105 protein-coding genes and 1 pseudogene (1 of these 106 cut by a window edge) are annotated in these 112,993 nt (G+C 65.6%); 46 read left to right on the forward strand and 60 right to left on the reverse strand.

Features of this window, described 5'->3' with window-relative positions; all coding sequences use genetic code 11:
* Window positions 1-301 (forward strand): annotated as a pseudogene (locus tag DK847_RS20630) (hypothetical protein); the annotation flags it as partial.
* Window positions 302-788: 487 nt separating this feature from the next.
* Here DK847_RS20630 and DK847_RS13115 read toward each other — a convergent pair.
* From DK847_RS13115 to DK847_RS13145, 7 genes are all read right to left on the reverse strand, one after another.
* Complete coding sequence (locus tag DK847_RS13115; protein ID WP_111198982.1) at window positions 789-1,793, reverse strand: IS481 family transposase; 1,005 nt, start codon at window positions 1,791-1,793, stop codon at window positions 789-791.
* Window positions 1,794-1,940: 147 nt separating this feature from the next.
* The gene (locus DK847_RS13120) at window positions 1,941-3,155 is read right to left on the reverse strand and encodes a hypothetical protein (protein ID WP_111198983.1); all 1,215 of its coding nucleotides are present in this window, start codon (window positions 3,153-3,155) and stop codon (window positions 1,941-1,943) included.
* A gap of 83 nt (window positions 3,156-3,238) precedes the next feature.
* Window positions 3,239-4,321 (reverse strand): nucleotidyltransferase family protein, encoded by a 1,083-nt coding sequence (locus tag DK847_RS13125; protein WP_111198984.1) that lies wholly within the window; start codon window positions 4,319-4,321, stop codon window positions 3,239-3,241.
* Window positions 4,318-5,043: a glycosyltransferase family 2 protein gene (locus DK847_RS13130; protein WP_161957265.1), complete on the reverse strand. Its 726-nt coding sequence runs from the start codon at window positions 5,041-5,043 to the stop codon at window positions 4,318-4,320. The genes DK847_RS13125 and DK847_RS13130 overlap by 4 nt, the downstream gene beginning before the upstream one ends.
* Before the next feature lies 1 nt (window position 5,044).
* Window positions 5,045-5,779: a glycosyltransferase family 2 protein gene (locus tag DK847_RS13135; protein WP_161957266.1), complete on the reverse strand. Its 735-nt coding sequence runs from the start codon at window positions 5,777-5,779 to the stop codon at window positions 5,045-5,047.
* Between the two features lie 7 nt (window positions 5,780-5,786).
* Window positions 5,787-6,821, reverse strand: a complete 1,035-nt coding sequence (locus DK847_RS13140; RefSeq protein ID WP_111198987.1) for a phosphoenolpyruvate carboxykinase (ATP) — start codon at window positions 6,819-6,821, stop codon at window positions 5,787-5,789.
* Window positions 6,818-7,240: a PqqD family protein gene (locus tag DK847_RS13145; protein ID WP_111198988.1), complete on the reverse strand. Its 423-nt coding sequence runs from the start codon at window positions 7,238-7,240 to the stop codon at window positions 6,818-6,820. Before DK847_RS13145 ends, DK847_RS13140 begins: the two co-directional genes overlap by 4 nt.
* A gap of 485 nt (window positions 7,241-7,725) precedes the next feature.
* Here DK847_RS13145 and DK847_RS13150 point away from each other — a divergent pair, with 485 nt between their 5' ends.
* Window positions 7,726-8,019: a hypothetical protein gene (locus DK847_RS13150; RefSeq protein WP_146256118.1), complete on the forward strand. Its 294-nt coding sequence runs from the start codon at window positions 7,726-7,728 to the stop codon at window positions 8,017-8,019.
* 76 nt (window positions 8,020-8,095) lie between these two features.
* Here the strand turns inward: DK847_RS13150 and DK847_RS13155 are convergent, their stop codons facing one another.
* Complete coding sequence (locus DK847_RS13155) at window positions 8,096-8,848, reverse strand: DUF2092 domain-containing protein (protein ID WP_111198990.1); 753 nt, start codon at window positions 8,846-8,848, stop codon at window positions 8,096-8,098.
* Between the two features lie 390 nt (window positions 8,849-9,238).
* On the opposite strand from DK847_RS13155, the gene DK847_RS13160 reads away from it, so the two are divergent.
* Together DK847_RS13160 and DK847_RS13165 are read left to right on the forward strand one after the other, a co-directional pair.
* Window positions 9,239-9,721, forward strand: a complete 483-nt coding sequence (locus DK847_RS13160; protein ID WP_111198991.1) for a hypothetical protein — start codon at window positions 9,239-9,241, stop codon at window positions 9,719-9,721.
* A 128-nt stretch (window positions 9,722-9,849) separates the two neighbouring features.
* Entirely contained in the window at window positions 9,850-10,731 is an 882-nt protein-coding gene (locus DK847_RS13165) for a glycosyltransferase family 2 protein (protein ID WP_161957267.1), read from the forward strand.
* A gap of 36 nt (window positions 10,732-10,767) precedes the next feature.
* Here DK847_RS13165 and lysM read toward each other — a convergent pair whose 3' ends face one another.
* The gene (lysM, locus tag DK847_RS13170; protein WP_111199256.1) at window positions 10,768-11,205 is read right to left on the reverse strand and encodes a peptidoglycan-binding protein LysM; all 438 of its coding nucleotides are present in this window, start codon (window positions 11,203-11,205) and stop codon (window positions 10,768-10,770) included.
* A 444-nt stretch (window positions 11,206-11,649) separates the two neighbouring features.
* On the opposite strand from lysM, the gene DK847_RS13175 reads away from it, so the two are divergent.
* Both DK847_RS13175 and DK847_RS13180 read left to right on the forward strand, forming a co-directional pair.
* A complete protein-coding gene (locus tag DK847_RS13175) occupies window positions 11,650-12,132 on the forward strand; it encodes a TadE/TadG family type IV pilus assembly protein (RefSeq protein WP_111198993.1) in 483 nt (160 codons plus the stop codon).
* Complete coding sequence (locus tag DK847_RS13180) at window positions 12,129-13,901, forward strand: TadE/TadG family type IV pilus assembly protein (RefSeq protein ID WP_111198994.1); 1,773 nt, start codon at window positions 12,129-12,131, stop codon at window positions 13,899-13,901. The genes DK847_RS13175 and DK847_RS13180 overlap by 4 nt, the downstream gene beginning before the upstream one ends.
* Before the next feature lie 344 nt (window positions 13,902-14,245).
* On the opposite strand, the gene DK847_RS13190 is transcribed toward DK847_RS13180, so the two are convergent.
* The 4 genes from DK847_RS13190 to DK847_RS13205 form a co-directional block, all read right to left on the reverse strand.
* Window positions 14,246-15,043: a bestrophin-like domain gene (locus DK847_RS13190; protein ID WP_111198996.1), complete on the reverse strand. Its 798-nt coding sequence runs from the start codon at window positions 15,041-15,043 to the stop codon at window positions 14,246-14,248.
* Window positions 15,044-15,055: 12 nt separating this feature from the next.
* On the reverse strand, window positions 15,056-15,850 hold the full coding sequence (gene scpB / locus DK847_RS13195) for a methylmalonyl-CoA decarboxylase (protein ID WP_111198997.1): 795 nt from the start codon (window positions 15,848-15,850) through the stop codon (window positions 15,056-15,058).
* 118 nt (window positions 15,851-15,968) lie between these two features.
* Window positions 15,969-17,189, reverse strand: coding sequence for a flavin-containing monooxygenase (locus DK847_RS13200; protein WP_111198998.1), 1,221 nt, complete (start codon window positions 17,187-17,189; stop codon window positions 15,969-15,971).
* 68 nt (window positions 17,190-17,257) lie between these two features.
* Window positions 17,258-19,363, reverse strand: coding sequence for an oxidoreductase (locus DK847_RS13205; protein ID WP_111198999.1), 2,106 nt, complete (start codon window positions 19,361-19,363; stop codon window positions 17,258-17,260).
* A 199-nt stretch (window positions 19,364-19,562) separates the two neighbouring features.
* Here DK847_RS13205 and DK847_RS13215 point away from each other — a divergent pair, with 199 nt between their 5' ends.
* From DK847_RS13215 to DK847_RS13235, 5 genes are all read left to right on the forward strand, one after another.
* Window positions 19,563-20,540 carry an ABC transporter substrate-binding protein gene (locus DK847_RS13215; protein WP_111199001.1) on the forward strand — a complete coding sequence of 326 codons (978 nt, stop codon included), beginning with the start codon at window positions 19,563-19,565 and terminating at the stop codon, window positions 20,538-20,540.
* Between the two features lie 77 nt (window positions 20,541-20,617).
* Window positions 20,618-21,421: an ABC transporter permease gene (locus DK847_RS13220; protein ID WP_111199002.1), complete on the forward strand. Its 804-nt coding sequence runs from the start codon at window positions 20,618-20,620 to the stop codon at window positions 21,419-21,421.
* 2 nt (window positions 21,422-21,423) lie between these two features.
* On the forward strand, window positions 21,424-22,197 hold the full coding sequence (locus DK847_RS13225; protein ID WP_111199003.1) for an ABC transporter ATP-binding protein: 774 nt from the start codon (window positions 21,424-21,426) through the stop codon (window positions 22,195-22,197).
* A gap of 1 nt (window position 22,198) precedes the next feature.
* The gene (locus DK847_RS13230) at window positions 22,199-22,963 is read left to right on the forward strand and encodes an SDR family NAD(P)-dependent oxidoreductase (RefSeq protein WP_111199004.1); all 765 of its coding nucleotides are present in this window, start codon (window positions 22,199-22,201) and stop codon (window positions 22,961-22,963) included.
* Window positions 22,964-22,977: 14 nt separating this feature from the next.
* On the forward strand, window positions 22,978-23,970 hold the full coding sequence (locus tag DK847_RS13235; protein WP_111199005.1) for a zinc-dependent alcohol dehydrogenase: 993 nt from the start codon (window positions 22,978-22,980) through the stop codon (window positions 23,968-23,970).
* A 3-nt stretch (window positions 23,971-23,973) separates the two neighbouring features.
* On the opposite strand, the gene DK847_RS13240 is transcribed toward DK847_RS13235, so the two are convergent.
* Window positions 23,974-25,023, reverse strand: a complete 1,050-nt coding sequence (locus DK847_RS13240) for an ABC transporter ATP-binding protein (protein WP_111199006.1) — start codon at window positions 25,021-25,023, stop codon at window positions 23,974-23,976.
* 250 nt (window positions 25,024-25,273) lie between these two features.
* Here DK847_RS13240 and DK847_RS13245 point away from each other — a divergent pair, with 250 nt between their 5' ends.
* Genes DK847_RS13245 through DK847_RS13265 form a run of 5 tightly spaced genes read left to right on the forward strand, consistent with a single transcriptional unit; the run spans window position 25,274 to window position 30,838 of the window.
* The gene (locus DK847_RS13245; RefSeq protein WP_111199007.1) at window positions 25,274-26,629 is read left to right on the forward strand and encodes an NAD(P)H-dependent oxidoreductase; all 1,356 of its coding nucleotides are present in this window, start codon (window positions 25,274-25,276) and stop codon (window positions 26,627-26,629) included.
* A complete protein-coding gene (locus tag DK847_RS13250; protein ID WP_111199008.1) occupies window positions 26,626-27,642 on the forward strand; it encodes a thiamine pyrophosphate-dependent dehydrogenase E1 component subunit alpha in 1,017 nt (338 codons plus the stop codon). Before DK847_RS13245 ends, DK847_RS13250 begins: the two co-directional genes overlap by 4 nt.
* The gene (locus DK847_RS13255) at window positions 27,642-28,628 is read left to right on the forward strand and encodes an alpha-ketoacid dehydrogenase subunit beta (RefSeq protein WP_111199009.1); all 987 of its coding nucleotides are present in this window, start codon (window positions 27,642-27,644) and stop codon (window positions 28,626-28,628) included. Before DK847_RS13250 ends, DK847_RS13255 begins: the two co-directional genes overlap by 1 nt.
* Window position 28,629: 1 nt before the next feature.
* Window positions 28,630-29,877: a dihydrolipoamide acetyltransferase family protein gene (locus DK847_RS13260; protein WP_111199010.1), complete on the forward strand. Its 1,248-nt coding sequence runs from the start codon at window positions 28,630-28,632 to the stop codon at window positions 29,875-29,877.
* 13 nt (window positions 29,878-29,890) lie between these two features.
* Window positions 29,891-30,838, forward strand: a complete 948-nt coding sequence (locus tag DK847_RS13265) for a carbohydrate kinase family protein (protein ID WP_245414603.1) — start codon at window positions 29,891-29,893, stop codon at window positions 30,836-30,838.
* Between the two features lie 143 nt (window positions 30,839-30,981).
* Here the strand turns inward: DK847_RS13265 and DK847_RS13270 are convergent, their stop codons facing one another.
* From DK847_RS13270 to DK847_RS13280, 3 genes are all read right to left on the reverse strand, one after another.
* Complete coding sequence (locus DK847_RS13270) at window positions 30,982-31,809, reverse strand: carbohydrate ABC transporter permease (RefSeq protein WP_111199011.1); 828 nt, start codon at window positions 31,807-31,809, stop codon at window positions 30,982-30,984.
* Entirely contained in the window at window positions 31,809-32,720 is a 912-nt protein-coding gene (locus DK847_RS13275) for a carbohydrate ABC transporter permease (RefSeq protein WP_111199012.1), read from the reverse strand. The genes DK847_RS13270 and DK847_RS13275 overlap by 1 nt, the downstream gene beginning before the upstream one ends.
* A 75-nt stretch (window positions 32,721-32,795) precedes the next feature.
* Window positions 32,796-34,370, reverse strand: a complete 1,575-nt coding sequence (locus DK847_RS13280) for an ABC transporter substrate-binding protein (RefSeq protein ID WP_111199013.1) — start codon at window positions 34,368-34,370, stop codon at window positions 32,796-32,798.
* Window positions 34,371-34,813: 443 nt separating this feature from the next.
* On the opposite strand from DK847_RS13280, the gene DK847_RS13285 reads away from it, so the two are divergent.
* Window positions 34,814-35,806, forward strand: coding sequence for a sugar-binding transcriptional regulator (locus tag DK847_RS13285; protein ID WP_161957268.1), 993 nt, complete (start codon window positions 34,814-34,816; stop codon window positions 35,804-35,806).
* On the opposite strand, the gene DK847_RS13290 is transcribed toward DK847_RS13285, so the two are convergent.
* Complete coding sequence (locus DK847_RS13290; RefSeq protein WP_111199015.1) at window positions 35,803-36,366, reverse strand: HdeD family acid-resistance protein; 564 nt, start codon at window positions 36,364-36,366, stop codon at window positions 35,803-35,805. The genes DK847_RS13285 and DK847_RS13290 overlap by 4 nt on opposite strands.
* 69 nt (window positions 36,367-36,435) lie before the next feature.
* Here DK847_RS13290 and DK847_RS13295 point away from each other — a divergent pair, with 69 nt between their 5' ends.
* Window positions 36,436-37,371 carry a phosphate acetyltransferase gene (locus DK847_RS13295; protein ID WP_245414604.1) on the forward strand — a complete coding sequence of 312 codons (936 nt, stop codon included), beginning with the start codon at window positions 36,436-36,438 and terminating at the stop codon, window positions 37,369-37,371.
* 3 nt (window positions 37,372-37,374) lie between these two features.
* Here DK847_RS13295 and DK847_RS13300 read toward each other — a convergent pair whose 3' ends face one another.
* Entirely contained in the window at window positions 37,375-37,689 is a 315-nt protein-coding gene (locus DK847_RS13300) for a hypothetical protein (RefSeq protein ID WP_111199016.1), read from the reverse strand.
* Between the two features lie 273 nt (window positions 37,690-37,962).
* Here DK847_RS13300 and DK847_RS13305 point away from each other — a divergent pair, with 273 nt between their 5' ends.
* Window positions 37,963-38,160, forward strand: coding sequence for a hypothetical protein (locus DK847_RS13305; protein WP_146256119.1), 198 nt, complete (start codon window positions 37,963-37,965; stop codon window positions 38,158-38,160).
* A gap of 33 nt (window positions 38,161-38,193) precedes the next feature.
* On the opposite strand, the gene DK847_RS13310 is transcribed toward DK847_RS13305, so the two are convergent.
* From DK847_RS13310 to DK847_RS13355, 10 genes are all read right to left on the reverse strand, one after another.
* On the reverse strand, window positions 38,194-38,616 hold the full coding sequence (locus DK847_RS13310) for a c-type cytochrome (RefSeq protein WP_111199018.1): 423 nt from the start codon (window positions 38,614-38,616) through the stop codon (window positions 38,194-38,196).
* Between the two features lie 185 nt (window positions 38,617-38,801).
* The gene (gene sufA / locus DK847_RS13315; RefSeq protein WP_111199019.1) at window positions 38,802-39,173 is read right to left on the reverse strand and encodes a Fe-S cluster assembly scaffold SufA; all 372 of its coding nucleotides are present in this window, start codon (window positions 39,171-39,173) and stop codon (window positions 38,802-38,804) included.
* A 10-nt stretch (window positions 39,174-39,183) separates the two neighbouring features.
* Window positions 39,184-39,564, reverse strand: a complete 381-nt coding sequence (locus DK847_RS13320; protein WP_111199020.1) for an SUF system Fe-S cluster assembly protein — start codon at window positions 39,562-39,564, stop codon at window positions 39,184-39,186.
* Window positions 39,561-40,781, reverse strand: a complete 1,221-nt coding sequence (locus DK847_RS13325) for a cysteine desulfurase (protein ID WP_111199021.1) — start codon at window positions 40,779-40,781, stop codon at window positions 39,561-39,563. Before DK847_RS13325 ends, DK847_RS13320 begins: the two co-directional genes overlap by 4 nt.
* A complete protein-coding gene (gene sufD / locus DK847_RS13330) occupies window positions 40,781-41,953 on the reverse strand; it encodes a Fe-S cluster assembly protein SufD (RefSeq protein ID WP_111199022.1) in 1,173 nt (390 codons plus the stop codon). The genes DK847_RS13325 and sufD overlap by 1 nt, the downstream gene beginning before the upstream one ends.
* Window positions 41,950-42,705, reverse strand: coding sequence for a Fe-S cluster assembly ATPase SufC (sufC, locus tag DK847_RS13335; RefSeq protein ID WP_111199259.1), 756 nt, complete (start codon window positions 42,703-42,705; stop codon window positions 41,950-41,952). Before sufC ends, sufD begins: the two co-directional genes overlap by 4 nt.
* 16 nt (window positions 42,706-42,721) lie before the next feature.
* Window positions 42,722-42,907: a hypothetical protein gene (locus DK847_RS13340; protein WP_111199023.1), complete on the reverse strand. Its 186-nt coding sequence runs from the start codon at window positions 42,905-42,907 to the stop codon at window positions 42,722-42,724.
* Window positions 42,904-44,418 (reverse strand): Fe-S cluster assembly protein SufB, encoded by a 1,515-nt coding sequence (sufB, locus tag DK847_RS13345; protein WP_111199024.1) that lies wholly within the window; start codon window positions 44,416-44,418, stop codon window positions 42,904-42,906. Before sufB ends, DK847_RS13340 begins: the two co-directional genes overlap by 4 nt.
* A gap of 8 nt (window positions 44,419-44,426) precedes the next feature.
* On the reverse strand, window positions 44,427-45,509 hold the full coding sequence (locus tag DK847_RS13350) for a cysteine desulfurase family protein (RefSeq protein WP_111199025.1): 1,083 nt from the start codon (window positions 45,507-45,509) through the stop codon (window positions 44,427-44,429).
* Window positions 45,506-45,976 (reverse strand): Rrf2 family transcriptional regulator, encoded by a 471-nt coding sequence (locus DK847_RS13355; protein WP_111199026.1) that lies wholly within the window; start codon window positions 45,974-45,976, stop codon window positions 45,506-45,508. The genes DK847_RS13350 and DK847_RS13355 overlap by 4 nt, the downstream gene beginning before the upstream one ends.
* Window positions 45,977-46,167: 191 nt before the next feature.
* Here DK847_RS13355 and DK847_RS13360 point away from each other — a divergent pair, with 191 nt between their 5' ends.
* The 3 genes from DK847_RS13360 (at window position 46,168) to DK847_RS13370 (ending at window position 48,849) form a co-directional block, all read left to right on the forward strand.
* A complete protein-coding gene (locus DK847_RS13360; protein ID WP_111199027.1) occupies window positions 46,168-46,821 on the forward strand; it encodes an alpha/beta hydrolase in 654 nt (217 codons plus the stop codon).
* A gap of 90 nt (window positions 46,822-46,911) precedes the next feature.
* Complete coding sequence (locus tag DK847_RS13365; RefSeq protein ID WP_245414605.1) at window positions 46,912-47,790, forward strand: DMT family transporter; 879 nt, start codon at window positions 46,912-46,914, stop codon at window positions 47,788-47,790.
* A gap of 60 nt (window positions 47,791-47,850) precedes the next feature.
* Window positions 47,851-48,849, forward strand: a complete 999-nt coding sequence (locus DK847_RS13370; RefSeq protein WP_111199028.1) for a DMT family transporter — start codon at window positions 47,851-47,853, stop codon at window positions 48,847-48,849.
* On the opposite strand, the gene DK847_RS13375 is transcribed toward DK847_RS13370, so the two are convergent.
* The gene (locus DK847_RS13375) at window positions 48,812-49,885 is read right to left on the reverse strand and encodes an anhydro-N-acetylmuramic acid kinase (protein WP_245414606.1); all 1,074 of its coding nucleotides are present in this window, start codon (window positions 49,883-49,885) and stop codon (window positions 48,812-48,814) included. The two genes, DK847_RS13370 and DK847_RS13375, sit on opposite strands and share 38 nt — an antisense overlap.
* Before the next feature lie 81 nt (window positions 49,886-49,966).
* Here DK847_RS13375 and tyrS point away from each other — a divergent pair, with 81 nt between their 5' ends.
* Window positions 49,967-51,208 carry a tyrosine--tRNA ligase gene (gene tyrS / locus DK847_RS13380; RefSeq protein ID WP_111199030.1) on the forward strand — a complete coding sequence of 414 codons (1,242 nt, stop codon included), beginning with the start codon at window positions 49,967-49,969 and terminating at the stop codon, window positions 51,206-51,208.
* A gap of 135 nt (window positions 51,209-51,343) precedes the next feature.
* Here tyrS and DK847_RS13385 read toward each other — a convergent pair whose 3' ends face one another.
* From DK847_RS13385 to DK847_RS13410, 6 genes are all read right to left on the reverse strand, one after another.
* Window positions 51,344-51,694: a nuclear transport factor 2 family protein gene (locus DK847_RS13385; protein WP_111199031.1), complete on the reverse strand. Its 351-nt coding sequence runs from the start codon at window positions 51,692-51,694 to the stop codon at window positions 51,344-51,346.
* Window positions 51,695-51,736: 42 nt separating this feature from the next.
* Window positions 51,737-52,033 (reverse strand): hypothetical protein, encoded by a 297-nt coding sequence (locus DK847_RS13390; RefSeq protein WP_111199032.1) that lies wholly within the window; start codon window positions 52,031-52,033, stop codon window positions 51,737-51,739.
* A 331-nt stretch (window positions 52,034-52,364) separates the two neighbouring features.
* Window positions 52,365-55,817 (reverse strand): YhdP family protein, encoded by a 3,453-nt coding sequence (locus DK847_RS13395; protein ID WP_161957269.1) that lies wholly within the window; start codon window positions 55,815-55,817, stop codon window positions 52,365-52,367.
* A 250-nt stretch (window positions 55,818-56,067) separates the two neighbouring features.
* Window positions 56,068-56,850: a potassium channel family protein gene (locus DK847_RS13400; RefSeq protein WP_193548199.1), complete on the reverse strand. Its 783-nt coding sequence runs from the start codon at window positions 56,848-56,850 to the stop codon at window positions 56,068-56,070.
* Between the two features lie 73 nt (window positions 56,851-56,923).
* Entirely contained in the window at window positions 56,924-58,876 is a 1,953-nt protein-coding gene (locus DK847_RS13405) for a vWA domain-containing protein (protein WP_111199034.1), read from the reverse strand.
* A complete protein-coding gene (locus tag DK847_RS13410; protein WP_111199035.1) occupies window positions 58,860-59,399 on the reverse strand; it encodes an RNA polymerase sigma factor in 540 nt (179 codons plus the stop codon). The genes DK847_RS13405 and DK847_RS13410 overlap by 17 nt, the downstream gene beginning before the upstream one ends.
* 113 nt (window positions 59,400-59,512) lie before the next feature.
* Between DK847_RS13410 and DK847_RS13415 the strand changes: the two genes are divergently transcribed.
* Window positions 59,513-59,800: a DUF1330 domain-containing protein gene (locus DK847_RS13415; RefSeq protein WP_111199036.1), complete on the forward strand. Its 288-nt coding sequence runs from the start codon at window positions 59,513-59,515 to the stop codon at window positions 59,798-59,800.
* Between the two features lie 18 nt (window positions 59,801-59,818).
* Here DK847_RS13415 and DK847_RS13420 read toward each other — a convergent pair whose 3' ends face one another.
* The gene (locus DK847_RS13420) at window positions 59,819-60,526 is read right to left on the reverse strand and encodes a DUF3750 domain-containing protein (RefSeq protein ID WP_161957270.1); all 708 of its coding nucleotides are present in this window, start codon (window positions 60,524-60,526) and stop codon (window positions 59,819-59,821) included.
* 144 nt (window positions 60,527-60,670) lie between these two features.
* On the opposite strand from DK847_RS13420, the gene dapB reads away from it, so the two are divergent.
* On the forward strand, window positions 60,671-61,471 hold the full coding sequence (gene dapB / locus DK847_RS13425; protein WP_111199038.1) for a 4-hydroxy-tetrahydrodipicolinate reductase: 801 nt from the start codon (window positions 60,671-60,673) through the stop codon (window positions 61,469-61,471).
* A gap of 3 nt (window positions 61,472-61,474) precedes the next feature.
* Window positions 61,475-62,092 (forward strand): 2,3-bisphosphoglycerate-dependent phosphoglycerate mutase, encoded by a 618-nt coding sequence (locus DK847_RS13430; protein WP_161957271.1) that lies wholly within the window; start codon window positions 61,475-61,477, stop codon window positions 62,090-62,092.
* A gap of 120 nt (window positions 62,093-62,212) precedes the next feature.
* Here DK847_RS13430 and DK847_RS13435 read toward each other — a convergent pair whose 3' ends face one another.
* The 5 genes from DK847_RS13435 to DK847_RS13455 form a co-directional block, all read right to left on the reverse strand.
* The gene (locus DK847_RS13435; protein WP_111199040.1) at window positions 62,213-63,217 is read right to left on the reverse strand and encodes an aromatic ring-hydroxylating oxygenase subunit alpha; all 1,005 of its coding nucleotides are present in this window, start codon (window positions 63,215-63,217) and stop codon (window positions 62,213-62,215) included.
* Window positions 63,218-63,329: 112 nt separating this feature from the next.
* A protein-coding gene (gene prfB, locus DK847_RS13440; protein WP_111199041.1) for a peptide chain release factor 2 occupies window positions 63,330-64,461 on the reverse strand; the annotation gives its coding sequence in 2 pieces (ribosomal slippage) (window positions 63,330-64,391 and window positions 64,393-64,461; 1,131 coding nt in all).
* Between the two features lie 35 nt (window positions 64,462-64,496).
* Window positions 64,497-66,989 carry a penicillin-binding protein 1A gene (locus tag DK847_RS13445; RefSeq protein ID WP_245414607.1) on the reverse strand — a complete coding sequence of 831 codons (2,493 nt, stop codon included), beginning with the start codon at window positions 66,987-66,989 and terminating at the stop codon, window positions 64,497-64,499.
* 151 nt (window positions 66,990-67,140) lie between these two features.
* Window positions 67,141-67,905 carry a DUF1194 domain-containing protein gene (locus DK847_RS13450; protein ID WP_161957272.1) on the reverse strand — a complete coding sequence of 255 codons (765 nt, stop codon included), beginning with the start codon at window positions 67,903-67,905 and terminating at the stop codon, window positions 67,141-67,143.
* Between the two features lie 206 nt (window positions 67,906-68,111).
* Window positions 68,112-69,368 (reverse strand): N-acetylmuramoyl-L-alanine amidase, encoded by a 1,257-nt coding sequence (locus DK847_RS13455; protein ID WP_245414608.1) that lies wholly within the window; start codon window positions 69,366-69,368, stop codon window positions 68,112-68,114.
* Window positions 69,369-69,873: 505 nt separating this feature from the next.
* On the opposite strand from DK847_RS13455, the gene DK847_RS13460 reads away from it, so the two are divergent.
* From DK847_RS13460 to aat, 7 genes are all read left to right on the forward strand, one after another.
* Window positions 69,874-72,762, forward strand: coding sequence for an Rne/Rng family ribonuclease (locus DK847_RS13460; RefSeq protein ID WP_111199044.1), 2,889 nt, complete (start codon window positions 69,874-69,876; stop codon window positions 72,760-72,762).
* 104 nt (window positions 72,763-72,866) lie between these two features.
* Window positions 72,867-74,255 (forward strand): M48 family metalloprotease, encoded by a 1,389-nt coding sequence (locus DK847_RS13465; protein ID WP_161957273.1) that lies wholly within the window; start codon window positions 72,867-72,869, stop codon window positions 74,253-74,255.
* 62 nt (window positions 74,256-74,317) lie between these two features.
* Entirely contained in the window at window positions 74,318-75,076 is a 759-nt protein-coding gene (locus DK847_RS13470) for a DsbA family protein (RefSeq protein ID WP_111199046.1), read from the forward strand.
* Window positions 75,077-75,155: 79 nt separating this feature from the next.
* The gene (gene aroQ / locus DK847_RS13475) at window positions 75,156-75,605 is read left to right on the forward strand and encodes a type II 3-dehydroquinate dehydratase (RefSeq protein ID WP_111199047.1); all 450 of its coding nucleotides are present in this window, start codon (window positions 75,156-75,158) and stop codon (window positions 75,603-75,605) included.
* A 3-nt stretch (window positions 75,606-75,608) separates the two neighbouring features.
* Window positions 75,609-76,103 (forward strand): acetyl-CoA carboxylase biotin carboxyl carrier protein, encoded by a 495-nt coding sequence (gene accB, locus DK847_RS13480; RefSeq protein ID WP_111199048.1) that lies wholly within the window; start codon window positions 75,609-75,611, stop codon window positions 76,101-76,103.
* A 4-nt stretch (window positions 76,104-76,107) separates the two neighbouring features.
* Window positions 76,108-77,451: an acetyl-CoA carboxylase biotin carboxylase subunit gene (gene accC, locus DK847_RS13485; RefSeq protein ID WP_111199049.1), complete on the forward strand. Its 1,344-nt coding sequence runs from the start codon at window positions 76,108-76,110 to the stop codon at window positions 77,449-77,451.
* Window positions 77,451-78,110, forward strand: a complete 660-nt coding sequence (gene aat / locus DK847_RS13490; protein WP_111199050.1) for a leucyl/phenylalanyl-tRNA--protein transferase — start codon at window positions 77,451-77,453, stop codon at window positions 78,108-78,110. The genes accC and aat overlap by 1 nt, the downstream gene beginning before the upstream one ends.
* Here the strand turns inward: aat and DK847_RS13495 are convergent.
* From DK847_RS13495 to DK847_RS13530, 8 genes are all read right to left on the reverse strand, one after another.
* Window positions 78,095-78,553: a DUF2155 domain-containing protein gene (locus DK847_RS13495; protein WP_111199051.1), complete on the reverse strand. Its 459-nt coding sequence runs from the start codon at window positions 78,551-78,553 to the stop codon at window positions 78,095-78,097. The two genes, aat and DK847_RS13495, sit on opposite strands and share 16 nt — an antisense overlap.
* The gene (locus DK847_RS13500; RefSeq protein WP_111199052.1) at window positions 78,550-79,317 is read right to left on the reverse strand and encodes a class I SAM-dependent methyltransferase; all 768 of its coding nucleotides are present in this window, start codon (window positions 79,315-79,317) and stop codon (window positions 78,550-78,552) included. Before DK847_RS13500 ends, DK847_RS13495 begins: the two co-directional genes overlap by 4 nt.
* Window positions 79,317-79,850 (reverse strand): outer membrane lipid asymmetry maintenance protein MlaD, encoded by a 534-nt coding sequence (gene mlaD, locus DK847_RS13505; RefSeq protein WP_111199053.1) that lies wholly within the window; start codon window positions 79,848-79,850, stop codon window positions 79,317-79,319. Before mlaD ends, DK847_RS13500 begins: the two co-directional genes overlap by 1 nt.
* A gap of 63 nt (window positions 79,851-79,913) precedes the next feature.
* Window positions 79,914-80,312 carry an NADH:ubiquinone oxidoreductase subunit NDUFA12 gene (locus DK847_RS13510; protein ID WP_111199054.1) on the reverse strand — a complete coding sequence of 133 codons (399 nt, stop codon included), beginning with the start codon at window positions 80,310-80,312 and terminating at the stop codon, window positions 79,914-79,916.
* A gap of 104 nt (window positions 80,313-80,416) precedes the next feature.
* Window positions 80,417-81,766 (reverse strand): sensor histidine kinase, encoded by a 1,350-nt coding sequence (locus tag DK847_RS13515; protein WP_111199055.1) that lies wholly within the window; start codon window positions 81,764-81,766, stop codon window positions 80,417-80,419.
* Entirely contained in the window at window positions 81,763-82,431 is a 669-nt protein-coding gene (locus tag DK847_RS13520) for a response regulator transcription factor (protein WP_111199056.1), read from the reverse strand. The genes DK847_RS13515 and DK847_RS13520 overlap by 4 nt, the downstream gene beginning before the upstream one ends.
* Complete coding sequence (locus DK847_RS20635; RefSeq protein ID WP_161957274.1) at window positions 82,431-83,063, reverse strand: PepSY domain-containing protein; 633 nt, start codon at window positions 83,061-83,063, stop codon at window positions 82,431-82,433. The genes DK847_RS13520 and DK847_RS20635 overlap by 1 nt, the downstream gene beginning before the upstream one ends.
* Before the next feature lie 91 nt (window positions 83,064-83,154).
* A complete protein-coding gene (locus DK847_RS13530) occupies window positions 83,155-85,170 on the reverse strand; it encodes a bifunctional DedA family/phosphatase PAP2 family protein (RefSeq protein ID WP_111199058.1) in 2,016 nt (671 codons plus the stop codon).
* A gap of 163 nt (window positions 85,171-85,333) precedes the next feature.
* On the opposite strand from DK847_RS13530, the gene DK847_RS13535 reads away from it, so the two are divergent.
* The 3 genes from DK847_RS13535 (at window position 85,334) to DK847_RS21025 (ending at window position 91,741) form a co-directional block, all read left to right on the forward strand.
* Window positions 85,334-86,875: a DHA2 family efflux MFS transporter permease subunit gene (locus DK847_RS13535; RefSeq protein WP_245414609.1), complete on the forward strand. Its 1,542-nt coding sequence runs from the start codon at window positions 85,334-85,336 to the stop codon at window positions 86,873-86,875.
* 489 nt (window positions 86,876-87,364) lie between these two features.
* Window positions 87,365-91,057 carry a vitamin B12-dependent ribonucleotide reductase gene (locus tag DK847_RS13540; protein WP_111199060.1) on the forward strand — a complete coding sequence of 1,231 codons (3,693 nt, stop codon included), beginning with the start codon at window positions 87,365-87,367 and terminating at the stop codon, window positions 91,055-91,057.
* A gap of 555 nt (window positions 91,058-91,612) precedes the next feature.
* Window positions 91,613-91,741, forward strand: coding sequence for a hypothetical protein (locus DK847_RS21025; RefSeq protein WP_280956405.1), 129 nt, complete (start codon window positions 91,613-91,615; stop codon window positions 91,739-91,741).
* Window positions 91,742-91,867: 126 nt separating this feature from the next.
* Here DK847_RS21025 and DK847_RS20925 read toward each other — a convergent pair whose 3' ends face one another.
* Window positions 91,868-92,761 (reverse strand): L,D-transpeptidase, encoded by an 894-nt coding sequence (locus DK847_RS20925; protein ID WP_245414610.1) that lies wholly within the window; start codon window positions 92,759-92,761, stop codon window positions 91,868-91,870.
* Window positions 92,762-92,898: 137 nt separating this feature from the next.
* Here DK847_RS20925 and DK847_RS13555 point away from each other — a divergent pair, with 137 nt between their 5' ends.
* Entirely contained in the window at window positions 92,899-94,104 is a 1,206-nt protein-coding gene (locus tag DK847_RS13555; protein ID WP_111199062.1) for a hypothetical protein, read from the forward strand.
* Window positions 94,105-94,353: 249 nt separating this feature from the next.
* Here the strand turns inward: DK847_RS13555 and aspS are convergent, their stop codons facing one another.
* Complete coding sequence (gene aspS / locus DK847_RS13560) at window positions 94,354-96,132, reverse strand: aspartate--tRNA ligase (RefSeq protein ID WP_111199063.1); 1,779 nt, start codon at window positions 96,130-96,132, stop codon at window positions 94,354-94,356.
* Window positions 96,133-96,269: 137 nt separating this feature from the next.
* On the opposite strand from aspS, the gene DK847_RS13565 reads away from it, so the two are divergent.
* A complete protein-coding gene (locus DK847_RS13565; protein WP_111199064.1) occupies window positions 96,270-97,406 on the forward strand; it encodes a DUF1615 family protein in 1,137 nt (378 codons plus the stop codon).
* Between the two features lie 7 nt (window positions 97,407-97,413).
* Here the strand turns inward: DK847_RS13565 and DK847_RS13570 are convergent, their stop codons facing one another.
* Window positions 97,414-98,049 (reverse strand): L,D-transpeptidase, encoded by a 636-nt coding sequence (locus DK847_RS13570; RefSeq protein ID WP_245414611.1) that lies wholly within the window; start codon window positions 98,047-98,049, stop codon window positions 97,414-97,416.
* A 140-nt stretch (window positions 98,050-98,189) separates the two neighbouring features.
* Here DK847_RS13570 and rimO point away from each other — a divergent pair, with 140 nt between their 5' ends.
* The gene (gene rimO / locus DK847_RS13575) at window positions 98,190-99,515 is read left to right on the forward strand and encodes a 30S ribosomal protein S12 methylthiotransferase RimO (protein ID WP_204508333.1); all 1,326 of its coding nucleotides are present in this window, start codon (window positions 98,190-98,192) and stop codon (window positions 99,513-99,515) included.
* On the opposite strand, the gene DK847_RS13580 is transcribed toward rimO, so the two are convergent.
* Together DK847_RS13580 and DK847_RS13585 are read right to left on the reverse strand one after the other, a co-directional pair.
* Window positions 99,512-100,372 (reverse strand): hypothetical protein, encoded by an 861-nt coding sequence (locus DK847_RS13580; protein ID WP_146256122.1) that lies wholly within the window; start codon window positions 100,370-100,372, stop codon window positions 99,512-99,514. The genes rimO and DK847_RS13580 overlap by 4 nt on opposite strands.
* Window positions 100,373-100,374: 2 nt before the next feature.
* Window positions 100,375-101,256 (reverse strand): hypothetical protein, encoded by an 882-nt coding sequence (locus DK847_RS13585; protein ID WP_111199067.1) that lies wholly within the window; start codon window positions 101,254-101,256, stop codon window positions 100,375-100,377.
* Between the two features lie 281 nt (window positions 101,257-101,537).
* Between DK847_RS13585 and DK847_RS13590 the strand changes: the two genes are divergently transcribed.
* Complete coding sequence (locus DK847_RS13590) at window positions 101,538-102,569, forward strand: hypothetical protein (protein ID WP_111199068.1); 1,032 nt, start codon at window positions 101,538-101,540, stop codon at window positions 102,567-102,569.
* On the opposite strand, the gene DK847_RS13595 is transcribed toward DK847_RS13590, so the two are convergent.
* The 4 genes from DK847_RS13595 to DK847_RS13610 all read right to left on the reverse strand — a co-directional run bounded on the left by DK847_RS13595 (window position 102,570) and on the right by DK847_RS13610 (window position 107,420).
* Window positions 102,570-103,364: a hypothetical protein gene (locus tag DK847_RS13595; protein WP_146256123.1), complete on the reverse strand. Its 795-nt coding sequence runs from the start codon at window positions 103,362-103,364 to the stop codon at window positions 102,570-102,572.
* Between the two features lie 13 nt (window positions 103,365-103,377).
* A complete protein-coding gene (locus DK847_RS13600) occupies window positions 103,378-104,643 on the reverse strand; it encodes an MgtC/SapB family protein (RefSeq protein ID WP_111199070.1) in 1,266 nt (421 codons plus the stop codon).
* A 159-nt stretch (window positions 104,644-104,802) separates the two neighbouring features.
* Window positions 104,803-106,335 (reverse strand): acyl-CoA carboxylase subunit beta, encoded by a 1,533-nt coding sequence (locus DK847_RS13605; RefSeq protein WP_111199071.1) that lies wholly within the window; start codon window positions 106,333-106,335, stop codon window positions 104,803-104,805.
* A gap of 68 nt (window positions 106,336-106,403) precedes the next feature.
* On the reverse strand, window positions 106,404-107,420 hold the full coding sequence (locus DK847_RS13610) for a helix-turn-helix domain-containing protein (RefSeq protein WP_111199072.1): 1,017 nt from the start codon (window positions 107,418-107,420) through the stop codon (window positions 106,404-106,406).
* Between the two features lie 165 nt (window positions 107,421-107,585).
* Here DK847_RS13610 and DK847_RS13615 point away from each other — a divergent pair, with 165 nt between their 5' ends.
* The 6 genes from DK847_RS13615 (at window position 107,586) to DK847_RS13640 (ending at window position 112,365) form a co-directional block, all read left to right on the forward strand.
* A complete protein-coding gene (locus tag DK847_RS13615) occupies window positions 107,586-108,755 on the forward strand; it encodes a beta-keto acid cleavage family enzyme (RefSeq protein WP_245414612.1) in 1,170 nt (389 codons plus the stop codon).
* Window positions 108,756-108,835: 80 nt separating this feature from the next.
* Entirely contained in the window at window positions 108,836-109,225 is a 390-nt protein-coding gene (locus DK847_RS13620; RefSeq protein WP_111199266.1) for a VOC family protein, read from the forward strand.
* 5 nt (window positions 109,226-109,230) lie between these two features.
* Window positions 109,231-110,223 (forward strand): alpha/beta hydrolase, encoded by a 993-nt coding sequence (locus tag DK847_RS13625; RefSeq protein ID WP_111199073.1) that lies wholly within the window; start codon window positions 109,231-109,233, stop codon window positions 110,221-110,223.
* Window positions 110,224-110,254: 31 nt separating this feature from the next.
* A complete protein-coding gene (locus tag DK847_RS13630; RefSeq protein ID WP_111199074.1) occupies window positions 110,255-111,016 on the forward strand; it encodes a hypothetical protein in 762 nt (253 codons plus the stop codon).
* Between the two features lie 27 nt (window positions 111,017-111,043).
* The gene (locus tag DK847_RS20845; protein WP_204508335.1) at window positions 111,044-111,775 is read left to right on the forward strand and encodes a carboxymuconolactone decarboxylase family protein; all 732 of its coding nucleotides are present in this window, start codon (window positions 111,044-111,046) and stop codon (window positions 111,773-111,775) included.
* 5 nt (window positions 111,776-111,780) lie between these two features.
* Entirely contained in the window at window positions 111,781-112,365 is a 585-nt protein-coding gene (locus DK847_RS13640; RefSeq protein ID WP_146256124.1) for a hypothetical protein, read from the forward strand.
* Here the strand turns inward: DK847_RS13640 and DK847_RS13645 are convergent.
* A protein-coding gene (locus DK847_RS13645) for an ATP12 family chaperone protein (protein WP_111199076.1) crosses the window boundary here: on the reverse strand, window positions 112,292-112,993 show its 3' portion. Its footprint extends 27 nt past the window's final position; the window shows 702 of its 729 coding nt (coding positions 28-729); the start codon falls outside the window, past its right edge; it ends in the stop codon at window positions 112,292-112,294. The two genes, DK847_RS13640 and DK847_RS13645, sit on opposite strands and share 74 nt — an antisense overlap.

The raw sequence follows: 112,993 nt of genomic DNA on the forward strand, positions 1-112,993 counted from the left end.
CGTGTTCCGCGGCCTCGACCTCAAGCGCATGGCGCGCGACATGCGCCAGCCGGTGCTGGTCGACTTCCGCAACCTCTTTTCCATCGCCGATGCCCGCAATTCCGGCATGGATTATCATTCGATCGGGCGGCCCGCCTCCCGAGGGCTTCCGTGGCATGCCGGAGCGGAGCGGGTCGCCCCCGGCAGCGGCCGAGTACACGGGAGTGGCGCAGCGCTGCCCACATGTATCGATGGATCTTCACCAGTTTGCAGCGAGCATTCGGCTCCGAACGTGTACTCCGATTTGATGGTTAAGGCATGATTGGTTTCGGCGCCACGGTGGGCGGTGAAGCCAATCAGCGTTGCGCAGCTGCCCGCGCGGACTGCGGAATGAAGACCTCGGGGCTGGTGGCCGGTAGCCTAGCGAGCCATGTGGTCAGGCGCGTTTTGTAGAAGCGACGCCAGCTTTCGACAGCGACGCCGACTTCAGCGAGAGTATGGATATACGGTACTCCCGTCTGTCACGCGCGCGTGCGCGCGGAAAACTACGGACATTGGCTTGTTTTTGAGGCTGGGACGCGGTGCGGGGCTTCGCCGGACCTTGGCAGCATCCCCCCCGACTCCTGGGCGCCGCCCCCGGTTGCCCCCGGCAGGCCCGCCACAGCCCAGCGGAGGGGCTGCGGCGTCGATCGATGGCGAGGTGGGCACCCCCACGCCAGCCCCTGCCTACCCCTGCCCTGGTGGGTGGCGGAGGGTGGTGTTCAGACCGGGGACATGGTTGACGCCTGTTCGGAGATATGGCTGACACTTTATTGATCCGTCAAGTCGATTGAAGCGATTTGGTGGGAGGCGAAGAACACGCCGAACTGTCCGTCTTGGGCGAGTGGCCGGATGGCGAGGCGTTCGCCGCAGAAGGCTTCGGGGACTTTCCAGTGTCGTCCCTGGAAGGAGATGTCGCTTTTGGTGGCCGGGACCTTGCGGGTGAGGGTGCCGTCCTCGTAGTGCGGTTGCGCGGGTTTGGACGGCATGGGCCTTATGCTTGGCCGGTAACGGCTGGCGGGCACGGCGAGGCCCAGCGCCTCGTGCGGGCGCTGGTGATTGTAGACCAGGCGCCAGTGGTCGAAGGCCTTCTGGGCGTCGGCCCTGGTGGCGAGCGGACGGAGGCTCAGCACCTCCTCGTCCATGCTGCGGTGAAAACGCTCGTTCTTGCCCCGGCTCTGCGGGTGGTAGGGCCGGGAGTGGATGAGATCGACGCCAAGCTTCAGGAGCCACACCCGGAACCTGGTCCAGCAGTTGCCCTGCGAACCGCCCCACGGCGTGCCATTGTCCGTGAAGATGCGCGGCGGCAGGCCATGCACCGCGAACACCTGGGTGAGCGCCGCCTTCACCTCCTCGCCTGTCTCGCCGCCCAGCGCCTTGAGGCAGGGCGCATAGCGCGAATGGTCATCGACCACCGTGAGGGGGTGAAGCCTTGAGCCGTCGCCCAGCCGTGAATGGCCCTTGAAGTCCATCTGCCAGAGGTCATTGGGCGCTGCCGCCTCGAAGCGCAGGCGGGCCGGCTCGCCGCCCGGTTCCGGCAGGATCAGCCCATGGCGCTTCAGGACCTGGTGTACTGTCGAGCAGGCAGGCCTCGCCTGACCCGCCCTCTCGAGCACAGCCCTGATCTTGCGCGCCCCCCAGGCCGGATGCTCCGCCCGGGCCGCCAGGATCCGCTGCTCGATGCCATCCGCTGTCCGGCGAGGGCTCGCCGGAGGGCGCCGCGAGCGGTCGGCAAAACCGCCAACATCTCCGGCGCTGGGACCATCCGCCACCATCCTGCATCATCTGGATACAGTTTGGTGTGCCACCGGATAGTGCTGGGCGGTGATCTGCAATCAGGGGGTCAGGGGTTCGAGTCCCTTAGCCGGCACCAGTGGTACCGGTGCGCATCTTTGTCTCTCCTTCCGTGTCAGGATGAAGGACTAGCGGCCATTTCGCTGCAATCTCGACTTGATGGCTCTTGCAATGAGGCCGATGTCGCCCCGGGCCAGTGCGGCGCCGAGCTTGCGGCTGCGCTGCGTGGCGCGGTTCCAGCGCGTCGGGGGGCGGTAGCCGGCCACGCGGTCCTCCAGCATCCGCAGCCAGTCTCCCGTGACGTTGTGGCGGCGTGCATAGGCGATGATCGACTGGAGTTCGAGGAACTGAACCTCGTTGCGGATCGGCATGGTGGTGATCGCCGCCGGATCGAAGGGTGTGCTGAAACAGCCTGGCGTGGCATCACCCAGCGCCATGAAGTTCAGCCTCGTGCGGATGCACTTCTCGCAGGTCCCGCAGTTCTGGCCGGGGTCAGGCCCTTCCCAGCACACCTTGAGGCTGGTCACGGCCGTGGGGTGCCTGGCGATCAGGGCGACCTTCTCGGTTCGCGAATATCCAGCACCATCATGGATGATGCGCATCTGGCTGCCTGACAGGAGATGGTCGGTGATGGGGCTGGAGCCCCAGGGTATCACCAGCGCGTCGTAAGGCTCGGAACTGCCGACCAGCGCATCGCTGTGATCGTGGGAGAAATTGTGCAGGCAACATGCAAGTTGGGCGGCAACCGAATCCTCCCAGTCCTGCGGCAGGGCCTGCCGCAGATTGGTGCGCACGACCCTGATGTCGAGGCCCAGCTGGCGGGCCAGTGGTGTCAGGCGTTCCGTGAGGCGGGCAAACCCGTCCACAGCGCTCAGCGGAACGTCGAAACCATGCACCAGCACGAGCGTGTCATCGAGCGGCTGACCATCGAGGGCGCGGTTTTGCCGGCAATGGCGGAGCATGGTGAAGATCGAATCGACGCCACCGGAAAACGCCGCGAGTGCCTTTCGGGGGCGCACCCCGTCCAGATGGACAACGGTATCGGCCGTGATCGCGATACGCCGGTAGCGCTGCGGCCGCCACAAGGTCCACGCCTCCTGGTATTCACGCAGGTTGGCGAGCAGCTCGTGGCTTACCGCGCCGCGGACGTGAAGCGCCTCGCCCTTCTCCATGGCGTAGAAGATGACACCGAGCACGAAGCCATCGAGGACGGCCGGAACTGCAAGATCCGTATCCGCGATCTCGAAGAAGATGTCCTTGGCTGCCGTACCGTCCCCGTGAAAGAGCGTGACGGTCCTGACGGTCCCTCTTCCGGATACCTCCTGCGAGAACCTCAACTCCATGACTGCGTCCTCACTTGCAACCCCCTGACGTATAAGTCAGGCAAACGCCCGTTTTCACTTCATCCCCGCCTCTCAAAACACCCTCAGGCCGGATTGCGGGACGGGTCTTGGCGCGGCCCCATGCCCTTGATGCGGCGACGCAGGCCGACGGCCGGCCGCAGGGCCGCGAGCAGGCGCACGGGGTTGAGGAGGCCGGCACGATCCTCCTCGAACAGCCGCGCCATGAGCCGGTGCAACTCGCCCTCGGCGTCGGAGCGGGCGCGCGCTTCGGCGATCTCGGTGGCGAACACCTTCTCGACGGCCTCCGTCGGAAAATCGGGGATGAACCGGTTGGCCACGGCAAGCGCCCTCGCCAGCCTGATCTGGAGCTTGCGGTTCAGGGCCTCCTGGCGCAGCAGCGCCCAGTCGAAATCCGGATGTGCACGCAGGATGGTGGCGGCATCATAAAGCCAGTCCAGGCGTTCCTGGTGGCGATCGCGCAAGCCATTGAGCATGGCGGTGAGGAGCTCATCCTCCGGCGCGAGAACCCTCAGTGTCATGCCCTTCCACGTGATCTGCCGTGAGCGCTGCCAGAAGCCGTCATCGGCCCGCGGCGTGCGGCATTCGGCAAGCGCGTTCCAATGCAGGTCGACACCATTGCCGGCGGAGTCGGTGTAGTCGTCCGAATGCCGGTTGCGCGGGCTCGATCCGGCAGGCGCCTTGAGGCTGAAGCCAAGCCCGGCGAGCACGGCCTCGGCGCGCGGCTTGTCCGCGAGGTGGATCAGCACATCGCAATCACCGAAGGACCGGAGCGCCGCGCTGGGGTGATATTGCAACACCACGGCCGTGCCCTTGATGAGGATGAAGTCGATCCCGGCTTGCTGGAGGGCACGCAGCGTGCGCTCGATCACCGCGAGCAGCCGGCTGTTGCGATAAAGGAAGTAGCGGTAGATGCCCTTGAGGCGCCCCTGGTGCGGGGCCAGCACGGGGTCCGCGCCGGCCTCGGCGTAGAGTGCGGGGATAAGGCGGTAGGATGATGCACCGATCCTGTCGATATCCACCGTGAGCGCCCACTTCTGCAGGGCGGTGTGGCGGGACTGGCCCTCGCCGAGAAGTGCCTCCAGCATGTAGCCGTGGACCTCGCCGATGCCGGACCGCAAGAACGCATAGAGATCCGGCAGGCTCATGCCGGCTGCCCGTCCGCCGCCTGCGCCAGCTTCCGGCGGCGCAGCATCGATTCCCGCACGATGCGCAGCCGGCTGGCCTCGATCTCGGCCTTGCGGGTGAGCGTCATGTTGGCGCCATGGATGCGGCGGTGCATCACGATGTCGTCGATGAACCTGATGCGCGCGCCGAGGTCCTGCGCCCGGGCCCACCAGGCCAGGTCGCCATGCGCGGGATAGCCTTCGTCGATGCGGCCGAACGTGGTGACCGCAGAGGCACGCAGGATCGAGGATCCGGCGAGGTGCCCATGCTGCGGCCGTTGCGGCAGGGCAAGACGGGCCCGGTCAGCCTCGCTCATCTCGGGGGTGTGGAAGCAGGTGAAGCGCCCCGTGACGATGTCGGGCACCGGCGTTCCGGCAAATTGCGCCATGAGGCAGCCGATCGCGCCGGGTGCCAGCAGGTCGTCGGCATCGAGATGCAGGAAGAAATCGCCCTGCGCCTCGTCCATGCCGACATTGCGCGCCACCGCAAGACCGCCATGCGGGCGGCCGATCACCCGCACAGGCTGGCCGAAACCTTCGGCAACAGCGGCAGAGCGATCCGTCGATCCGTCATCCACCACCACGATTTCAAGCACCGGCCAATCCTGCGCGAGAACGCTGCTGATCGTCTCCGCAATGTAGCGCTCGGCATTGAAGGCCGGGATGATCACGCTGATGCGGCCAGAGGATATGTCGTTCACCATGTCAGTCCTTCCCCGGCGGCCCGGATTCGCGCTGTGCTGCAAGCGGGGCCAGCGACTTTGCCTCGCCCTGGCCCGACCTGCGGCGCTGCAGCGACTTGCGCAGCATGAGCGCGAGGTACGTGCGGTTGGCCTCCTGATCGCGCGTGATGTTGCTCCAGTGCAGCCGCTGGCGCAGCAGAAGCCCGTCATGGAGCAGCATTGGAACCTGGCACTCGCGGGCGCGCATGAACCAGTCCCAGTCGTCGCAGTGGCGCAGGCTCTCATCGAGCATGCCCACCTGATCAAAGACGCTGCGGCGGAACAGGCAGACGCCGAGCTGGGTGGAAATCTTTTCCTCGGTCTCGATCGCACGGAAGACCAGCGGCTCCCCCGGTTCACTGGCAACCTCCTCGCGTTGCAGGCGGCCGATGGCAATGGCCGCCGCCTTGTCGCCGCGCAGCTTCGCAACCTGCAGCGCCAGTGAGCCTGGCTCATAAACGTCGTCGGCGTCGAGGAAGCCGATGAACTCACCCTGCGCCACGGCCAGGCCACGGTTACGGGCCGATGGCGGCCCGCCATTGGCCTGGCGGATCAGCGTCACCTCGGCCCCGAAGGCCTGCACGGCTTCGGCGGTGCCGTCCGTCGAGCCGTCATCGACGACGATGACCTCCTTTGCCGCGTGGCTCTGCTGCAGCACGCTGCGAACCGCCGCGGCGACGAAGAGTTCGGCATTGTATGCCGGGATGATGACACTCACCAGGCCCTCAACCGGCATGCTGCACCGCTCTGTGATGGATGATGCCGAGCAATTCGCCGGCCGCACGCGAGGGATCGCCGCCGACCCTCAGCCGCCAGCACGGCAGTTCGCGCAACACGGCGGTGATGGCGCCGAAGGACTTCGCCCGCTCGCCCGGAAGCTGGAACAACGTGCTCGGCGCAAGCGCGCGCAGGGCTTCGGCACGTCCCAGCGGCTCGGCCGTGCAGCCGTTGCCCGGCACGATCATCGGCACGACGACGGCGCGCAGCGGCGCCGCGCGCTGCAACGCCGCCGGACAATGCTCAGCGAGGAAGATGATCGACTTGCCTCCGGGGTCCTTGAGGCCGGCGGCAAACGCCGGGCTGAGCAGCGGCAGGCGGGCGATGGAATTGCCGTCTGCCTTGCCGCTGCTGAACAGCGAATGGACCATGGGCCATGGGCCCGGCTGCAGCAGGCAGTAGTCATCCGAAAGATAGTTGAGCTCTGAGCCGATGCAGGCCAGCGCCGTCGTCGACTTTCCGGATCCGCCACGGCCCACCAGCAGCACTGCTCCCTCCGGACGGCCGACGGCCGCGCCATGAACGAGTTGCAGCCCGTGCCCGGCCGACCACCAGTGCAGGATGCGCAGGAAGGGAGACCCCGGTTCCCAGCTCGAAAGCGTGGCGTGATCGGGCACCCGGAACAGTGCCAGGCCGCGGGACGCATCATAGGCTTCGAGGCGCCTTGTCTGATGATCGGCGGCAAAGCGCAACGGTCCATCGAGGAACGTCACCCCCTGCTCCGTCCCGGCAAGGGCCGGCTCGGGCGTGGACACGCCCGCCGCCGCGTCGTCCCAGCACAGGATGGTGAGGTCCGCGGCGCTGGGCTGCGCTCGCTCGAGGTGGCCGAAGGCCGGAAGAAGCCGCGACGCCAGTCCCCGGCCGGCAAAGCGGAAGCGCAGCGTGTGCTCCGCGATGCGGCAGCTGTGCTCGACGATGCCGGAGGGCTCCGCCTGCGCGAAGAGAATGCCGGCAAAATCGAAGAGACTGCGGGGATCGGTCATTCCGCCTTCGGGTTCTTGATCGGCCAGCCGGCTTCCGTCACTTCATGGATGGGGTCGATGAGCAGCATTTCCTGCATGTCGGTGAATTTCTGAAGCTGCGGCGCGGCGAACACCCCACGCGGCGCGAAGGGGCGCGCCGCATCCCGCCCGGCTGTGGCGTAGGGCACGACGAGTTCCTCCGCCACCAGTTGGGCAACGAAATCGGCCACGGGCTCAGCGACGCTCTCGCGCGCCACACCGGCATCGTCGGCGAGGCAGGCGGCAATGTCATCGGCTGTCCAACCGGCGGCCAGTCCCTGCCACACGTCGAGCGCCGCATCACGCAGGCTATAGTAAGTACCGGACTGGAGATGGATGACCACGGCCTCGCCGTCGAGGATCTCGCTCACCACATCAGGTTCATTTGGCCGGTACTGCATGCGTCACATTCCTGTGTATGTCCTGTGAGCGACCTATAAACATCCTGTGATGCCGCGTGAAGGCGCTTTTCACCCCGGGGATGCAACGGAGGCCGTAATGCTCGGTACGCGCAATTACGGGTTGCGAATGGTAACGTGGCCATCCAGGGCAGCGCCGACCCCGCACACCGCCCCTTCAGAACTGATTCCAGCAGCCTGCGTTACATGCATGTTTTGCCATGTGTCCACTTGTCGACACGTTCCCGGAGAAACTGCGTAGGGAGATGATCATATCGCACAGGACATTACTTACTTGTGCCTACGCCAAGAAGATTTTCCGTTCAGCCGGAGCAAATCTTCTACAAGGCGTTGCTGGAACGTGTCGCGGTGATGTCATACCCGCTGTTCCGGTTCCCCTCGCGGGAACTGGCGAATGCCGGGCAACTGACAGCGAGATGAGTGACGTGACGACACATCCGACTTCGAGAATGGTCCGCAACCTCGCCATGCGATTCGCCGAGATCGTCCACAAGGTTGGCCGGCGGATCCATATCGGCTGCATCATGGCGGCAGGCCAGGACTGGGTGGAGGTGAGCCTGCCCAAGGCCACATCGGTGGAGAGCGGTGCCCGCGTGCGTTTCATGCCGGCCGACGCCTATCACGAAGTGGCGGTGAGCTGGCGGACGGATGACAGGGTCGGGTTCACCTATGTCGAGGGGGGACCCCCGGAAGAGCAATTCGCAGGCTTCGCCGGACTGACGGACCCCCGCCCCGCCTTCCTGAAGATGCCGCGGAGCTGAGTCAGCCAGTCGCGCCGCCCGATGGACGAAGGTCACGGCGTGGGGCAGCGGCGATCGCCGTCGCTGCGCCGGACACTCAGAGACCCAGGGCGTCGATGTCCACGGCCTTGGCCGCATCGATGCCCTTGAGGGCAAAGGCGCTGGCGGGAGGCACCTCGGAAGACCAGCCGGTGAAGGTGACGGCGGCGCTCGCCGCGACATCCCCCGTCCCGGAGAACCACGTGCCGTTGATGCGCGCCGGAAGGCTGGTGCTGCGGTCGACCCAGACCTCGCCGGTGAAGCGCCCCCCCATCACCGCGTCAAGTGTCGTCTGCTCGGGCTGGTCGGGCAGGCCCTGGGCAATGGGCGTGATGGAATTGACGCCACCGAAGAAGTCCGTGGCAGGATCCTGGGACAGAAGGCCGAGGAACGGAATGAAGAGTCCCGGCACCATGAAGGCAGCCCCCCTCTCCGGCGCCAGCTTCACCACCGTCTTGGCGGCCAGCGACAGGCGCAGCAGCGTGGCCTCGCCGCCGGTGATCAGCATCTGCACATCCGGTTCACCGCCGCCGCCGAACACCGCGAACAGGCTGTCCGGACGCGTGAACACGACGCTGGCGCGCGTTCCCAGCGTCTTGAGCCGATCCTTGGCAACGGAGGCGCCGAACACCGAGTCCGCCGTGAAGGACAGGGCCTTCGCCGCCTGCAGCGCGGCCAGCGTGTCGTTCACGGCACCCGCTCCATCCGGCGCCGCGGCGCGCACTCCGGCCGTGCCAGCAATGGCCGCAACGGCACCACCCGCCAGAAACCCGGCAAATCCACGGCGGCCGATCATCAAGTCATCACGCATGTCTGTTTCCCTGTCCTGGCCTCGATACACGCTGGCAGATCCTGTCGGCCATATCAAACTCCGCAATCACATACCACTTGGAGGACATGGTGGAACTGCCATTCACAAAAAGATTGCGCCCAGACAACCCTGGCGCGAACGCTGACCTTGCGGGTTTCGGTGGCATCGTGTCCCGCCGCGTGTTTCGCTGACACGCCTTCTGATTGCAGCCTGCAAGAATACAGCCATCTTCGTCTCGATCCGGTGGCAGCCGTGCGTGTTACAACGCGCTTATGAAAGATGTTTAGATACTTTTGCATCGCAAACGTTCATTCTGCAGTGATGAGAACCAGAACTGCGAATTACCTGGTCATGGCCTGCTGCAGCCTGGCCTTGGCATTGCCATCCCTCATGCCGCTTTCTGCGACTGCTGCAACAATCGATTCCAAGACGGCATGCCGTGCCGAAGACGTGATCACCTCGCTGGCTGGCGTAGCGCCCGACAAGCTCGACTTCTTCGGCAAGCCGAAGGGCCAGGGCTCCTTTGCCTGCGAGGCCTATTTCTCGTTCAAGCTCTATGCCGAGGTGTGGACGCGCATCAACGATCTGGCGGCCACGCTGAAGACAACCGAGGCGATGTGCACCATCAACGGTCTCGTCACCCTGCCGAAGCTCGACGCGCTGCAGATGACCTATGACATCACTGCGGCGGGGCAGTTCACGGTCACCTCCGTCAACAACGGCCTGCCGACGGATGCGCGCAGGCTGTCCGGCAGGCTCAAGGCCGGCCTCGCCCGCCTCGCGGCGCTGCGCGATGCCGACGACGACACGATCTATCGGCAATTCGCCCGCCGCAACTGCCCGGAGGCCGACTATCCCGACGAGATGGAGTGACGGCCCAGTGAGCCCGACAGGGGCCCGGTTGCCTCACCCCGGCAATGCAATATGATGCGCCACAACCCTGAACCTGCCCGGCCCTGCGCCCCATGCAGCGGCCGGAATTTGCCGTGGAGCGCCTGCGCGTGCCGAGATTCAGCCTGATCGTGACCTGCAAGGGGCGCCTGATGCACCTGCGGCAGACCCTGCCCCTGTTCTGCCAGCTGCCCGGCTGCGAGGTGACGGTGGTCGATTATGGCTGCCCGGACCGCAGCGGCGACTGGGTGGCGGCGCATTTTCCCACGGTGAACGTGGTGCGGGTCGAGGATGATCCCGGCTTCAACCCCTCGCGCGCCCGCAACATCGCGGCGCGGGCCAGCACGGCGGACTACCTGTTCTTCGTCGATGCCGACATCCGGGTGGCAGCCAATGCGATGGATGCGATCAGCGCCGCCGTCACGCCCGAGACCTATGTGACCATCGATGCCACGGAGCGCGGCGATGACCTGCGCGGCACGGCCGTCGTGCCGCGCGCGATGTTCGAGGCGGTGGGCGGCTATGACGAGCTGCTGCGGCACTACGGCATGGAAGACACCGAGCTCTACACGCGGCTCACCGATTACGGCTGCAAGGATGCCTTCATCCCGCCCGACGCCTTCACGGCCATTCCGCATGGCGACGAGCTTCGCACCACCTTCTTCCCGACCAAGTCGGTGCGCAAGCTGCGGCTGATCGCGCAGTTCTATCAGGAATACATCAAGGTGTTCCGCCGCTCGGTGCGGGTGCCGCAGCTGGCACTGGAGGACCGCGAGCAGATCCACGCCGCGGCCTGCTCGCTGGTGGAACAGCTGACCGCCGCAAGCGACCCGCGCAACGGCGCCCGCCTCGGCCTGAAGCTGCCGCTCATCCGGCCCGAAGACAAGATCGGGGGCGACATGGACTGGCAGTTCGAACTGACCATGACGATGAAGCCGCGCAACCCCTCGGCCTTCCGCCAGGCCTACCGGAACCCCCTGCTGCGGCGCTGATGGCCCGGGCCGCGCCGGGCGGCCCGGGGATCGACGTCAGCCGAGGTCGGGAATGCGCAGCACCTGGCCGGGATAGATCTTGTCCGGGTGCGACAGCATCGGCTTGTTGGCCTCGAAGATCACCTGGTGCTTGGTGCCCGTCTTGTAGAAGTGCTCCGAAATCTTCCACAGATTGTCGCCCTTCTTGACGGTGTAGAACACCGGCTCCCTGGCGTCCGGCACTGTCACCTCGGCCTCGACCTTGGAGATGCCCTGGGTATTGCCGATGGCCACGATGGCCTTCTCCAGCACCTCCTGGCTCGACACGTCGCCGCGGATGATGGCCTTGTCACCCTTCACCTCGACCACGACCTTCTCGGTGCCCAGGCTATGCGAGTCGAGTTCCTTCTTCAGCGCGTCGGCGCTGGGGGCCTCGTCCCTGGACCCGATGCCGATGGACTTGCCGGCGGACTTGATGAAGTCGAAGATACCCATGATCTGCTCCTTGCTTATGATCAACTTAGTGGCCGCTCCTTCAACCCCGGAGCCGACGAGGAGTCCACCCGAATATCGCAATTCTGCACCGGGATCATGACGCCGAGCTAAGCAACGTGTTTTTACTTAGTTTACTCTGGGCTGTTTCTTCCGGCGTTTTTGCCCGTATTGGCTGGTAATGTCGCAGATGAGTTATGCTAAGTTGAGGTCGCACCGCAGCCACCTTCTCCGCTTCCGGCAATATTTCTTGCCCTGGTTGCGTCTCGCGGTGTCTGTGCAGACCCCCTAAATCGCTATCTGCAATACACTTTTATTTCCGATTGACTGGACAGTCAGCAGTTGTTAAATCTTCTTTTGTAATCGATTGTGGTTTGGGTGTTTCAAAGTTCCCGAACCTTTTGGGCTTGAACTTATCAAGCCAGATAATGCGCGCGGACCAATCAGATGCTGGCTTTCAGGAAGAGCAACAACAGGCTGTCCCGGCTGCGGGACGATACCGACGGTTCCGTACTCGTGGAATCCGCGCTGATCATGCCGATGGTCGTTCTGTTCATTGCAGGCATCGCCGACTATGGCGTCACCCTCTATCAGTACCACACACTCTCGACGGCAAACGGTGCGGCCGTGCGCCAGCTGGTCGTGAGCCGCGGCTTCGACAAGCCATATGAAGGGGTTCTTGCGCAATACGCCGAGTGGGCTCCCAATCTTTCGGTTAAGGGCAGCCAGATCACGGTATCGGTGGAGAATTCCTCCGGCAAGTTGACGGCCTGCACTGACGGTACAAGCCCAAGCTGCAAGACCTTGCTGGACGCCGGCGCCGGCAAGCAAGGCTCCATCTCGCTGAATTACCCCTGCACGGTGACCTTCATTCCAAGCATGGCGAGCCCGTGCCCCATCAAGATCACGGCAAGCGGGATGATCGAATGATGAGCAAGTTCCCACGGCGGATGGTCCGCTTCGGCAAGGACGAGTCTGGCGCAGCCTTCATCTACTTCACGATGACCCTGCCCGTACTGATCGCTCTGACGTCGATGGCGGTCGATCTCGGCTATGTCTGGTATGTGAAGACACGCCTGCAGGTGGCCGCTGACATGGGAGCACTGGCGGGTGCATCCAAGCTCTACACGGACAACGCAAAGGCCGTCACCGATCTTGCCACCACCTATGTCAATTCGAACCTGCCTAGCGACTGGACAGGTGGCGGCAAGACGACGGCGTCCGGCAAGCCGAAAATCGAATGCCTGACCACCATCTCGAATATGGGACTGACCTGTTCGAGCCTCAGTGGCGGAAACGCCCTCAGGGTGACGGTCAATGCAAAGGCACCGCTGTTCTTCGCAACGATGCTCGGCTTCAAGTCGATAAACCTGTCGGCGGAGGCAATGGTCACCGGTGGCGGGTCTGCGCCGCCGCCGCTCAATGTCGCGATCGTGCTTGATGCCACGGCATCGATGGCCCAATCACTCGGCACCTCGTGCGGCTCGCTTACGAGCCCGAAGAAGGTCGAGTGTGCAAGCCTCGCGGCGAAAACGCTGATGACGAAGCTCTGGGCGTCGGTCGACCAGGTCGCGCTCTATGCCTATCCCGCGTTCGACACGGCCAGCAAGGACATCATCACCTGCAAGACCGGAGCTTCAGGTTCCGCCAATTGGATCAACTACTCGACGCTGACGAGCACCCCGAATTACCGGCTGGTCGACTTCAACGACACATTCACGGACAAGGGCACTCCACCGACGACAGGCCTGGACGTCACCAACCCGCTGGTGAAGGCCTTTGGCAAGACTCCGACTGCCGCCCCGAAGAACGACACGACGACCTGCAACGGACTGAACAGCGCGGCCATTGGTGTGGGCACATCCATCGCCGATGCCATCGTGCAGGCACAGAACGACCTGATTGCCGCCAATGATGCATTGGTCGCAAAGGGAGAGCCCAAGCGCCAGAATGTCTTGATCGTCCTCAGTGACGGCGACGCCAACGGCAACAGCAAGTCTCTCCTGAGCGCGAACCCGCCCGACGACTTCAGGCCGGGCACCGACCTCTACGGCAAGACCAGTTCAAGCTGGGTCGTGGATGTCCATCGGATGATGGATCAGTGCCAGGCTGCGGTGACGGCGGCCAAGGCCGCGGCAGCCACCGGAACGTGGGTGTACTCCATTGCCTTCGCAGCTCCCTCTACTGCCAAGGGGTCCTGCTTCACCGACAGGCCGGTGACCACCGTCATAAAGACAGCCACCTCCACGCCAGCCCTGACGTCGGCTGACAACATCGTCACCACGAGATCGTGCAGCAGCAGCAACAAGTGCAAGGCGATAGCATCAGCTCCGACCAGTCAAATCACGTCGACGATCAAGGCTCAGGTCGCATCGACGTCGCAGGTTGCCGTCACGACGTGGGGAAAGACCATCGTGACGACATGCACCAAGCCTGATGGCAGCACGAGTGGTACCTGCACGACGACGCTGACACCTTCGAAGGTCCAGACTGACACTTACGATCTGACGAAATACGACACGACCGCCTGCGCCACGATGCGGGCCATCGCATCCGATCCGTCCAAGTTCTACTCGACGGATGGCAACACGAAGTGCGCATCTTCCGCAAACCCAAACTTCACTGACCTCGTCAAGATATTCAACAATGTCGCAGCGAGCATCATGAAGAAGCGGCGCATCCCCAGCAGCACGACGTGATTGGTCGACGTGTCCTCAGCGCGCGTGATGGTCAGGCCTGCTCCGCCTGAAAGCTGGCCGGCCGCAGGGCGGAACCGGTGAAGCTAGATTGATTTCAACGCCATGAACGAGGACGGAATACTCTTTCTCTCCGCGGTGTTGGAGATACTTTTCCTCTTCAGCACTGCCTTTGCATTGATCGTATTGTGGGTCAGGTTTCGGACCAAGCGATCGTCAAGGGAGAAGGACGGCGTTGCATCGGGTCCGCGACGAGGCGGACTGACGGACGAACGCCGCAAGGAATAGCCGCGGCGGCAGACGCCGGCAATTGTCGGGAAGCCAGCATGGCGCTGTCGAAGGCCAGTTCACACATCCCCCGAGATCGCCCCGATGATGCGCTTCGGCCCCAGGCTGGTGTCGCCGCCGAAGGGGTTGTCGATGATGATGTTGAGGGCCAGGATCACGCCGAGCGCGCTCATCTGGATGAACACCACCTGCGCGCCGTAGCGCGTCACGCCGTGGCGGCCCGCCAGCACGCAGGCGGAGAGGAAGAACATGCCGATCATCAGCCACACCACGTCGGGGATGCCATTGACCGAGGCCGAGAGGCGGCTGGTGCGGGCATCCTCGATCTTGTGCATGTAGTCGCTCAGGTCATAGCCGAGATTGGGATTGTCGTTCCTGAGCAGCGCCTGCAGCCGCCGCACCTCCGCCCACAGCGCGTTGAGTTCGTTCTCGGCGATGGGGGAGAGCGACTGCGGCCGCCGCGCCAGCCGCGGCCACTCATCCGCCGCCACGCTCGCCACATAGGCGCGCAGCAGCCTGCGCCCCTGTGCGCCATCGGCTTCCAGCCGGGAGAGGTCGCGGTCCACCCGCTTGATGGCCAGCGCCTCCAGCGTCACCTGGTGGTCGGCATTGCCGAAGCTGGTCAGCTCGCTGGTTGTGATCAGCGCCAGCAGGAAGGCGATCAGCGCGAGGATGGAATTGTGCACGCCGTCGCCCATGTTGCGCGAGGGTTCGCCATCATTCACCACGCGTGACCACCACAGGCGGTGCGCGAGCTTGGCGATCGCCACGCCCAGAAGCCCGGAGACCACGGCGCAGCCAAGCAGGATCAGCAGGTCCGGAACGCTGAGCGAAAGATTGTAGAGAATGTCGATCACGGCGGGGTTCCCTCAGCGTCCGGTGAAGCGCGGCGCGCGCTTCTCGCGGAAGGCGGCAACGCCCTCGCGGTAATCGGCGCTGTCATAGACCAGACGGCGCATGTCCTGCAGGCGCTCGAAGGTCTGGGCGGCGATCGGCACCTCGTCGCTCAGAACGCGCAGTTGTTCCTTGATCACCGCCATGGCGAGCGGGGCCTTGGCCGCCATGCGCCTTGCAAGGTCCAGCGTGAAGGCATCGATCTCCTCCGCCGGAACCAGCCAGTTGATGACGCCCCATTCCAGCGCCTGCGCCGCCTCCGCCGGCGCGGCGGTGAAGAACAGTTCCTTGATCACGTTGAGCCGCAGCCGCCCCATGAAGTGCAGCAGCCCCGTGGTGTTGTAGGGCACGCCGAGGTTCACCGGGGTGATGGCGAAAGTGGCGGAGGCATCGGCCACCACCAGGTCGCAGCTCAGCACCAGGTCGAAGGCGCCGCCCCACACCGAGCCCTGGACCTTGGCGATCACGGGGCCCGGAAAGCGCCGGATGGCACGCAGCGTGTGCTCGAGAGGGTCGGCATAGCGCAACGGGTCCAGGCCGCCGACGGGAAGCTCGCCGATGTCATGCCCCGAGGACCACACCTTGGCGCCGGGCTCCGCCGCGATGATCACGACGCGCACCGACTGCTGCTGGAAGCCCGCCAGCGCCGCCGAGATCGCGTCCATCATGCCATGGCTCAGCGCATTGCGCCTGGCGGCATGGGCGAGCGTGATGGTGCCGATGCCATCCGCGGCGCTGCTGGTGATGTAGTGCTCCGTCGCCTCGCCCATGCTGGTGCTCCTGCCGCCTCGTGCAGGCTCACGTTAGGGGAAAGCGCCGCCTCCGGGTTTGACGCGCGTCAAGCCCCGCCCGCCGCCTTCAGGTTGCATGTCCCGCCAGTCCCGGGCCTCAGCGCGCCGCGATCTGTCCGGCCACGTGCTCGGCATCGACCCAGACGCCCCAGATGAAGGCGGAGGCCCGGCGCGACAGCCAGGGTAGGCCGAGGAAATAAAGCCCGGGCGCCTTGCTGGAGACGCCGCGCTCATGGGCTGGCCGGCCCTTCTCGTCGAAGGCATCGAACTTGATCCAGCCGAAATCCAGCGCATAGCCGGTGGCCCAGATGATGGAGGTGACGCCGGCCTGCTTCAGGTCGAGTGACAGGATGGGGTTGAGCGCGCAGTCCGGCATGGCTGCCAGCCTGCGGGCCTCGGGCTCCGGGGGAAAGTCAAGCTTGTTGGCGGCGATGTGGGCGTCCGCCTCGTCCAGCACCGAGAGGTAATTGGCATCGCCACGCTCGATGTTGGCCTTGAGATCGGGGGCGAAGGTCATCCTGCCATTCGCATAGCCATCGGTGCGGCCCACCAGCGTGATGCCGCGGTGTGCGAGCTCGCGGAAGTCCACCGTGTGGCCACCATGCGCGCCGCTCACCGCGATGGTCACATGCTCCATGCCAGGCGCGATGGTTTTCGCGTTCCACTTGCCCAGCGCGCCCAGCCACCACACGAAGTCCTTGCCGCGATAGGCGCGTGGCGGCCGGTCATGCGGCCCGACGGAGAGATAGACGGTGCGGCCGGCGCGCTGCAGCTCATCGGCGATCTGCGCGCCCGACGAACCTGCCCCCACCACCAGCACCGCGCCGGGCGGCAGCTGCCCGGGGTTCTGGTAATGCGCCGAATGGATCTGCAGGATGCCTTCCGAGTCCGGCACCATGACGGGGCGCAGCGGCTTCTGGAACGGGCCGGTGCAGGCCACCACATTCTTCGCCTCGATCACCCCCGCCGTGGTTTCTGCCCGGAAGCCGCCATCGCCGTTGCGCGTGAGCGCCGTCACCTCGACGCCGGTGCGGACGGGCGAATTGTTCTGCCTTGCGTAGTCCTCGAGGTACTGCACGATCTCGTCACGCGTGGCGAAGGCATCGCCATGGCACTTGAATTCGAGGTCGGGGAAGCGGTCATGCCAGGCCGGGCCATTGGCAACGAGGGAGTCCCAGCGCTCGGCGCGCCAACGTTCGGCGATGCGCCTGCGCTCGACGACGAGGTGCTCCCGCCCCAGCTTGCCCAGATGCCGGCTCACCGCCAGCCCCGCCTGGCCACCGCCGATGATGAGTGTTTCGACCTTCTCGACCGCCATGTCCGCCGTCCCTTCCGATATTCACGTCCTGCCGCCGTTCTACTGGAGATGCGCTGCCCGCGTCAGGATCATTTCGCCGCAGCCGTGGCGGCATCCCAGTAGAATGGCCCCTGCGCCAGGCCGGTGACCTCCCGCCGCATGGTTGCGGCAACGGGCCCCTGCTCCGGATCGAACTCCTCGGCATAGCGCCGGCCTGCCCACACGGCGGCGGCGATGGTGCCGGGCGCCAGCGCATCGCCGATGAGGGTGACCGAGCCCAACCCCGCCGCTGCCCAGTCCTGCCGCCGCGCCGCGAGCGCGCGCGCCAGGCCATTGTGCGGCAGCCGCGCGGTGACGGTCACCAGGGAGCAGTCGTCCACCACCGTCTCGCGGCCGGTAAACCCGCAGGCATAGGTGACGCGCGAACCATCGGCGCCGACCAGATGATGGTGCGAGACGATGCGCACCCCGAGGTTCACCAGCCGGTGCTGCACGAAGAGTTGTTCCATGGTCATGCGCATCCAGGTGGAGACTTCGGCCGCAGGCGTGACCACCGAGACCCCGAAGCCCTCCCGCACCAGCAGCTCCGCAAGAACGCCGCCCATGTAGTAATGGTCATCGTCATAGATCACCACGTTCCGGTGGCGGGGCCGCTGGCCCGCCATCAGCTCGTCCGGCGAGAGCACATCGGCATCCCCGAGCGGTGCCGGACGCAGCAGGCGGCGCCCGACGCCGTCCTTGCGCCAGGCCGATCCCGTGGCGATCGCCACATGCGCAAAGCCGAAGCCGAGGATGTCTTCCGCCGTCAGCGCGCTGTCGCGGTAGAGGGTGATGCCGGGGGCCGCCTGGATCTGGCCCAGGCGGTAGTCCGCAACGCGCTTCCAGGCGGACAGGCCTGGCAGCCTGGCCTCGCGCATCACCCGCCCGCCGGGCTCGCCCTGTTCCGCCAGCGCCACCTCGGCGCCGCGGCGGCCCAGCATCATCGCGGCCTCGAGGCCCGCCGGACCCGCACCGACGACCAGAACCCTTGCAGATGTCTCCACCGGGCGGATCACCTCCGGGTGCCAGCCGCGCCGCCACTCGTCGCCGAAGGAGGGGTTCTGGGTGCAGCGGCTGGGCGTCATGGTGAAGTCGCCGGCCACGCACATGTTGCAGCCGATGCATTCGCGAATGTCCTCGATGCGGCCCTGCGCGATCTTCTGCGGCAGGAAGGGATCGGCGATCGAGGGCCGCGCCGCGCCGATGAGGTCGATCACGCCGTCGCGCACCAGCTTCACCATCAGGTCAGGCGAGGTATAGCGGCCGACGCTGACGATGGGCTTGCTGGTCAGCGGCTTGATGCCCTTGATGAAGGGCAGCTGGTAGCCCTCCTCGGCGAAGCGCGAGGTCTGGCTGTCATTCTCCCAGCCGGACAGTGTCAGGTCCCACAGGTCGGGCAATTCGGCGAGGTGGCCGATGATATCCTGCGCCTCCGCCGCATGGATCCCCTCCTCGCCCACCATCTCGTCGACCGAGATGCGGCAGGGCACGGCGCAGCTGTCGCCGACGGCATCCTTGGTGTCCTCGATCAGTTCCTTCAGGAAACGCGCACGGTTCTCCAGGCTGCCGCCATATTCATCGCTGCGCTGGTTGAAGCGGCGCGACAGGAAATACATCGGCAGGCCAAACAGCTTGCCGGCATAGACATAGATGAGGTCGAAGCCGGCGCGCTTGGCGCGCAGCGCTGCATCACGGTGCCACTTGCGGAAATCCCGGATGTCCTGCTTGTCCATGCCCCGCACCTGCACGGGGTCGCTGAAATAGCTGTAGACCGGCAGGTCCATCGGCCCCAGCGGGATCTCGCGCGAATAGAGGTTGGGCGCATTCATGCTGTTGTGGGCCAGCTGCAGGCCGGCGAGCGCTCCCTTCACCTTCACCGCCTCGGCGATGCGTGCCAGCATGGGCAGGTCCTGGTCGTCCCAGATGCGCAGCTCGATGAAAGGCGCGATGTCGCCGGTGGGGTGGATCTCGACCTGCTCGGTGCACACGACACCCCAGCCGCCCTCCGCCTTGATCGCCCGCATGGTGGCGAGTGCCGTGGCGTCACGGTAGCCCATGCCGTTGCAATGGGGCACCTGGTAGAAGCGGTTCTTGGTGGTCACCGGCCCGATCTTCACCGGTTCGAAGAGGATGTCGTAACGCGGATCACGGCTCATCTTGGCAAGCTCCCCTCACGCCTGAAGGCCAGAGCTTATGCGCAGCGGCGGCATGGCCGCAATGCCGGTACCGCCCGCCGCCATGTGCAAAAAAATACTTTTCCCCCTGCCCGGCACATGCTCCAATGCAACCACAATGGCAGGGCCGCACAGAACCGCCCGCCGGACCAAATGGGCGTGGAAACAGAGGAACGAAGACATGAGCATCAAGTCCCTTCTCACACTGGCCACCGGCGCTGCCGCCGCAATGGTGATGGCGGTTTCGGCCGAGGCCGGCACCATGCGGCTGGGCATGACGACCTGGGTGGGCTACGGCCCCATGTTCCTGGCCCGTGACAAGGGCTTCTTCAAGGAGAACGGCCTCGACGTCGACCTGCGCATCATCGAGGATGCGTCGATCTACATGGCGGCCATCGCTGCCGGTGAACTTGATGGCAACGCCTCCACCCTCGACGAGATCATGAAGTACCGCTCGCCCGAATTCTGCTTCAAGGCGGTGGTGGCGCTCGACGACAGCCACGGCGGCGACGGCGTGCTGGTGCGCGACGACGTGAATTCGCTGAAGGACCTCAAGGGCCAGCAGGTCGGCATGAACGAGGGATCCGTCTCTCAGTTCTGGTTCAACATCCTGCTCACCCGCGAGGGGATGACCGAGAAGGACCTGCAGATCACCAACATGACGGCGGATGACGCGGCTGCGGCCTTCATCGCCGGGCAGATTCCCGCCGCCGTGACCTGGGAGCCGCACCTGTCGCTGGTGCGCCAGAAGAAGCAGGGCAAGGTGCTGATCGACAGTTCGCAGACGCCCGGCCTGATCGTCGACGTGGTGGCGCTCACCTGCGACTACATCAAGAACAATCCGAAGGATGTCGAGGCCTTCGTGAAGGGCCTCTACAAGGCCGTCGACTTCATCAAGACCAATCCGGACGAGGCCTATGCCATCATGGCCAAGGGCGTGGGCGGCTACTTGGAGAAGCCGGAGGACTTCGCCGAGGCCGCGAAGGGCGTGCGCTTCTACGACCAGGCGCGCAACGTCGAGTTCTTCGGCACGCCCGAGAAGGGCGAGGCCAAGGACCTGATGGACATGGGCAACAAGATCTGGGGCGGCTTCCAGAAGATGAAGATGGACATCGGCTACAACGACCTGATCGACCTCACCTTCGTCAACCCCAAGTGACCCCGGGCGCGTGACGATTTGATACCCCTGATGCAGGGCGGGCCACCAGCCCGCCTTGCGTCCTTCCGGACGGACCCATGGCCACCAAGCGATCGCTGCTGCAGAGCTTCACCACGCCCTTCGGCGAGATTTCCGCCACCGCGGCGCTGATCGCGGCATCCATCGTCTGGATTGCCGTGCTCGGCGCCTGGGCGATTGCCACCTATGGCGGCTTCATCGCCGACATGTTCCTGCCGGTGCCGGATGCGGTCATCCGCCGTGGCCTGACGCTCGCCTCGGATGGCACGCTGTTCGTGCACCTGTGGTCGAGCGTGAAGGTGGTGATCCTCGGCTTCATCCTCTCCGCCGTCATCGCCGTGCCGCTCGGGCTCTACATGGGCACCTACAAGATCGTGCAGGCGGCATTGGAACCGCTGGTCAACTTCATCCGCTACCTGCCCGTCACCTCGCTCGTGCCCCTGTTCATCCTGTGGATCGGCATCGGCCTTGGCCAGCGTGTCACGGTGATCTTCTTCGGCGTGTTCTTCTCCCAGCTCATCATGATCTCGGACGAGGCGCGCGCCGTGTCGCGCGACCTCGTCAATGCCAGCTACACGCTGGGCACGACGCGCAACGAGGCGATCTGGCACGTCATCTTCCCGGCAGCGCTGCCCAACATCATCAACACGCTGCGCGTCACCATGGGCTGGGCCTGGACCTATCTCGTGGTGGCGGAACTCGTGGCGGCCAATTCGGGCCTCGGCTTCATCTCGCTCAAGGCCATGCGGGGCTTCCAGGTGGACACGATCTTCCTCGCCATCATGCTCATCGGCCTCCTCGGCCTCATCTCCGACATGGCCTTCCGCCTGCTCAGGCGCTGGCTCTGCCCCTGGGCGGCCTGAGCATGAAGGGCAGCCTCTCCATCCGGAACGTCACCCTCACCTATGGCAAGGGCGAGAAGCGGGTGCTCGCCCTCGACGGCATTTCCTTCGAAGTCGAACCCAACGAGTTCACCGTCATCGTCGGCCCCTCCGGCTGCGGCAAGTCGAGCCTGCTCTACATCGCCGCCGGCCTTCTCGATGCCACCTCGGGCCAGATCCTCGCGTCGGGAAAGCCGGTGGAGGAACCGGGCGCCGATCGTGGCATGGTGTTCCAGTCCTACACGCTCTTTCCCTGGCTCTCGGTGCGCGGCAATGTGGAATACGGCCTGCGCCGCAAGGGCATGGCGCCGGAAGAGCGCGCGAGGATCGTCGACCGCTACCTCGCGGAAGTGGGCCTCACGGCCTTCGCCGGCCATTACCCCAAGCAGCTCTCGGGCGGCATGATGCAGCGCGTGGCCATTGCCCGGGCACTCGCCAATGATCCCGACATCCTGCTGATGGACGAACCCTTCGGCGCGCTCGACAGCCAGACGCGGCATACCATGCAGAAACTGCTGCTGCGGGTGTGGGAACATTCCCACAAGACCGTCGCCTTCGTGACCCATGACATCGACGAGGCGATCCTGCTGGGCGACCGGGTGATCGTGATGACGGCGCGCCCCGGCAAGCTGAAGGCCGACATCCGCATCGACATTCCGCGCCCGCGCAACCCGGACGTGGAGCTGGAGCCGGACTTCATCGCCCTGAAGCGCCGTATCCTGAACGAGCTGCGTGACGAGATCGACGAGGATCACTGACGTGGCCGATCTCTCGCTCTTCGATCTCTCGGGCCACAGGGCGCTCGTCACCGGCGCCAGCCGCGGCATCGGCCAGCAGCTGGCCATCGCGCTGGCCCGCGCCGGTGCCGATGTGGCCATCACCGCGCGGGATGAAGCAAGCCTCGCCGCCACCGCCCGGGCGGTCGCGGGCCTCGGGCGCAGTGCTGTACCGCTGGCACTCGACGTGCGCGACGTGGGTGCCATCGGCAGCGCGGTCAGCGCCGCCGCGGAGAGGCTCGGCGGACTCTCGATCCTCGTCAACAATGCCGGGGTGGAGGAGGTGACGCCTTCGCTGCAGGTCACCGAGGCGATCTGGGACAAGATCCTCGACACCAACCTGAAGGGCGCCTTCTTCTGTGCCCAGGCCGCGGCGAAGCGGATGGGTGACGGGGGCTCGATCATCAATCTCTGCTCGCTCACCAGCGAGGTGGGCATTCCGACCGCCGTGCCCTATGGCGCGTCCAAGTCCGGCCTTCTCGGCATGACTCGCGCACTCGCCGCCGAATGGGCGCCGCTCGGCATCCGCGTCAATGCGATTGCGCCCGGTTATTTCCGCACCGCCATGACGGAGGTGTTCTACGAGAATGCCGCCTGGCAGCAGGCCATGAAGGCCAAGATCCCCATGGCGCGCTTCGGAGACCTCTCCGACCTCGACGGCATGGCCGTCTTCCTCGCCTCCCGGGCCTCCGGTTACGTGACCGGCCAGTGCTTTCCCGTGGATGGCGGATTTCTCGCCTCGATCTGAAGGGAGCATTTCCCATGAAGGCCGTCCGGCTCCATGCCAAGGGTGATCTCCGCGTCGAGGAGATCGCCGCACCCGCCGCACCTCTGCCCGGCTGTGTGAACCTCGCCGTCACCGCCGCCGGCATCTGCGGCTCCGACCTCCATAATTTCCGCACCGGCCAGTGGATCAGCCGCAGCCCCTCGGTGCCGGGCCATGAGCTGATCGGCCGCGTCACGGCGCTGGGTGCGGGGGTCGCCGATCTCGCGCCGGGCGACCGGGTGGTGGCCGACTCCCGCTTCTGGTGCGGCGACTGCCCGGCCTGCCGGGCGGGCAACCATCACCTCTGCGCCAGCCTCGGCTTCGTGGGCGAGGTCTGCGATGGCGGCTTTGCGGAGGCAACCTCCCTGCCCCGCCGCCTGCTCCATAAGTTGCCGGAGGATCTTCCCGATGAGGCCGCCGTGATGGCGGAGCCCGTCGCCGTGGCGCTGCATGCCGTCAGGCGCCTACGGGCCGAAGCCCAGGCACCTGTGCTCATCGCCGGTTGCGGGCCCATTGGCGGGCTTGCGGCGCTGGTGCTGTGGGCGGCAGGCCACCGCGACATCCGCGTCGCGGACCGCAATGCGCAGCGCCTCGCGCGCGTCTGCGCGGTGACGGGCGCGCGGCCCGTCGACCTCACGGCCGCCTCGGCCGGCGCTGACATCCGCTTCGCCATCGAAGCCACCGGCAGCACGGCTGCGCTGGAGAGCCTGCTCGGCTGCATGTCGGGGGGTGGCGCCATCGCTCTCGTCGGCATCATGCATGGCCGGATCGCACTCGATCCGAACATCCTTGTCGAACGCGAGGTCAGCCTCATCGGCTGCCACGCCTTCCGCGACGAGTTGCCGGAGGCCATCCAACTCCTCGCCCGCGTGGCGCCGCAGGCGCGCCATCTCATCGACCGCGAAATCACGCTTGCAGACGTGCCGCAGGCCTATGAGCGCCTGATCGCCGGGAAATCCGAGGGGCTGAAGACCATCATCCGGCCGTAGCCGCTAGATCCGCGCCCCGCTCGCGGCATCGAAGAGGTAGCAGCGGGCCACGTCGAAGCTCAGGCTGATCGGCGTTTCGAGCTCCTGGCGGAAATTCCGGGCACCCTTGGCCACCACCATCTGCTCACCGGCGAGAGCCGAGACCAGCGTCTGGTCGCCCGTCGGCTCCAGCGAATAGAGGCTGGAGTTGAGGTGGCCCTGGCCGGGCGCGGCCACCGAAATGTCCTCCGGGCGGATGCCGAGGATGACACCCTTGCGGCTCCCCTTGCCCACGCCCTCGACGCGTGTCGACGGGCCGATGAAGGTGCCGTTCTCGATGTCGCCCTTCAGCAGGTTCATAGGCGGCGAACCGATGAAGCCCGCCACAAAGACATTGGCGGGGTTGTTGTAGACCTCGTCGGGCGTGCCCAGCTGCTGGATCCTGCCCTTGCTCATGATGGCGATGCGGTCCGCCAAGGTCATGGCCTCGATCTGGTCATGCGTCACGTAGATGGTGGTCGTCTCCAGCCGGCGCTGGATGTGTTTCAGCTGCGCGCGCATGGTGAGCCGCAGCTTGGCATCGAGGTTGGACAAGGGCTCGTCCATCAGGAAGACCCGCGGGTGGCGCACCACGGCACGCGCCAGTGCGGCGCGCTGGCGCTGCCCGCCGGACAGGGCGCGCGGCTTGCGGTCGAGCAGGTCGCCCAGTTCGACGATGGCCGCGGCCTCGCGCACCATCTGGTCATGCTTCTCCTTCGGCACGCCGCGCATGCGCAGGGGGAAACGGATGTTCTCGTAGATCGTCATGTTGGGGTAGAGCGCGTAGGACTGGAACACCATGGCCACGTCACGGTCGCGCGCGTCGACATCGTTCACCGCCTCCCCGTCGATCAGGATCTCGCCCCCCGTGGGGTCCTCGAGGCCGGCGATCATGCGCATGGTCGTCGTCTTGCCGCAGCCCGAGGGGCCGAGGAAGACCATGAATTCCTTGTCGCGGATCTCCAGGTCGATTGCATCCACCCCGACCACCGGGCCCCAGGCCTTGCTGATCTTGTTGAGGCTGATCGACGCCATGCTTCGCTCCCGCTTTTTTGCGGAGAATTACACATCCGACACTAAATGCAAGATGGAAGCGCGATTGTTTCGGAATTACGCCCAACGATGAAGCGATCGCACCCGCGCTGGATACTCACAGCGGCTTGTTTGCACCTGCACAACCCCTTCGCATATGCGAAACAGCGCGGATTTCGACCAAACAATACTTATTGACACTTTGTGGCGCAAAAGTATCCTATTCCTGATTTCCAGCAGTCAGGAGACCGGCATGCCGGCAGACCAACTTCCGCGCGGCGAGCGCCGCATCGGCGCCACGACCGGACTTGCAGCAGACCTCGCCCGCCGCCTCGAGCAGGAAGGCCGCCCGATCCGCGTGGGCCTCATCGGCTCGGGCGAGATGGGCACCGACATCGTCACCCAGTGCCAGCAGATGACCGGCATCACGGTCGCCGCCATCGCCGAGATCAACCTCGCCGCCGCGCGGAAGGCACTCAGCATTTCCGGGCGGCCCGAGGATGCCGTGCTCGAAGCGGGCACCGCCTCCGACTTCTCCGTTGCGCTTGAGGGTGGCAAGACCGCCATCACGCAGGATGCGCAGCTCGTCTGCACCTCGCCCCACATCGACGTGGTGATCGACGCCACCGGCAAGCCCGCCGTGGGGGCCGAGATCGGCCTCACTGCCATGGAACATGGCAAGCACCTCGTCATGATGAATGTCGAGGCTGACGTCACCATCGGCGCCTATCTGGCGCGCGAGGCAAAGCGGCTGGGCGTGGTCTACACGCTGGGTGCGGGCGACGAGCCCTCCTCCACCATGGAGCTGATCAACTTCGTGACCGGGCTCGGCTATCCCATCGTCGCCGCCGGCAAGGGCAAGAACAACCCGCTCAACATCGATGCGACCCCGGCCGAGTACATGGACGAAGCCAGGCGCCGCAACATGAACCCGCGCATGCTGGTGGAGTTCGTCGACGGCTCCAAGACCATGGTGGAAATGGCCGCGATCGCCAATGCGACCGGCCTCGTGCCCGACTGCCCCGGCATGCACGGCCCCGCGGCGACGCTCGACCAGCTCGAAAAGGTGCTGTGCCCCAGGGCCGACGGCGGCGTGCTCTCGAAGAAGGGTGTGGTCGACTATTCCATCGGCAAGGGTGTCGCACCGGGCGTCTTCGTCATCGCCGAAATGGCGCACCCCCGCGTGCGCGAGCGCATGCATGACCTGAAGCTCGGTCCCGGCCCTTACTACACCTTCTACCGCCCCTATCACCTGACGAGCCTCGAGGTGCCGCTCTCCTGCGCCCGCGCCGTGCTCTATCACGCGGCCGACATGGTGCCCCTCGACGTGCCCTCGGCCGAGGTCTGCGCGGTGGCGAAGAAGGACCTCCAGCCCGGCGAGCGGCTGGATGCCATCGGCGAGTACACCTACCGCGCCTGGATCATGACCACGGGCGATGCCGCGCGCGACCGCACCATTCCCTGCGGGCTGCTCGAGAACGGCAAGGTCACGAAACCCATCCGGAGGGGCGAGCTCCTCACCTACGACAATTGCGCGGTGGACAGCTCCGCCCGCATCGTGGCGCTGCGCCAGCGCCAGGACGACATGCTGAAAGGAAGCGCACGATGAACGCGGTGGGCAAGATCAAGCCGAACGCCCGGCCCTTCTACCAGAAATACTCCGGCGAACAGCTCAAGGAAGCATTGCGCAGGATGTACCTGATCCGCCGCTTCGAGGAAGGAGCCGAGGAAGCCTATATGCGCGGGCTGATCCACGGCACCATGCATCTCTCGATCGGCCAGGAGGGCTCCGCCGTGGGCGCAACCATGGCGCTGCGGAACTCCGACTACATCACCTCCACCCATCGCGGCCACGGCCATTGCATCGGCAAGGGGGCGGACCCCAAGCTGATGTTCGCCGAGTTCTTCGGCAAGGAGGAAGGCTATTGCCGGGGCCGCGGCGGCTCCATGCACATCGCCGACGTGGCCACAGGCAACCTCGGCGCCAATGGCATCGTCGGCGGTGGCCTGCCGATCGCGGTGGGGGCGGCACTCGCCATCAAGAAGCAGAAGCGCGACGACGTGGCCATGTGCTTCTTCGGCGACGGCGCCTCCAACGAGGGCGCCTTCCACGAGGCCCTCAACATGGCGGCGATCTGGAAGCTGCCTGTCGTCTTCGTCTGCGAGAACAACAAATACGGCATGTCGGTCTCGACCGAGCGCTCGATGGCGGTGGCGAACGTCGCCGACCGCGCGGCGGCCTATGGCATGCCCGGGGTGATCGCCGACGGCAATTCCATCGCCGATGTCGAGGAGGCGATTGCCGAGGCCATCGCGCGGGCGCGCCGCGGCGAAGGCCCGAGCCTCGTCGAATGCAAGACCTACCGCACCCGCGGCCATTCCCGCTCGGACCGCAACCGTTACCGCACCAAGGAGGAGATCGAGGAATGGAAGGCGCGTGACCCGATCCCGCATTTCGAATCCGAGCTCATGGCGCATGGCATTGCCACCGAAGCGGAGGTGAACGCCATCCGCGAGTCGGCAGAGGCCGAGATCGCGGCAGGTATCGAATTCGCTCGGCTGGGGACGAACCCCGATCCGGCGGAGGTCACCCGCGACGTCTATTCCAACGAGGCGGCCTGATGCGGGAACTCACCTATGCGCAGGCCATCCAGGAGGCGCTGGCCCAGGCGATGGATGCCGACCCCGCCGTGTTCCTGATGGGCGAGGACATCGGCGTCTATGGCGGCGCCTTCCAGGTGACGGGCGACCTCGTGCACCGCTATGGCGAAGACCGCGTGATGGACGCGCCGATTTCGGAACTGGGCCAGGCCGGCGTTGCCGTTGGCGCCGCCCTTGCCGGCTGCAAGCCGGTGCTCGAATTCCAGTTCTCCGACTTCGCCACGCTGGCCATGGAGCAGATCGTCAACCAGGCGGCGAAGCTGCGCTTCATGCTGGGCGGCAAGGTGAATGTGCCGCTCGTCATGCGCTTCCCCGCCGGGTCCGGCACCGGCGCTGCGGCCCAGCATTCGCAGTCGCTGGACGCGTGGCTCGCCCATGTGCCGGGCCTCAAGGTGGTGCAGCCCTCCACACCCGCGGACGTCAAGGGCATGCTGCTCGCGGCCATCGACGACCCCGACCCCGTGATGGTCTTCGAGCACAAGCTCCTCTACAAGATGAAGGGCGACGTGCCGGAGGAGCCCTATCGCATCCCCATCGGCAAGGCGCATGTGGCGCGCGCGGGCCGCGACGTGACCGTGGTGGCCACCTCCATCATGGTGCACAAGTCGCTGGAGGCCGCCGAGACGCTGGCAGCGGAAGGGATCGACGTCGAGGTGATCGACCTCCGCACGCTGCGCCCCATCGACACCGCCACCATCATCGAGAGCGTCAAGAAGACCTCGCGGCTCGCCTGCGTCTATGAGGGCGTGAAGACGCTCGGCATCGGCGCCGAGATCGCGGCCCGCATCGCCGAGAGCGAGGCCTTCGACTATCTCGATGCGCCGATCCTGCGGCTGGGTGGAGCCGAGAGCCCCATCCCCTATAACCCGGAGCTCGAGAAGGCGGCGGTGCCGCAGGTGCCGGGCATCGTGGAGGGTTTGCGCAACCTCGTGAAGGGGCGGCTCTAGCATGGCCGTCGAAGTCATCCTGCCGCGCGTCGACATGGACATGGCGACGGGCAAGATCTCCAAGTGGCACCACAGGGACGGCGACCGGGTCGCCAAGGGTGCCGCCCTCTTCGAGATCGAGACCGACAAGGCCGCGATGGAGATCGACAGCCCCGCCGACGGCATCCTGCGCAACATCACGGTGAACGAAGGCGGCACGGCGCCCGTCGGCTCCGCTGTCGCGTGGATCTATGCCGAGGGCGAGGCGGTCACCACCCCTGCCCCGGCGAAAGCAGCCGCCATTGCGCCTGTCGCCTCAAACGCGGCACCGGCAGCCGCTGCGCCCGTCGCGTCACCCTCCATTGCCAATGGCGAGACCCCGCGCGCCACGCCACTTGCCCGCCGCCTCGCGCGGCAGGCCGGCCTCCCGCTCGCCGCCATCCCCGGCAGCGGCCCGCGCGGCCGCATCGTCGCGGCGGATGTGCGCGGTGCGGGAGAGGCGAAGCCTGCGCCCGCCGCAGCGCCTGCACCCTCTCCAGACAACGTGCAGAAGCTCTACGCCCTCGGCAGCTTCGAGGTCGTGCCGGTCGACGGCATGCGCCGCACCATCGCGGCGCGGCTCACCGAGTCGAAGCAGACGGTCCCGCATTTCTATCTCTCGGTCACCTGCACGCTGGACACACTGCTGGCGACGCGCGAGCGGCTCAATGCCTCCGCCCCCAAGGGGGCGGACGGCACGCCGCTGTGGAAGCTCTCGATCAACGACTTCATCATCAAGGCCATGGCCGCCGCACTGCAGAAGGTGCCCGCCGCCAATGTCACCTGGGCGGGTGACGCGATCCTGCAGCACCGTGGCTCGGACGTAGGCGTGGCGGTGGCCGTCGAGGGCGGGCTCTTCACCCCCGTGATCCGCGCCGCCGAGGCCAAGACGCTCACCGCCATCTCCGCCGAGATGAAGGAACTCGCCGCCAGGGCCCGGGCGCGCAAGCTGGTGCCGTCGGAATACCAGGGTGGCACCACGGCCATCTCCAATCTCGGCATGTATGGGATCGAGCAGTTCACCGCCATCATCAACCCGCCACAGGCGACGATCCTCGCGGTGGGTGCCGCCGTCGAGCGCTTCGTGCCGGTGAAGGGCCAGCCGGTGCTGGCCACCCAGATGACCGCCACCCTCTCCTGCGACCACCGGGCGGTGGATGGCGCCGTCGGTGCGGAGTTGCTGCAGGCCTTCCGGAGCTTTATGGAAGAACCTCTGCTGATGCTCGCCTGACGGGAGGACGACGGTGCCGCGCTATGACTACGTCTCGATGGGCTTCTATACTTACGATTGCCTCGGCTGGCCCTTCACCGAAGTGCCACCGGGCGGCGGCACGGTGTTCATCGACGAACTGACACTGGCTGTCTCGGGTGCCGGCGGCACCGCAGCCATCGCCGCCGCCAAGATGGGCCTCGCCACGCTCGCCGTTGCCGGCGTGGGCGACGACCTGATGGGCGACTGGGTGCTGCAGCGGCTCCAGCACTTCGGCGTCGACACCTGGGGCGTGCAGCGCGAACCGGGTTGGAAGACCTCCTCATCCATCGTGACCACGCGCGCCGACGGCTCCCGCCCGGCGCTGCACATGAAGGGTGCCACCTCCAACTTTTTCGTGACGGAGGAGATGATCCCGCGCGCCACCGACACCAAGGTGTTCCATGCCGGTGGCGTTGGCCTGATGGACGCCATGGACAAGGGCCAGACTGCGGTGGTGATGAAGGCCGCCAAGGCCAATGGCGCGACGACCACGGTGGACGTCTTCGCCGGAAGCCCGAAGGACCTCCCCGCCATCGCACAGGTGCTGCCCTATACCGATTACTTCATGCCCTCGATCGAGGAGGCGCAGGCGCTGTGCGGGCGGAGCGACCATGGCGACACGGCGAAGTTCTTCCTCGACATGGGGGTCAAGGCCTGCGTGCTGACGCTGGGCGGCGACGGCGCCTATTACCATGACCGCGACGGCGTGACGTTCCACGTGCCGGCCTATGACATCGCGGTCAAATGCACCTGCGGCTGCGGCGATGCCTTCGACGCGGGCTTTGCGGTGGCGCTGGTGAAGGGCTTCGACATGGAAACGGCGGTGCGCTTCGCGCAGGCGACATCGGCTCTCAATGCGACGGGTCTGGGCTCACAGGCCGGCGTGAAGGATTTCGCGCATACGCTGGCGTTCATGAAGGGGACGAAGACGAAGGGGTAAGTTCCTCGCAGTCCCCAGATCTTCATCATGCCCGGGCTTGTCCCGGGTATCCTTTTCCAGCTCCCGAGAAGGATGCGCGGCACGAGCCCGCGCATGATGAGAATTGGATTGCGGGGCGTCATGCAGAGGTAAGCCGAAACGCCCTACCCCTTCACCGCCCCCATGGTCAGCCCGCGCGACAGATGGTTCTGGATCAGGATCACCAGCAGCAGTGCTGGGAAGAAGGCGAGGAAGGCCACCAGCGCAATGGCGTTGTAGATGATGCCGTCGGAGCCGCCGGAGAAGTTCGCGAGCGCAACGGACAGCGGATAGGCATTCTTGCTCGCGATGATCAGCGTGAAGAGATACTCGTTCATCGCGAAGATCGCCGCGATCACGGCAGCCGTGATGATGCCCGGCAGGCACATGGGAATGATGATCGACCACAGGATGCGCAGGTCGGAGGCACCATCGGTGCGCGCCGCGTCCTCGATCTCGTGCGGGATGTCGATCATGTAGGAGCGGATGATCCACACGACGATCGACAGGTTCATCGCCGCATAGACCAGCATCAGCGCCCACACCGTGTCCAGGAGACCCAGCGCGCGGAACAGGAAGAAGATGGGGATCGCCACCGCCGCCGGCGCCATCATCTTGGTCGAGAGGATGTAGAAGCCGATATCCTCCCGTCCCCGGTACTGGTAGCGCGCCAGCGAATAGGCGGCGGGAATGCCGAGCACGAGGCAGATCAGCACGCTGCCCGACACGGCGATCACCGAATTCATGAAGTAATGCATGATCGGCCATTCGGCCCAGATCTTGGCCCAGGTCTCGATCGAGATCGTCGGGAAATAGATGGGTTCGGGCGCGATGATCTCGTTCCTCGGTCGCAGCGCGATGGTGGCGAAGAAGATGATCGGCAACAGGCAGAACAGTCCCCAGACGATGAGCAGCACGGTGCGGCCGAGGGAGAAGCGCGAGCCTTCCGACATCAGTCCCTCCCCGACTTGAAGAAGCGCCTGACGAAACTCTGCGCCAGGATGATTGTGAGGACGAGCACCACCACGGAGGCCGCCGAGGCATAGCCGAACTCGAAGCTCTTGAAGCCGGTGCGGTAGATGAAATAGCTCACCGTCTCCGTGTCGCCGGCGGGCGCTCCCTGCGTGATGATGTGGGGCGAGGCGAACATGGTGAGGATGTCGATCCCCCGCAGCACCAGCGCGATGGCGATGACCGGCCGCATCAGCGGCAGCGAGATCGAGAAGAAGATCTGGCCCCAGCGTGCGCCGTCGAGGCGGGCGGCCTCCTCGATCTCCTTGTCCTGGCCCTGCAGGGCGGCGACGAAGATGATGAACAGGAAGGGCACCCACTGCCACACGTCGGTGACCACAAGCACGCCGCGGGCAAGCCAGGAGGAGCCCATGAAGTCGATGTTGGAGTCAACCAGCCCCACCCGCATCAGCAGGTCGCTGATGACACGGCCGTCATTGAACAGCAGCTTCCACAGATAGGCCACGGCCGAGGGCATGAACAGCATCGGCAGCAGGAAAATGATGCGCCAGCCGCGCACGAAGGGATCGCGGTAGACGAGTGCCGCCAGCGTCATGGCGATGACGAATTCGATCGCCAGCGTGATGCCGCCGATGATCAGCGTGTTGGACAGGCTGTGCCAGAAGGCCTCGTCGGCAAACAGGTCGACGTAGTTCTGGAAGCCGATGAATTCGAGCTTGAAGCGGCCCTGGTAGAAGCTGCGCCACAGCGCGAAGATGCCGGGATAGAGCGTGATCGCCAGCAGGTAGACGACGGCAGGCGCCACCAGCAGGTAAGGAAAGGCCTTGCGCCGGAACGGGCTGCGTCGCCGCGCCGTGCGCAAGGCCGAGGTGGGGAGGACGGCGTCGGTCATGAAACCTGCTGGGATGAGTTACCCCTCCCCCGCCCACAGGGAGCGGAACGGGAGAGGGGCCGGAGAAGTGCGAGATCAGAACGGCAGCGGCTTGCCGCGGCCAACCCACATGCCGGGCTTGGTGGCAGCGAAGTTCATCGGATCCTTGCCCTGGTAGAAGCCGTTCTTGGACATGATGTCCTTGACCTTGACGGCGGCCTCGTCCAGCGCGGCCTTGGGCTGCATTTCGCCCACAACCACCTTGTTGATCAGGAAGCCAATCTCCTGGTCGATCTGGAAGCCGGACGGGAGGCGCGGCGCGCACCAGGCATAGTTCAGTTCCTCGCCCCACACCTTGGCGGGCTGGGACACGGCCTGCAGCTTGGCATTGTTCAGCACCGACTTGTAGCCCGGCGCCACACCATTTGCGTTGGCCTCGTTCATCGCCATGATCGAGGCGGTGGTGAGGTAGGCCAGCATCAGGAAGGCCGCCTCCGGTTCCGGCGAGGACGCCGTCACGCAGGAGGTGGAGCCGGCGATGTTGGGCGGCGCGAAGTTGCCGCCCTTGACGCGGGGCTCGAAGATGGTGAGCACGTCCTCGCCGATCTTCGACTGGTCGGGCCGCGTGGCCTGGGTGCCCGAATCCTGCCAGGAGATGTTGCAGGCGATCTGACCACCGAGCCATGCGGCGCGGTTGGTCGGCCAGTCGGCGGCCGCCACACCCTCGATCGCATGCTTGGACAGCGCCACGATCGTCTCGAGGCCCTTGACGCCGGCGTCGCCGTTGAAGATCGGCTCCCAGTTCTCGTTGAAGAGTTCGAGGCCATACTGCGCGGCGATGTGCTGCCAGGTATAGGTGGCCCAGAAGCCGCGGCCGCACATCATGCCGATGCCGTTGACGCCCTTCTCGGCCTTGTTCAGTTCCGGCGCGATGCGGATCATGTCGTCATAGGTCTCGATCGACTTCACGCGGTCGGCGTCGATGCCGATCTTCTTGAAGATCGAGGGGCGGATGTGGACCATCTGGATGTCGCAGTCGAAGGGAATGCCGAGGATGCCCTTGTCCGCCCAGTGGCCGTAGTTCAGCTGGTAGGTCTCGTAGAAATCATCGAAGGGCAGGTTCCACTTCGCGACATATTCATCGAGCGGCTTGAGGAAGCCCTGCGCCGCGAAGTCGCCCAGCCAGGGCGAGAAGAACTGGATGGCATCGAAGCTCGCGTTGCCGGAGAGGAACTCGGCAACCACCTTGTCGTACATGGAATCGTCGGGGATGGCGACGAGCTCGATCTTGATGCCGGAGAGCTGTGCGAAGGGCTCGATCTGGTCCTGCGCGGATTCACGGTCGGCCGCGCCGATGGCGAAGCGCACCGTCTTGCCGGCATGTTCTTTGCGGATCGCTTCCCAGTCCACCGTGCGGATCCAGTCCTTCTTCGGATCCCACAGCTCGTCATTGTCGCCCAGCTTGTACTGCTCGCGATATTCCTTCTTCACCATGTTGCCGACATTGATCTTGGCCAGCACGTCGGCCGGGTTCGGCAGGTTCTGGGCATAGGCGCGGCGGATATTCACCAGCGGCACGGACCCCGTGCCCACGGCAAGGGCGGCGCCTGCGGCGGCGGTGGACTTCAGGAGCGAGCGACGGGTGATCAGGCCCGACTTGGTGATCGGCATGCGGTGGTCCTCCATGGGGTTCGGCCTGTGTCGTTGTATCCGCGCCTCGCCGCAGGCCGGCGGCGGGCGGGATCATCCACGTCAGATGTGCATGTGGCGGGGCGTGGCCAGCCGCGATACGCGGTGGCGGCGAACGAAACGACGACTGTCGGCAAGGGCAGCATGTCCGTTCCTCCCTCGACGCCCTCCCGTTCTGGTGCAGGATGGGCGTTCACTTCAATTCATGTACTAAATTGCATGATCATGCGCAAATGTTTCGTAATGACGCGGCGCAACAAGGTCTCGCATTGCGAAAAACACCGAGGCCGACGTCTTCCGGAGGGCCGGAAAATCACCCTGCACAAGCCATGGGGCGTCACCACGATCTGCAACATAAGTGCGCGCTTGCCCGATTTAGTATCCTCCGTCACAATGAGAAATCGTCATCGGCACGTGGTCCCAGCATGTTGGAGAAGACCCAGACCCGCAAGAGCCGCCCGCTCGCCGCCGAGCGCGGTGCCGGCCGCATCGCCCGCAACCGCATGCGCATTGCCTGGATGTATTACGTCGAGGGACTGACGCAGAACGAGATCGCTGACCGGCTCGGCATCGGCCGCGTCACGGTGGTGCGCAACATCAACGAGGCGATCAAGCAGCGCGAGGTGAAGATCTGGATCGAGGGCGACGTGGCCGAGTGCTTCGAGCTCGAGGCCGAGTTGAAGGCGGCCTTCGGCTTCAAGGATGCCGTGGTGGTGCCGGAGCCCGTGAGCCCCGAAAACATCCGCAAGGCCATCGGGGTCGCCGCAGGCATGTACCTCTCCGATACCCTGGAAGACGACATGACAGTGGGCGTGGGCTGGGGCGCGACGCTCTATGAATCACTCGCAACGCTGGCCCCGCGCGACCTCGAGAATGTGCAGGTCATCTCGCTCCTTGGGGGCATCGTTCAGGCGCGGAAGTTCAACCCGGCGGAATTCGCCTGGCAGTTCGCCCGCATCATGGGGGCCGACTGCTATCTCTTCCAGGCCCCGGCCGTCGTCGATTCACCCGAAACGCGCGAGGCGCTGATCGAGCGCTGCGGGCTTCGCGACATCTTCCGCCGCGCCGAGCGGCTGGACCTCGCCATCCTCAGCGTGGGCACCATGGCGCCCTCCTCAACCGCCTTCCGCTTCAACCTGATCAGCGACGAGGAACGCGCCGAATTGCTGAAGCTCGGCGCGGTGGGCGACATGCTGTTCAACTTCTATGACCGCGACGGAAAACTCGTCGACCACCCGGTCAACCGCCGCATCATGTCGCTGCCGCTGGACCAATTGCGCAGCGTGCCCACTCGCGTGCTCGCCTCGGGCGGCAACGACAAGGTGGACTGCCTGCTGGGCGCCATCCGCCTCGCCGATGCCAATGTGCTGATCACCAACGAGGCGACTGCGCGCGAGCTGCTGCTCCGGAAGCCTTAGACGCCGCGGGCCTTCATCAGGCCCTGCGCCGCACTCCGGAGCTTCCAGCCGAAGGCCAGCAGCACGAGGCCCACCAGCACCGCGGTGCCGGCGATAACCCAGATGATGCTGATGGCGGCCGTCGCCGGGTAGAACACGATGAGGAGGCCCAGTGCAGCCCCCGCGAGGCCGGCGAGTGCCAAGAGCCCCGGCTGCTCGATGTCCTTCCACATGACCAGCGCCCCGATGAGCTGGAGAAGCCCTGCCGCGATGTTCCAGAAGCCGATGAGCAGCACGACATAGGTCGTTGCGAAGCCCGGTGCCAGCAGGCAGACGAGGCCCGCGACGATGCCCACGATGGCGGTGAGCAGGCTGGTGACGGAGGTGCCCTGGTCCTTGCCCCGGAACACGCCCCACAACCCGAGCAGGCCATCCACAAGGGCGTAGATGCCGAACAGCGTCACCACCACGGCCAGGGTCACGCCCGGATAGACGAAGGCGAGGATGCCGAAGGCGAGGCTGGCCAGCCCGCGCAGCAGGATCGTCCGCCACATCGCGGTAAAGAATTCACGCATCGCCATTTCTGATCTCCCCCAGTTTGGCTAGACTGGGCGCAACCTAGCACACTCCCATTGAGTCTGGAGAGCGGATTGGACACGCAGACCCACGCCAAGTACGAGCAGCTGATCGAGCGCACCCGGGCGATCCCGCCCACGCCCACGGTCGTCGTCCATCCCTGTGACGAGACCTCGCTGATGGGCGCGGTCGAGGCCGCGCAGTTGGGCATCATCACCCCGATCCTGGTGGGCCCGCGGCGCCGGATCGAGGCGGTGGCGGAGAAGGCGGGGGTTGACATCTCGCGGCTCCGGCTCGAGGACGTGCCCCACAGCCACGCCGCCGCCGCGCGTGGCGTCGAGTTGATCCGCGCCGGTGCGGGCGCCCTCCTGATGAAGGGCAGCCTGCACACCGACGAGCTGATGCATGAGGTGACGTCCTCCGCCACAGGTCTGCGCACCGGCCGGCGCATCAGCCATGTCTTCGTGATGGATGTTCCGACCTATCCCGAAACCCTGTTCATCACCGATGCGGCGATCAACATCTTCCCCGATCTCGATACCAAGGCCGACATCGTCCAGAACGCCATCGACCTCCATGTGCAGATCGGGTTCGGCATGCCGCGCGTCGCCATCCTCTCGGCGGTGGAGACGGTGACCACCAAGATCCCCTCCACCATCGAGGCCGCAGCCCTGTGCAAGATGGCCGAGCGGGGCCAGATCACCGGCGGCCTGGTCGACGGCCCGCTCGCCTTCGACAATGCCATCGACATGGATGCCGCGCGCATCAAGAACATCCATGGCGAGGTGGCGGGCCGCGCCCAGATCCTCGTCGTGCCCGATCTCGAGGCCGGCAACATGCTGGCCAAGAACCTCACCTTCCTGGCCAATGCCGATGCGGCGGGGCTGGTCGTTGGCGCGCGGGTGCCGATCGTGCTCACCTCGCGCGCCGACTCGGTGCGCTCGCGCATGGCGTCCTGCGCCATCGCGGCGCTTTACGCGCAGTCGCGCCCGGCCATTCCGGGGGAGTGAGGCTCAGCCCCGGTCGATGATCCGGTCGGGCAACTGGTCCACGCCCTCGGCGTGGGGGTCCGGATGCTCGCCCTCGGCCCCCTCATGCAGGATGCGCGTTGCCACCTTGTGCTTCACCTTGTTGGAGGTGGGGCGTGGCGCCGTCCCGCCGTCAGCCTCGAGGTCCTTTGGGGCATCCTCCCCCCGGCGCGCCGATTCGGCGAACTGGCGCAGCGCCTCGGGGCGCTGGCCGTCGCGGTCACCCAGGTCATTGACGGCCGCCTGCAGGGCCTCGCGCTCATCGGCCTTGCCGGGTTTCTGTCGGGAAGTGTCGGTCATGTCGGCCTCCTCCGGTGGTTCGCGCCAAAACCCCCGAGGGCCCTCCCCGGTTCCCTCGCGTGAACTGCCCTTTTTGCTTGACAGTTGCCCTCCGCCGGTCCAATTCCGGACCGTGGCCCGGAAACCCGCGCCATTCTCAAACAGGAACCCGAAACCCAATGCCAAGCGACCATAGTCGATCGACCATGCCGTTACTGGCGCGCGCTGGGTTCTGAGCTTTCTCGGTTCACCCGCCCGCCGCCGGTAACGGCTGGTCGGAAAGAGGTGAACCAAATGACCTTCAAGACTCTCTTCACGTTCCGCAAGGCCGCCATTCAGGGCGGCCAGTCAGATGACGCCGGGATGATCGTCATCCTGATGATGGCACTCGTCTTCGTGCCCATCATCGTGGCCCATGCCTCGGTGATGCTGCCGGATGCCCCGGCCACCCAGATCGCCGGCGCCTTCAGCGCCCTGCTCAAGACCTTCTGACGAAACCCCGGGCCCCCGAAAGGGGCCCGGTGGTCATTTCGCCTGCAGGCTGGCGATGTAATCGATGAGATTGTCGACACGCCGCTCGACCGAGGCCTCGTCGCCTTCGGCGCCGCCAAGCTCCTGGGCGGCCTCGGCCTTGAACCACACGCCCCACACCGGCATCTCGCGCTCGCCATGGCCCGGCACGGGCTCCCGCCCGTCGATCATGCGAGCCAGCTTGTCCTTCGGGAACGCGCCATAGCGTTGGGTGAGCGTCGTCAGGTCAGGCGGCTTGACGGCCAAGCTGAAGGCCTTGGGGCCGTTGCCCCTGCCATCCTCGCCATGGCAGCTCGCACAATACATGTTGAAGTCATGCTCGCCCGAAACGCCGGCATTGGGGTCCATGTCTTCCTGGGCGTGGAGGGGAGCGGCGGCGAAAAGCAGGAACGCGGCGAAGAACGGAAGCTTGCGCATGGCAAAGACCTTTTGATTCACGGCTTCGACCTCTGCGCGACTGTAGCGCAACTCCAGAGGTCCGTCACCACGCTCCCCCACCTCATCATCGCCGGGCGTGTCCCGGCGATCCTTGCCGACGTGCCCCAGAAGAAGATGCCCGGGACGAGCCCGGGCATGATGGACCTTCAGAGGGGAAAACGACCTCAGGCGTTCGCCGGCTTCAGCTGCACGCTTTCCCCGCAGCCGCAGGCGGAGACCTGGTTGGGGTTGTTGAACACGAAACCCGATTTCAGCGTGGTGGTCTGGTAGTCCATCTCGGTGCCGAGCAGGAACATCATCGCCTTGGCGTCGATCAGCACCTTGACGCCCTTGTCTTCCACCACCTCGTCGAAGGGCTTCTGGTCCTCGGCCCATTCCATGGTGTATTCCATGCCCGCACAGCCGCCATTCTTGACGCCGATGCGCAGCCCCACCACAGGCTTTTCCGACTTCGCCATGATCTCGCGCACGCGGTCGGCGGCGGCGTCGGTGAGCTTCATCACCTGCGGCTTGGGACGGGGATTGGCTGATGCCATGGCTTCCTCCTTACCACATGTTCAGTGCAACGCGGGCCTCGTCCGACATGCGGCTGTGGTCCCACGGCGGATCGAAGACGATTGTCGCCCGGCAGCTCTGCACGCCCTCGACGGCGGAGACCGCATTCTCCACCCAGCCCGGCATGTCGCCCGCGACGGGGCAGCCGGGCGCCGTCAAGGTCATCTCGATTGCCACGTTGCGGTCGTCATCGATGTCGACCTTGTAGATCAAGCCCAGCTCATAGATGTCGACCGGGATCTCGGGGTCGTAGACGGTCTTCAGCGCCGCGACGATGCCGTCGGTGAGGCGCGCCAGCTCGTCCGGCGGTATGGCCGAAGGGTTCGGCGCATTGTCGGCTGCGGGCTTCGTTTCAGTGGCGGCATCGGTCATCCGAAGATCCTCCGGGCAGAGATAAGCGCGTCCGCCAGAACATCAACCTCTTCGAGGGTGTTGTACATGGCGAATGAGGCACGGCAGGTGGCCGTGACGCCGAAGCGCTGCAGCAACGGCTGCGTGCAATGGGTGCCGGCACGCACCGCAACACCCGCCCGATCGATCACGGTCGCCACGTCATGGGCATGCGCCCCTTCCATGGTGAATGAGACGATGGCGCCCTTGTTTCTGGCGCGGCCATAGATGCGCAGCGAATTGATCTCCGAGAGCCGCTCCATCGCACGGTCGCGCAGCAGCGCTTCGTGTGCGGCAATGTTGTCAAGGCCGACACCCCGCATGTAGTCGAGTGCCGCACCCAGTCCGATGGCCTGTACGATCGCGGGCGTGCCCGCCTCGAAGCGATGCGGCGGGTCATTGTAGGTGACGTAGTCGGTGCCCACTTCCGAGATCATCTCGCCGCCACCCTGGTAGGGCGGCATCCTGGCGAGGAGTTCCTTCTTGCCGTAGAGGACACCGATGCCGGTCGGCCCATAGGTCTTGTGGCCGGTGAAAACGAAGAAATCGGCATCGAGCTTCTGCACGTCGACGGCCATGTGCACGGAGGACTGCGAGCCATCGACCAGCACGGGAATTCCCCGCGCATGGGCGAGCCTGATCACCTCCGCCACCGGCACGATGGTGCCGAGCGCGTTGGACATCTGGGTGATCGCCACGATCTTCGTCTTCGGCGTCAGCAGCTTCTCGAACTCATCGAGCAGGAAGTTGCCGTCATCGTCGATCGGCGCCCACTTCAAAACCGCGCCATTGCGCTCGCGGTGGAAGTTCCACGGCACGATGTTGGAATGGTGCTCGAGGATCGACAGCACGATCTCGTCACCCGGCCCGATCACCATGCCGCCGAAGCTCTGCGCCACTAGGTTGATCGCTTCCGTTGCGTTGCGGGTGAAGATGATCTGCTCAGGCTGCGGCGCATTGATGAAGCGGCGCACGCTCTCGCGCGCATCCTCGAAGGCCTGGGTGGCGGCATTGGACAGGTAATGCAGGCCACGATGCACGTTGGCATATTCTTCCGTATAGGCCTTCATGATCGCATCGAGCACAGGCTTCGGCTTCTGGGCCGAGGCGGCATTGTCGAGATAGACCAGCTTCTTGCCATAGACCTCGCGCGACAGGATCGGGAAGTCGGCGCGGATGGCGGCAACGTCGTAAGCCATCAGCCCTTCCTCCGGTGCTCGGTCAGCCAGCGCGCGGCGAACTCTTCGAGTGCCGCCTTGATGCCGTCATGGTGGATCATGTCGAAGGCCTCGCCCACGAAGGCCGCGATCAGCAGCGCCTTGGCCTCCGCCTCCGGAATGCCGCGGGATTTGAGGTAGAAGACATGGTCGTGGTTGAGGTCGCCGGAGGTCGCGCCATGGCCGCAGGCCACATCGTCGGCATAGATCTCGAGCTCGGGCTTGGCGTCGAACTCGGCGGTCTCGGAGAGCAGCAGCGCATGGCTCGACTGCTTGCCATCGGTCTTCTGCGCACCGGGGCGCACGATCACCTTGCCCTGGAAGATGCCGCGGGCATGGTCGTCCATCACGCACTTGAAAAGCTCGCGGCTGGCGCAATTCGCCACCTCGTGGTCGACCACGAGGCGGGTGTCGGCATGCTGCTTGCCCGCCAGCAGATAGGCGCCCGAGACCTTGGCATCGGCGAATTCGCCGATGAAGCGGAAGGTGCCATCCTGGCGGTTGAGCTTGGCACCAGTCGTCAGCGTGAAGTCGCGGAAGGTGACGCTGTGCCCGACGATCACGTGGCAATGGGCAAGATGCACCGCGTCATGCGACTCGAGCTCCACCTTCACCCGGTCGAGGCGCGCGTTGTTGCCTACGCGGATCTCGGTCACCGAATTGGCGAGGTAGCTCCCCTCGCCCAGATGCGTCTCGACGATGGTAGCCGAGGCATCATCCGCCACCTCGATCACGTTGCGCGTCGCCACCGTGCGCGGGGCGGCGTCGGTCGAAACGAAGATGAGTTCGATGGGCGTATCGACATTGCCCTCGATCCGGAGCCGTGCGCCATCGGTGGCAAAGGCAACGTTCATCAGGTTGATCGGATCGCTGAGCTCGGATTTCGACTCCACCCACGCATTGGCGAGCCTCGAATGCGCCGCATCATACTCACCATTGACGAACACCATGCGCGTGGCGGCAACGCTCGCGAAGATCGAGGCGCCAACCAGCCGCTCGACCTCGCCCGCCTTCGCCTGCACCTTCTGGCGCGGCGGATAGGGCTTGTCGATCATCTGGCGCAGGTCGGTCCAGCGCCAGTCCTCCATGCGCCGGTGCGGCAGCTGGAAGCCCAGCGCCTCCTCGGCGGCGGTCTTTGCGAGGGCCGTGCTCATGCCGCGTCCTGCGTGAATTCAGCATAGCCCTTCTCTTCGAGTTCGAGGGCCAGGCTCTTGTCGCCCGACTTCACGATGCGGCCCTTGGACAGCACATGCACGAAGTCCGGCACGATGTAGTCGAGCAGGCGCTGGTAGTGGGTGATCACGATCATGCCGCGGTCGGGCGAGCGCAGCGCGTTCACGCCTTCCGCCACCACGCGCAGCGCGTCGATGTCGAGGCCGCTATCCGTCTCGTCGAGGATGCAGAGCGAGGGCTCCAGCACCGCCATCTGCAGGATCTCGGCGCGCTTCTTCTCGCCGCCGGAGAAGCCCACGTTGACCGGCCGCTTCAGCATGTCCTGGCTCACGTTCAGTTTCGCCGCGCGGTCCTTGACCAGGCGCATGAAGTCCGGCGTCGAGAGTTCCTTCTCGCCGCGCGCCTTGCGCTGGGAGTTCAGCGCCACCTTCAGGAACTGCATGGTGGCCACACCGGGGATCTCGATCGGATACTGGAAGGCCAGGAACACGCCTTTGGCGGCGCGCTCCTCCGGCGGCATCTCGAGCAGGTCCTCGCCCTTGTAGGTGACGGAGCCTTCGGTCACCTCATAGCCTTCGCGGCCCGAGAGCACATAGGACAGAGTCGACTTGCCGGAGCCGTTCGGGCCCATGATGGCATGCACCTCGCCCGGGTTCACCTTCAGCGACAGGCCGCGGATGATCTCCCGGTCCTCGTCTTCGAGCTTCACATGCAGGTTGTCGATGTTGAGCAGGGTCACGGTTGTCGCCTCAATGAGTAAGATACTGGTAGCCGAGCGTGATGACGGCAAGGCCGATGGCGCCCTTGACGCCATCGGCCGCCGCCTTGGGCAGGGCCGTTTGCGGATCTGCCGAACGGTACTGGGAGTAGCGGAAAACCGCGAAGACCAGCGCCAGCCCGATGGGAAGTGCGATATCGTAGGCGGTGATCGTCATCCGACGCTCCCTTCCAGCGAGATGCCGATGAGCTTCTGCGTCTCGGCCATGAATTCCATCGGCAGCTGCTGCAGCACGTCGCGCACGAAGCCGTTGACGATCAGGGCCACCGCCTCTTCCTGCGAAAGCCCACGCGACATGCAGTAGAACATCTGGTCGTCCGAGATCTTGGACGTCGTCGCCTCATGCTCGAACTGCGCGGTCGAGGTCTTGGACTCGATGTAGGGCACCGTATGCGCGCCGCACTTGTCGCCGATGAGGAGCGAGTCGCACTGCGTGAAGTTGCGGGCGTTCAGCGCCTTGCGGTGCGCCGAAACGAGGCCGCGATAGGTGTTGTCGGAACGGCCCGCCGCGATGCCCTTGGAAATGATGCGGCTCGACGTGTTCTTGCCGAGGTGGATCATCTTGGTGCCGCTGTCGACCTGCTGGCGGCCATTGGAAATGGCGATCGAATAGAACTCGCCGCGCGATTCCTCGCCGCGCAGGATGCAGCTCGGATATTTCCAGGTGATGGCCGAGCCCGTCTCCACCTGCGTCCAGCTGATCTTGGAGCGGGGGCCACGGCAGTCGCCTCGCTTGGTCACGAAATTGTAGACGCCGCCCTTGCCCTCGGCATCGCCGGGGTACCAGTTCTGGACGGTCGAATACTTGATCTCGGCATCGTCCAGTGCGATCAGCTCGACCACGGCCGCGTGCAGCTGGCTCTCGTCGCGCGTCGGCGCGGTGCAGCCTTCGAGATAGGAGACGTAGCTGCCCTTGTCGGCGATGATCAGCGTGCGCTCGAACTGGCCCGTGTTCTTGGCGTTCATGCGGAAATAGGTCGACAGCTCCATCGGGCAGCGCACGCCCGGCGGCACGTAGACGAAGGAGCCGTCCGAGAACACGGCAGCATTGAGGGCCGCATAGTAATTGTCGCCCTGCGGTACCACCGAGAAGAGATACTTCTTCACCAGCTCCGGGTGCTCGCGCAGCGCTTCCGAGATCGAGCAGAAGATCACGCCCGCCTTGGCGAGTTCCGCCTTGAAGGTGGTGACCACCGAGACCGAGTCGAACACGGCGTCGACCGCCACCTTGCCGGAGGCATATTCATTGCCCTCCTCGTCCAGCTCGCTCTTCTCGCCCTGCTTCCGCACACCGGCGAGGATCTCCTGCTCCTTCAGCGGAATGCCGAGCTTGGCATAGGTCTCGAGCAGCTTGGGGTCCACCTCGTCGAGGCTCTTCGGCGCCGAGACGCTCTTGGGCGCCGCGTAGTAATAGAGGTCCTGGAAGTCGATCTTGGGGTAGTCGACCTTGGCCCAGGTCGGCTCCTCCATCTGCAGCCAGCGGCGATAGGCTTCCAGCCGTGCCTCCAGCATCCAGCCCGGCTCGTTCTTCTTGTTCGAGATGAAGCGGACGATGTCCTCGTTCAGGCCCTTCGGCGCATATTCGGACTCGATGTCGGTCGTGAAGCCGTACTTGTACTTGTCGACGTCGATGTCCTTGACGAGTGCAATCGTTTCAATGTCAGCCATGTCAATCCTCAGGCAGCAGCCCTGGCCTTGTGGCGGTCGCGGATCTTGCGCCACGCGGCGGTGAAATGTTCGATGTCCTGTTCGGTGGTGTCCCAGCCCAGTGATACGCGGATGGCAGCCTCGGAGATTTCCGGCTTCACCCCCATCGCTGCCAGCACATGCGATTTCGCCACCTTGCCCGACGAGCAGGCGGAGCCGGACGAGACCGCGACCCCTTCGAGGTCGAAGGCCATGAGCAGCGTCTCGGCCTTCATGCCGGGAAAGGCGAAGCAGGTGGTGTTGGGCAGGCGTTCCACGGTGCTGCCGAAAATCTCGGCACCGTCGAGCCCTGCCTCCAGGCGGTCACGGAGCGTCCGGACGTCGTGCCTGAGGCCGGCGACCGCGCCGAAGCCTGCAATCGTTATCAGGTTCTCGGTCCCCGCCCGTCGGCGCAGCTCCTGGCCGCCGCCGTGGATCAAAGGCTCGACCGGAATACCATCGCGGACAACCATTGCTCCGATGCCAACCGGACCGCCGGCCTTGTGCGCGGACAACGTCAAAAAATCAACCGACAACAAGCCAAAATTCAACGGCAGCTTGCCCAGAACCTGCACCGCATCACTGTGCACCAGCGCGTCATGCTGCTGCGCCAGGCGCACCACTTCGGCCAGGGGCTGCACCACGCCGGTCTCGTTGTTGGCCGCCATCACGCTCACCAGCGCCCTGGGCCCGTGCAGCAATTCCGCGAGCGCTTCAAGGTCGATGACGCCATTGCCATCGACCGGAATGATGCCCACGGGCTTGCCCGACGCCGTCGCCGCCTGCAGCACCGACGGGTGCTCCACGGCAGAAACGATAATCCTTTCAACGGGCGCGCCCTTGAGGATCATGTTGTTGGCTTCGCTGCCGCCGGAGGTGAACACCACCATCGGCGCGATCACGCCAACCGCGCGCGCCACCTGCTCCCGCGCCTCGTCCAGCAGCTGCCGCGCCGCGCGGCCCTCGGCGTGGACCGACGACGCGTTGCCGGTGCAATCCATCGCGCGCAGCATCGCCGCCTTCGCCTCCGGGCGCAGCGTCGAGGTGGCGTTATGGTCGAGGTAGCTCCTCACTGAGGCGCGCCCTCCGGGTGGCGGTCCTTGGTCTGCTTGATGGTTGCGGCCAGTGCCAAATTCCGTTTCTCGACAACGTCTTCGAGCGAAATCGACGACAGGAAATACATCATCTGCCGACCCAGGCTCGACCACAGGTCATGCGCATTGCAGCGCTCGCCCTTGACGCAGCCCTCCACCGCATCCCCGCCGCAGCGGGTGAACTGCAGCTCCTCGTCGACGGCGGCGATGATCCTGGCAACCGGGATCTCGCCCATCGGGGTGGCCAGGCGATAGCCGCCGCCGGGTCCGCGGGCACTCTCGACCAGCTTGTGCTTCCTGAGCTTGCCGAACAGCTGCTCGAGATATTCCTGTGAGATGTCCTGACGTTCGGCGATTTCGGCCAATGACACCGGCGCCCCATCGGAATGGGTGGCGATGTCGATCATCGCCATCACGGCATAGCGGCCCTTGGTGCTCATCTTCATGGCACGAAATCCTTGATTTTGAACCCCTCACCCGTGCTAAAGGCGAGAACTTCAAGACGGAGTCCCGCTCCGCCAGTTTCGAACAATTCTAAACAGGGATATAGAAAACCCGAGTACAGGAGTCAATTATTCGGTGGATCCTCCACCGGGTTTTTCCCGTGCCGGATATCTCCCATGAGGATCAGAGCTTTATGCCGGAAGTGATTTTCAGCGGGCCCGCGGGCCGCATCGAAGCACGCTACCACCACTCCAAGGCGGCAGGCTCTCCCATCGCCATCCTGCTCCACCCGCACCCGACCTTCGGCGGCACGATGAACAATCCGATCGTGCATGCCATGTACCAGATGTTCCAGAGCCGCGGATTCTCGGTTTTGCGCTTCAATTTCAGAGGCGTAGGCCGTTCGCAAGGGGTCTTCGAGAATGGCGCGGGCGAACTGTCCGATGCCGCCTCGGCGCTCGACTGGCTGCAGTCCTTCAACCGCGAAGCCAAGATCTGCTGGATCGCCGGCGTCTCCTTCGGGGCCTGGATCTCGATGCAGCTGCTGATGAGACGCCCTGAAATCTCAGGGTTTATTTCGGTTGCCCCACTCGCCAAGCATTATGACTTCTCCTTCCTCGCCCCCTGTCCGGCCTCTGGCCTGTTCGTGAACGGCGAGAAGGATACCGTGACATCGCCCGAGGCGGTTCACAGCCTTGTATCCAAGCTCAAGACTCAAAAGGGAATTACCGTCGAACACAAGGTGATCCCGGGGGCCAACCACTTCTTCCAGGACAAGATCGACGAGCTGACCAAGACCTGCTCGACCTACCTCGACAAGCGCCTCGCGGCGGAAGGCCAGCTCTAGTCAGCTATCGGGTGGCTTGAGCGCGCCGGGCGGGAGATGACGGCACCGATGACGCCCAACCACCACCATATCCCGCTGTCCGTCTGGGGCATGCTGCTGTTCCTCTCCGTCATCTGGGGAGGCTCCTATCTCTTTGTTGGCATTGCGGTAAAGGACCTGTCGCCGCTGGTGATCGTATGGGCGCGGGTGGTGCTGGCCGCGGCTGCCCTGCTGCCGTTTCACTTCCTCCTGGTCGGGCCACTGCCGAGGGACCGCGAGGCCTGGACGGCCATCATCGGGCTGTCAATTCTCAACAACGTCATTCCTTTCACGCTGATCGTGACGGGGCAGACGATGATCGCCTCGGGACTGGCCTCGGTGATCAACGCCACCTCGCCGCTGTTCGGTGTCGCCTTCATTGCTGCGGCTGGGCTCGACCCACTCATCCCACGGAAAGTGCTGGGAATTCTGATCGGCATCGCGGGCGTCGCCGTGCTCAAGGGCACCTCGCTCTTCGGCGAAAACTCGCAGAGCATCGGCATCCTGCTCTGCCTCGGGGCGGCGGCGAGCTATGGGGTGGGCAGCCTCTGGGCGCGGATGAAGCTGAAGAACACGCCGCCCTTGAGCATGGCCACGGGGCAGCTGCTGGTCTCATCGCTCATCATGACAATATTCGCATTCAGCTTTGATAACCCCGCACAACTCATTGATGCATCGAAGGAAAGCTGGGCTGCGCTGCTGGGGCTTTCGTTGCTGTCCACGTCCTTCGCCTATATCCTGTTCTTCCGCGTGGTGGCCAGGTCTGGGCCGGCCAACGTGTTGTTGGTGACCATGCTGATCCCGGTATCGGCCATTGCCATGGGCATCGCGGTTCTGGGCGAAACCCTTGATCGCATGGAGATTTTAGGGACGGTGATCATCATGCTGGCACTGGTGGTGATCGATGGGCGCGCGCTGAAGCTGCTGCGCCGTCAACCGAAGGCCTTGTGAGTTTCGCCACTGAAGGGCACCTGACGCAGAGGCAGTATAGAGGCAACCAGGGAGGTTGCCATGCCTGTTGCCGCTTCAGCACTGTCCCGCGCCTCGCGCACCGCAGCCCTTTTCAACGCGCCTGCCACGGCGCTGGTATTGGTCATGCTGGCAGCCACCTTGTGGGCCACGGTAGGTGTGGCCAGCCGCTTGTTCCCAAACGATCTTTCGGTGAGTGACGCGGGCTACGGCTTCATCCGGACAGCGGTGGCCGGGCCGGCTTTGCTGCTGCTCTGGGCGCTCTGCGGCGGCCGAGCGCGGACGTGGCCCAGGCTGAAGAACCTGCCGAACTTGATCGTTTTCGCAGTCTGTTGCGCTGTTTTCCAGATCGGACTGTTCCGCAGCTTCACCCTGCTGGGGGTGACGGTCACGGTGTTCATCACCGTCTGCCTGCCCCCGGTGGTCGCCGTGATGTGGGGGCTGTGGCGGCAGCCGGGGGCCGTGTCGCGGCCGGTGCTGGGGGCGCTGGTCCTGGCGGTGGCGGGGCTGGCGGCATTCAGCGGTTCCGGTTTCCACGGTGGGAATTTCTCCAGCATAATCGAGGGCTTAGTGCTCTCTGTGGCGGCCTCCATTGCATTCGTGCTGATGTCCGGGGCGGCGCGGCAGCTGGCCGGGGAGCATCCACCGCTGCTGATCGCCGGGCTTGGCCTGTCGCTCACATCGCTGCTGCTGGCGGGCATGGTTTTCATAACCGAACCAATGGCTTGGACGTCGATCGGGCAGGCCCTCGGGCAGTGGCGGTCGGGTGGTTTCCTGCTCTATCTCGGCCTCGTGCCAACGGCGCTGGCCTATTACCTCTACTGCACCGGCATGGCGCGCTGCCGGACCGCGGCGGGCGGGCTGGTCGCGTCCATGATCGAGCCCGCCGTGGCGGCCGGGCTGGCCTTGCTGCTCCTCAGGGAATGGCTTTCATTTCAAGAACTTGCGGGCTGCCTTCTGCTATTCGGCGCGATGCTGGTGCTGTGGCAGGAGGAGCAGCGGATCACGGCCGCGCAACGACGCCGCCCGGCAATGGCATGAGCACGCCAGTGGTGCCCGGGAAGGTGATCGGAAGCCCCCGCAGGCTGCGGACGGCGAGGTAGGCCCAGGCCTCCGCCTCCATCGAGTCGCCATTCATGGCGCATTCTTCTGCAGCAATTACAGGCGCTTGCAAGCATTCCCGCAGATCGCGCATCAAGGTGGGATTGAGCCTGCCGCCGCCGCAGACGATGTACAGGCGGGGCGGCTCCGGCACCAACCTCACGCCGGCCGCGATGGCTTCCGCCGTGAAACGCGTGAGGGTCGCCGCGCCATCGGCCGGCGAGAGGCCATCGACGAACCTCACATCGAAGCTGTTTCGGTCGAGCGACTTGGGTGCAGCGGTTGCGAAAAAGTTGTTTTTGAGTTGCTGTTCGATGACATTTCGGTTGCTGTTGCCACGTGCGCCAAGACAACCGTCGACGTCGTAGGGAACGTCGGTCCAGCGTTCGCACCAGTCGTTGAGAAGGGCATTGCCGGGTCCGGTGTCGAAGGCAACGAGCTCACCGTCCCGCCCGATCCAGGTCATGTTGGCCACCCCACCGATATTGACGAAGGCGACCGGGCGTTCGCCCACGGAAGCAGCCAATGCCCGGTGGTAGACCGGCACCAGGGGCGCCCCCTGCCCGCCCGCGGCGACATCCGCGGCGCGCATGTCGTAGACCACGGGGATGCCGGTGCGCCGGGCGAGGGTGGGGCCCAAGCCCAGCTGGACGGTGAGGCGGCGCTCCGGGCGGTGGATGACGGTCTGGCCGTGAAAGCCGATGACGTCGACCTCGGCCGGGGTAAGGCCATTCGCCTCCAGAAAGCGCTCCACCGCCTCGGCATGCCATTCGGTCAGCGCACGCTCGGCTTCGGCCAGGATGCCGGGGCGGGCATCGCGGGAGGTGAGTGCCTTGGCCTCGGTCAGGGCGTCATGCAGCACGGCCTGCTGGTCGGGGCGGTAGGGAAAGGTGGCGGAAGGGCCGTGGCTCACTTGCTCCTCGCCGTCGGTGCGCAGCAGCGCCACGTCGATGCCGTCGAGCGAGGTGCCGGACATGAAGCCCAAAGCGGTGGTCAGTTTTGACAGGGCGGGCCTCCGTGGTAAGAGCCCGCAGCCTTATTCGAAAGTCCGGGTGCCATGAGCCAGTTCAAGTCCGATTTCCTCACCATACTGTCAGAGCGGGGCTTCATCCACCAGATCTCGGACCCCGAGGCGCTGGATGCCGCGGCCAAGGCGGGCTCGATCACCGGCTATATCGGCTTCGACGCGACGGCCACCTCGCTCCATGCGGGCTCACTCGTGCAGATCATGATGCTGCGCTGGATGCAGAAGACCGGCCACAAGCCGATCGCGCTGATGGGCGGCGGCACCACCAAGATCGGCGACCCGTCCTTCAAGGACGAATCCCGCAAGATGCTGAGCGTGGAGCAGATCGCCACCAACCTCGCCGGAATCAAACAGGTCTTCACCAAGTTCCTGACCTTCGGCGACGGGCCGACGGACGCCAGGATGGTGAACAATGCCGACTGGCTCGATCACCTCAACTACATCGACTTCCTGCGCGACTATGGCGTGCACTTCACCATCAACCGCATGCTGAGCTTCGACTCGGTGAAGCTGCGGCTCGACCGCGAGCAGCCCCTCACCTTCCTCGAATTCAACTACATGATCCTGCAGGGCTACGACTTCCTCGAACTGTCGCGCCGCCACAACTGCGTGCTGCAGATGGGGGGCTCCGACCAGTGGGGCAACATCGTCAACGGCATCGAGCTTGGCCGGCGCTGCGACCAGCGTCAGCTTTTTGCGCTGACGTCGCCCCTGCTCACCACCTCCTCAGGCGCCAAGATGGGCAAGACGGCGTCGGGTGCGGTGTGGCTCAATGCCGACCTGCTGTCGCCCTATGACTACTGGCAGTACTGGCGGAACTCGGAAGATGCCGACGTGACGCGCTTCCTGAAGCTCTATACCGAGATGCCGCTGGCCGAGATCGCCAGGCTCGGCGCGCTGGGCGGCTCCGAGATCAACGAGGCCAAGAAGATCCTCGCCACCGAGGCGACCGCCATGCTGCATGGCCGCGCGGTGGCGGAAGAGGCCGCCGAGACGGCGCGGCGCACCTTCGAGGAAGGCCAGAGTGCGGCGGGGCTGCCGTCGATCGCGCTCGACCTCGATGCCGGAACGGGCCTGCTCGCGGCCTGCGTGGCGGCAGGCTTCGCATCGTCCAACGGCGAGGCGCGGCGCTCGGTGCAGGGCGGCGCCATCAAGGTCAATGACCAGGCGGTGGCGGACGAGAAGCTGGTGCTGAACCGCGCGCTGCTGGCCGATGGCGTCATCAAGCTGTCGATGGGCAAGAAGAAGCACGTGCTGGTGAAGCCGGCCTAGGGGCTGTTCGCCCTTTCTCCACCATTCACTGCCGTCACCCCGGCGAAGGCCGGGGTCCCGCTTTGGGGGGCCGAGCTTGAGGGAAGCTGGGCCCCAGCTTTCGCTGGGGTGACGGAATAAAGCTGCGCGCCAACCTCAATCCGTCCAGCGGATGAACTTCAAGCTCCGGATCAGGCCCTCGCGCACCTCGTAGATCGCCATGATGTGCAAGTCTCCCGTTGGCAGGCCGTAGACGGTTTCCTTGTCGATGGCGTGGGTGGGCCCCTCAAGGCGCTGGTGGACGGTGCAGCGGAGCTGCGGATTGTCGGCGAAGCGCCTGGTGTAGACACTGCGGATTTCGGCGAGGCCGTTGCAGATCAGCTGGCCGGTGACGAGGTCCGAGATCGTCGCGTCCTCGGCGAAAAGGGCGCAATAGCCATCGATGTCGTGGGCGTTGTAGACCTCGAGCTGGCGGTTGACGACGTCACGCGGGGATGGGTGCGGCATGGGCCGGACTATAGGTCCCGCCCCCGCATTGTCCAGTCGGCGTCAGACGATGCGCCAGACGCGGACGCCGGCCACGCCGTTTTCCACCAGCGTGCGGCAGGTGAAACGCTTGGGGCGGTGGCGGCGGGCGCAGCCGTGAAGGCCGATGACCGAGGCGCCCGGCGCAAAGAACGAGTCGCCCAGTTCCATGTCGCGGAAGGGATACTTGGCGCGGCCACGATGCGGAGTCGGCAGGCCCTTGGTGATTGCGATCTCCTCCTCCGGCACCGCGCCCGGCAGGGCCGCAGCGCGGCCGGCGTGGAGATCGAACAGGTTCATCACGGTCTTTTCATATTCCATGTCGCAAGGCTCCCGAAGGCGAGGTGGTGTTCGCACTTGCACCAAGCTGTGCGGAACCTGTCCGCAAGCTTGAGCATCCTGCACGCTAATGCGTGCTTGCTGTCATGTTCCTGACGGCAGGTCCCGGGACGCTGGATGATGATGGCTGGCCGACCGGGCGGAGCGGATTGTCCTCTCCCCCCGCCGGGGGGCTCATAGGGGGAGAGGAAGAGAGCAAACGGGACTGCAATCGTCGTCAGCTCAGGGACGAGGATTACAAGCGATTCGGGCGTGCATCAATTTATAACTGATTTCAATAAGTTGATTGAGCAGCCATTCAGTGGCGCAGAACCTATTGCGCCGGGCTCACGGCTTCCTCGGCATTCTTGCCGGTCTTCTTCACGGGTTTCATCGGCTCGCAGCGGCTTGAATATTCGAAGAACTTGCGCAGGAATCCGGGGGCCACGGCGGAGACGGGGTTCATCTGGAAGTCCGGCTTGTCCACCGTGCCGCTCATGGCGAAGGTGACGCCGATGATGCCCTGCCCCTTGCCGCCCGTGATGATATCGCCCAGCAGCGGAATGTCGCCCAGCGCGGCATTGAGGGCATAGGCGGGGGTGATGGTGCCGGCGATGTCGATGGCGCCATCAGCCTTGCGGATCAGGCCCGCCGCGCTGGCGCCCAGTTCCGGCCCGCGCACCAGCGCCTCGCCGATGCAGATGAAGCGGCTGTCGGAGGTGAAGGGCAGCGACAGCTTCTTGAAGCTCAGCGCATCGCGCCGCGGGCCGTCACGCCGCGGCGCATCACGCTTCGGCTTGCCGCGGGCGTCGAGTTCGGCGAGGGCTGCCTCGTTGCGGACCTCGAAATCGCGCAATGTGAGCTTGCCCTTCCTGACCGAGCCATCGGCGCTGAGCAGCGCGAAGAACTCGATCTGGCCGCCGGCCACCTTGGAATAGAGGTTGGCGGCGCGGATCGCCGCGCCACCATCGCGCCCGTTGATGCGCATCTCGCGGCCGCCCTCCACCGGCGTCACCCTGAACACGATGGGCTGGCCGCTGAGGAAGGTGCCGTTGATCTCCGCCTCGCTAAGGCGGGAGGACTTCGACACGAGGCTGCCGCTGACGCTGGTGATGATCTCGCCGAGATTGGCATAGACACGGCCGATCGACAGGTTGAGCTTTACCGTGCGGCCGGAGTTTGCCTTGGCCTCCTCCGCCGCCTGGGCGGCCTCGTCACGGTTCTGGTTGCCGAACAGGCCGCGGATCAGCGGGCGGGCATCGAAGCTGTCACCCGTCACCTGCACGTCCATGACATTGTCGGCGACCTTCACGGTGGCGGCGAAGCGGTTCTCGTCCGACAGGCGCATTTCGGTGAAGTTCGCCGAGCGCAGGCCCTGGCGCTTGGGCGCCAGCAGCATGCTGCCCTTGATCGACAGGTCCTTGCCCTTGATCTCCAGATCCTCGACGCGCGGTCCCTTCTCGCCCTTGGAATAGAAGGTCATCTTCGCGGCGGTCTTGGGAATGGCCGGGCGGGCCCAGCCGATCTGCTGGATGCGCATGGCGACGTCGCTGAGGTCGGCCACGATATCCACCCGGCCCTGCGGATCGGCGAGGTCGGCGATGGTGGCGGTGACCGGCACGGGACCGCGGGCAAAGGTGCCGAGATCGATTCCCAGCGTGCGGCGCTGCTCGCCGTCGAGGGTGGTCTTGATGACGGCGGACTGCAGGAAATCCGGTGCGGGGCCACGCTGCCAGGAGAGCTCCGACGGGATGCCGGCGATCTTGGCGGGGCCGGTGGCCGTGAGCACGCCCTTCTCCATCGTCAGGTCGATCTTGCCCTCCGAGATGTCGACGCCGGGCAGCGCGTCCTTGAGCGCGGCATTGACCAGGCGCGCCGCGGCCTTCATCTCGATCCGTTCCGGCGGCAGCGGCTTGATCATCGGGAAGGCGAGATGCACCTTCATGGTCGCGTCGCCCTCGAGCTTCGAGGTGTCGAGGCCGGTGTGGCGGATGAGGTTGAGGTCCGGCTGGTCGAGATACTCGATCAGCGCCTGGGCGCCGGCGGCGATGTCCAGCTCGAACTCCGACCTGGTCTCGACGGCGAGGATGTCCTTCGACAGCATGGTGCCGTGGGCAAGCCGGCCCTTGGCGCCCGACGGCAGCACCACGTCGCCGCCGTCGATGGTGAGCGAGAAGTCGTCGTCCTTCAGCGTGGCCGTGCCGGAGGCGTTGATCAACGGCGGCAGGTTCTTGAAATAGCCGGTGGTGACGCCTTCCATGGCCATGGTCATGTTGATGGCGCCGGGTTGCAGCTGGCGGGTGCGCTTGGCCTCCGCCATGGCATTGGCCGGCAGCCTCACCGTGAACTGGCCCTCGGTGATGAGGCCTTCCTTGACGTTCTCGTTGACGAAGGTGCGCGTCTTCTCAGCGATGATCGGCGGCCAGAGCTGCTTCAGCAGCGCCGCCGGCATGCGCTGGATGCGGCCGCCCATCATGATGGCGGGCGACTCCTCGCCGCCCGCGATGGCGCCCTTGAGGCGCACCACGGCGCTGCCGGAGAGCACCTGCAGGTCGTTGATGTCGAGTTCCGCCTGGTCGATGAGCGCCTTGCCGTCGAAGATCACCTGGTCGATGGCCACCGGGTTGCGGATCGAGCCCTGGGCATCGAGGGCGGCATTGTCGGCCTCGAGGTGGATGTCGATGGCGGTGAGGCGGCCGTCGGCGCTGCGCTCCGGCGTGAGCCTGCCCGTCATCTGGGCATGCGAGCTGCCGATGAGGAGCTGGGAGTCGGTGATGCTGATCGCGCCGCTGGCGGGATCATATTCGGCGCGCAGCGAGCCTTCGTCGACATTGAGGCGGCCTGCCAGGTAGTCCGGCAGGTCGACGACGCCCGCCGCCGCCTGGAACTCGCCCACCGCGCTGGTGACGCGGCCCGCGTCGGTCACCTCCATCGAGATCTTGCCGGAGAGCGGCACGTCGACGCGCGCCAGCTTGGAGAAGGCATAGATCTGGTCCGAGATCTTGGCGGGCGAGAGATCATCGACGCGGGCATCGATCGAGAAGCTGTGGGTGGCCCGGCTGTAGGAGGCATTGCCCGAGGCCTTCCACTCGCCCGCCTTGTCGCCGCCGTTGAGGACCGCGGCATTGGCATCGACGATGAAGCCGTCAGGCTGGCGGATGAAGGTCAGGTGCGCGTCGCGGATGTTCCAGCTCGCGTTGTTGGCCTCGTCGAAGAAGGTGATCGCGGCATTCTCGATCTTGATGGCATTGATCGAGCTGATGGCGCCGGAATCCGGCCCGCCGCTGACCAGCGCGATGAGGGCGGCACCGGAACTGTTGAACTGCGGCTGCGGGGCGGCGGCGCCCTCGCCCGGCTGCAGGTCGCTCTTGCCGGTGCCGTTGGCGTCGATGGTGACGGCTTCGCTTTCGGGCGCGGGCTCCTCGAAGCCCAGCGAGAAATTGCCGTCGAGCCCGCGCCGGGCGCGGATCGAAGGTCCCTTGAGGGTGATCGAGGTGGGCACCACCTCGCCCGAGAACAGCGCGCCCTCGTCGATGCCGAGCGAGGCATGCGGCGCACTCGCCAGATAGGTGCCCTGCTTGTCCCTGAGCACCAGATCGCCGATCTGCACATGCGGAACGCCGGAGGAGCCGTCACGCTCCAGCGTCACTCCCCCCACCGAGACGGTCATGCTGGGGAGGCTCTGGTTGATCTTGGCCTCGATGCTGCCGCGCAGGAAGTCGAGCGACACCGGCCCCTGCGACAGCCGCACCAGGACGGCAAGGGCGAGAACCAGCAGAACGGCCAAGACCGACATCAAGCTGTAAGCGCTTATCCTAGCAAGGCGCCGCAACGTCTTCCCGTTCCACTGATCCGAATCCGACCAAACATGTGCCACTGCGGGCAGCCTCAGGCAATTGCCAAAGCCCCGCCGCTGCGATTTGCCCCCTTTGGCCACCAAAGATGGGCCAAAGCGTGGCTGTCATTCTGGTAATGTTCCAGCCTGGCGGGGGCGGCAACACAGGGCTGCAGATCGGACGCAACCGGTTGATCCTGAACTAGACTTCGCCCTCGTTCGGAATGTTGAGCACCCGCCCGCAGGCCTTGCAGTGGACGGCGTCGCGGTCATGCCGGGTGAGGCCGCAGTCCGGGCACTTGAAGAACACCTTGTCGGGCCGGAGCATGACCTGCACGAGGCGGAGGAACAGCGAGACGCCGAAGATCATGATCAGCACCGCGATCATCCGGCCGCCGGTGCCTTCCAGCACCACGTCGCCGAAGCCTGTCGTGGTGAGGGCCGTCACCGTGAAATAGAGCGCATCGGCATAGTTGGCGATCTTCGGGTTGGTGAAGTGCTGGGTCTCGTAGACCAGCGCCGTCATCATGAAGACGAAGACGCCGAGGTTCAGCGCCGACATGATGAGCTGCTCGTTCCTGCGGAACCACGGGAAGTCCTGGCGGAGCCGTTTCACCATGGTGTAGGAGCGCAGCAGGCGCAGCACCCGGGCGATGCGCAGGAAGGCCAGCCCCTCGCCCACGATGGGCGCCAGCATCGAGACGATGACCACGATGTCGATGACGCCGTAGACGCTCATCACCATGCGCCAGCGGCGCCGCGCGATCCACAGCCGGGCAGCGAAGTCGATGAGCAGCACGACGCCGATGACGGCATCGACATATTCCGTCTCGTCCCAGTGTAGGAAGGAGGTGGCGATGACGAAGGCGATGGTGACAAGGTCGAAGACCAGCAGGCCATAGCGGAAGCGGTGCCCCGATGGCGTGTCGCCCTCATAGAGGTTCCAGATGCGCTGCTTGAGGCTGGGGGTTTCGGCCGCGTCCATGGCCCATGGTTAGGCCAGACCGACACCGCCGTCCAGAGAGGACGGCGGCGATGTTTCGTCTGGTTTCAACGCCTTACTGCATGGCCCGCGCCGACTTCGCGAGCCGCGCCAGGGTGATGAACCCGGCGCGGTAGCCATAGGGGTCCTCGCCGCGGCTGGCGCTGGCGAGCGCGATCACGTCGTCGTAGCCGAAGCTGCCGGTATATTGGCCGCCGCGCAGGATCTGGCCGAAGGCCGCCACCGCGGCGGCAAAGCTCGCGTCCTTGTCCGGCCTCTCGTCCGCCGCGGTGACGGGCCTGGTGATGAGGCGGCTCTCGTCCTCGCCCGGCAGCTTGTAGCGGATCTTGACGAAGGCATATTCGCCGGCGGGCGTTCCCGGCTGTTCCGCCTTGCCATAGCGCAGCGGGTCGACGAGCTGGCCCTTGGAACCACTGGGCGTCACTTCATAAAGCGCCGTCACGGTGTGGCCCGCCCCGATGTCGCCCGCGTCCACCTTGTCGTTGTTGAAGTCGTCCTTGTCGAGGACACGCGTCTCATAACCGATGAGGCGGTATTCGGAGACGGCGGCGGGGTTGAACTCGACCTGGATCTTCACGTCATTGGCGATCGGGAAGAGGGTCGAGGTCGCCTCGTCCACCAGCACCTTGCGGGCCTCGCCGAGGCTGTCGATGTAGGCCGCGTTGCCATTGCCGCTCTGGGCGAGCCTCTGCATCAGGTCGTCGTTGTAATTGCCCGCGCCGAAGCCGAGGACGGAGAGATAGATGCCGGACCGGCGCTGGCGCTCGACGAAGTCCTGGAGCTCACGCGGGTCGGAGATGCCGACGTTGAAGTCGCCGTCGGTGGCGAGGATCACGCGGTTGACGCCCTGCCTGTCGAAGTTGCGCGTGGCGAGGTCATAGGCCTGGCGGATGCCTTCGGCACCCGCGGTGGAGCCGCCCGCCGACAGGGTGTCGAGCGCGGCGAGGATCTTCGCCTGATCGGAGGCCCTGGTGGGCTCCAGCACCGTGCCCGCACTGCCGGCATAGGTGACGATCGACACCGTGTCGTCGGGCGACAGCGTGTCGAGCAGCAGGCGGAAGGAATTGAGGAGCAGCGGCAGCTTGTCCTGGTCCTGCATCGAGCCAGACGTATCGATGAGGAAGACGAGGTTGGCGCGCGGCCTCGTCTCGCCAGCCACGGAATAGCCCTTGATGCCGATGCGCATCAGCCTGGTGCCGGCGTTCCACGGCGTCTGCATGAGGCTGACATTGGCCGTGAAGGGCTCGGCGCGGTCCGTGGGGGCCCGATAGTCATAGGGGAAGTAGTTGATCATCTCCTCCACCCGCACGGCATCCTTCGGCGGCAGAACGTTCGCCTCCAGCGAGCGGCGCACGAAACTGTAGGAGGCGGTGTCGACGTCGATCGAGAAGGTGGAGAGCGGATCGGTCGCCACCTGCTTCACGGGGTTCGATGTGAAGTCGGTGAAGCGGTCGCGGTTCTCCTGAAGCGTGGGCACGGCAACCGCATCGGCCGCGTCCGAACTTGCGGCAGCGGTGATGCCATCGGCCAGCGTCAAGGCGCCGAGCGCCTCCTTGCGCCTGGCGGCCACCTGCGGCGGCGCGGCGTTCATGGCCTCGGCCTCCGCCTTCGGAGAAGGTTCAGCCATGTTCCGCGCAAGGTCCTCCACGGCCGGAGCGGGCCTCGAGGCGATGGGGGACGGTGGTGCGGCGGGTGGCGCGAAGGCCCCCTCGTTGGCGAGGTGCTGCAGCACGGGGCTGCCGATGACGAGCAGGGTGATCGCGGCCAGCGCGGTGCCCGCCATGAACGCGTGACTGCGGTTGATGCTGTGCATGACTTTTCTCCGGTTCCAGATGGTGGCCATCCGGTTCCTGAGACGCGCGGCGACACCCGCTTCTTGGGAGGTCGTGGAGATTTTCTCCGCATGCGCCATTGCGGCGGCGATCGCCTCGGCGCGCGCGGCGGCAGAGGGGCGCGGGAGGTCCTCGCTGCGGAAGATCTGCTTCAACTCGTCAAGTTCGTTCATCATGATCCGCCATCGCCCGCAGGCGCTTCTTCACCTCGCTCATGCGCCAGGCCACGGTTCCCGCACTGATGCCGAGGATGGTGGCTGCATCGTCCTGTGTGACCTCCTCCGCCAGGATGAGGAGGGCCGTCTCCTTCAGGTCCGGCTTCAGCTGGTCGAGCGCCAGATAGAGCCAGCGCAGGCGGGCGTCGCTGTCGGCCCAGTCGGCGCGGTGCGCCGCCGACATCGCGGCGAAGCCCTGCTGCATGTCCCTGAGCCGTCCCTGCCGTCGCCGGTGGTCGCGGCAGGCATTGAGGACCAGCTGGTAGAGCCAGGTCGAAAAGCGGCTGTCGCCCCGGAAGGCGGCAACATGCGATACGACCCGCATCAGCACCTCCTGCGCCACGTCCTGCGCATCGGCACGCGAGCCGAGCAGGCGATAGGCGAAGCGGAAGGCCGTGTCATGGTGGCGCTCCAGCAGGCGCCGCAGCGCCTGCCTGTCACCCTTCCCGGCCGCTCCCGCCAGTTGCTCGTCCGTCCCGCTCATGTGCTCGAAGACTTAGACGCCGCGATTGGGCGGATTCTTGGGAGCCGCGGTAAATTCTTTTCGGACCACCCTGCCCCGCGCTATGCTGGCCCTGAAATCAAGGAGTTGAGAGAATGCCGAAGGGATACTGGATCGCCCATGTGACGGTCACCAACCCGGACCAGTACCAGCTTTATGCCGCGGGCACGCGCGAGGCTTTCCAGAAGTATGGTGCCAACATCCTCGCCCGTGGCGGGGCCTTCAGGCAACTCGAGGGCGATGGCCACCCGAGGAACGTGGTGATCGAGTTCCCCAGCCTGCAGGCCGCCATCGACTGCTACAATTCGCCGGAATACCAGGCGGCCAAGGCCAAGCGCGAGGGAGCAGGCATCGCCAACATCGTGCTGGTTGAGGGGGTCTAGGGGGCCAGCGGGGGACCGTCACCTCAGGTCGAGAAGGCTGAGCTTGCCGAGGGAGGGAAGCTTCACTGCCAGATCATCCGGATCGACGCCGATGGTGGTGCCGAGCAGGCTGAGCTCCACCCCCTCCCGCAGGGCGAGGGTGAGGCCAAGGACACCAGCGGCCGAGACCGTCCAGCCGGAGCCGCTCGGCGCACGATCCACGGCGAGCCCGGGGCCGAGATAGTCCTTGCCCACCGCGGCGGGCGGCAGTTCCACGTCGAAGCCCGGCGTGTTGCGCACCACCCAGGCGACGAAACTGTTGGAGTTGGGGCCGGGCCAGACCACGTAGCTTCCCGCCTCGCGATGCGGATAGCGGGCGATGGCCTGCTCGATCAAAGGAATGAGCGTTGCGGCCCCGGGCCCCGAGACCTGCGCCGCGACATAGGGCCGGTTGCCGTACCAGAAGGCATCCGCGGCATAGGCATCGCGGCGGACCGGATTGCCCCAGCCGACCACATCATAGCGCGTCCAGGACGTTGCCCCCTCCGGCTTCACGACGAGGGCCAAGTGTTCCGCGAAGATCGACTTCCAGCGCCCGGTGCGCGCGGCGAGGATCAGCACCCTGGCCTCCGGCACCTTCGCTGCGTCCGGGAGGAGATGCGATGAACTCCAGTTGGCGGTGCGCCAGCTTTCCGCCCAGCCGCGCGACAGCGACAAGGCAGCGCCGATGGCGATCGGGACCGCCACGGCAAGCCCCAGAAAAAGGGTGACGAAAAACAGGCTGCGCCGTATCACAGGTTGTGAGTTTTGGCGGCCTTCATGGCGGGATCAAGGCGCTTTCCATCGCCAGGGTCCATTGCTAAAGGCGGGTCGAACGAGGGGTGACGACCAATGAAGATCGCAATCGCCGGGGCGGCGGGACGGATGGGACGGGTGCTGACGCGCATCGTCAACGAGACGCCGGGCGCCGAAGTGGCAGGCGGGCTGGAGCCCAGCGGATCACCCCATGTGGGGTCCGACATGGGCGAACTCGCCGGCCTCGGAAGGCTGGACGTGGCGATCACCGATGACCCGATCGCACTCCTCACCCGGGTCGACGGCATCATCGACTTCACCGTGCCGGCAGCGACGCTGGCGCTCGTCGAGCTTTCCGCGCAGGCGCGCATCGTGCACGTGATCGGCACCACCGGCATCGACGAGGCGGGCGAGGCGAAGATCAGGGCGGCGGCGCGGCATGCGCGGATCGTCAAGTCCGGCAACATGAGCCTCGGCGTCAACCTGCTCGCCGTGATGGTGCGGAAGGTGGCCGCGGCGCTGGGCGAGGACTTCGACATCGAGGTTCTCGAAATGCACCACAGGCACAAGATCGACGCGCCCTCGGGGACCGCCCTGCTCCTGGGCCAGGCGGCAGCCGAGGGGCGCGCCATCGACCTGAAGAGCCGCTCGGTCCGCTCACGCGATGGGCATACGGGGGCCAGGCCCCCTGGCGACATCGGGTTCGCGACGCTGCGTGGCGGCTCGGTGGTGGGCGAGCACACGGTGATGTTCGCAGGCCCCGCCGAGCGCATCGAGCTGACCCACAAGGCCGAGAGCCGGGACATTTTCGCGCGTGGCGCAGTGCGTGCCGCGCTCTGGGGTTTCGACAGGAAGCCCGGGCTTTATTCGATGACCGACGTTTTGGGACTGGAGTAGATCATGGACCGCCTTCTCGTGCTCGTCCGCCATGGGCAGAGCGAATGGAACCTCAAGAACCTGTTCACCGGCTGGAAGGACCCCGACCTCACCGAACAGGGTGTCGCCGAAGCCCATGAAGCGGGAAAGAAGCTGAAGGCCAGGGGCTTCCACTTCGACATCGCCTATACGAGTGCGCTCTCCCGCGCCCAGCGCACGCTGAAGATCATGCTCGACGAGCTGGGCCAGCCCGGCCTCGAGACGGTTCGTGACCAGGCGCTGAACGAACGCGACTATGGCGACCTCACCGGCCTCAACAAGGATGACGCGCGCAAGAAATGGGGCGAGGAACAGGTGCATATCTGGCGCCGCTCCTATGACGTTCCACCACCCGGCGGCGAGAGCCTGAAGGACACGCTGGCGCGGTCACTGCCCTACTACATGAAGCACATCCAGCCCGACGTGCTCTCCGGCAAGCGGGTGCTGGTGGCGGCACACGGCAATTCCATCCGTTCACTGATCATGGCGATCGAGGGCCTGACGCCGGAACAGATCCTCGAGCGCGAACTCGGGACGGGTGTGCCGGTGGTCTACCGGCTGGGCGCGGACTCGCGGCCGGTGTCGGTCGAGGTGCTGGGCTGAGGGCTCGACCCTCCCGTCATCATGCCCGGGCTCGTCCCGGGCATTTTTTTTGGTGGGCGCGAAAAGGATGGTCGGGTCGAGCCCGGCCATGATGAGCCAATAGAGCAGACAAAATGCCCGCTAGGCCCCCAGGCTCTCCTTCACACGCTCCTGGAAGTAGTGAACGCCCTGCTCATGGCGCGGTGACAGCGGGCCTGCTGAATAATTCCCGGCCTCGTAATTGTGGTGCGTTCTCACGCAGATCTCGTAATCCTCGCGCACCACGGCGAGGTTCCTTGCAATGGTGTCCGAGCGCTTTTCGTCCAGTGCGGGATCGAGGTCGGCGAAGTAGAAGTGGTAGAGCTGCTCGGTGCGCTTCGTGCCGATCGGGTTGATGCGGGATGTGTTCATTCCGCCCTCGAACAGCGAGAGCGTCCAGTTGGGCCACATCCACAGCCACTTGCCGCGATAGAAGAGGCCCTCGCGCGGGGGTGCCGTCATGCGGATGAAGCCCTTGTGGGCGGTGGTCTTGAACTGCTCGAAGTCGATGGCCGCGAAGAACTTCGGGTGGATGCCGGGGATGTGGTAGCCCTCGACGAAATTGTCGGTGTAGATCTTCCAGTTGGCGTCGAAGTTCACCGTTTCGCTGCGCACCGGCTGGTAGGTTTCGATGGGTTCATCGGCCAGTTCGGCAACGAGGTCGCCCAGTTGCGCGACAAGCCCCTCCTGCGGATCGATGGCGACGAAGAGCAACCCGCGCCAGGTGGCGACGTGGATGGGTTCGAGCGGCCAGTCGGCGGGGTTGAAGCCCGGTTCCTCGCCGAACCACGGCGCGTTGATGAGATGGCCATCATCGGCGAAGACCCACTGGTGATAGGGGCAGCGGATGGTGGCGCAACGGCCCGTGCCCTCCTCCAGCAATTGCGCGCCGCGATGGCGGCAGACATTGCGGAAGGCGCGCAGCTCGCCATCACGCCCGCGGATGGCGAAGACCTTGATGCCGGCAATGTCGGCGGCGACATATTGCCCCCGCTCGGCCACCTGCGAGACGGGGCCCAGCATCTGCCAGGTCTTGGCGAAGATCTCGTTGCGCTCGCGCGGGAGAACGGCGGGATCGACGTAGAGACGCGGGTCGAGGTTGAGCATAGACGGCACTCCTTCGGATGGGGAAAGAGTGCATGGAATTGGAGGAGTGGGCAAGATGATCGTCCTCTCCCGCCACTTCAGCGGGAGAGGACTTGAAGGGTCAAGTACAGCCCTACTCGATGTCCTCGATCACCTGGTCGCCGCCGCCCTTGACCTTGTGGGCGAGCGAGGCCTGGATGAAGTCCTCCACTTCGCCGTCGAGCACGTCGCCCGGCGAGGTTGAGGTGTGGCCGGTGCGCAGGTCCTTCACCAGCTGGTAGGGCTGCAGCACGTAGGAGCGGATCTGGTGACCCCAGCCGATGTCGGTCTTCTTGGCATTGGCCGCGTCGATCTTTTCCTGCTGCTTCTGCAGTTCCATCTCGTAGAGGCGGGCCTTCAGCATCTTGAGCGCTGTGGCGCGGTTCTTGTGCTGCGAGCGCTCGGCCTGGCAGGCGACGATGATGCCGGTGGGCACATGGGTGATGCGCACGGCCGAGTCGGTGGTGTTGACGTGCTGGCCGCCGGCTCCCGACGCGCGGTAGGTGTCGACCTTGAGGTCCGACTCCACCACCACGATGTCGATGTTGTCGTCGACGACCGGATAGACCCAGACGGAGGAGAAGGAGGTGTGGCGCCGCGCATTCGAGTCATAGGGCGAGATGCGCACGAGGCGATGCACGCCCGATTCGGTCTTGAGCTTGCCGTAGGCGTTGTGGCCCTTGATCTGGATGGTGCAGGACTTGATGCCCGCCTCTTCGCCCGCATGCTCGTCCAGCACCTCGGCCTTGAAGCCGTACTTGTTGGCGTAGCGCAGGTACATGCGCATCAGCATCGAGGCCCAGTCCTGGCTTTCGGTGCCGCCGGCACCGGCATTGATCTGGAGGAAGGCGTCATTGGCGTCGGCCTCGCCCGAGAGCAGCGTCTCGATCTCGGTCTCGGCCACCTTGGGCTTCAGCGCCTGCAGCGCCTTCTCGGCCTCGGTGACGATCGACTGGTCGCCCTCCATGTCGCCGAGCTCGATCAGCTCGGTGTTGTCGGCGATCGATTGTTCGAGATCGCGGATCATGCCGATGCGCTTGTCGAGGTCCTGACGCTCGCGCATGAGCTTCTGGGCCTTCTGCGGATCGTTCCAGATCGACGGGTCTTCGGACTTGGCGTTCAGTTCGGCGAGGCGGCGGAGGGCATTGTCCCAGTCAAAGATGCCTCCTCAGCAGTCCGATCGACTGCTTCATGTCGTCGACCAGCGACGAGATTTCAGCGCGCATGATTTCTGCTCAAATTGAAAATGACGTTGAGTGGCTCAATAGAGGCCGCCGCCCTGCCCCGTCAACCCGCCACTGGCGGAAGGCTGGGCCGGCGCCTGCTCGGCGGGGGCCGCACCCTGGGACGGCGGCACCAGCATGACGCCACCGCCGCTGCCGGAGCCGGCCGCGGCAACCGAGGGTCCGTCGCCGATGATCTTGGTCGAATCCGGCGGCTCGTCACCCGGCTTGAAGGCTTCGAGGATGACGCCGTCGCGCCCGAAGATGCCGCGCTTGCCGCTCTTGGCATCGATGGGAATGAGCTCGATGGCGCGCGGCACGCGGAAGGGCGTTGCCGGCTTGTCCTTGAGGGCGAGCTTCATGAAGTCGGCGACGATGGGGGCCGCCAGCTCGCCGCCGGTGCGCCCCTTGCCCATCGGCTTCGGGTTGTCGAAGCCGATATAGGCGCCGACCACGAGGTCCGGGGTGAAGCCGATGAACCAGGCGTCACGCTCCTCGTTGGAAGTGCCGGTCTTGCCGGCCACCGGCTTGCCCACCGCCAGCACCTTCTTGCCGGTGCCGCGCTCGACGACGCCCTCCATCATGGAGGTGATCTGGTAGGCGGTGTAGGGGTTCATCACCTGGTCGCTGACGTCGAGCAGCTCCGGCTCTGCCATGTCGGGCGTCCAGTCAGGCGCCATGCAGCTCGAGCAGTCGCGCTTGTCGTGCTTGTAGATGGTCTTGCCGTAGCGGTCCTGGATGCGGTCGATGAGCGTGGGCTCGACGCGCTTGCCGCTGTTGTCGATCATGGCATAGGCGGTGACCATCTTGAGCAGCGTGGTTTCACCTGCCCCCAGCGCCATGGCGAGCTGCGAGGGCAGCTTGTCGTAGATGCCGAGGCGGGTGGCGAGATCGATGACCTTGGCCATGCCCAGCTCGTTGGCGAGGCGCACCGTCATCACGTTCCTCGACTGCTCGATGCCGCGGCGCAGCGTCGAGGGGCCGAAGAACTTGTTCTGGTAGTTCTTGGGCTTCCACATCGAGCCGTCGGGCATCTTGAACTCGACGGGTGCGTCCATGATCACGGACGCGGGCGAATAGCCGTTATCGAGGGCCGCGGCATAGACGATGGGCTTGAAGGAGGAGCCCGGCTGGCGCAGCGCCTGGACGGCGCGGTTGAACTGGCTGCGGCCATAGGAGAAGCCGCCGACGAGGGCGAGCACGCGGCCGGTATGCGGGTCCATGGCGACCATGGCGCCATCGACCTCGGGCACCTGCATCAGGTGATACTGGCCGCTGTCCTTGTTGGGGGCGACATAGACCATGTCACCGGGCTTCAGCACGTCGGAGGCCTTCTTGACCTGGGGGCCGAGCGCCGTGCCGTCGACATAGGCGCGCGCCCAGCTCAACAGATCGAGCGGGATCGTGCCCGTCTCGCGCTCGGGCGCAAGCGAACCGTCGGGCTGGGTCCGGGGCTGGAGGCCGATGGTGGCTTCCGCGTCATTGACGTCGAGCACCACGGCGATGCGCCAGGGGGCCATGTCGTCAGGCACCTTCTTGCCCTTCATCAGCAGGGCCCAGTCCGGCACCGCGCCGAGCTCGCCCACCGCAATGGGGCCGCGGAAGCCGCGTTTCCGGTCGAAGGCAATGAGGCCGCGGGCCAGCGCCTGGCGCGCATAGAGCTGCAGCTTGGGGTCCAGCGTGGTGCGGACCGACAGGCCGCCCTTCTCCATCTTGTCCTTGCCGTAGAGCTCGATCAGCTCACGGCGGACTTCCTCGGCGAAGCTTTCGGCCGCGAAGAGCTGCGCGCCGAAGGGACGCGGGGTGACCTCGAGCGGCTTGGCCTGCGCTTCCTTCATCTGCTCTTCGGTGATGTAGCCGTTCTCGAACATCTGGGTGAGCACCCAGTTGCGGCGCTCGATGGCGCGCTCCTTCTGGCGGAACGGATGGTAGTTGTTGGGGCCCTTGGGGAGCGCCGCGAGATAGGCCATCTGCTCCAGCGACAGCTGGTCCAGCGACTTGCCGAAATAGTTGAGCGAAGCGGCGGCGACGCCATAGGAGTTCATGCCGAGGAAGATCTCGTTCAGGTAGAGTTCGAGGATCTGGTCCTTGGTGAAGGTCTGCTCGATGCGGCGGACGAGGATCGCCTCCTTCAGCTTGCGGTCGATCGAGCGCTCGTTGGTGAGGAGGAAGTTCTTGGCCACCTGCTGGGTGATGGTGGACGCGCCGACGATCTGGCCCTTGCCGGTCATCTTGACCTGCGCATAGCGGTAGGCGGCGGCGGCGATGCCCTGCCAGTCGAGGCCGCCATGGGTGAAGAAGGTCTTGTCCTCGGCCGAGGTGAAGGCCTCGATCAGCAGCTTCGGCATCTGGCTGACCGGCACGAAGAGGCGCCGCTCCTCGGCATATTCGGCGAGCATGGAGCCGTCGGCGGCATAGATGCGGGTCATCACGGGCGGGGCGTAGTTGGCCAGCTGGGTATAGTCCGGCAGGTCCTTCGAGGCGGTCCAGAGCACATAGCCGACGCCCGCCGCAGCCGCGACGAACAGCATGAACCCGACCGCGAACAACCACCCGAGAAAACGCAGCATTCCGAGAAACGACACCCACCTGTTGTGACCCGCCCGATAACACAGCCGGCAGGACCATTTACAGTTAATTCGCTAGGGGCCGATTGTGGCCCTTGGGTGGCAGGCCAGCGCGTCAGGGCGCGAGGGCGGAGGACGTGACGGAAAGCCCGGACACGACGCGCGGGCTGATCTCGCGGATCAGCTTGCGCTTGATCGCCTCGGAGAAGCCCGCATAGTCCGAGACCCGCATGACGAAGGCGTCCGGACCGGTGATGACGTTGCGGGAAAAATACCGGTCGAGGTCCGGCTGCTCGTTGGAGATGGCCAGCGCATTGATCTCGACCCCGTGGGCCTCTGCCATGTCGCGCGCCTGGGGGGCGGTGGCCGAGCGGCGCTTGCCGCGCACCTGGCGGGTCTCCTCGCCGTCGCCGGACAGGTTGATGATCTTGCGCGCGGCGCAGAGTTCGGGCGCCGTGAGCCGCACCAGCGCCGTGACGAGCGCGGCGCCCAGGCCGGTGTCGCCCGAAATCTGGCGTGGCATGGCCTCGATGGTGCGCGCCACCGCCTCGGCGCCGCTGCTGCCATCCGCCAGCACCCAGCCGGTTTGGGCCTTCGGCTGGCTTTCCGACCCCCAGAACACGGCCGAGACCATGACGTTGCCCGCCTGGCCGATGGCGCGCTGCACGCCGGGATCGCGGAAGGCGGCGGCAATGCCGCGCTTCTGGAGCAGGAATTCGCCCGCCGACACGCTGGCAGAAGCATCCACCGCCAGCACCAGCGCAACATCGACGCAGCCCGACGCAGGTGCAGGTGCGGGCGTGGCGTGACCCTGGGGAACCGCGAGGCAGGCCATCAGGGCGGAGGCCAGCATCAGGGACTTCGCAATGGCAGGACGCATCGTCTTTCCTCCCCTTCCAGTGCCGCGTTCCGGTTGCAGCGGCATGGGCGCCGTGCGGAATTGCAACCTTCAGGAGGGAGACTAGGAAGCGATCCGGCCGCTTCGCCGTGATAAATATCACAGTGTGTGAAATTGTTTGCAACAATGGCGCGAGATTGTGGCCGCTCCCTGCTGCAACGTCGGGCTGTGCATCCTATGGTAGAGGATCAGGGCGACGTGGCAGCCAGCTGGGTGGCGAAATACTTCTCGACGGCGCGGCCCATGGCGGCGGCGACCTTCTGCTGCCAGACGGGCGAGGTGAGCTGGCTCTCGTCCTGCTTGCTCGACAGGAAGCCCAGCTCGATGAGCACCGAGGGCACGTCGGCGGCCTTCAGCACCATGAAGCCGGCCGAGCGCATGGGCTTGCCGGTGAAGGCTGTGACCGGCGCCATTTCCGCCACCGCCTTCTTGGCGAAGACGAGCGAATGGGTCTTCGATTCGCGCTGGGCGAGATCGATCAGTATGTCGGTCACTTCCTGGTTCTCGGCCTCGAGATCGACGCCGGCGATGATGTCGGCGCGATTCTCCTTGTGGGCGAGCGCCTCGGCCTCGGCATCGGAGGCCTTTTCCGAGAGGGTGTAGATGGTGGCCCCGCGGGCATCCCCGCCGCGCACCGTGTCGGCATGAATGGCGATGAACAGGTCCGCCTCGTTCTCGCGCGCCACCTTCACCCGCTCGCGCAGGGTGAGGAAGGTGTCGTCGGAGCGCGTCATCACCACGTCGATCGTGCCGGTTTTCTCCAGTTCCTTCTTGAGCTTGAGGCCGAAGGCCAGGACCACGTCCTTTTCCCTGGTCTTCTTCACGCCGATGGCGCCGGGGTCGATGCCGCCGTGACCGGGATCGATGACCACCAGCTTGCGCTGGCGCTCGGGTTCCGCCACCGCGCCGCTCGCCGGAGGCGCTTCCTCCGCTGCGGCCTCGGCCGTGTCGGTATCGTTCTCAGCGGCGATGGCGGCGTCAAAGGCCTGCTTCGTGGTCTTGACCATGTCGACGACGATCCGGGCCGGCTGGCCGTCCTTCGGCTTCAGCAGGAAGGCCTTGTCGATGAGGACCGGGCCATCGGTTTCGAGCACGATGCGGGAGTGGGCATCGTCCACCGGTCCATAGCGATACTGGCTGACCAGGCCACGCGCCTTGCTCCCCGCCCCGTCCGGCAGCGAGAAAGCCACCTGCGGCAGGTCGATCATCACCCGATAGGGATTGGCCATGACATAGACCGTGTAGCCCACGGGCACGGTGAGATCGGCGATGAAGCGGGTGCGATCCTCGTCGCCCGCCACGCGGGCGGCGGTCGCCACGGGCAGGTCTGCCGCATCCGCCACGGGCAGGCGGAAGCCCGCCAGCAGGAACAGCCCAGCCAGAATCAGCCCCGGCAGCAAGCGGGCTGCGGCCCAGCGGCAGGGATTGGCTGTTGCGAGCATCATGGGGTCGGCGGCACTGCGGGTTGGGGACTGGGACCTCCGAAGCTAGGGCCCCAGGGTTAATCATTGGTTGCCGTGCGCCCCTCAGAGGAATGCTTGCATTTTGACACCCTGACACATAAGAAGTCTGGGTCTCCTGTGGTCAGGGCCGCGAATCCGCGGCAGAATCGACCACGGGTGGAGAATTTCGCGGCAAGCGGAGGTCCGGAGGCAGTTCCTGCCACCCCCGCTCGACGCGGCCAAAGAGCGAGATCCTGTGTCGGATCCGCCATTTAGAACCGTTCCGTGAACCGGAACATAAGGAAATCCTGGGCATGTCCCACGCCACGACGCGCGCGCTGAACGAGGACCGGTCAAATCCGGCTCCCGTCGCCTGTTTGCGCCTGTCCGCTGGCTGGACCGGCATGCCCCATTCGCGCTGCAGCACCCGCATCTCCAACAGGCGTCTCCTCACCGGAGCGGAGAACCTATCGGCACATTTGCCGGGCTGGCGCAGAGGACGTGACTCATGGGCAGCAAGATGCTCATCGATGCCAGCCACCCCGAAGAGACCCGCGTCGTGGTCCTCAAGGGCAACCGCATCGAGGAATTCGATTTCGAAAGCGCTGCACGCAAGCAGCTGAAGGGCAATATCTACCTCGCCAAGGTGACGCGCGTTGAGCCGTCGCTGCAGGCGGCCTTCATCGAGTATGGCGGCAACCGCCATGGCTTCCTCGCCTTCTCGGAAATCCACCCCGACTATTACCAGATCCCGCTTGCCGACCGGCTGGCGCTCCTCGCCGCCGAGGAAGAGGAGCACGCCCGCGAGGCCGAGGACGAGGACGACGAGGGCGAGGGCAATGGCCGCCGCCGTGGCCGTGGCCGCGACCGTGACCGGGGCCGCGAACGCGGACGCGGCGGACGCCGCGGCGAGGAGAACACCGAAGGCGGTGTCGAGGAAATCTCCGAGCCCGAATATGCCGAGGATGCCGAGGCGGCCGGAGACGACTCCTTCGCCGAGGATCACGCCCCCGAGACCAATGAAGAGGAGAGCCCGGAGTCGCATGTCCTCGACATGAGCGAGTCCGAGGTGATCGAGGGCGAAGCCGTCGAATACCACGACGAGTCCGACGATGACGGCGACGACACGCCGCCGCGCGCCGAGCCGATGTCGACGAACCATGAGGACCCCTCGGTGTCGGAGCCGGTCGAGGCCGGCGCCGAGTCCGCCGAGGCCGAGGCCCAGATCGAGGCCCGCCTTGCCGAACCCATGGCCGATGCGCCGAGCGAGGCCGAGATCGAGGCCGCGGCCCCTGCCCCGTCGATCCAGCACGGCATGCCGGGCGAACTGGGCAACGGCATCGAGGAAGTGGGCGAGGACCCGGAGGCGGTCCGCGTCGAGGAGATCGGTGCCGAGGACGCGCTCGAGGAAGTGCCGCAGCGCCGCCGCAAGGTGCAGCGCAAGCAGTACAAGATCCAGGAAGTGATCAAGCGCCGCCAGGTGATCCTGGTGCAGGTCGTGAAGGAAGAGCGCGGCAACAAGGGTGCTGCCCTCACCACCTATCTCTCGCTCGCCGGCCGCTATTGCGTGCTGATGCCAAACACCGCGAGGGGTGGCGGCATCTCCCGCAAGATCACCGACTCAGGCGACCGCCGCCGCCTGAAGGAGATGGTGAAGGAGATCGAGGTGCCGCAGGGCATGGGCCTCATCGTCCGCACCGCGGGCGCCCAGCGCACCAAGACCGAGATCAAGCGCGACTACGACTACCTGCTCCGCCTGTGGGAGAGTGTCCGCGACCTGACGCTGAAGAGCCAGGCGCCGGCGCTGGTCTACGAGGAAGGCAGCCTGGTGAAGCGGGCGATCCGCGACCTTTACACCAAGGACGTCGACGAGGTGATCGTCGAGGGCGACGAGGCATACCGTGAAGTGAAGGACTTCATGAAGATGCTGATGCCCAGCCACGCCAAGAACGTGAAGCCCTACAAGGACTCGCGGCCCCTGTTCTCGCGCTACCAGGCGGAGAGCCAGCTCGACGCACTCTATTCGCCCACCGTCACGCTGCCGTCGGGCGGCTACATGGTGATCAACCAGACGGAAGCGCTGGTGTCGGTCGACATCAACTCCGGCAAGGCGACGCGCGAGCACAACATCGAGGACACGGCCTACAAGACCAACCTCGAGGCGGCCGACGAAATCGCCCGCCAGCTGCGCCTGCGCGACCTCGCGGGCCTTGTTGTCATCGACTTCATCGACATGGAGGAGAAGCGCAACAACCGCAACGTCGAGCGCCGCCTGAAGGATGCGCTGAAGAACGACCGCGCGCGCATCCAGGTTGGCCATATCAGCCATTTCGGCCTGCTCGAAATGTCGCGCCAGCGGCTGCGTCCCGGCCTGCTCGAGGGGTCCTCGCGCACCTGCCCGCACTGCGAGGGCCGTGGTGTGGTGCGCTCGATCTCGTCCTGCGGCCTCTCGGTGCTCCGCGCGATCGAGGAGCATCTCATCGCCAGGAAGCCAGAAAATCTCACGGTGCGCTGCACCCGCGAGATCGCCTTCTACATCCTGAACGAGAAGCGCGACAACCTGCTGACCATCGAGACCACCTACGGCATCTCGGTGTTCGTGACGCCGAGCGATGACCTCAAGGGCTCGCAGGCGCTGATCGAGCGCGCGCCCGAGCGCAACATCCCGCCGCGCAAGGTGATGGCGGCCCCGGTCCGCATCGACTCCGCCTTCGAGGAGGAGGACGAGGAGGTCGAGGCCGAGGAGACCGAGGGCGAGGCCGAGGACGAGAACGGCGCGGACGAGTCGAACGAGGCCTCGGGCGAGGAACGCCAGAACGGCAATGGCGAGCGCGAGGGGGGTGACCGCGAGGGCGGGCGCCGCCGCCGCCGCCGTCGTGGCCGCCGCGGCGGACGTGGCCGTGACGAGCAGCCCTCGCAGAACGCGCAGGGCGGGGACGTGCCCGGGCTTGGCGAGCAGCCTGATTTCGACTCCGATGAAGAAGGTGAGGCCGACGAAAGCCTGAGCGAGGCAGGCGACGAGAGTGCCGTGGCCCGTGTGGGCGGCGAGGAGCCGTCGGAAGACGGCGAGCGTCCGCGCCGTGGCCGCGGCCGCCGCGACCGCTGGGGCCGCAACCGCGACCGCGACCGCGGCGACCGGCCGCGCGGCGATGACCGGCCTCCGCGCGAGGCGCCCTCGGAGATCGCTGCAGATGCGGCGGCGGAGGCAGACGATGCACCCGCTTCCGAACCGGCCCCGGCCGCGGTCGAAACCCGCGCCCCGGCGTCCGAGCCCGTGGCTGCAGCGCAGCCCGTGGCAGAGGCCCCTGCCGAGCCGGTGCGGCGCTGGCAGCCCCCTGCCCCGACCGTGACTCCCGCCGCCGTGGAGCGCAAGTCCGGCTGGTGGAGCAAGCGCTGAGGTTACAAATTGGTCAGCCGGTGCGAAGCCGGCTGACCTTCCTGCCGCGAGCCTCAAACTCGCCTCATTCTCGCCCGATGGACGGGCAGAGAGGCGGACGATCCATGCACAAGACCGGTTTCCTTCACCGCGCGACAGCCTGGCTGATGGCACTGCTCATCGCCGTGCTGGGCATTGGCTTCGACGGTGCCATGGCGCAGACGAAGCGGGCCGCCAAGGGGCCGCCGATGATCCGCGATGCCGAGATCGAGGGGCTGCTGCGGCTCTATACGCGGCCGATCTTCAAGGCCGCCGGCATCAATCCCAAGGCGGTGACCGTCTATGTGCTGAACGACCACCGCATCAATGCCTTCGTGGCAGGTGGCCAGCGCATCTTCATCAATACCGGCCTGATCCTGCAGTCCGACACGCCCAATGACGTGATCGGCGTGCTGGCCCACGAGACCGGCCACATCGCCGGCGGCCACCTGGCGCGCATGGGCGTCGAGATCGACTCCGCCAACTACACCAAGATCATCGGCATGCTGCTGGGGCTTGCCACCATCGCCGGCGGCGTGGCCGCGGGCAACGCCGAGGTGGCGCAGGCCGGACAGGGCGTGATGATGGGCTCCAACAGCCTCGCCCAGCGCAACTTCCTCACCTATGCCCGCGGCATGGAGGCCTCGGCCGACCAGGCGGCGCTGAAGTTCCTCAATGCCACGCACCAGTCGGCGCGCGGCATGATCCACCTGTTCGAGAAGCTGGCGAGCGAGAACATCGCGATCCTGGCCGACGTCGACCCCTATGTCATGTCGCATCCCATGCCGATGGACCGCATCCGCTTCCTCGAGGAAGAGGCCAAGAAGTCGCCCTACTGGGACGCCAAGGACCCGCCGGCACTGATCCTGCGCCACCAGCTGGTGCAGGCCAAGCTGACGGGTTTCATCGGCGGCCCGCAGGCGGTGATGCAGAAATATCCCTCCTCCGACCAGTCGATGCCGGCACGCTATGCCCGGGCCATCGCCATGTTCCGCCGCGGCGACATCCAGAACGCCCTTCCGATCATCGACGGGCTGATCAAGGAGCTGCCGGAGAACCCCTATTTCTGGGAGCTGAAGGCCCAGGCGCTGCTGGAGAACGGCCGCGCCGCCGAAGCCGCCGTGCCGGTGAAGAAGGCGCTGGAACTGCTGCCCAGCAACGGGCTGATCCAGATCCTCGCGGCCCAGGCCTATATCGACACCGAAAAGCCCGCCAACGCCAAGGAGGCGATCAAGCTGCTGCGCCAGGCACAGCGCACCGAGGGCCAGACCCCCGAAACCTACCGCCTGCTGGCCAGGGCCTATGCCCAGACCGGCGACGTGCCGCGCGCCGAACTGGCCACCGCCGAGGCCGCCCTGCTGATGGGCGACCGGAAGCTGGCCCTGGAAAAGGCCCGCGCCGCCCAGGCCGCCTTCAAGACCGGAACACCGGAATGGATCCGGGCCAGCGACGTGATCAGCTTCGCCAGCCGCTGACGCGATGGACTGAATCGCCGCGTTGCGGCAAAGAGTGACCCGAACAAAGAGGACGATACCCGATGACCTTCCGCCTCCGCCTCGCCGCCGCCGCGGCTGCCCTGCTGGCGCTGACGCCCATGGCCTTCGCCGACGCGAGCTTCAACGATGCCCAGAAGAAGGAGATCGGCGAGATCGTCCGCCAGTACCTGCTGGAAAACCCGGAGGTGCTGCTCGACGTCTCTAAGGCGCTCGAGGCCAGGCAGCAGCAGCAGGAAGAGGAACAGCGCACCGCCGTGCTGAAATCCAGCGCCAAGGAGATCTTCCACTCGCCCAACGACTATGTGGCGGGCAACCCCAAGGGCGACGTCACCATCGTCGAGTTCTTCGACTACAACTGCGGCTGGTGCAAGAAGGGCTTCCCCGAGGTGATGAGCCTCATCGAGCAGGACAAGAACCTGCGCTTCGTGCTGAAGGAATTCCCGATTTTCGGCGGCGACTCCGACTATGCCGCCATGGCCGCCATCGCCGCCAAGAAGCAGAACAAGTACTGGGAGCTGCACCAGGCGATGTTCCAGCACGAGGGCAAGATCACCAAGGAGGCGGTGGACGAGCTTGCCACCAAGCACGGGATCGACCTGGCCAAGCTCAAGGCAGACATGAAGGACCCCTCCGTCGCCCAGGAACTGGCAGACAACCACCAGCTCGCCCAGTCGCTGGCGATCAACGGCACGCCCGGCTTCATCATCGACGACAAGGTCTCGCCCGGCTACCTGCCGGCCGACAGCCTGGCCCAGATCATCGACGAGGTGCGCAAGAAGGGCGGCTGCACGCTCTGCTGAGGCAGCGGGCGAGGCTGCTTCCAACCGCCGCGGCGAAGGCCTATAACCGGCCGGATGCCCTGGGGAATCGTGGGGGACGATGAAACCTGTCTTTGTGCTGAATGGCCCGAACCTGAACCTGCTGGGCCTCCGGGAACCGGCCATCTACGGCACGGCGACGCTGAAGGACGTGGCGGCACGCTGCCATGCCCATGCGGCAACGCTCGGCCTCGCGGTCGACTTCCGCCAGAGCAACCACGAAGGCGAACTCGTGTCCTGGGTTCACGAGGCACGGGACGGGGCCTGCGGCATTGCCATCAATGCCGGGGCCTATACCCACACCTCCGTGGCGCTGCACGACGCGCTGAAGGCAGCCGACCTGCCATCGGTCGAACTGCATCTCTCCAACGTGCACAAGCGTGAGGCGTTCCGCCACCACAGCTTCCTCGCCCCCGCCGTCACCGGCGTCATCTGCGGCTTCGGCGTCGAGAGCTACGTGCTCGCGCTGAGCGCGCTCCATTCACTCGTTTCAGCCAACAAGAAGGGTTGACCAATGCCCCCGTCGAAGAAGGCATCTGCCAAATCCACTCTCACCGATCCCGATCTCGAGCTGATCGCCAGCCTTGCCGAGATCCTGAACGACACCGGCCTGAGCGAGATCGAGCTCGACCGCAAGGGAACCAAGTTCCGCGTGGCCAAGCAGGTGACGGCGGTTGCCAGCATAGCTTCGGCACCACCCGCCCCGGTGGTCCATGCCCATGCCGCGCCGGTGCATGAGGCGCCCGCTGCCCCCGCCAAGGCCAGCGGCGACCACCCGGGCACGGTGAAGTCGCCCATGGTGGGCACCGTCTACATGGCGCCCTCGCCCGGTGCCGCCAACTTCATCGAGATCGGTTCGACGGTGAAGGAAGGCCAGACCCTCCTCATCATCGAGGCGATGAAGACGATGAACCAGATCCATGCGCCGCGCTCCGGCAAGGTCACCGCGATCTATGTCGAGAACGGCCATCCGGTCGAATACGGCGAACCCCTCGTGGCGATCGAGTAGGACCATGTTCGACAAGGTCCTCATCGCCAACCGGGGTGAAATCGCACTCCGCGTGTTGCGCGCCTGCCGCGAACTCGGCATCCAGACGGTGGCCGTGCACTCGACCGCCGACGCCGATGCCATGCATGTGCGGCTCGCCGACGAGAGCGTTTGCATCGGCCCGCCGCCGGCGCGCGACAGCTATCTCAACATCCCCGCCATCGTCGCGGCCTGCGAGATCACCGGTGCTGAAGCCGTGCACCCGGGCTATGGCTTCCTCTCCGAGAATGCGCGCTTTGCCGACATCCTGACCGAGCACGGCATCAAGTTCATCGGCCCTTCGGCGGAGCACATCCGCATCATGGGCGACAAGATCACGGCAAAGCTGACGGCGCAGGAACTGGGCATCCCCGTGGTGCCGGGATCCGAAGGCGGCGTCAACGACATCGACGAAGCCAAGCGCGTGGCCAGGGACATCGGTTATCCGGTCATCATCAAGGCCACCGCCGGTGGCGGCGGGCGCGGCATGAAGGTGGCGCGCAGCGAGGCCGACCTCGAGATCGCCATGAGCACGGCACAGTCGGAGGCCAAGGCCGCCTTCGGCAATGGCGACGTCTATATCGAGAAATATCTCGAGAAGCCGCGCCACATCGAGATCCAGGTGCTGGGCGACGGCAAGGGCCGCGCGGTGCACCTGGGCGAGCGCGACTGCTCGCTGCAGCGGCGCCACCAGAAGATCTGGGAAGAGGCGCATTCGCCTGCCCTCAACGCGCACCAGCGTGACGAGATCGGCAGCCGCGTGGCACGCGCCATGGAGAAGCTCGGCTATGAGGGCGTGGGCACCATCGAGTTCCTCTATGAGAATGGCGAGTTCTACTTCATCGAGATGAACACCCGCCTGCAGGTGGAGCACCCGGTGACGGAAGCGATCACCGGCCTCGACCTGGTGCAGGAGCAGCTGCGCGTCGCCTCGGGCGCCGACCTAGCCTATACGCAGTCGGACATTTCCTTCTCCGGCCACGCCATCGAGTGCCGCATCAATGCCGAGAACCCGACGACCTTCGCGCCCTCGCCGGGCCGGGTGGACGCGGTGCACTTCCCCGGCGGCCTTGGCGTGCGCGTCGACTCGGCTCTCTATGCCGGCTATCGCATCCCGCCCTATTATGACAGCCTGATCGGCAAGCTGATCGTGTCCGGCAAGAGCCGCACCGAATGCATGATGCGCCTGAAGCGCGCGCTGAGCGAATTCGTGGTGGAAGGCATCGAGACCACCATTCCGCTGTTCCAGCAGCTCCTGGCCGAACCCGACATCATCGACGGCCATTACGACATCCACTGGCTGGAGCATTACCTCGCCCGCCAGGCGTGATGAGCTCGATCACGCCACAGATCCTGCTGCGCGCCTATGCGGCGGGCATCTTTCCGATGGCGGAAAGTGCCGAGGACAATGCGCTCTACTGGGTCGAACCGGAGGAGCGCGGGATCATCCCGCTCGACGGACTGAAGATCTCGCATTCGCTGCGCAAGACAGTGCGGCGGAAGATCTTCGAGGTGAGCGTCGACCGCGACTTCCCCGCCGTCATCGCCGCCTGTGCGGCGAAAACGCCGGAGCGGCGCTCGACCTGGATCAACGGCCGCATCAAGGCGCTCTATACGCAGCTTCACCGCATGGGCTGCTGCCACAGCGTGGAATGCCGGGTCGATGGCGAGCTGGTGGGCGGGCTCTATGGCGTGCGCATCGGTTCGGTGTTCTTTGGCGAGAGCATGTTCTCGCGCGCCACGGATGCCTCGAAGGTGGCGCTGGTGCACCTGGTGGCGCGGCTCAACCGCGGCGGCTTCGGCCTTCTCGATGCGCAGTTCGTGAACCCTCACCTCGAGCGGCTGGGCGCCGTCGCCATGCCGCGCGCCGAATATCACAGGATCATGGAACCGCTGCTCGACCGCGACGCCGACTTCCTCGCCTTCCGGCAGGATGACGACGCGGAGGCCGTTCTGGCCTGGGCCACCACGCCTCAGTCTTCCGGCTGATCTTCCTTCGGCTTGTCCGGCTGGCCACCGGCATCGGCCGCAGGGGCCGTTTCGACGGCGGGCGGCGGGGCGTTGGGATCACGGCAGCCGGTGAGCCACACGTCATAGGTGGCGTGTTCCATGGCATTGAGGCCGGGGCTTTCGGCGAACATCCAGCCGGAGAAGATGGGCTTGCGCGTCTTGTCGGCCTCGACCTGGTCGACCTTCACGAAACTGGTGGTCTTGGGTTCCTCGGTGACGGGGCGCGTGTAGCACACCTCGGGCCTCACGATCACGCCGCCGAACTGGCGCTCCTCGCCGATCGGGATCTCGAAGGTGGTGGTGACGCCGGTGATCTTGTCCAGCCCCGCGAAGAGCGCGATCGGGTTGGCGGTGCGATCCGCCATGGCCGGACTGCTGGCCGCCAACGACGCCATCAGGGTGGCGAGCAACCTGCGGATCATGGCTTCACCGCCTCGACGCGCAGCCGCACATAATCCGCCGTCCAGTTGCCCTCGGCGTCGCACAGCGCCGGGCGCAGGAGATCCACGGTTTCTGCCAGCGCCTGCTGCGCGTTTGCGCCGAACTGCGCGAAGAACGGCTTGCGGAACAGCATGAGCCAGCCCTCGATGCCGGTCTTCAGCACGACCGGCCTGGGAATGAGGGCAATGCGGCTGACGCTGAAGCCATGGCGCTCCAGCACCGCCTGGTAGACCTGCGGCGCGGGAAAGTACCACGGGTTGGCCAGCGCAAGGTCGCCGCCGCGGCTCAGGCCCACGGCCCGCATGGCGGTGACGATGGCCGCCACATTGCCATGGCCGCCGAACTCCGCCACGAAGCGGCCGCCCGGCTTCAGCGCACGGGCGATGCCGGCGACGACGTCATCGGCCTGCGGCATCCAGTGCAGCGCGGCATTTGAAAACACGGCATCGAATTCGGGCCCGAAGGCGAGGGCCTCGCCGTCCATGAGGCGTGCATCGAGGCCGCGGGCCTGGGCCGCCGCGATGAAATCCGCGCTCGAATCGACACCGACCACATCGACGCCGCGGTCACGCAATTCGGCGGTCAGCACCCCATCGCCGCAACCGACATCGAGAATGCGCTCGCCTGCCCGGGGCGCCAGCCAATCGACCACTCCCGACGCAAGGTCGGACACGAAGCGCGCGTGGGTGTCATATGACCCGGCGGACCATTGCTGGAGGCGCGGATCGGGGCGGGCCTCCGCCATCACGGGGTCTGGGTGTCGGTGGCGGGCACGCCCTGCTCCGGGGTGCCCTGGTCGCCATCGGTGCTGGTTGCCGGAGGCTGGTCCCCCGGACCCTTGTTGGCGAACATCGCCTGGCTGATGAGCGACCAGATGTCGACCGCGCCTTGCGTGTTGGAGATGACCCCACCATCGGCGAGCATGGTTTCCGACCCGCCCTGCTCCAGCGCGATGAACTTGGAGCCGAGCAGGCCCTCGGAAGTGACCTTGGCGGTGGCGTCGTCGGTGAGCTTCACCTTGGGATCGAGTTCCATGACCGTGTTGGCCTGGAAATTCTCGGTGTTGAGGGTGAAGTCGACGACCGAGCCGATCTTGACGCCGGCCACCCGCACGTCGGTGCCGACGCTGACGCCTTCGGCATTGTCGAATTCGGCGCTGACGCGATAGGCGCCGGAGGCATGGCCCTTGCCCGAGGTCTGGTAGGCAAAGAAGAAGAAGGCCGCCGCAATGAGAATCACCGCCGCGCCGATCAGGGTTTCAACCGTCGAATTCTTCACGCCGCCGCTCCTCTGAAGTCGGGCCGGGCATAATGCAGAACCCCAGCCGAAATGTGACGGGCCTTACTCGGGCCGCCAGGCGGAATAATCCGCGGCGCGCGGCGCGGGCTTGGCCCCCGACAGGATGGAACCCTTCGGCCGGTAGGCATTGGGGGTTCCGGTCTGGTTCGGGACATAGGGCTTCTGCCACTCCCGCGGGGTGTAGTTTTCCTCGGTCGGCGGCACATCGGTGCGGTGGTGCATCCAGCCATGCCAGCCGGGCGGAATGCTGGAGGCCTCGGAATAGCCGTTGTAGACCACCCAGCGGCGCTCGGCGATGGACTGCGGCAGCGCCGACTTGGCACGGTAGTACTTGTTGCCGAACTGGTCGGCCCCGACATAGTTGCCCTTGCGCCAGGTGTAGAACCGCGTGTTGAGCGTCTGGCCGTTCCACCAGGTGAAAAGCTGCTTCAGGAATAGCATCTCGACTCGTCCGTTGCGGGCCATGGGGCCCCTGAAATCGCGGCGGAATATGGCGGAACGGGCCTCTTCCGTCCAGTGCCGAATTGGCCTCCTGCCCGGGGCTTTCAGGCGCGGGCGGCCGGCAGTGCCACGCTGAAGCTGAGCCCGCCCAGTTCCGACGGGCCGAAGGTGGTGCGCAGGTTGCAGGCATCGGCGATGTCGTTGACGATGGCGAGGCCGATGCCGGACCCCTCGGTTCCCTCGTCGAGGCGGCGCCCGCGCTCGACGATCTTGCCCATGTCGGGAAGGGCAATGCCGGGCCCGTCGTCGCTGACGCTGAGAAGCATCTCGCCCTCGCCCGGCTCGAGCCGGATCAGCGTCCGGGTGCGGGCCCATTTGCGGGCATTGTCGAGAACATTGGCAATGAGTTCGATGAAGTCGTCACGGTCCATGCGGATGGCAGCGCCCTGAGGAACCTCGATGACGAAGTCGATGTCGCGGCCGCGCGGCAGGTGGCGCATGGTCGTGACGATCTCCTCCAGCACCGCGCGCACATCGCGCACCGGCTCGCCATGGCCGCCAGCCATGCGGGCGCGCGCCAGTTCGCGGTCGGCATGCTTGCGGAGCTGCGCCGTCTGCTTGCCGATCTCGCCCGCCGTGGCGTGGTGCCCGCGGTTGCGCAACTCGGGGAGCAGCGTGTCGATGACGGTGAGCGGTGTCTTGAGACTGTGGGCGAAATTGCCGGCGCGCGAGCGGGCGCGCTCGACCATCTGCTCGCGCTGCTCGAGGAGCGAATTGAGCTTGCCCACCACCGGCTCGATTTCCACCGGATATTCACCCGTCACCCGCGTCGCCTTGCCATCACGGATGTCGCGCACCGAATTGCGCAGCGCGGTGATGGGCGCCATCACCATGCCGAGCTGGGCCGCACTCACCACCATCATGGCAAGGCCGAGCACGAGGAGCGACAGCAGGAGGTTGACCGCGAAATGCTGGGTGGGCGTGGTCACCTCGCTCTCATTGACGGCGATCATCACGCGGAGCTGCTGGCGCTGGGCGCCCTCGCCCAGCGAGATCAGCCTGGCATGGACCAGAACCGGTTCGTTGAAGGGGCCGGGAAAGGCCTCGGGCGCGTCGATGTCGCGCCAGGGCTGGTCGCCCGTGGAGAGTGTCGCGTCCCACAGCGAGCGCGAGCGCAGCACCTCGCCGGTCTTCGATTCCACCTGCCAGTAGAGCCCGCTCGAGGGCTGGCGGAAGCGCGGATCGGTCATCGCCTGGGTCTTGATGACCTTGCCGGCCTCGTCCACCTCGAGGCCGCTGACCAGCTGCATCAGCTGGTTGTGCGTCTCGGACTGGACGCGGGCCATGAAGTCGCGCTCGAACAGAACATAAAGGAAGATGCCAGCCGCCACGAGGGCGGCGGCACTGACGCCGAGCGAGGTGACGAGGAAGCGTTTCCTGAGCGACCAGCTCAACTCTCGGCCTGTTCCCGGAAGGCATAGCCGAAGCCGCGGCGGGTGGTGATGAAGTCCTTGCCGATCTTGCGGCGCAGGCGCCCCACCAGAACCTCGACGGCATTGGTATCGCGCTCATGATTGTGGGAGTAGAGCGACTCGGCGAGTTCCGCCGCACCGATGACCTTGCCCATGTGCGAGACGAGGTGGAACAGCAGGCGGTATTCCATCTGGGTGAGTTCCACCGGGCTGCCATTGACCGTGACGGTCGCCGAAGCGGGGTCGATCTCGAGGCCGCCTCCACCGAGGCGCGCTGCGGTGTTGCCGCTGCTGCGCCGGATGAGGCCATGAACCCGGGCGAGAAGCTCTTCCGTCTCGAAGGGCTTGGGCAGGTAGTCATCCGCCCCGGCATTGATGCCGGCAACCCGCTCGGGCCAGCTGCCGCGCGCGCTGAGGATCAGGATGGGCGTAGCAACACCTTCGCTGCGCAAGCGCTTCATCACGCTCATGCCGTCAAGTCGCGGCAGGCCGATGTCGAGCACGATGGCGGCATACTGGCCGGTGCCGGCCATGTACCAGGCCTCCTCGCCATCCTGCGCATGGTCCACCGCCAGGCCGGACTTGCGCAGCGCGTCGGACAGGGCACGCGCCACCATCACCTCGTCCTCGACCAGCAGCACCTGCATCAGCGTTCCCTCACACTCAGCAGGCGGCGGGTCACCGCATCGAACTTCAGGTCATAGATGGAACCGCTGCGCTGCATGACCTTGACGCGATAGACGTAGGTCTTGCGTTCGCGGTAGAGCTTCACGTCGATGACCTCGCCGGGCTTGGCCTTGCGCGCCAGGGCCTCGACCTCGCCAACCGGCGCAATGCGGTTCTTCAGGCGCTTGGCGAGATCGCCATCCTTGGCCTGCGTCGCCTGCCCTGAACCGGACTTGCCACTGGACGAGGACGACTTGCCGGAGCCGCTTCCACCGCTGCCCGAGCCGCCGCCGTCACTGCCGCCGCCGTCGTCGCCACCGCCGTCATCACCGCCGCCGTCATCGCCGCCGCCGTCATCGCCGCCGCCGTCATCGCCGCCGCCGTCATCGCCGCCACCGTCGTTGCCGCCGCCGCCGTCGCTGCCGCCGCCACCGTCGCTGCCGCCGCCATCGTCGCCACCGCCCGAACCTGAATCACCGCCGCCACTGCCCTTGTCGGCTAAGGCGGGGGTGGCCAACAGGCTTGCCGCGGGCGAAACCGCAACCAGACCAGACAGCAGGAACAGCACTGCGCCACGGCGCCGGATGCGGGGTTTTGAGAAGGAATTCGTCATGACACTGTGCCTTAGCTGTAGCGATCTTTCAGCTTGCTGACAAAGTCCTTCATGCCCGCAACGCCTGCTTGCCGATTTCGCCGCTTTCACGTCACGGGATGGCGGTGATCAGATCCTGAACCATGCCGGCCCGGTCATGCTGCGACAGCACCGACAGGCCCTGGGCGCGGGCAAGTTCACCGCGCAGGTCGGCGATGTCGGCGTCCGATGCGGGGCGCTGCGAGGGAATGGCATAGAGGTTGAAGCCATTGTTCATCACCTCCCGCGTGAGGCTCACCAGATAGATCGGCTTGTAGACCGTGCCCTCCGCGGCGGCGAGGCCGGTCTTGTAGATGCGGATCACCTCGCGGCCCGGACCATCGCCCGGTGCGCTGCGGGTGAGCGTAAGCTTGGCCTTGAGGCCTTCATGCAGGGCGGGCCGCGGCGCGAGGTCCGGCAAGGCGGCATTGGGGTTGAGGTAGGGCAGGCTTTCGCGCCATGTCCATACCGGGGTTGGGGTCCATCCACCGGCTTCGAGCTGGGTGGCCAGAAGGTCGAGGTTGCCGGCAAACTGGGCGATGAAGGTTTCGCCCGGCCGGCCCGCCATGTCGATGCGCCGGGCGGGAAGCTTCTGCCAGTCCTTCTCCACCCACTGCGCGACGGGAACCAGGATCTGCGGCTGCGGCACCGCATACATCTCGCTGGCCCGGGTGAAGCCGGTGGCCACATGCAGCGCCCCGGCGGCGAGGAACACCACGAGGGCCGCCGCGAACAGTCCGAGCGGCTTGATGCGCCGGGGCGGAATGGCCTCGATCGCGACACCGAAGGCCGCCATCATCACCACGCCGAAGGTGAGGCCGGCCAGCACGTCTGACAGCCAGTGGGCGCCGAGATAGAGGCGCGAATAGGCGATGGCCACGACGAGAATGGCGCAGAGCGCATAGACCACCGCCCTGCCCCAGCGGCCCATGGAATGACTGACCAGCACCGCGAGGATGCCGAAGATCACCGCCGCCATGGTGGCGTGCCCCGAGGGGAAGCTGAAGATGCTGGCCCCCGAATAGGAAAGCTCGGTGGGCCGCGCCCGCTGCAGGCCGAGCTTCATCGCCAGCTCGAACAGCTTCGCGGCCAGGATGGCGAAGCCCGCCGCCCAGGCGGCGCGATAGGCCTTGTGCCACACCAGCCAGCCGAGGATGGTGAGGGCGAGCGCCGTCATCACCACGGTGTCACCCATCATGGTGATGACCGTCATCAGCTCGTCGCCCGGCGCATTGCGCGATTCGCGCATCAGGGTGGCCACGGAAACGTCGATGTTGGAAACGGCGTTTTGGGAGGCCGCCCGGATGGCGAGATTGGCAAAGGCAATGATGCCGGTGAAAATGATGGCGGCGAACAGCACGATCATCACCGAGCGCGGATTGTCGGGCGAGACGGCCCTGGCAAAGCGCTGCCAGGAGCGGCCACGCCTGGCGCGGGCCCAGGCCGACACGCGGGCCAGCAGGTGGTTGAGAAAGGGCGACACGCCGGCGGCGGCCAGCCGGATGATGAAGCCGGCCAGCGCCAGGACAACCAGCAGCACCAGCAGCACCACGAGCAGCCGCCCCGAGAGCTCGCCCGCGAAGGCCAGGCCCTGGCCGATCAGCACGCCGGGCACCACATGGGCGAAGGACCAGAAGATGCCGGACGTGACGTTGACGAAGATGAAGAACAGCTGGTTCATGCCGAACATACCGACGATGCCCGGCACGACCGACTTCACCCCCGGCACGAAGCGCCCGATGGCGATGGACTTGCCGCCATGCACGCGCACGAAGTCCTCGCCCTTGGCGACGAGCTGCGGATAGAGGCTGAGCGGCCACATGGTCTTCAGCCGCTCGCCGAACAGCCGGCCAGCCCAGTAGGAGATCTGGTCGCCCACGATGCAGCCCACCGCGGTGGCGATGATCACCGGCCAGAAGCCGAGGTGACCGGTTCCCACGAGCACGCCCGCCCCGACGAGGACCGCCGTCGAGGGCACGAACAGGCCGATGATCAGCAGCGCCTCACCCAGCGAGATGAGGAAAATGATGACGAGCGCCCACTCCGGATTGGCGGTGAAATAGTCCAGATAGGGTTGGATATAGTCCATCACGGCAGGACGGTTCCTTCGGCACGGCGGGGGGTCTGGCTGGTCACGTCTGGGTTCATAGCAGAATCGGGGCCATGGCAAATACAAGTCTCACAACTGCGTATGGGCCATTGGATCGGCCTGACGGCTGGTCCATAGTGCCGCCCAAATGACGGAAAGTGCATTGGCTGCCAAACCCTTGAGCGAAACCCGCAAGTGGCTGGGCTTCGCCGCGCTGTGCATCGGCATGTTCATGGCGGTGCTGGACATCCAGATCGTCATCACCTCGCTCGGCGTCATCGAGAAGGCGCTGAAGATCGGTGCCGACCGGATGAGCTGGGTGCAGACCTCCTATCTCATCGCCGAAATCGTCACGATTCCGCTGACCGGCGTGCTGATGCGCATGTTCTCCATGCGGCGGCTGCTGATCATCGCCATCGTCATGTTCACGGCCGCCTCGGTGGGCTGCGCCCTCAGCAATGGCTTTGCCACGCTGGTGGCGTTCCGCGTGTTGCAGGGCATGGCCGCCGGCGTGCTGATGCCGCTGGTCTTCGCCGCCGTGTTCCTGCTGTTCAAACCGGGCACCGAACAGGGAATCGCCACGGTGCTGGCGGCGGTGGTGGCGGTGATCGCCCCCTCGACCGGGCCCATCGTCGGCGGCCTCATCACCGAAACCTTCTCCTGGCAGTGGCTGTTCCTGATCAACACCGTGCCGGGCGCCATCACGCTTGTCCTCGGCGCCCTGTGCCTGCCGCGCGAGCGGATGGAACTGGGGCTGCTGCGCGACCTCGACTTCGTGTCGATCCTGTTCATCGCCATTTCGCTGGCCTGCCTCGAGATCGGGCTGAAGGAAGCGCCCGACATGGGCTGGTTCTCGCCGGTGACGCTGGCGCTGTTCGCCGGCTTCGCGCTGCTGCTGACGCTCACCATCATCAGGCCGCGCCCGGCGGTGGACTTCAGCCTGTTCCGCGACCGCTACCTCGCCTATGGCTGCGCGCTGAGCTTCATCCTCGGCATTGGTCTCTACGGGTCGGTCTACCTGCTGCCGGTCTTCCTGTCGCTGGTGCGCTACCTGGGGCCGATCGAGATTGGCACCGTGATGATCGTGACCGGCGCGGCGCAGCTGGTGTCCGCCCCGCTCTCGGTGCTGCTCGACAGGGTGATGCCGGCGCGCTTCCTGAGCATGGTGGGATTCGCCCTGTTTGCCGCGGGCCTGGCCATGAGCGGCTTCGAAACGCGGCTTTCTGGCTATGACGAGCTGTTCTGGCCGCAGGTGGTGCGCGGCGTGGCGCTCGGCCTGTGCATCGTGCCGGTGACGCGCTTCGCCATGGGTTTCCTGCCACCCGAGAAGGTGAGCGACGCGAGCGGCCTCTACAACCTGTCCCGCGCGCTCGGTGGCATCATCGGCATCGCCCTCATCGACACACTGCTGTTCACCCGCTCGGCCGAACATGCCGACCGCATCAAGGACCTGATGACCAGCGATCCCGAGGCCGCCGCCCGCTTCCTGCAGATCACCGCCGACGAACTCCCCGACCCCACCGATCCGATGGGCCTGCTGGGCGTGATGGACGTCATCCAGGAAGGGGCGGTGACGGTGGCCGTGAACGAGGCCTGGCTGCTGATGGGGGGCGCCACGCTGATCGCCCTGGTGCTGCTGGTGATGCTCGGCCCGATTCGGGAGCCGAAACCAGGCGTGCCGCTGGGACAACAGGCGGAATTCTAGCGCCAGGCGCGAAGATCGCGGGTGCCGGAACGCCCCCGCAGGTGCAGCCCCCGCAGGATGCGGCTGCCGGATGGCACACTTGACCTTGCGGCGTTTACCACCCGGCCGGCGAGGCCCCCCCTGTGGACAGCGCGCATAAGCCAAGTGAGTTCTTGAGCTTACCGGCAGAATCGGATGAACCTGTGCATGTGAGCGGCGCGCTGCGGGCTTAAGGCACAATATCTGGTGTTAATCTTTCGTTAAGACACTATGTATTGACGCCCCGGCCTCTGCGGTACTACATTCGGATCAAAGGCTGAGGGGCTGAGTGGATTGGGTTGCGGGGGCAGCCACATCCGCCACGGAACACTCGAAAGAAGAGCCGAACAAGCTCGGGGACGGCAGTTTCCGGGGACAGGGTGTGTGTGTCTTGCAACTGGGTGGATGGAGCACCTCGGGCAGCTTTTTGCGTGCTCGTGGCAACGAATTTGACAGAGGGACTTGAAAAGAATGCGCATTGAACGCCGCTACACCAAGGCAGGGCAGGATGCTTACGCGGAACTCGATTTCCGCCGCGCCACCAGTGAAATCAAGAACCCGGATGGCTCGGTGGTTTTCCGCCTGGCGGACATCGACGTCCCCTCGTCCTGGAGCCAGGTGGCGACCGACATTCTGGCGCAGAAGTATTTCCGCAAGGCGGGCGTTCCGGCCGTGCTGAAGCGCGTCGAGGAAGAGACCGTCCCGTCCTGGCTGTGGCGCTCCGTGCCCGATGAAGAGGCGCTGGCCAAGCTGCCCGAGAAGGAGCGCTACACGGGTGAGCGGTCCTCCACCCAGGTGTTCAACCGTCTCGCCGGCACCTGGACCTACTGGGGCTGGAAGGGCAAATACTTCAACACCGAGGAGGACGCGCGCGCCTTCTATGACGAGATGTGCTTCATGCTCGCCACCCAGAAGTGCGCCCCCAACTCGCCGCAGTGGTTCAACACCGGGCTCCATTGGGCCTATGGCATCGATGGCCCTGGCCAGGGCCACTATTACGTCGACCCTGACACCGGCCGCATGACCAAGTCCAAGTCGGCCTATGAGCATCCGCAGCCCCATGCCTGCTTCATCCAGTCGGTGGCCGACGACCTCGTCAACGAGGGCGGCATCATGGATCTCTGGGTGCGCGAGGCGCGCCTGTTCAAGTACGGTTCCGGCACGGGCTCCAACTTCTCGGAGCTGCGCGGCGAGAACGAGAAGCTGTCGGGCGGCGGCAAGTCGTCGGGCCTGATGAGCTTCCTCAAGATCGGCGACCGCGCGGCGGGCGCCATCAAGTCGGGCGGCACCACAAGGCGTGCGGCCAAGATGGTGATCGTCGACGTCGACCATCCGGACGTCGAGGAATTCGTGGACTGGAAGGTCCGCGAGGAACAGAAGGTGGCGGCCCTCGTCACCGGTTCCAAGACCGTCAAGAAGCACCTCCAAGCCGTGATGAAGGCCTGCGTCAACTGCGAGGGCCCGGACGGCGACTGCTACGAGATCGAGAAGAACCCGGCGCTGAAGCGCGCGGTGAAGGACGCCCGCAAGGCGCTGGTCTCCGACAACTACATCAAGCGCGTCATCCAGTTCGCCAAGCAGGGCTACAAGGAGCTGGAGTTCGACACCTATGACACCGACTGGGACGGCGAGGCCTATCGCACCGTCTCCGGCCAGAACTCCAACAATTCGGTGCGCGTCACCGACGAGTTCCTGCTCGCCGTCGAACGCGACCTCGACTGGCAGCTCAAGTCGCGCCTCACCTCCAAGGTGACGAAGACCGTCAAGGCTTCGACGCTGTGGGACAAGATCGCCTATGCCGCCTGGGCCTCGGCCGACCCCGGCATCCAGTACCACACCACCATCAACGACTGGCACACCTGCCCGGCTTCCGGCCAGATCCGCGCGTCGAACCCGTGCTCGGAATACATGTTCCTCGACGACACGGCCTGCAACCTCGCCTCGCTGAACCTGATCCAGTTCCGCGATCCGGTGACGGCCAAGTTCGACATCGCCTCCTTCGAGCATGCCGTCCGGCTGTGGACCATGGTGCTCGAGATCTCGGTGATGATGGCGCAGTTCCCGTCGAAGGAGATCGCCAAGCTCTCCTACGAGTTCCGCACGCTGGGCCTGGGCTTCGCCAATATCGGCGGCCTCCTCATGACCGCCGGCATCCCCTATGACAGCCATGAGGGCCGCGCCATCTGCGCTGCCATCTCGGCCATCATGACCGGCATCTCCTATGCCACCTCCGCCGAGATGGCGAAGGAGCTCGGCCCCTTCCAGGGCTTCGCCAAGAACCGCGAGCACATGCTGCGCGTCATGAAGAACCACCGCCGCGCCGCCTATGGCGCTGCGGTCGGCTACGAGGGCCTGCGCACCATTCCGGTGGCGCTCGACGAGACGGACCTGAAGGACAAGGACCTGGCCGTCGCGGCCCGCCGCGCCTGGGACCTCGCGGTCTCGCTGGGCGAGGAGCACGGCTATCGCAACGCCCAGGCCACCGTCATCGCGCCCACCGGCACGATCGGCCTCGTCATGGACTGCGACACCACCGGCATCGAGCCGGACTTCGCGCTGGTGAAGTTCAAGAAGCTGGCGGGTGGCGGCTACTTCAAGATCATCAACCAGGCGGTGCCGGAAGCGCTCCGCACGCTGGGCTATGGTGCCGACGAGATCGAGAAGATCATCGCCTATGCCGTGGGCCACGGCACGCTGGCCGATGCCCCCGGCATCAATCACAAGGCGCTGAAGTCCAAGGGCTTCGGCGACGAGCAGATCGCCAAGATCGAGGGCGGCCTGGCGTCTGCCTTCGACATCAAGTTCGTGTTCAACAAGTGGACGCTGGGCGAGGAATTCTGCCGCTCCGTGCTGGGCGTCTCCGACGAGCAGCTCAACGACTTCGGCTTCGACATGCTGGCGCACCTGGGCTTCTCGCGGGCCGATATCGACAAGGCCAACATCCATGTCTGCGGTGCGATGACGCTGGAAGGTGCCCCCGGTCTCAAGGACGAGCACCTGCCCGTCTTCGACTGCGCCAATGCCTGCGGCCGCCTCGGCAAGCGCTACCTCTCGGTCGAGAGCCACATCCGCATGATGGCGGCGAGCCAGCCCTTCATCTCGGGCGCCATCTCCAAGACCATCAACATGCCGAACGACGCGGCGGTCGAGGACTGCGCCAATGCCTACATGCTGTCCTGGAAGCTGGCGCTGAAGGCCAACGCGCTCTACCGCGACGGCTCCAAGCTGTCGCAGCCCCTCTCCGCCCAGCTCATCTCGGATGATGACGAGGATGCCGACGAGGTGGCCGAGGCGCTGATGACCAAGACGGTCGCGGCCCGGGTCGAGACGGTGGTCGAGAAGATCGTGGAACGCGTGGTGGAGCGCGAGCGTTCGCGCCTCAAGCTCCCCAACCGCCGCAAGGGCTATACCCAGAAGTCGGTGGTGGGCGGCCACAAGGTCTATCTCCGCACCGGCGAATATGACGACGGCAAGCTGGGCGAGATCTTCATCGACATGCACAAGGAAGGTGCTGCCCTCCGTGCCATGATGAACAATTTCGCCATCGCCGTGTCGGTCGGCCTCCAGTACGGCGTGCCGCTGGAGGAGTTCGTCGACGCCTTCACCTTCACCAAGTTCGAGCCCGCCGGCATGGTGCAGGGCAATGACTCGATCAAGAACGCCACGTCGATCCTCGACTACGTGTTCCGCGAGTTGGCCGTGTCCTATCTCGGCCGCAGCGACCTCGCCCATGTCGAGCCCTCAGAGATGGGCTTCGACTCGCTGGGCAAGGGAGAAGGTTCGGGCGAAGCGCCGCGGGTTCCCGCAGCGCGCGTCCTGTCCTCCGGTTTCGTGCGGCGGCCCAACCTCGCCACCTCCAACGTGGTGGTGATGTCGTCATCGCAGCCGATGCCGGCAGCGGCCACCGCCGCGGCGGTGACGGCGCGGGCCGATGGTGCGCTGGCCCTCGTCGATACACCGGCACAGGTGACGACCACCCGCCAGGAACTGGCAGTGGCTGTCGAGACCACCACTGCGGTGATCTCGGCCAATGACCGCCGCGCCGAGGCGCGCATGAAGGGCTATGAAGGCGAGAGCTGCTCCGAATGCGGCAACTTCACCATGGTGCGGAACGGCACCTGCCTGAAGTGCGACACCTGCGGCTCGACGAGCGGCTGCTCGTAACCTCAAGCAGAACATCTGAGACGTCGGAGAGGCCGGACATGTTCCGGCCTCTCTGCTTTCGTGCTCCAGGATGGGTGCTGGAGAGGCACGCCCCACTGCGAGTGATGCCTCATCCGCGCATCGACGAGGGGTACTCACGGGCCATCTGAAGGGCTTCGCATGGGCTTCGAGGAGGCCCTTGCCGAAAATTTATCCACACTTTCTTCGGCGCGATCACCGCCTGTCTTGACACGAGGCAACGCCTGAAGGAGGTGCGGAAAGCGGGGTTCGTCCGTAGGCTGACGAGTGCCGGAAAGCCTTGTTTTATTGGGTTTTCGCGATGAATTGCGGTTTTTGTCCGTGTACGCACGGTTTCGCGGTTTTTCCGAGCGTTTACCGATTGTTAGAGAGAATACGTGAGCATACAAGATGTTGTTCGGCATATTGCCGAATCACACAAGCGGGTGCAGAAAACACGACGATGACTGGTCAAGTTCGGATCTTACATGCCAGCTTGCCCGTCTATGTGAGGCTTACCTGCGTTGTGGGGCACTAACAACTCTAGGAGAGACAGCAATGGCTGCGAAGAAAGCTGCGAAGAAGCCTGCCAAGAAGGCCGCCAAGAAGGCCGCCAAGAAGCCGGCTGCCAAGAAGGCCGCTAAGAAGCCGGCCAAGAAGGCCGCCAAGAAGGCCGCGAAGAAGTAATCTTCCGAGACTTCAGGACTGGACCCCGGACAGCGCGAGCTTCCGGGGTCAGTTCTTTTCGGGGCCTGCGCCCCAAACGAAAAGGGCCGCAGCTTGCTGCGGCCCTTCGTGCGTCCGGCACAAGGCTTACTGGTAGACGTAGACCCTGGCGCCGATCTTGACCTTGTCATAGAGCTCGATCACGTCGGCATTCATCATGCGGATGCAGCCCGAGGAGGCAGCCGTGCCGATCGAGCCCGGCGAATTGGTGCCGTGGATGCGGTAGAGCTTGCCGCCGATGTACATGGCGCGCGCACCGAGCGGATTTTCAGGGCCGCCGGCCATCTCGGCAGGCAGCATGTGGCCCTTGGCCGCCTCGCGCTTGATCATCTCCGCCGGCGGGCGCCAGGTGGGCCATTCCGCCTTGTTGACGATCGTCGAGGTGCCCGACCACTGGAAGCCCTCGCGGCCGACACCGACGCTGTAGCGCCGCGCCTCGCCCGGACCGGTGACGAAATAGAGCGCCCGTTCCGGCGTCGACACGATGATCGAGCCCACGGCGTACTTCGACGCCGGTGCCCAGTCGATGTCCTCACCCGTCGTCTCGTCCATCGAAGCCAGGGTGCTGGCCGATGACGCCCGCGTCGAGGCCCGCTGCACGCCGGCCCGCGGCCGGCCCTGGTTCTGGAACAGGCATTCGAGGAAGCCCTCGCAGGCCCAGCCGGGCTGCTGCGCCTTGCGGGCGGCGGCCTGCTTCTTCTTGTCCGCCAGCTTCTTCTGGTCCGCCAGCTTCCTGGCCTGCTGTGCCTTCCTCGCATCGGCGGCCTTCTTGGAGTCGGCCTTCCGGCGGGCCTCGGCGGCCTTCTTCGCATCCGCGGCCTTCTTGGCGGCTGCCTGCTTGCGCGCTTCCGCCTCCGCCTGCTGCTTCTTCTTGAGCAGGATCTGCTGCTCCGCCGTCGGCGATGTCGCCGCCACGGCGTGGGCACCGAGCCCCGCCGCCGGCAGCACCGCCAGCATGAGAGCCACCAGAATGTTGCGCATCACGTCTTCCCCACTGAATTGGGGCTGTTTAACAAGGGTCACGGTCACGGCGCAAGCCTGCCATAATCTCGTGACGTTCATGAGGTGTTCACCTATTCTCGGTCAATACCGCCACACGCCAATGCCCAGGAGACTCCATGAAACTGTTCCATAAAATCCTTGCCGTCGCCTGCCTGTCATCCGTGGCGGTGATCCCGGGTCTGGCCCATGCGGAAGATGTGCCGCCGGCGATCCAGGCCTTCCTCGACAACCTGCAGCGCCAGACCTCTGCCAAGCCCAGCTATGAAAGCCTGAAGGTCGACGGCGCCAATGCCACCATCACCAACCTCACGCTCACCAAGGACGCCAAGGGCGATGATCCGGCGCTCAGCGTCAAGACGGCGGAGGTCGGCTTCACCGGCATCGCAGACCAGGGCAATGCGCTGTGGCAGGTCGGCAAGGCCACCTTCACCAACACGTCGGTGGAGATCAAGGGCAAGGACGCCGCGCTCACCGCCAGCATCCCCAATGCCTCCGCCGAGGGCTGGTACATCCGCGCCACGCCGGCCTCGCCGACACCCAAGGACGAGCTGCTCGCCACCCTCACCTTCGCCAACAAGATGAGCAGCGGGCCGATCACCATCAACGCCTCCGGCCAGACCCTGAAGATCGACAGCATCGACACCAGCTGGTCGGGCGATCCGGCGACCGGGCTCGGCAAGTTCTCGCTCAAGGTCAGCAACCTCGCGGTGCCGGAGACCACGCTGGCCTTCTTCGACACCGCCAACATGTGGAAGCAGATGGGCTACAGCGGCCTCAACTTCGACATCACCACCGATGGCGACCTGACGCAGAGCGGCGACAACCTGGCCTACAGCTTCAACCTGACGCTGGGCGCTCGCGACGTGGGCGCCCTCAGCCTGAAGGCCGCCGTCAACAACCTGCCCGTCTCGGCCTATGCCCAGATGCTGAAGGACCAGATGGCCGGCAAGGGCATCGATTTCGCCGCCATGGCGCCGCAGCTGCAGGGCGTCGAGGTGCAGGGCGGCTCGATCCGCTTCGACGATGCATCGATCACCGCGAAGATGCTGCCGCTGGTGGCCGCGATGCAGGGCATGGACCCCAAGGTGCTGCTGGCCTCCATCCCGCCCACCGTTCAGCTTGCCTTCGTTCAGTTCCAGAACGAGGCGCTGACCAAGCAGGCGGTGGATGCGGTGACCAAGTTCCTCGCCGACCCGAAGAGCCTGATGCTGAGCGTCAAGCCTGCCACGCCGATCAAGGTGTCGGAGATCATGGCGCTCGATCCGGCAAAGCCGAGCGATGCCGTGACCCGGCTGGGCGTGACGGTGACAGCCAACGAATAGGGCGCACTCACTGCAAAGCTCCATCATGCCCGGGCTCGTCCCCCGGGCACCCTTTGGCTGGTGCCAAAAGGGTCGCCGGGACAAGCCCGGCGATGATGAGTACTACCTTGAGGATGAGCCCGGCGACACCACCCCCCGTTCATCATGGCCGGGCTCGTCCCGGCCATCTTTTTTGGGCGACAAAGAAAGATGCCCGGGACGAGCCCGGGCATGATGCGCTGCGTGGATCGCGTGTCGCCGGAGCGCCTGTCACGCCTCCGGCAGGTTGAGCCGGATGTGCAGTTCGCGCAGCTGCTTGGGTGTCACTTCGGACGGTGCGCCCATCAGCAGGTCTTCGGCCTGCTGGTTCATCGGGAACAGCACCACCTCGCGGATGTTCGGCTCGTTGCACAGCAGCATGACGATGCGGTCGACACCCGGCGCGATGCCGCCATGCGGCGGTGCGCCATACTGGAAGGCACGGTACATGCCGCCGAACTTCTCGAGCAGCACGCTCTCGGGGTAGCCGGCGATCTCGAAGGCCTTCTTCATCACCTCGGGGCGATGGTTGCGGATGGCACCCGAGGAGAGCTCCACGCCGTTGCAGACGATGTCGTACTGGTAGGCCAGGATGTCGAGCGGGTCCTTGGTCTCCAGCGCCTCGAGGCCGCCCTGCGGCATTGAGAAGGGATTGTGCGAGAAGTCGACCTTCTTCTCCTCCTCATTCCACTCATACATCGGGAAGTCGACGATCCAGCAGAACTCGAAGCGATCCTTGGCGGTGAGGTTCAGCTCCTCGCCAACCTTGTTCCGGGCGTCGCCCGCGAACTTGTAGAACTTCTCCGGACGCCCTGCGACGAAGAAGCAGGCGTCGCCCACGCCCAGGCCCAGCTGGGTGCGGATCGCCTCGGTGCGTTCCGGCCCGATGTTCTTGGCGATGGGGCCGGCACCGCCCTCCTCGCCCTCGCGCCAGAAGACATAGCCCAGGCCCGGCTGGCCCTGCTGCTGGGCGTAGGAGTTCATGCGGTCGCAGAAGGCGCGCGAGCCGCCCTTCGGCGCGGGGATGGCCCAGACCTCGACCTTGGGGTCCGCCGCGATCATGCCGGCGAAGACCTTGAAGCCCGAGTCCCTGAAGTGCTCGGTGACGGCCTGCATCTTGATCGGGTTCCTGAGGTCCGGCTTGTCTGAGCCGTACCAGCGGATCGAGTCACGATAGGCGATGTGCGGGAACTTCTGGGTGACGGGAAGGCCGCCGCCGAATTCCTCGAACACGCCGCGCAGCACGGGCTCCACCGCGTTGAACACGTCGTCCTGGGTGACGAAGCTCATCTCGATGTCGAGCTGGTAGAACTCGCCGGGCGAGCGGTCGGCGCGGGCATCCTCGTCGCGGAAGCAGGCGGCGATCTGGAAATAGCGGTCGAAGCCCGACATCATGATCAGCTGCTTGAACTGCTGCGGCGCCTGCGGCAGCGCATAGAACTTGCCGGGATGGATGCGCGACGGCACGAGGAAGTCGCGCGCACCCTCGGGCGAGGACGCAGTGAGGATCGGCGTCTGGAACTCGAAGAAGCCCTGGTCCACCATGCGGCGGCGCAGCGAATTGATGATCTGGCCGCGCTTCATGATGTTCTTGTGGATGCGCTCGCGGCGCAGGTCGAGGAAGCGGTACTTGAGCCGGATATCCTCCGGATACTCGGTGTCACCGAAGACCGGGAGCGGCAGCTCGGCCGCCTGGGCCAGCACCTCGATCGAGGTGGCGAAAACCTCGATCAGGCCCGTGGGAAGCTCGGCGTTCTCGGTGCCGGGGGGACGGGGGCGCACCTTGCCGTCGACGCGGATCACCCACTCCGAACGCAGCTTCTCGGCGGTCTTGAAGGCAGGCGAATCCGGGTCCGCCACCACCTGGGTCATGCCGTAGTGGTCGCGCAGGTCGATGAACAGCACGCCGCCATGGTCACGGACGCGGTGAACCCAGCCGGAAATACGGATTTCCTGCCCGGCGTTCTCGGGGCGGAGCTGGCCACAGGTGTGGCTGCGGTAGGCGTGCATTGAGTCCTCACAAATCAGGCTATTTGGAGCGCTAGAGCGCATGGAGGGGGCGGTTTGTCAAGGAATGGCTGCCCCACAATTCGCCGCAAAGCCGCCGTTGTTGCAACATCGCAAGGCTTTAGGCGTTTCCCCCTGAGATGAAACGGCTTTTCGCAACCGCCCTGGCGGTTCTGACCCTCACCCTGCCCGCCCGGTCCGCCGACCGGGAGATGACGCGGACGGACCTGCGCCGCCTCGCGGCCCGGATCGTGCCTGCCGGGAAGGACGCGCCCGGCTGGGCGGCGGACATCGCCGCGGCGCTGGAGTTGAACGGCATCCGGCGCAGCCGCAGCAATGTGTGCAGCGTGATGGCGGTGATCGGGCAGGAATCGACCTTCACCGCCAATCCGCAGGTGGAGGGCCTTGGTCGGATGGCGGAGCAGCAGATCGAGGCGAAGCTCGCCGCCCTGCCCGTCCTGCCGGGTGCCGCGGCCGCCGGCGTCGAACTCTTCCTCGCCACAAGGCCATCGCCGGAGAAGAGCTACCTCGCGATGATCCGCACGGCCAAGACCGAGCGTGACCTCGACCTCGTCTACCGCAACCTCACCTTCTTCCTGTTCCGCCAGTATGCCTCGACGCGGTTGCTCAACGCCGCTGCGGTGGCCCGGCGCATCGACGCGGCAAACCCGGTTTCGACGCTGGGCTCGATGCAGGTTTCCGCCGCCTTCGCCATTGCGGAGGTTGAGAAGGAGAAGAACCGCCGCCTCGGGCTCGGCGCCATCTGGAAACTCAGGGACGAGCTTTACACCCGCAGGGGCGGCGTGGCCTATGGCACGCGCATGCTGCTCGGTTACCGGGCAGACTATCCTTCGCGGCTGTTCGTCTTCGCCGACTACAATGCCGGCCGCTATGCCAGCCGCAATGCCGCCTTCCAGCACATGGCCGCCACACTTTCAAAGGTTGACCTCGCACTGGATGGCGACCTCATGCTCTATGAGGGCGGCGAACCCAGGCCGGAGGCCAGCGCCACGGAGAAGGCGCTGCGCCGCCTGAAGCTGATGGACGATGAGACACTCCGCGCCGACCTGCTGCGCGAGAAGGCCTACGCCTTCCGCGATACCGAGACCTACCGGCGCGTGGCCGAGGCCTATCGGCAGAAGACCGGCAAGCCGCCGCCCTATGCCATGCTGCCGCAGATCCGGTTGAAGAGCCCGAAGATCCGCAACCACATGTCGACGGAGATATTCGCCCGTGCCGTCATGCGACGACACGAGCGGTGCATGACGCCAGAGTGACGACGGCTCAGTTGAACCAGTTCGCGAAGGGCTTTTTGGCCTTCGCCGAAACGGCGGCGCCATCCGAGAAGAAACCACCCTTGACCACGACGCGGGTATTGGACGTTCCGGTCTTCTGGACCAGCGCGAAGAGCTTCGCCGCATTGTCAGGATGGAGCCGCACGCAGCCATGGGAGGCGCGGCGGCCGAGGCTCTTGATGTGATAGCTGCCGTGCACGGCATGGCCGCGTCCGGTGAAGAAGATCGAATAGGGCATGGGAGCGTCATCCCATTCCTTGGAGAAGTGTTCCCGCTCGAGGCGGAAGGGACGATAGGTTCCCGACGGCGTCTCGTAGCCTGGCGCGCCCGTCGACACCGGCCACTTGTAGAGCGTGTCACCGTCGAGTTCGACGGTCATCTTCTGGCTCACCTTGTTGATGGTGACGATGAGGCGGGGCGGCGGCGGCGGCGCCTTCTTCTTGGCCACCTGCTTCTTGGCCGGGGCCTTCTTGGCGGGAGCCTTCTTGGCCGACGCGGGCGCGGGTTTCTTGACGACGGGCTTCGGCGCTTCCGGCGGTGGCGGCGTGGTGCTGGTGGTGGCCATTGCGGCGCCCGGCAGCAACGAGGCGCCCAGCGCCAGCATCAGCTTACGTCTTGAAATCATGTCGTCTTCCCCACTGCAACCTGGTCCTGCAACGCGCCGTTGCCAATAGACCGGATTATGGCGGAAGGCGAGTGCTTCGTGAAGTGTCGCGGGGCGCGAGTGAATTGCGCTTTCTGGGCACCTCCGCTATGGACCGCCTCATGAACAAGCATGTCCCCAAGGTCGGATTGGTGTCGCTCGGTTGCCCCAAGGCACTGGTCGACAGTGAACGCATCATCACCCAGCTCCGTGCCGAGGGCTATGTCATGTCGCCCGGCTATGAGGATGCCGACGTGGTGCTGGTCAACACCTGCGGCTTCCTCGACAGCGCCAAGGCGGAGTCGCTTGCCGCCATCGGCGAGGCCATGGCCGAGAATGGCCGGGTGATCGTGACGGGCTGCATGGGCGTTGAGGCCGACACCATCATGAAAGCCCATCCCGGCGTTCTCGCCGTCACCGGCCCGCACCAGTATGAGGCGGTGGTCGGCGCCGTGCACAAGGCGCTGCCGCCGGTGCATGACCCGAAGATGGACCTCGTGCCCCCTCAAGGGTTGCACCTGACGCCAAAGCACTATGCCTATCTGAAGATTTCCGAAGGCTGCAACAATCGGTGCTCGTTCTGCATCATTCCCTCGATCCGGGGCGACCTGGTTTCACGTCCCGTCGCTTCGGTGCTCTACGAGGCGGAACGGCTGGTGAAGGCGGGCGTGAAGGAACTGCTCGTCATCAGTCAGGACACGTCTGCCTATGGCGTCGACATCAAGTATGCGACGTCGAAGTTCCATGGCCGCGAGGTGCGGGCGAAGTTCTACGACATGGCGAAGGAACTGGGCGAGCTCGGCGCCTGGGTGCGCATGCACTACGTCTATCCCTACCCGCATGTCGACGAGGTGATCCCGCTGATGGCGGAGGGCAAGATCCTGCCCTATCTCGACATCCCCTTCCAGCATGCAGCACCCAACGTGCTGAAGGCGATGAAGCGCCCGGCCAACCAGGAGAAGGTGCTGGACCGGCTGGCCGCCTGGCGCGCGATCTGCCCGGACATCGCCATCCGCTCCACCTTCATCGTCGGCTTCCCCGGCGAGACGGATGCGGATTTCGAGTACCTGCTGCAGTGGATGAAGGAAGCCCGCATCGAGCGCGCCGGTTGCTTCAAGTACGAGCCCGTGTCGGGTGCCAAGGCCAATGAACTGGGCCTGCCCCAGGTGCCGGACGAGGTGAAGCAGGAACGCTGGGAACGCTGCATGGAAGCCCAGCAGCAGATCTCGGCCGAGATCTTCCAGTCGAAGGTCGGCCGCGAGATCGACGTGCTGGTGGATGAGATCGACGAGGAGAACGAGGAAGCCATCGCCCGCTCGCCTTGGGATGCGCCCGAGATCGACGGCAACGTCTTCCTGCCCGGCGAGACAGACCTCAAGCCCGGCGACAAGGTCCGTGTACGGATCGTCGAGGCGGAGGAATACGACCTGGTGGGTGAGAGGATCTAGACCTCCCTGCCCTCAGCAAGAATGCCGTAGAGCGTGGTGATGGCGTTGAGCCCGATGATCCACCCGATCCAGTTGATGGCCAGTTGCCACAAGGACCCGATGAGTGGTCCGAGCCCGCCATGGGTGCCGAGCACTGCCGACAGAAGCGTGAAGGGCACCGAGGCCAGAAGGCCCAGGCCATAAGTTGTCCCCAGGACCATGAGCACGAAACCGGCAAGGCTCAGGAATTCGCCCCTGCTGTCATCCCAGGCAGCGCCAAAGCCATAGTCGCTGCGGCCGATCGCAATGGCCGGAAGTTTGATCATCAGGCGCTCGAGAACCACAAGCACAACCGCGACGGGCAGGAGCGCGATGCCGAAGGCAAGCAAGAATGATCCCATGCCATTCCCGGATCCGAACACGGAAAATGAAATGGACAGCCCTGCTATCATGGCGATGACGGCGACCGGCACGAGGGTGAGGATGAGGAGCGCCGTGTTGCCGAGGTAGCGCCATAAAAGCCCGTCGAGCCGCAGGCGCTCGACGCCCTCGGCCTCCTCGTCGAGCAGCAAGAGCCTGTGCCAGTTCACCGCGAGAGAACTGAAGGCCAACATGCTGATGCCCATGAGCAGCGCGACCGTCCACCATCCGGAAGACGTCATGCGGAGGGCCGCAGGACCGTCGCCCGAAAGCACCACAAGAACGTCCGGCTGGAACAGCAACGCCAGCGTCTGCACACCCGCATAGACCAGCATCCAGGGCCAGCTCATACGAAGGGCAGCACCGAAGTTGCGGTAGATCGCAACCACGACATGGGCGAACGCGGGGATCGCTCTGAAGCGCGGTCTTTGCTCAGTCGTGCCCGACCCGGCTCTCATCCTCATGACACCTCCCTGCCCTCCACGAACAGGCCGAACAGCACGGCGACGGAGGCGGTGGCGAGGATGGTGGCGAGGCCGCTGGCAGTGGCCGTGGCGACGGCGCTGGCCAGCACGCCGGGGGCCCCGCTGCCGGCAAGCTGCAGCGAGAGGACGAGGGCAACCGCCCAGATCAGGAAGACCAGTGCGGTGACGGCGAAGGTGAAGCTGATGAGGCGGAAGGGTTGGCCGCCGCTGTCGCGCCACGCGTCACCAAGGCCGTAGTCCTCTCGCCCAAGGGCAATGGCGATGAGCTTGATCGACAGCCGCTGCACCACCGGCAGGCCAGCGAGCAGGCCAATCAGCAGCGATGCAGCGATGATGAACATCCATGGATCACGGAGCCACGCTCCCACCCCGGGCAGCGCGCGCGGAAAGTCAGGCAGGGCGTAGCCCGCAAACTGCGCTGCCAGCGGCAGCGCCACGAAGCTGATGAGGCTGCCCAGCAGGAAGACACCGGAACAGGCAAACCAGATCAGCAACGCGTTGCAGGCGAAACGCCACACCGGACGATCGACACGCAGCCTGTCCCACCCCGTCGCCACCTCGCCAAGCAGCAGAAAGCGACTCCAGCTGACCGCAAGGGAGGACAACGCAATGAGCTTCAGCACCATGAGAAGCCCGGCAAGCACGGGGTCCGCCATGCCCGCCCCGGGTTGGAACAGCAGCGCCAGCCGAAAGCCGGGGGGCAGCCGCGCCGCCAGCTCCAGCGTGGTGAGGATCACCAGCCATGGCCAGCTCATCTGCAGCGCCAGGCCGGCATTCTCCCATGTCGAACTGATGCCGAAGCGCCACGCCGGCCCGATGCGGAATTCCGCGACGGCGATCGGGCCGGCATAGTTCATAGCGCTGCCCGCAGTTCGGCGCGGACCGACACATGGTCAACAATGAAACGAAACACGCCTGAGACCGACATGGAAACCCTTCCCTTAGGAAACACTGCCTTCACGTTATTTTATTTGCAACCTTAAATAATTTTGCTTCACAGTTTTTGCACTGCTTGTTGATGCAGCAATCCACCGCGGCGCGGGCCTTGAATGCAGGGCCTGTTCACGCGAAATTGAAACGATCGAAACAACCGAAGCGGGAATCCTGCGCGTCATGCGCATCCCGAGGGCGAGGCACGATGATCGACGGTCTGGAGCGGGCAGTGGCGGCGGGCGTGATCGACCGTCCCACCGCGCAGAAACTGGAACCTTACCTCGCCGCGCCCGGCGCGGCGGCCGACAGCGCCGATCCGGATGACGAGAAGCTGCGCCTGGTCACGGGCTTCAACGACATCTTCGTCACCATCGGCCTCCTGATGTTTCTCGGCGCGCTGTATTTTCTGCTCAGCCGCGTCGGCTTTGCCGCGGCCTTCGCCGTGGCGGCCGCCTCCTGGGCATTGGCGGAATTCTTCACGGCACGGCGGCGCATGGCGCTGCCGAGCATCGTGCTGCTGGTGATCTTCGTCGGGGCGGTGTTCTCCGGCATGCTCGGCCTCCTGCAGGCGGGCCATCGGGGCGACTTCGCCGACCTGGCGCCGTCCGATGTCACCTCCGTGCAGATGCTGCTGGCCGCCGCGGCCGCGGCAGTGGCGGCATTTCTGCATTGGCAGCGCTTCCATGTGCCGATCACCGTGGCGGCAGGCGTTGGTGCAGTGGCGGGCATCGTGCTGGCGCTCTGCCAGATCGAGGTGCCGGACCTGCTGGCCGATCACCCGGTCGCCGTGTTCCTGCCGCTGGGGCTTGCGATCTTCGCGCTGGCCATGTGGTTCGATAGCTCCGATCTCACCCGCCAGACACGGCGCACCGACATCGCCTTCTGGCTTCACCTGCTGGCCGCGCCCATCATCGTGCACCCGATCCTGCTGAGCGTCACCAGCACGGCCGCGCCGACGGCGGCAGCTGCACAGGTCATCGCCGTGTTCCTGTGCCTTGCCGCTGTGGCCCTGGTGGTGGACCGCCGCGCCATCCTCGTCTCGTCATTGTCCTACCTCGCCTATGCGGCGGGCAAGCTGATCGCCGCGGCGGGGCTGGAATCCTCGTCCTTCGCGGCATCGACCCTTGCGGTGGGCGCTGTGGTGCTGATGCTCTCTGCCGCATGGCGGCCGCTGCGACGCACCGTGATGGGACTGCTGCCGACAGGACTGCGGGCCCGGCTGCCGGCAGTCACCTGATCAGCGGAAGGACCGGTAAAGGGCGGCGGGCACGCTGTGGACCACCAGCAGGGCAAGCCACGTGAGCAGCCCGATGATGCCAAAGGCCGACGGCTTCACCCAGGGCTGCGGCAGGGCTTGCTGGGCGAAGAAGGCCCCTGCCCCGAGTGCTCCCAGCATGGCGAGGCTGAAGACGATCCAGAAGGTGAAAGCGAGAAATGCAAGGCGGTTGCCCTTCGTCGTGCGCCAGGCCGCGCCGAGGCCATAGTCCCGGTCGCCCACCGACAGACCGGCCAGCCAGCTCATCAGCCGATAGAAGGTGAAGAGACCGGAGAGGCCGATCAGCGCCGTCACCACGATGCCCAGCGGCTGGGCGGCGGCACCGAGCTGGGCGGTAAGCTTCGGCACTGCGAACACCATCACCGCAGCACCGGCAGCGGCATAGAGGGCCAGCACCGCCAGCATCAGCACCACACCCGCCGCATAGCGCCACACCGGGCCATCGAGGCGCCAGCGGCCGAGCAGGCTCGGCCGCTCGTCCAGCAGGATGCGGCGGTTCCAGTTGGTCTCGATCGAGAAGGAGGCGAGCAACACGCCGAGCCCCAGCGCCACGAGCCCACCGATCGCAGCGGGCGGCAGCGCTTTAAAATCCGGCATGGCTTCACCGAAGGCCACGTACCACACGAGGGCAAAGAGCGGCAGGAGCAGGATGGCCCAGCCGACCAGCAGGCCCAGGGCAAAGAAGAAGTGGCGAAATGCCTTGTCGATGGCGAATTCGGTGGCCTCCATCGGCGGCAGGCTGCGGCGGTCAGGCACGGTGCATTCCCCCTCAGAGATGGGGAGACGGTACCAGAAGATAGCTTGCCACCGCTATGGCCATGGCCGCCATGTTGAGCAGAAACAGCGTGAGCCCCAGCCGCGAGCCGCCGGCGATCCCAGCATAGACCGCCTTGGCCGCGGTGTTGACGCCCACCGTCAGGAGGATCGCCGCGATGCCGGCCGCCGTTGCCGGCCCCATGTTGGCCACCGAGAGGGTGAGCGCATCGACGTCCGCCAGCCCCGAGATCGCCGCCACCACCAGCAGGCCGCTGTCGCCGAACATGGACTTGCCGATGCCCGCCGCGAGCATGACGATGCCGAGCAGCGCGCCGAACTTCAGCACCTCGGACAGCAGGAAGGGGTTCTTGTGGACGAGGCCCTCGGGCTTCGCCTCGCCCTGCCGGCCATCGCGGCCGATGAGCAGCCAGGCGGCGAGGCCCTGGAACAATGCCGCGGCGAGCAATGGCACGGAAAGCGCCAGCGCCAGCGGCAGGTTGATGACACCCACCAGCACCAGCACGCGCGCCATCATCACGCCCCCCGCCAGCAGGATGCACCCCGCAAGAAGGCCGATGCGGGCGGTATTCTCCCGGGCGAGGCGGGCGAGCGTGAGGGTGACGACGGTGGAAGACACGAGCCCGCCCATGGCGGCCGCCAGGACCAGCCCGCGCGACGGTCCGACGAGCTTCACCGCAGCATAGCCCACGAAGGAGACGGCCGCGATGAGGATGGTGATCAGCCATAGCTGGTGGGGGTTGAGCGCGCCCCAGGGGTCGATGGCGCGATCGGGCAGCAGCGGCAGGGCGATGAAGGTCATCGCCGCGAGCAGCAGGGCCGAGCGCAATTCCTGTGCGGTGATGCGGGACAGGAAGCCGTGCAGCGTGGTCTTGTAGGCGAGCAGCCCCACCGTCACCACGCCCGCCCCCGCGGCGATGCGCATGTCACCCAGCACGGCGACGGCACCCAGCGCGAAGGTGACGAGGGCCGCCACCATGGTGGTGGCGCCATAGACGCCCTCGCGCGCATTCTCGCGCCAGATGAAGGCGGCCATCACCGCCGAAGTCGCGATGAAGCCTGCGGCCAGCAGAATGCGGTCGCCACCCACCGACAGGACGCCGAACAGGCCGCCGAGCAGCCCGAGGAGGGAGAAGGTGCGGATGCCGGCGGTGCGCTGGCCTTCCGCCTCGTCACGCTCCTTCCAGCCACGCTCGAGACCGATGACGAAGCCCAGCGCCAGCGCGAGGCCGAGACGGGTGGCAAGTTCCTGCAGTTCCATGGGGTTAGCCTAGAGCAAATCGCAGGGAAAGCCGAGGGGGCTGCGTTTCCTCATGCCACCTCATGGCCGGGCGTGCCCCGGCCATCCCTTTGCGGGCCACCAAGCAGGATCGCCGGGACAAGCCCCGCGATGACGAACGACGGAAGGACTTCGCACGCCTCACAGCGGGATGTTGTCGTGCTTCTTCCAGGGGTTCTGCAGCTCCTTGCCGCGCAGCATGTTGAGCGCCCGGGCGATGCGCTTCCTCGTCGAGTGCGGCATGATCACCTCGTCGAGGAAGCCGCGCTCGGCGGCGACGAAGGGATTGGCGAAGCGCTGCTCGTAATCCTTGACGCGGGCCTGGATCTTGGCGGGGTCGGAGAGTTCCGAGCGGTAGATGATCTCGGCCGCACCCTTGGAACCCATGACGGCGATCTCGGCGGTCGGCCAGGCATAGTTCACGTCGCCGCGCAGGTGCTTCGACGCCATGACGACATAGGCGCCGCCATAGGCCTTGCGGGTGATGACGGTGATCTTGGGAACCGTCGCCTCGGCATAGGCGAAGAGCAGCTTGGCGCCGTGCTTGATGAGGCCGCCATATTCCTGCGCCGTGCCAGGCAGGAAGCCGGGCACGTCAACCAGCGTCACGATCGGGATGTTGAAGCAGTCGCAGAAGCGGACGAAGCGGCCGCCCTTGCGGCCGGCATCGCTGTCGAGCACGCCCGCCAGCACCATGGGCTGGTTCGCCACGATGCCCACGGTGCGGCCGTTGATGCGGGCAAGCCCCGTGATGATGTTGCGGGCATGCGCCTCCTGGATCTCGAAGAAGTCGCCCTCGTCGACCATCTTCAGGATCAGTTCCTTCATGTCATAGGGCTGGTTCGGATTGGCCGGGATCAGCGTGTCGAGCGAGGGGTCGATGCGTTCGGCCGAGTCGAAGCTCGGAAGCTCGGGGAGCGGCGAGGTGTTCGACGACGGCAGGAAGTCGATCAGCCGGCGCATCTGAAGCAGCGCCTCGACGTCGTTGTCGAAACCCTTGTCGGCAATCGAGGACTTGGTGGTGTGGACGGAGGCGCCGCCGAGTTCTTCCGCCGTCACCGTCTCGTTGGTCACCGTCTTCACCACGTCGGGGCCGGTGACGAACATGTAGCTCGTGTCGCGGACCATGAAGATGAAGTCGGTCATCGCCGGCGAATAGACGTCGCCGCCGGCGCAGGGCCCCATGATGACCGAGATCTGCGGGATGACGCCGGATGACAGGACATTGCGCTGGAACACCTCGCCATAGCCGCCGAGCGCGTTGACTCCCTCCTGGATGCGGGCACCGCCGGCGTCGAACAGGCCGATGATGGGGGCGCGGTTCTGCAGCGCCATGTCCTGGATCTTGGTGATCTTGCGGGCGTGCGCCTCCGACAGCGAGCCGCCGAAGACGGTGAAGTCCTTGGCGAAGACATAGACCACGCGGCCATTGACCGTGCCCCAGCCGGTCACCACGCCGTCACCCGGCAGCTTCTGGCCTTCCATGCCGAAGTCGGTGCAGCGGTGCTCGACGAACATGTCGAACTCCTCGAAGGAGCCCTCGTCGAGGAGGAGAGCGATGCGCTCGCGCGCCGTCAGCTTGCCCTTGGCATGCTGGGCAGCCACGCGTTTTTCGCCGCCACCGGCCCTGGCCTGCACGCGGCGGGCTTCAAGCTTCTCGAGGATCTCCTGCATGGGGCACTCCGGGAAATATCTGTGTTTCCCCGGTGTTAAGGCCCAGAGCCCCAAGCGTCAAATCAGCCTTAAGGCTGAGGGGCCGGGGCCGCGGCCTGCATCGCCATGGCCCGCCATTCCGCCGGCGGCGCCCCCCCAATGCCGGCAAAGAAGCGGTTGAAGGCGCTGATTTCGGAATAGCCAAGTGTCGCCGCCACCTCGGCAATGCTCATCCGCGTATCGAGCAGGAACTGCCCCGCCATTTCGAACCGCGTCCGGTTGAGGAGCTTGCGGAAGCTGGTGCCTTGCCGGCGCAGGTCGCGCACCAGGGTTGCGGGCGTGGTTCCGAGCCGCTCGCTGGCCTCGGCGAGCGAAATGCCGCCGGCGAGCACCGAGGGAACCAGCACCCGCATCACGCGCTCGCCGAGGTCAGGCTGCTGCGACTGGAGCCACTGTGCGGCGGCTGCGAGGCGCCCCTGCCGCACGGCCGGGTCTGCCGCCTGCATCGGCGTCTGCAGCGCCTCCCGGTCATAGACCAGTCCGAAATGATGGGCGCCGAAGCGGAGCTTCGCCGCGCCGAAGATGCCGGCATAGGGCGTCCGGTCTGTTGGCGGCGGGAGCGAGACGAGCACCTCGCGTGCAGTTGCGCCGGAGAGCTGTTGCACGAGGTGGAAGCCGAACGACACGGCCCCCCGCGCCATATGAGTTGCGCCGCGCCGATGCGGTAGATGAAGGCGATAGCCGATGAGCAAGGCGTCATCGCCCCAGTTCATTAGATAGGGACCTCCCCCCTCCGCATAGCGGGGATGGAGCATGACCAGATCGGCGAGTGCCTCTCGCAAGTTGGACGCACAAGACATGAGTTCACCGATGACGCCCATGTGGTGCAGCCGAACCTCGGTGCCGAGCTTCATCCAGAAGCCGTCCTGCCCGGTCGCCTCCGCGCAACAGGCGGCGAGATCGCAAACCTGGATCATGGGAATGTGGTTGTCGGGGTCTGACAGCAGGCTGGCCGCAACGCCCACCTCCATCAACACCTGGTCAGGGTCCGCCCCATGTTCACGCAGTACCCGCGGCAACTCAACGAGAACGCCAACTCTCTGCATCCCCGATCCGTCTCATTCCCTCAACCTGCCTGTACACTCAAATATCTACTTTAGGTTTTAAACTGTCAAATACATGGCACGCGCGCTGTGCAAGCATTGCCTCGCGCTTTGGGACCAGCGCCGCAGCCAGCCAGACAGCACTCTCAAAAATACAGAGGAACGACAATGTATTACACCGACAACTCGATCCTTCCCGAGAACATGGCGCCGCTCATCATCACGGCCGCTCCCTATGGTCCCGCCTGGCTGCCGGGCGATGCGAGCGACATCCCGTTGAGCTGGGACGAGCAGGTGCAGGCCGCCGTCGACTGCTACAACGCCGGCGCCACCATGCTGCACTTCCATGTGCGCAACCCCGCGACCGGCATGGGGTCCACCAACTTCGACGAGTACAATTACCTGCTGAAGCGCGTGAAGGAAGCGGTGCCCGACATGATCATCCAGGTCGGCGGCTCCATCTCCTTCGCCCCGCACACCGCCGACGCCAAGGCGAAATGGCTTGACTACGACACCCGCCACATGCTCACCGAGCTCGACCCCAAGCCCGAATTCGTGACGGTGACCACAGGCACCACGTTGTGGGACATCGCCTCGGCCTTCTCCCTCGACGACGTCAAGGGCACCCACATGGAAGACCCGAAGGTGCTGGCGGCATGGTCCGGCATGGTGGTGGACTCGACGCCCGCCTTCTATGTCGAGCACCTGAAGCGGCTGCGCAACAACGGCATCCTGCCCTATTTCGTGCCGGGCCACATTCACCAGTGGGAGATCGTCGAGCGGCTGATCCGCGCCGGCGTCTACATGGGCCCGCTCAACATGGCCCTGTGCGGCTATGGCGGCGGCACCATGGGGCGCAATCCCTTCGACTGGATGAACTTCCTCGAACGCGTGCCGCAGGGCTCGGTCAACACCTTCTGGTCCAGCATGCGCGGGCTGATCTCGATCTCCGCCCTCGCTTTGGTCCTCGGCCAGCACATCCGCGTGGGCAACGAGGACAATCTCTGGGGTGCCGACCGCAAGCGCAAGACGACGGTCGAGCAGATCCAGGGGGTGGTGCGCCTGTGCAAGGAGTTCGGCCGCAAGGTGGCGACCGCCGAGGAAGCCCGCAAGATCTGCAAGGTGGGCACCTGGTACAACAGTGTCGAGGAGACCCTGCGCGCTGCCGACATGCCGCCCAACCCCACTGAATTCAACCCCGGCTTCCTGACCTGGCCGACCGACGGCAAGATCAAGCCCGCGGTTCTCGGCGGCGACTCCCACCCGATTGCCGCCTGCATGATCGCGCCGGAACCGGTGCGCGCCGCACAGGCCAAGATCCTGGCCGGCAAGACGTAGCAGCGGGCAGCACTGAATGACGCTGGCGGCTGGTTCCACCTCCGGCCGCCAGACCTGCGGGTTGCCAGGAGGCCATGGACATGGTGAACCGTCCCACGCATTTCGAAATCTACGGCGATGACCCCGCGCGGATCGCGGAGTTCTACAACAAGCTCTTCGGCTGGGGCATCCAGCGCGTCGAGGGCCTGGATTACTGGCGCTTCCACTTCGATCCCCAGGAACCGGACAGCATTGCAGGGGGCATCACCCATCGCCCGCGCGCCGACCCCAAGGGCTGGCTGCAATTTGTGAATGTCGAGTCGATCGATGACGCCATTGCCGAGGCCGAGAGGCTGGGCGCCACCCTGGTGAGGCCCAAGACCGCCGTGCCGCGCACCGCCTGGGTCGCCGTCCTCTCCGACCCGGCGGGCAACCACTTCGCCATCTGGCAACCCGACGCAAATGCCTTCCCCACGCCCGAACCGGAGTGAGAACCATGACCACGAGCGACAGCCCCGTCACGCCCTTCCTCAACATTCCCGAAACCGTGTCTGCCGATGCTCAGGCCTTTCTGAAGACATTGCGCGACCCGGCGCTGTCGCCGCCTTTCCCGGAACCGTCCGACCTTGCCGCCTGGTCGCGGGTGCAGGCGGCGATCGAGGCCGACGCCCTGCCCAAATCCAAGGCCTTGGTGGACCATTTTGCGCCAACGGTCGCAGAGCGCCTGATTGGCGGGGTTCCGGTGCTGGATGTCACGCCCCGCAATGCGCAGGCCGACGGTGCACTGGCCGTCTACACCCATGGCGGCGCCCACACCTTCTACAGTGCGAAGTCCATGCTGGGCCGCGCCGCACTCTTCGCCGATGACACCGCGCTGCGCACCATCAGCATCGACTACACGCTCGCACCGCATGCGAAGTTCCGCGCGATCACCGATCAGGTCCTCTCCGTCATCAGGGGGCTTGGCGACGAGGGCCATGACCTCGCCAACCTCGTGATCTATGGGGACTCATCAGGGGGCGGGCTTGCGGCCTCGTCGATCCTCAAGATGCGGGATGAAGGGCTTGGCATTCCGGCCGTCGCCATTCTGGTGTCGCCCTGGGCCGACCTCACACCGGCCGGCGACACCGAGTTCACGCTGCGCCATGCCGAGGCCAACTACCTCTATGAACGCCATTCGGTGAAGGCGGCAGGGGCCTATTCCGATCCCCAGGACCAGAAGCATCCCTATGCCTCCCCGGTCTACGGCGATTTCTCCAAGGGTTTCCCACCCACACTGATCCAGGGCGGCACCAAGGAGATCCTGCTCAGCGGCTTCATCCGGCTGTACCAGGCCATCGACCAGGCGGGCTACGAGGCCAAGCTCGATCTCTATGAAGGCATGCCGCACAACTTCGCCTCGCGCATCCCCGACGCGCCGGAATCCCTCATCGCACGCGGCAAGATCGCCAACTTCATCCGCCGGCATCTGGGCAGAGCATCGTCCTGAGACTCAACAATCCTTCTGACTGGAGACACAAATGACACTTCGCACGCTTTCATTCGCTGCTCTGGCAAGCCTGGCGCTGTCCAGTTTCACTCTCGCGGCGTCAGCCCAGAATGCTGCACAGCCGCCGCTCAAGACGATCGGCAAGACGCAGGCGGCCAAGTCGAGCGCCATCCCCTCTCTTGCCGTGCTGAATTCCGACGGCGCCAGCCTCAAGGATGGTGTCCTCACGATGTCGGGCATCGCGCAGACCTCCATCATCTTTGCCGACCGTCCGGTTCGCGCGGCCGGTCATGTTCTCACCGCGGACTTCATCAAGCGCTGGGCCGATGGCAAGAACAGCTTTGCGTCCGATCCTCCGAATGCCACGATCTCGGTCTTCAGCAAGGATGGCGCGGCGATCGAGGACGCGGTGGTGGTTCTCAAGAAACCCGTCCTCCAGGGTGACACACTGACCTTCGAAGTCTCGGTGCTGGAGAGCGGCCTCCAGTCTGTCGATGGTGCAGCCACCCTGTTCATCGACGCCTTCGCGGTACGCGGTCCAGGCGGGGGCGTTGCCGTCGGGAATGATGGCCACGTCGATGCCTATGGTCACGTGGGTTATGATGGCGATGCCTGGCACGGCGCTGACTACGGCAACGTGGGTTACTACGCCCATCCCGCTGTCGGTTACGGCGCCGCTGTCGCAGGGGGTGCAATTGCCGGCGCCGCCGTAGGGACTGCCATCGGCGCCGCGGCGGCAGCGCCTTACTACGCCCCGCCGGCCTGCGGATACTATCCGCTGCCGCCCTGCTGAAGCCACGTCACAAGGAGCCGCATGGACATGGCTGAAACGGCAGACAAGACCAGTACAGCCCGCCCCCTGTCGGGCGAGGCACTGAGCCAGTTGCAGGAGTGGGACGCGGCGTGGGCGGCAAGTGCCGCCGCGATGACCGCCAATCCATGGCAGAACCCGGTTCTGCCTCCGCGCCTTCTGGCGCTCGCGGCCCTTGCCGTGAGCTGCGCCTGCACCAGCCTCGATGGTCCGGCCACGAGCCGCTGGATCCGCGCCAGCCTTGCCGCCGGCGCCAGCAGGGCCGAGGTGCTGACGATCATCAAGATGGCCACAGTGATGTCGATCCATTCCTGCAGCCTCGGAGCGCCCATCCTGCTCGATGAGGCGAAGGCGGCGGGCGTTGCTGCGGCGGGCCATCCGCCGGTCGCGACACCCGCCTGCGACCGGATGCGCAGCATGGGCCAATGGAATACCGCCTGGGACCCGTTCTTCGAGCTCGACCCCCTGTGGACAGAGCAGGTGATGGCGGCGGGGGCCGCCATCTATGCCAGCGGCGTGTTCAGTGCCAAGGAGATGGAACTCCTCAGCATCGCCTTCGATGCCTCCTACACCCACATGTATGCGCCGGGCACCAGGCGCCACATCCGTTCGGCACTCGCTGCCGGCGCGACGGTGGAGGAGGTCTTCGCCATTCTCAAAATCTGTGTCGCCATGGGGGCCGAGACGCTGAACCTCGCCATTCCGCTGCTGGCGGAAGCCGGCAGTGACGCGGCGGGCTGACAGGCATGGACAGGGATCACGACCGAACCAGGAGCCGGGCGGGCCCGCCACGCGCCGGCATGCTCACGCGGCTCCTCGACCAGTTCCGGCAATATGCCGTGATGTTTCTCTATCTGCTGATCCTGTTCGGGCTCTTCGTGCTCAATGAACGGATCGTGCTGGACCAGCATGGCCTCACCTTCGCCGCCAGCGGCTTTGCCGTCATCAATGCGCTGGTGCTGGCCAAGGTGATGCTGGTGATGGAGGACCTGCGCCCGGCGCGCTTCGTCGAGCGCCGGCCGCTGGTCTATGTCATCGTCTTCGAGGCGCTGCTGCTGACGCTGTTCTTCCTGGTGTTCCATGTGGTGGAGCGCGTCGCCATGAGCCTGTGGCACGGCGAGAGCCTTGACCGCAGCCTGGTGACGATTGGCGGCGGCGGCTGGGCGGGGGTGATCTGCGTCTCCCTCATCCTGTTCATTTCGCTGCTCCCCTATTTCGCCTTCAAGCACCTGAGCCGCGCCATCGGCATCGAGCGCGTCAAGACACTGCTGTTCCGTCCACCGGACGAATGGACGAGCGGGAGAGCGCCAGAAACCGGCAGCAGGCCATGAATTCGGTATAGCGCGCCGCACGGCGAGCCTGGGCCTCGGCGTCCTGGCCCCAGTGCTCGATCTGGTAGTCCTCGTCGACATGGGCGGCGAGCCAGGCGGCTTCCGGGACAATGGCCTTGCGGGCCAGCATCATGGCGATGAGGGCGGAGCCGGTCAGCGTCATGATCGCGTGGAAGGCGGCGAGTTCGAAGTCGCTGAGCGGCTGGACGGCAACGCCGAAGGCGGCCAGCGCCGCCTCGGGCTGCGGGCGGTGGAGGATGCCGTCGGTCACCTCGAAGGGCGCATCGAGGTCGGTGCGGGCCCAGTCGACGACGGGGTCCCAGGCCCTGGCCTGATACTCGACCAGCTGCGGCGGACGGTCGGCGCGGTAACAGACGAGGTCTGAATTGGCATAGTCCAGAACCTCCTGCGCGATCGCCGCGCGGTGCGCGCCCACCCGGTCGATGGCGGTGTTGGCGAGCTTGGTCAGGTACATGGTAGCGGGCTTGATCTCGTCGCCCTGCTCCGCCCACTCCGCCGCCACGGCCTCGGCCAGTGCGCGGGTGGGCAGGCGCAGCGGCGCCTTCATCGGGGTTTTCACCGGGCGGCCGTCGAGCGCGATGCCGAGATCCTCGGTGACGGTCACGTC

The organism is Aestuariivirga litoralis, from assembly GCF_003234965.1.
GTDB lineage: Bacteria > Pseudomonadota > Alphaproteobacteria > Rhizobiales > Aestuariivirgaceae > Aestuariivirga > Aestuariivirga litoralis.

Excerpts from the sequence above, each read along its gene's own strand:
- DK847_RS13115 (WP_111198982.1), bottom strand. The coding sequence starts at position 1,793 with ATGGTGGCGGATGGTCCCAGCGCCGGAGATGTTGGCGGTTTTGCCGAC.
- DK847_RS13120 (WP_111198983.1), bottom strand. The coding sequence starts at position 3,155 with ATGGAGTTGAGGTTCTCGCAGGAGGTATCCGGAAGAGGGACCGTCAGG.
- DK847_RS13125 (WP_111198984.1), bottom strand. The coding sequence starts at position 4,321 with ATGAGCCTGCCGGATCTCTATGCGTTCTTGCGGTCCGGCATCGGCGAG.
- DK847_RS13130 (WP_161957265.1), bottom strand. The coding sequence starts at position 5,043 with ATGGTGAACGACATATCCTCTGGCCGCATCAGCGTGATCATCCCGGCC.
- DK847_RS13140 (WP_111198987.1), bottom strand. The coding sequence starts at position 6,821 with ATGACCGATCCCCGCAGTCTCTTCGATTTTGCCGGCATTCTCTTCGCG.
- DK847_RS13145 (WP_111198988.1), bottom strand. The coding sequence starts at position 7,240 with ATGCAGTACCGGCCAAATGAACCTGATGTGGTGAGCGAGATCCTCGAC.
- DK847_RS13150 (WP_146256118.1), top strand. The coding sequence starts at position 7,726 with ATGCGATTCGCCGAGATCGTCCACAAGGTTGGCCGGCGGATCCATATC.
- DK847_RS13155 (WP_111198990.1), bottom strand. The coding sequence starts at position 8,848 with ATGCGTGATGACTTGATGATCGGCCGCCGTGGATTTGCCGGGTTTCTG.
- DK847_RS13160 (WP_111198991.1), top strand. The coding sequence starts at position 9,239 with ATGCCGCTTTCTGCGACTGCTGCAACAATCGATTCCAAGACGGCATGC.
- lysM (WP_111199256.1), bottom strand. The coding sequence starts at position 11,205 with ATGGGTATCTTCGACTTCATCAAGTCCGCCGGCAAGTCCATCGGCATC.
- DK847_RS13175 (WP_111198993.1), top strand. The coding sequence starts at position 11,650 with ATGCTGGCTTTCAGGAAGAGCAACAACAGGCTGTCCCGGCTGCGGGAC.
- DK847_RS13180 (WP_111198994.1), top strand. The coding sequence starts at position 12,129 with ATGATGAGCAAGTTCCCACGGCGGATGGTCCGCTTCGGCAAGGACGAG.
- scpB (WP_111198997.1), bottom strand. The coding sequence starts at position 15,850 with ATGGGCGAGGCGACGGAGCACTACATCACCAGCAGCGCCGCGGATGGC.
- DK847_RS13200 (WP_111198998.1), bottom strand. The coding sequence starts at position 17,189 with ATGGCGGTCGAGAAGGTCGAAACACTCATCATCGGCGGTGGCCAGGCG.
- DK847_RS13205 (WP_111198999.1), bottom strand. The coding sequence starts at position 19,363 with ATGAGCCGTGATCCGCGTTACGACATCCTCTTCGAACCGGTGAAGATC.
- DK847_RS13215 (WP_111199001.1), top strand. The coding sequence starts at position 19,563 with ATGAGCATCAAGTCCCTTCTCACACTGGCCACCGGCGCTGCCGCCGCA.
- DK847_RS13220 (WP_111199002.1), top strand. The coding sequence starts at position 20,618 with ATGGCCACCAAGCGATCGCTGCTGCAGAGCTTCACCACGCCCTTCGGC.
- DK847_RS13225 (WP_111199003.1), top strand. The coding sequence starts at position 21,424 with ATGAAGGGCAGCCTCTCCATCCGGAACGTCACCCTCACCTATGGCAAG.
- DK847_RS13235 (WP_111199005.1), top strand. The coding sequence starts at position 22,978 with ATGAAGGCCGTCCGGCTCCATGCCAAGGGTGATCTCCGCGTCGAGGAG.
- DK847_RS13240 (WP_111199006.1), bottom strand. The coding sequence starts at position 25,023 with ATGGCGTCGATCAGCCTCAACAAGATCAGCAAGGCCTGGGGCCCGGTG.
- DK847_RS13245 (WP_111199007.1), top strand. The coding sequence starts at position 25,274 with ATGCCGGCAGACCAACTTCCGCGCGGCGAGCGCCGCATCGGCGCCACG.
- DK847_RS13250 (WP_111199008.1), top strand. The coding sequence starts at position 26,626 with ATGAACGCGGTGGGCAAGATCAAGCCGAACGCCCGGCCCTTCTACCAG.
- DK847_RS13255 (WP_111199009.1), top strand. The coding sequence starts at position 27,642 with ATGCGGGAACTCACCTATGCGCAGGCCATCCAGGAGGCGCTGGCCCAG.
- DK847_RS13260 (WP_111199010.1), top strand. The coding sequence starts at position 28,630 with ATGGCCGTCGAAGTCATCCTGCCGCGCGTCGACATGGACATGGCGACG.
- DK847_RS13270 (WP_111199011.1), bottom strand. The coding sequence starts at position 31,809 with ATGTCGGAAGGCTCGCGCTTCTCCCTCGGCCGCACCGTGCTGCTCATC.
- DK847_RS13275 (WP_111199012.1), bottom strand. The coding sequence starts at position 32,720 with ATGACCGACGCCGTCCTCCCCACCTCGGCCTTGCGCACGGCGCGGCGA.
- DK847_RS13280 (WP_111199013.1), bottom strand. The coding sequence starts at position 34,370 with ATGCCGATCACCAAGTCGGGCCTGATCACCCGTCGCTCGCTCCTGAAG.
- DK847_RS13285 (WP_161957268.1), top strand. The coding sequence starts at position 34,814 with ATGTTGGAGAAGACCCAGACCCGCAAGAGCCGCCCGCTCGCCGCCGAG.
- DK847_RS13290 (WP_111199015.1), bottom strand. The coding sequence starts at position 36,366 with ATGGCGATGCGTGAATTCTTTACCGCGATGTGGCGGACGATCCTGCTG.
- DK847_RS13300 (WP_111199016.1), bottom strand. The coding sequence starts at position 37,689 with ATGACCGACACTTCCCGACAGAAACCCGGCAAGGCCGATGAGCGCGAG.
- DK847_RS13305 (WP_146256119.1), top strand. The coding sequence starts at position 37,963 with ATGACCTTCAAGACTCTCTTCACGTTCCGCAAGGCCGCCATTCAGGGC.
- DK847_RS13310 (WP_111199018.1), bottom strand. The coding sequence starts at position 38,616 with ATGCGCAAGCTTCCGTTCTTCGCCGCGTTCCTGCTTTTCGCCGCCGCT.
- sufA (WP_111199019.1), bottom strand. The coding sequence starts at position 39,173 with ATGGCATCAGCCAATCCCCGTCCCAAGCCGCAGGTGATGAAGCTCACC.
- DK847_RS13320 (WP_111199020.1), bottom strand. The coding sequence starts at position 39,564 with ATGACCGATGCCGCCACTGAAACGAAGCCCGCAGCCGACAATGCGCCG.
- DK847_RS13325 (WP_111199021.1), bottom strand. The coding sequence starts at position 40,781 with ATGGCTTACGACGTTGCCGCCATCCGCGCCGACTTCCCGATCCTGTCG.
- sufD (WP_111199022.1), bottom strand. The coding sequence starts at position 41,953 with ATGAGCACGGCCCTCGCAAAGACCGCCGCCGAGGAGGCGCTGGGCTTC.
- DK847_RS13340 (WP_111199023.1), bottom strand. The coding sequence starts at position 42,907 with ATGACGATCACCGCCTACGATATCGCACTTCCCATCGGGCTGGCGCTG.
- sufB (WP_111199024.1), bottom strand. The coding sequence starts at position 44,418 with ATGGCTGACATTGAAACGATTGCACTCGTCAAGGACATCGACGTCGAC.
- DK847_RS13355 (WP_111199026.1), bottom strand. The coding sequence starts at position 45,976 with ATGAAGATGAGCACCAAGGGCCGCTATGCCGTGATGGCGATGATCGAC.
- DK847_RS13360 (WP_111199027.1), top strand. The coding sequence starts at position 46,168 with ATGCCGGAAGTGATTTTCAGCGGGCCCGCGGGCCGCATCGAAGCACGC.
- DK847_RS13365 (WP_245414605.1), top strand. The coding sequence starts at position 46,912 with ATGCTGCTGTTCCTCTCCGTCATCTGGGGAGGCTCCTATCTCTTTGTT.
- DK847_RS13370 (WP_111199028.1), top strand. The coding sequence starts at position 47,851 with ATGCCTGTTGCCGCTTCAGCACTGTCCCGCGCCTCGCGCACCGCAGCC.
- DK847_RS13375 (WP_245414606.1), bottom strand. The coding sequence starts at position 49,885 with ATGTCCGGCACCTCGCTCGACGGCATCGACGTGGCGCTGCTGCGCACC.
- tyrS (WP_111199030.1), top strand. The coding sequence starts at position 49,967 with ATGAGCCAGTTCAAGTCCGATTTCCTCACCATACTGTCAGAGCGGGGC.
- DK847_RS13385 (WP_111199031.1), bottom strand. The coding sequence starts at position 51,694 with ATGCCGCACCCATCCCCGCGTGACGTCGTCAACCGCCAGCTCGAGGTC.
- DK847_RS13390 (WP_111199032.1), bottom strand. The coding sequence starts at position 52,033 with ATGGAATATGAAAAGACCGTGATGAACCTGTTCGATCTCCACGCCGGC.
- DK847_RS13400 (WP_193548199.1), bottom strand. The coding sequence starts at position 56,850 with ATGGACGCGGCCGAAACCCCCAGCCTCAAGCAGCGCATCTGGAACCTC.
- DK847_RS13405 (WP_111199034.1), bottom strand. The coding sequence starts at position 58,876 with ATGATGAACGAACTTGACGAGTTGAAGCAGATCTTCCGCAGCGAGGAC.
- DK847_RS13410 (WP_111199035.1), bottom strand. The coding sequence starts at position 59,399 with ATGAGCGGGACGGACGAGCAACTGGCGGGAGCGGCCGGGAAGGGTGAC.
- DK847_RS13415 (WP_111199036.1), top strand. The coding sequence starts at position 59,513 with ATGCCGAAGGGATACTGGATCGCCCATGTGACGGTCACCAACCCGGAC.
- dapB (WP_111199038.1), top strand. The coding sequence starts at position 60,671 with ATGAAGATCGCAATCGCCGGGGCGGCGGGACGGATGGGACGGGTGCTG.
- DK847_RS13430 (WP_161957271.1), top strand. The coding sequence starts at position 61,475 with ATGGACCGCCTTCTCGTGCTCGTCCGCCATGGGCAGAGCGAATGGAAC.
- DK847_RS13435 (WP_111199040.1), bottom strand. The coding sequence starts at position 63,217 with ATGCTCAACCTCGACCCGCGTCTCTACGTCGATCCCGCCGTTCTCCCG.
- DK847_RS13445 (WP_245414607.1), bottom strand. The coding sequence starts at position 66,989 with ATGCTGTTCGTCGCGGCTGCGGCGGGCGTCGGCTATGTGCTCTGGACC.
- DK847_RS13450 (WP_161957272.1), bottom strand. The coding sequence starts at position 67,905 with ATGCGTCCTGCCATTGCGAAGTCCCTGATGCTGGCCTCCGCCCTGATG.
- DK847_RS13455 (WP_245414608.1), bottom strand. The coding sequence starts at position 69,368 with ATGATGCTCGCAACAGCCAATCCCTGCCGCTGGGCCGCAGCCCGCTTG.
- DK847_RS13460 (WP_111199044.1), top strand. The coding sequence starts at position 69,874 with ATGGGCAGCAAGATGCTCATCGATGCCAGCCACCCCGAAGAGACCCGC.
- DK847_RS13465 (WP_161957273.1), top strand. The coding sequence starts at position 72,867 with ATGCACAAGACCGGTTTCCTTCACCGCGCGACAGCCTGGCTGATGGCA.
- DK847_RS13470 (WP_111199046.1), top strand. The coding sequence starts at position 74,318 with ATGACCTTCCGCCTCCGCCTCGCCGCCGCCGCGGCTGCCCTGCTGGCG.
- aroQ (WP_111199047.1), top strand. The coding sequence starts at position 75,156 with ATGAAACCTGTCTTTGTGCTGAATGGCCCGAACCTGAACCTGCTGGGC.
- accB (WP_111199048.1), top strand. The coding sequence starts at position 75,609 with ATGCCCCCGTCGAAGAAGGCATCTGCCAAATCCACTCTCACCGATCCC.
- accC (WP_111199049.1), top strand. The coding sequence starts at position 76,108 with ATGTTCGACAAGGTCCTCATCGCCAACCGGGGTGAAATCGCACTCCGC.
- aat (WP_111199050.1), top strand. The coding sequence starts at position 77,451 with ATGAGCTCGATCACGCCACAGATCCTGCTGCGCGCCTATGCGGCGGGC.
- DK847_RS13495 (WP_111199051.1), bottom strand. The coding sequence starts at position 78,553 with ATGATCCGCAGGTTGCTCGCCACCCTGATGGCGTCGTTGGCGGCCAGC.
- DK847_RS13500 (WP_111199052.1), bottom strand. The coding sequence starts at position 79,317 with ATGGCGGAGGCCCGCCCCGATCCGCGCCTCCAGCAATGGTCCGCCGGG.
- DK847_RS13510 (WP_111199054.1), bottom strand. The coding sequence starts at position 80,312 with ATGCTATTCCTGAAGCAGCTTTTCACCTGGTGGAACGGCCAGACGCTC.
- DK847_RS13520 (WP_111199056.1), bottom strand. The coding sequence starts at position 82,431 with ATGCAGGTGCTGCTGGTCGAGGACGAGGTGATGGTGGCGCGTGCCCTG.
- DK847_RS20635 (WP_161957274.1), bottom strand. The coding sequence starts at position 83,063 with ATGACGAATTCCTTCTCAAAACCCCGCATCCGGCGCCGTGGCGCAGTG.
- DK847_RS13530 (WP_111199058.1), bottom strand. The coding sequence starts at position 85,170 with ATGGACTATATCCAACCCTATCTGGACTATTTCACCGCCAATCCGGAG.
- DK847_RS13540 (WP_111199060.1), top strand. The coding sequence starts at position 87,365 with ATGCGCATTGAACGCCGCTACACCAAGGCAGGGCAGGATGCTTACGCG.
- DK847_RS21025 (WP_280956405.1), top strand. The coding sequence starts at position 91,613 with ATGGCTGCGAAGAAAGCTGCGAAGAAGCCTGCCAAGAAGGCCGCCAAG.
- DK847_RS20925 (WP_245414610.1), bottom strand. The coding sequence starts at position 92,761 with ATGCGCAACATTCTGGTGGCTCTCATGCTGGCGGTGCTGCCGGCGGCG.
- DK847_RS13555 (WP_111199062.1), top strand. The coding sequence starts at position 92,899 with ATGAAACTGTTCCATAAAATCCTTGCCGTCGCCTGCCTGTCATCCGTG.
- aspS (WP_111199063.1), bottom strand. The coding sequence starts at position 96,132 with ATGCACGCCTACCGCAGCCACACCTGTGGCCAGCTCCGCCCCGAGAAC.
- DK847_RS13565 (WP_111199064.1), top strand. The coding sequence starts at position 96,270 with ATGAAACGGCTTTTCGCAACCGCCCTGGCGGTTCTGACCCTCACCCTG.
- DK847_RS13570 (WP_245414611.1), bottom strand. The coding sequence starts at position 98,049 with ATGATTTCAAGACGTAAGCTGATGCTGGCGCTGGGCGCCTCGTTGCTG.
- rimO (WP_204508333.1), top strand. The coding sequence starts at position 98,190 with ATGAACAAGCATGTCCCCAAGGTCGGATTGGTGTCGCTCGGTTGCCCC.
- DK847_RS13580 (WP_146256122.1), bottom strand. The coding sequence starts at position 100,372 with ATGAGAGCCGGGTCGGGCACGACTGAGCAAAGACCGCGCTTCAGAGCG.
- DK847_RS13585 (WP_111199067.1), bottom strand. The coding sequence starts at position 101,256 with ATGAACTATGCCGGCCCGATCGCCGTCGCGGAATTCCGCATCGGGCCG.
- DK847_RS13590 (WP_111199068.1), top strand. The coding sequence starts at position 101,538 with ATGATCGACGGTCTGGAGCGGGCAGTGGCGGCGGGCGTGATCGACCGT.
- DK847_RS13600 (WP_111199070.1), bottom strand. The coding sequence starts at position 104,643 with ATGGAACTGCAGGAACTTGCCACCCGTCTCGGCCTCGCGCTGGCGCTG.
- DK847_RS13605 (WP_111199071.1), bottom strand. The coding sequence starts at position 106,335 with ATGCAGGAGATCCTCGAGAAGCTTGAAGCCCGCCGCGTGCAGGCCAGG.
- DK847_RS13610 (WP_111199072.1), bottom strand. The coding sequence starts at position 107,420 with ATGCAGAGAGTTGGCGTTCTCGTTGAGTTGCCGCGGGTACTGCGTGAA.
- DK847_RS13615 (WP_245414612.1), top strand. The coding sequence starts at position 107,586 with ATGTATTACACCGACAACTCGATCCTTCCCGAGAACATGGCGCCGCTC.
- DK847_RS13620 (WP_111199266.1), top strand. The coding sequence starts at position 108,836 with ATGGTGAACCGTCCCACGCATTTCGAAATCTACGGCGATGACCCCGCG.
- DK847_RS13625 (WP_111199073.1), top strand. The coding sequence starts at position 109,231 with ATGACCACGAGCGACAGCCCCGTCACGCCCTTCCTCAACATTCCCGAA.
- DK847_RS13630 (WP_111199074.1), top strand. The coding sequence starts at position 110,255 with ATGACACTTCGCACGCTTTCATTCGCTGCTCTGGCAAGCCTGGCGCTG.
- DK847_RS20845 (WP_204508335.1), top strand. The coding sequence starts at position 111,044 with ATGGCTGAAACGGCAGACAAGACCAGTACAGCCCGCCCCCTGTCGGGC.
- DK847_RS13640 (WP_146256124.1), top strand. The coding sequence starts at position 111,781 with ATGGACAGGGATCACGACCGAACCAGGAGCCGGGCGGGCCCGCCACGC.